83 protein-coding genes and 1 pseudogene are annotated in these 95,064 nt (G+C 66.4%); 30 read left to right on the top strand and 54 right to left on the bottom strand.

The window, feature by feature from the left end; all coding sequences use genetic code 11:
• Positions 1 to 584 precede the first annotated feature (584 nt).
• Entirely contained in the window at positions 585 to 1,424 is an 840-nt protein-coding gene (fdhD, locus tag AC5P5X_RS15335) for a formate dehydrogenase accessory sulfurtransferase FdhD (protein ID WP_111189728.1), read from the bottom strand.
• Positions 1,425 to 1,668: 244 nt separating this feature from the next.
• Between fdhD and AC5P5X_RS15330 the strand changes: the two genes are divergently transcribed.
• Positions 1,669 to 3,951 (top strand): FdhF/YdeP family oxidoreductase, encoded by a 2,283-nt coding sequence (locus AC5P5X_RS15330; RefSeq protein WP_111189729.1) that lies wholly within the window; start codon positions 1,669 to 1,671, stop codon positions 3,949 to 3,951.
• A gap of 18 nt (positions 3,952 to 3,969) precedes the next feature.
• On the opposite strand, the gene AC5P5X_RS15325 is transcribed toward AC5P5X_RS15330, so the two are convergent.
• Positions 3,970 to 4,986 carry a DUF4034 domain-containing protein gene (locus tag AC5P5X_RS15325; RefSeq protein ID WP_232418893.1) on the bottom strand — a complete coding sequence of 339 codons (1,017 nt, stop codon included), beginning with the start codon at positions 4,984 to 4,986 and terminating at the stop codon, positions 3,970 to 3,972.
• 182 nt (positions 4,987 to 5,168) lie between these two features.
• Here AC5P5X_RS15325 and AC5P5X_RS15320 point away from each other — a divergent pair, with 182 nt between their 5' ends.
• Together AC5P5X_RS15320 and AC5P5X_RS15315 are read left to right on the top strand one after the other, a co-directional pair.
• The gene (locus AC5P5X_RS15320) at positions 5,169 to 5,510 is read left to right on the top strand and encodes a hypothetical protein (RefSeq protein ID WP_080052374.1); all 342 of its coding nucleotides are present in this window, start codon (positions 5,169 to 5,171) and stop codon (positions 5,508 to 5,510) included.
• Positions 5,511 to 5,625: 115 nt separating this feature from the next.
• Positions 5,626 to 6,165: a DUF411 domain-containing protein gene (locus AC5P5X_RS15315; protein ID WP_111189731.1), complete on the top strand. Its 540-nt coding sequence runs from the start codon at positions 5,626 to 5,628 to the stop codon at positions 6,163 to 6,165.
• Between the two features lie 120 nt (positions 6,166 to 6,285).
• On the opposite strand, the gene blaL1 is transcribed toward AC5P5X_RS15315, so the two are convergent.
• From blaL1 to AC5P5X_RS15295, 4 genes are all read right to left on the bottom strand, one after another.
• A complete protein-coding gene (gene blaL1 / locus AC5P5X_RS15310) occupies positions 6,286 to 7,158 on the bottom strand; it encodes a L1 family subclass B3 metallo-beta-lactamase (protein ID WP_032966056.1) in 873 nt (290 codons plus the stop codon).
• Between the two features lie 95 nt (positions 7,159 to 7,253).
• On the bottom strand, positions 7,254 to 9,683 hold the full coding sequence (locus AC5P5X_RS15305) for a TonB-dependent receptor (RefSeq protein ID WP_049460158.1): 2,430 nt from the start codon (positions 9,681 to 9,683) through the stop codon (positions 7,254 to 7,256).
• A gap of 71 nt (positions 9,684 to 9,754) precedes the next feature.
• The gene (locus AC5P5X_RS15300) at positions 9,755 to 10,606 is read right to left on the bottom strand and encodes a FecR family protein (protein WP_049460157.1); all 852 of its coding nucleotides are present in this window, start codon (positions 10,604 to 10,606) and stop codon (positions 9,755 to 9,757) included.
• Entirely contained in the window at positions 10,603 to 11,127 is a 525-nt protein-coding gene (locus AC5P5X_RS15295) for an RNA polymerase sigma factor (protein WP_012480387.1), read from the bottom strand. The genes AC5P5X_RS15300 and AC5P5X_RS15295 overlap by 4 nt, the downstream gene beginning before the upstream one ends.
• Before the next feature lie 204 nt (positions 11,128 to 11,331).
• On the opposite strand from AC5P5X_RS15295, the gene AC5P5X_RS15290 reads away from it, so the two are divergent.
• From AC5P5X_RS15290 to AC5P5X_RS15275, 4 genes are all read left to right on the top strand, one after another.
• Positions 11,332 to 11,598, top strand: a complete 267-nt coding sequence (locus AC5P5X_RS15290; RefSeq protein ID WP_005409816.1) for a hypothetical protein — start codon at positions 11,332 to 11,334, stop codon at positions 11,596 to 11,598.
• Positions 11,599 to 11,607: 9 nt separating this feature from the next.
• Entirely contained in the window at positions 11,608 to 12,780 is a 1,173-nt protein-coding gene (locus tag AC5P5X_RS15285; protein ID WP_005409815.1) for a low temperature requirement protein A, read from the top strand.
• Positions 12,781 to 12,867: 87 nt separating this feature from the next.
• Positions 12,868 to 13,302 (top strand): EamA family transporter, encoded by a 435-nt coding sequence (locus AC5P5X_RS15280; RefSeq protein WP_043033365.1) that lies wholly within the window; start codon positions 12,868 to 12,870, stop codon positions 13,300 to 13,302.
• 33 nt (positions 13,303 to 13,335) lie between these two features.
• Positions 13,336 to 13,728 carry a DUF3224 domain-containing protein gene (locus AC5P5X_RS15275; protein WP_005409813.1) on the top strand — a complete coding sequence of 131 codons (393 nt, stop codon included), beginning with the start codon at positions 13,336 to 13,338 and terminating at the stop codon, positions 13,726 to 13,728.
• Here the strand turns inward: AC5P5X_RS15275 and AC5P5X_RS15270 are convergent.
• The 7 genes from AC5P5X_RS15270 to pip all read right to left on the bottom strand — a co-directional run bounded on the left by AC5P5X_RS15270 (position 13,725) and on the right by pip (position 21,503).
• The gene (locus AC5P5X_RS15270; RefSeq protein ID WP_012480383.1) at positions 13,725 to 14,240 is read right to left on the bottom strand and encodes a DUF1697 domain-containing protein; all 516 of its coding nucleotides are present in this window, start codon (positions 14,238 to 14,240) and stop codon (positions 13,725 to 13,727) included. The genes AC5P5X_RS15275 and AC5P5X_RS15270 overlap by 4 nt on opposite strands.
• Complete coding sequence (locus tag AC5P5X_RS15265) at positions 14,237 to 14,878, bottom strand: response regulator transcription factor (RefSeq protein ID WP_012480382.1); 642 nt, start codon at positions 14,876 to 14,878, stop codon at positions 14,237 to 14,239. The genes AC5P5X_RS15270 and AC5P5X_RS15265 overlap by 4 nt, the downstream gene beginning before the upstream one ends.
• Entirely contained in the window at positions 14,871 to 15,926 is a 1,056-nt protein-coding gene (locus AC5P5X_RS15260) for a sensor histidine kinase (protein WP_012480381.1), read from the bottom strand. Before AC5P5X_RS15260 ends, AC5P5X_RS15265 begins: the two co-directional genes overlap by 8 nt.
• 312 nt (positions 15,927 to 16,238) lie before the next feature.
• Positions 16,239 to 16,976, bottom strand: coding sequence for an MgtC/SapB family protein (locus AC5P5X_RS15255; RefSeq protein WP_005413576.1), 738 nt, complete (start codon positions 16,974 to 16,976; stop codon positions 16,239 to 16,241).
• A gap of 31 nt (positions 16,977 to 17,007) precedes the next feature.
• The gene (mgtA, locus tag AC5P5X_RS15250) at positions 17,008 to 19,767 is read right to left on the bottom strand and encodes a magnesium-translocating P-type ATPase (protein ID WP_062607168.1); all 2,760 of its coding nucleotides are present in this window, start codon (positions 19,765 to 19,767) and stop codon (positions 17,008 to 17,010) included.
• A 63-nt stretch (positions 19,768 to 19,830) separates the two neighbouring features.
• A complete protein-coding gene (locus AC5P5X_RS15245) occupies positions 19,831 to 20,130 on the bottom strand; it encodes a hypothetical protein (protein WP_005413574.1) in 300 nt (99 codons plus the stop codon).
• 425 nt (positions 20,131 to 20,555) lie between these two features.
• Positions 20,556 to 21,503, bottom strand: a complete 948-nt coding sequence (gene pip, locus AC5P5X_RS15240; protein WP_005409806.1) for a prolyl aminopeptidase — start codon at positions 21,501 to 21,503, stop codon at positions 20,556 to 20,558.
• 113 nt (positions 21,504 to 21,616) lie between these two features.
• Here pip and AC5P5X_RS15235 point away from each other — a divergent pair, with 113 nt between their 5' ends.
• On the top strand, positions 21,617 to 22,282 hold the full coding sequence (locus tag AC5P5X_RS15235) for a TraX family protein (protein WP_062607165.1): 666 nt from the start codon (positions 21,617 to 21,619) through the stop codon (positions 22,280 to 22,282).
• 157 nt (positions 22,283 to 22,439) lie between these two features.
• Here AC5P5X_RS15235 and AC5P5X_RS15230 read toward each other — a convergent pair whose 3' ends face one another.
• Positions 22,440 to 24,635 (bottom strand): TonB-dependent receptor, encoded by a 2,196-nt coding sequence (locus AC5P5X_RS15230; RefSeq protein WP_111189732.1) that lies wholly within the window; start codon positions 24,633 to 24,635, stop codon positions 22,440 to 22,442.
• 259 nt (positions 24,636 to 24,894) lie between these two features.
• On the opposite strand from AC5P5X_RS15230, the gene AC5P5X_RS15225 reads away from it, so the two are divergent.
• A complete protein-coding gene (locus tag AC5P5X_RS15225) occupies positions 24,895 to 25,479 on the top strand; it encodes a TetR/AcrR family transcriptional regulator (protein WP_043033369.1) in 585 nt (194 codons plus the stop codon).
• A 53-nt stretch (positions 25,480 to 25,532) separates the two neighbouring features.
• A complete protein-coding gene (locus AC5P5X_RS15220) occupies positions 25,533 to 26,645 on the top strand; it encodes a DNA glycosylase AlkZ-like family protein (RefSeq protein WP_495216009.1) in 1,113 nt (370 codons plus the stop codon).
• 96 nt (positions 26,646 to 26,741) lie between these two features.
• On the opposite strand, the pseudogene AC5P5X_RS15215 reads toward AC5P5X_RS15220, so the two are convergent.
• The 4 genes and pseudogenes from AC5P5X_RS15215 to AC5P5X_RS15200 form a co-directional block, all read right to left on the bottom strand.
• Positions 26,742 to 27,361: pseudogene (locus AC5P5X_RS15215) on the bottom strand (ABC transporter six-transmembrane domain-containing protein).
• A 155-nt stretch (positions 27,362 to 27,516) separates the two neighbouring features.
• A complete protein-coding gene (locus tag AC5P5X_RS15210) occupies positions 27,517 to 28,593 on the bottom strand; it encodes an ATP-binding protein (protein ID WP_062607160.1) in 1,077 nt (358 codons plus the stop codon).
• Positions 28,594 to 28,597: 4 nt separating this feature from the next.
• Positions 28,598 to 29,314, bottom strand: coding sequence for a response regulator (locus AC5P5X_RS15205; RefSeq protein WP_049460141.1), 717 nt, complete (start codon positions 29,312 to 29,314; stop codon positions 28,598 to 28,600).
• A 47-nt stretch (positions 29,315 to 29,361) separates the two neighbouring features.
• Complete coding sequence (locus tag AC5P5X_RS15200) at positions 29,362 to 29,826, bottom strand: hypothetical protein (protein WP_049460140.1); 465 nt, start codon at positions 29,824 to 29,826, stop codon at positions 29,362 to 29,364.
• 329 nt (positions 29,827 to 30,155) lie between these two features.
• Here AC5P5X_RS15200 and AC5P5X_RS15195 point away from each other — a divergent pair, with 329 nt between their 5' ends.
• Positions 30,156 to 31,337 (top strand): efflux RND transporter periplasmic adaptor subunit, encoded by a 1,182-nt coding sequence (locus AC5P5X_RS15195; RefSeq protein ID WP_049460139.1) that lies wholly within the window; start codon positions 30,156 to 30,158, stop codon positions 31,335 to 31,337.
• Positions 31,338 to 31,339: 2 nt separating this feature from the next.
• Complete coding sequence (locus tag AC5P5X_RS15190) at positions 31,340 to 33,283, top strand: MacB family efflux pump subunit (protein ID WP_111189733.1); 1,944 nt, start codon at positions 31,340 to 31,342, stop codon at positions 33,281 to 33,283.
• Between the two features lie 117 nt (positions 33,284 to 33,400).
• Here the strand turns inward: AC5P5X_RS15190 and AC5P5X_RS15185 are convergent, their stop codons facing one another.
• The 3 genes from AC5P5X_RS15185 to AC5P5X_RS15175 form a co-directional block, all read right to left on the bottom strand.
• Positions 33,401 to 33,994, bottom strand: coding sequence for a mechanosensitive ion channel domain-containing protein (locus tag AC5P5X_RS15185; RefSeq protein ID WP_043033375.1), 594 nt, complete (start codon positions 33,992 to 33,994; stop codon positions 33,401 to 33,403).
• 5 nt (positions 33,995 to 33,999) lie between these two features.
• Positions 34,000 to 34,866: a glucose 1-dehydrogenase gene (locus AC5P5X_RS15180; RefSeq protein WP_043033376.1), complete on the bottom strand. Its 867-nt coding sequence runs from the start codon at positions 34,864 to 34,866 to the stop codon at positions 34,000 to 34,002.
• A 100-nt stretch (positions 34,867 to 34,966) separates the two neighbouring features.
• Positions 34,967 to 35,350 carry a sensory rhodopsin transducer gene (locus AC5P5X_RS15175; RefSeq protein WP_005409793.1) on the bottom strand — a complete coding sequence of 128 codons (384 nt, stop codon included), beginning with the start codon at positions 35,348 to 35,350 and terminating at the stop codon, positions 34,967 to 34,969.
• A gap of 59 nt (positions 35,351 to 35,409) precedes the next feature.
• Between AC5P5X_RS15175 and AC5P5X_RS15170 the strand changes: the two genes are divergently transcribed.
• Complete coding sequence (locus AC5P5X_RS15170) at positions 35,410 to 36,396, top strand: TIGR03885 family FMN-dependent LLM class oxidoreductase (RefSeq protein WP_099484651.1); 987 nt, start codon at positions 35,410 to 35,412, stop codon at positions 36,394 to 36,396.
• On the opposite strand, the gene AC5P5X_RS15165 is transcribed toward AC5P5X_RS15170, so the two are convergent.
• Positions 36,366 to 37,952, bottom strand: coding sequence for an alpha-amylase family protein (locus AC5P5X_RS15165; protein ID WP_111189734.1), 1,587 nt, complete (start codon positions 37,950 to 37,952; stop codon positions 36,366 to 36,368). The two genes, AC5P5X_RS15170 and AC5P5X_RS15165, sit on opposite strands and share 31 nt — an antisense overlap.
• A 161-nt stretch (positions 37,953 to 38,113) precedes the next feature.
• On the opposite strand from AC5P5X_RS15165, the gene xth reads away from it, so the two are divergent.
• The 3 genes from xth to AC5P5X_RS15150 all read left to right on the top strand — a co-directional run bounded on the left by xth (position 38,114) and on the right by AC5P5X_RS15150 (position 42,115).
• On the top strand, positions 38,114 to 38,905 hold the full coding sequence (gene xth, locus AC5P5X_RS15160; protein WP_043033379.1) for an exodeoxyribonuclease III: 792 nt from the start codon (positions 38,114 to 38,116) through the stop codon (positions 38,903 to 38,905).
• Between the two features lie 218 nt (positions 38,906 to 39,123).
• Complete coding sequence (locus AC5P5X_RS15155; protein ID WP_254913561.1) at positions 39,124 to 39,249, top strand: hypothetical protein; 126 nt, start codon at positions 39,124 to 39,126, stop codon at positions 39,247 to 39,249.
• Positions 39,250 to 39,406: 157 nt separating this feature from the next.
• Positions 39,407 to 42,115 carry a class III lanthionine synthetase LanKC N-terminal domain-containing protein gene (locus tag AC5P5X_RS15150; RefSeq protein ID WP_164094156.1) on the top strand — a complete coding sequence of 903 codons (2,709 nt, stop codon included), beginning with the start codon at positions 39,407 to 39,409 and terminating at the stop codon, positions 42,113 to 42,115.
• 30 nt (positions 42,116 to 42,145) lie between these two features.
• Here AC5P5X_RS15150 and AC5P5X_RS15145 read toward each other — a convergent pair whose 3' ends face one another.
• The 8 genes from AC5P5X_RS15145 to AC5P5X_RS15110 form a co-directional block, all read right to left on the bottom strand.
• Positions 42,146 to 43,858 carry a sensor domain-containing diguanylate cyclase gene (locus AC5P5X_RS15145; RefSeq protein ID WP_043033382.1) on the bottom strand — a complete coding sequence of 571 codons (1,713 nt, stop codon included), beginning with the start codon at positions 43,856 to 43,858 and terminating at the stop codon, positions 42,146 to 42,148.
• Between the two features lie 120 nt (positions 43,859 to 43,978).
• Positions 43,979 to 44,173: a hypothetical protein gene (locus AC5P5X_RS15140; protein WP_005413550.1), complete on the bottom strand. Its 195-nt coding sequence runs from the start codon at positions 44,171 to 44,173 to the stop codon at positions 43,979 to 43,981.
• Positions 44,173 to 44,808, bottom strand: a complete 636-nt coding sequence (locus tag AC5P5X_RS15135) for a DNA-3-methyladenine glycosylase (RefSeq protein WP_043033383.1) — start codon at positions 44,806 to 44,808, stop codon at positions 44,173 to 44,175. Before AC5P5X_RS15135 ends, AC5P5X_RS15140 begins: the two co-directional genes overlap by 1 nt.
• A 72-nt stretch (positions 44,809 to 44,880) precedes the next feature.
• Complete coding sequence (locus tag AC5P5X_RS15130) at positions 44,881 to 45,840, bottom strand: cation diffusion facilitator family transporter (protein ID WP_043033384.1); 960 nt, start codon at positions 45,838 to 45,840, stop codon at positions 44,881 to 44,883.
• A gap of 69 nt (positions 45,841 to 45,909) precedes the next feature.
• Positions 45,910 to 46,494, bottom strand: a complete 585-nt coding sequence (locus tag AC5P5X_RS15125) for an AprI/Inh family metalloprotease inhibitor (protein WP_043033385.1) — start codon at positions 46,492 to 46,494, stop codon at positions 45,910 to 45,912.
• 190 nt (positions 46,495 to 46,684) lie between these two features.
• Positions 46,685 to 46,942 carry a hypothetical protein gene (locus tag AC5P5X_RS15120; protein WP_005409784.1) on the bottom strand — a complete coding sequence of 86 codons (258 nt, stop codon included), beginning with the start codon at positions 46,940 to 46,942 and terminating at the stop codon, positions 46,685 to 46,687.
• Complete coding sequence (locus tag AC5P5X_RS15115) at positions 46,939 to 48,291, bottom strand: membrane protein (protein WP_005409783.1); 1,353 nt, start codon at positions 48,289 to 48,291, stop codon at positions 46,939 to 46,941. The genes AC5P5X_RS15120 and AC5P5X_RS15115 overlap by 4 nt, the downstream gene beginning before the upstream one ends.
• Before the next feature lie 20 nt (positions 48,292 to 48,311).
• Positions 48,312 to 49,451, bottom strand: a complete 1,140-nt coding sequence (locus AC5P5X_RS15110) for an SPFH domain-containing protein (RefSeq protein ID WP_005409782.1) — start codon at positions 49,449 to 49,451, stop codon at positions 48,312 to 48,314.
• A 222-nt stretch (positions 49,452 to 49,673) separates the two neighbouring features.
• On the opposite strand from AC5P5X_RS15110, the gene AC5P5X_RS15105 reads away from it, so the two are divergent.
• Positions 49,674 to 51,086 carry a ComEC/Rec2 family competence protein gene (locus AC5P5X_RS15105; protein WP_143569554.1) on the top strand — a complete coding sequence of 471 codons (1,413 nt, stop codon included), beginning with the start codon at positions 49,674 to 49,676 and terminating at the stop codon, positions 51,084 to 51,086.
• Between the two features lie 16 nt (positions 51,087 to 51,102).
• On the opposite strand, the gene AC5P5X_RS15100 is transcribed toward AC5P5X_RS15105, so the two are convergent.
• From AC5P5X_RS15100 to AC5P5X_RS15075, 6 genes are all read right to left on the bottom strand, one after another.
• Positions 51,103 to 52,395, bottom strand: coding sequence for a transporter (locus AC5P5X_RS15100; RefSeq protein ID WP_065183549.1), 1,293 nt, complete (start codon positions 52,393 to 52,395; stop codon positions 51,103 to 51,105).
• 46 nt (positions 52,396 to 52,441) lie between these two features.
• On the bottom strand, positions 52,442 to 53,191 hold the full coding sequence (locus AC5P5X_RS15095) for a hypothetical protein (RefSeq protein ID WP_111118073.1): 750 nt from the start codon (positions 53,189 to 53,191) through the stop codon (positions 52,442 to 52,444).
• Between the two features lie 12 nt (positions 53,192 to 53,203).
• Positions 53,204 to 53,908, bottom strand: coding sequence for a C39 family peptidase (locus tag AC5P5X_RS15090; RefSeq protein ID WP_012480358.1), 705 nt, complete (start codon positions 53,906 to 53,908; stop codon positions 53,204 to 53,206).
• Positions 53,909 to 54,007: 99 nt separating this feature from the next.
• On the bottom strand, positions 54,008 to 55,324 hold the full coding sequence (locus AC5P5X_RS15085) for a FapB/FapC family functional amyloid domain-containing protein (protein WP_111189735.1): 1,317 nt from the start codon (positions 55,322 to 55,324) through the stop codon (positions 54,008 to 54,010).
• A gap of 43 nt (positions 55,325 to 55,367) precedes the next feature.
• Complete coding sequence (locus AC5P5X_RS15080; RefSeq protein ID WP_049460021.1) at positions 55,368 to 55,985, bottom strand: FapB/FapC family functional amyloid domain-containing protein; 618 nt, start codon at positions 55,983 to 55,985, stop codon at positions 55,368 to 55,370.
• Entirely contained in the window at positions 55,982 to 56,512 is a 531-nt protein-coding gene (locus AC5P5X_RS15075; protein WP_049460020.1) for a FapA family amyloid fibril periplasmic chaperone, read from the bottom strand. Before AC5P5X_RS15075 ends, AC5P5X_RS15080 begins: the two co-directional genes overlap by 4 nt.
• A gap of 396 nt (positions 56,513 to 56,908) precedes the next feature.
• On the opposite strand from AC5P5X_RS15075, the gene AC5P5X_RS15070 reads away from it, so the two are divergent.
• Entirely contained in the window at positions 56,909 to 58,264 is a 1,356-nt protein-coding gene (locus AC5P5X_RS15070; RefSeq protein ID WP_032966832.1) for a sigma-54 dependent transcriptional regulator, read from the top strand.
• Here the strand turns inward: AC5P5X_RS15070 and AC5P5X_RS15065 are convergent, their stop codons facing one another.
• The 4 genes from AC5P5X_RS15065 to AC5P5X_RS15050 all read right to left on the bottom strand — a co-directional run bounded on the left by AC5P5X_RS15065 (position 58,265) and on the right by AC5P5X_RS15050 (position 61,112).
• Complete coding sequence (locus AC5P5X_RS15065) at positions 58,265 to 58,573, bottom strand: DUF6958 family protein (protein WP_111189736.1); 309 nt, start codon at positions 58,571 to 58,573, stop codon at positions 58,265 to 58,267.
• Positions 58,566 to 59,108, bottom strand: a complete 543-nt coding sequence (locus AC5P5X_RS15060) for a GFA family protein (protein WP_308309885.1) — start codon at positions 59,106 to 59,108, stop codon at positions 58,566 to 58,568. The genes AC5P5X_RS15065 and AC5P5X_RS15060 overlap by 8 nt, the downstream gene beginning before the upstream one ends.
• A gap of 67 nt (positions 59,109 to 59,175) precedes the next feature.
• A complete protein-coding gene (locus AC5P5X_RS15055; protein WP_111189738.1) occupies positions 59,176 to 60,057 on the bottom strand; it encodes a TolB family protein in 882 nt (293 codons plus the stop codon).
• The gene (locus AC5P5X_RS15050; protein WP_111189739.1) at positions 60,054 to 61,112 is read right to left on the bottom strand and encodes a twin-arginine translocation signal domain-containing protein; all 1,059 of its coding nucleotides are present in this window, start codon (positions 61,110 to 61,112) and stop codon (positions 60,054 to 60,056) included. Before AC5P5X_RS15050 ends, AC5P5X_RS15055 begins: the two co-directional genes overlap by 4 nt.
• A gap of 91 nt (positions 61,113 to 61,203) precedes the next feature.
• Between AC5P5X_RS15050 and AC5P5X_RS15045 the strand changes: the two genes are divergently transcribed.
• The 4 genes from AC5P5X_RS15045 to AC5P5X_RS15030 are packed head-to-tail and all read left to right on the top strand — an operon-like array spanning position 61,204 to position 63,251.
• On the top strand, positions 61,204 to 62,130 hold the full coding sequence (locus AC5P5X_RS15045; protein WP_111189740.1) for a LysR substrate-binding domain-containing protein: 927 nt from the start codon (positions 61,204 to 61,206) through the stop codon (positions 62,128 to 62,130).
• Positions 62,127 to 62,588 (top strand): helix-turn-helix domain-containing protein, encoded by a 462-nt coding sequence (locus tag AC5P5X_RS15040; protein ID WP_012480349.1) that lies wholly within the window; start codon positions 62,127 to 62,129, stop codon positions 62,586 to 62,588. The genes AC5P5X_RS15045 and AC5P5X_RS15040 overlap by 4 nt, the downstream gene beginning before the upstream one ends.
• 10 nt (positions 62,589 to 62,598) lie before the next feature.
• Positions 62,599 to 63,024, top strand: a complete 426-nt coding sequence (locus AC5P5X_RS15035; protein WP_012480348.1) for a VOC family protein — start codon at positions 62,599 to 62,601, stop codon at positions 63,022 to 63,024.
• Positions 63,021 to 63,251 carry a hypothetical protein gene (locus AC5P5X_RS15030; RefSeq protein WP_099523572.1) on the top strand — a complete coding sequence of 77 codons (231 nt, stop codon included), beginning with the start codon at positions 63,021 to 63,023 and terminating at the stop codon, positions 63,249 to 63,251. Before AC5P5X_RS15035 ends, AC5P5X_RS15030 begins: the two co-directional genes overlap by 4 nt.
• A 6-nt stretch (positions 63,252 to 63,257) precedes the next feature.
• Here AC5P5X_RS15030 and AC5P5X_RS15025 read toward each other — a convergent pair whose 3' ends face one another.
• Both AC5P5X_RS15025 and AC5P5X_RS15020 read right to left on the bottom strand, forming a co-directional pair.
• Positions 63,258 to 63,953, bottom strand: coding sequence for an HAD family hydrolase (locus AC5P5X_RS15025; protein ID WP_099523574.1), 696 nt, complete (start codon positions 63,951 to 63,953; stop codon positions 63,258 to 63,260).
• A 104-nt stretch (positions 63,954 to 64,057) separates the two neighbouring features.
• Positions 64,058 to 64,798 carry a DNA/RNA non-specific endonuclease gene (locus AC5P5X_RS15020; RefSeq protein ID WP_111189741.1) on the bottom strand — a complete coding sequence of 247 codons (741 nt, stop codon included), beginning with the start codon at positions 64,796 to 64,798 and terminating at the stop codon, positions 64,058 to 64,060.
• A gap of 800 nt (positions 64,799 to 65,598) precedes the next feature.
• On the opposite strand from AC5P5X_RS15020, the gene AC5P5X_RS15015 reads away from it, so the two are divergent.
• Positions 65,599 to 67,173 carry a S15 peptidase family protein gene (locus AC5P5X_RS15015; RefSeq protein WP_111189742.1) on the top strand — a complete coding sequence of 525 codons (1,575 nt, stop codon included), beginning with the start codon at positions 65,599 to 65,601 and terminating at the stop codon, positions 67,171 to 67,173.
• Positions 67,174 to 67,260: 87 nt separating this feature from the next.
• On the top strand, positions 67,261 to 68,712 hold the full coding sequence (locus tag AC5P5X_RS15010; protein ID WP_099523577.1) for a S41 family peptidase: 1,452 nt from the start codon (positions 67,261 to 67,263) through the stop codon (positions 68,710 to 68,712).
• Positions 68,713 to 68,770: 58 nt separating this feature from the next.
• On the opposite strand, the gene AC5P5X_RS15005 is transcribed toward AC5P5X_RS15010, so the two are convergent.
• The 7 genes from AC5P5X_RS15005 to AC5P5X_RS14975 all read right to left on the bottom strand — a co-directional run bounded on the left by AC5P5X_RS15005 (position 68,771) and on the right by AC5P5X_RS14975 (position 77,761).
• Complete coding sequence (locus tag AC5P5X_RS15005) at positions 68,771 to 69,700, bottom strand: DUF6708 domain-containing protein (protein ID WP_111189743.1); 930 nt, start codon at positions 69,698 to 69,700, stop codon at positions 68,771 to 68,773.
• Positions 69,701 to 69,761: 61 nt separating this feature from the next.
• The gene (locus AC5P5X_RS15000) at positions 69,762 to 70,781 is read right to left on the bottom strand and encodes a sugar kinase (RefSeq protein WP_111189744.1); all 1,020 of its coding nucleotides are present in this window, start codon (positions 70,779 to 70,781) and stop codon (positions 69,762 to 69,764) included.
• Positions 70,782 to 70,791: 10 nt separating this feature from the next.
• On the bottom strand, positions 70,792 to 71,979 hold the full coding sequence (locus AC5P5X_RS14995; RefSeq protein ID WP_099562189.1) for a GDSL-type esterase/lipase family protein: 1,188 nt from the start codon (positions 71,977 to 71,979) through the stop codon (positions 70,792 to 70,794).
• A 21-nt stretch (positions 71,980 to 72,000) separates the two neighbouring features.
• Entirely contained in the window at positions 72,001 to 72,753 is a 753-nt protein-coding gene (locus AC5P5X_RS14990; RefSeq protein WP_049395984.1) for an SDR family NAD(P)-dependent oxidoreductase, read from the bottom strand.
• 42 nt (positions 72,754 to 72,795) lie between these two features.
• Positions 72,796 to 74,100, bottom strand: coding sequence for an MFS transporter (locus AC5P5X_RS14985; protein ID WP_099523582.1), 1,305 nt, complete (start codon positions 74,098 to 74,100; stop codon positions 72,796 to 72,798).
• The gene (locus AC5P5X_RS14980) at positions 74,097 to 76,325 is read right to left on the bottom strand and encodes an oligoalginate lyase (RefSeq protein WP_111189745.1); all 2,229 of its coding nucleotides are present in this window, start codon (positions 76,323 to 76,325) and stop codon (positions 74,097 to 74,099) included. Before AC5P5X_RS14980 ends, AC5P5X_RS14985 begins: the two co-directional genes overlap by 4 nt.
• Complete coding sequence (locus tag AC5P5X_RS14975; protein WP_329762579.1) at positions 76,322 to 77,761, bottom strand: polysaccharide lyase 6 family protein; 1,440 nt, start codon at positions 77,759 to 77,761, stop codon at positions 76,322 to 76,324. Before AC5P5X_RS14975 ends, AC5P5X_RS14980 begins: the two co-directional genes overlap by 4 nt.
• 241 nt (positions 77,762 to 78,002) lie before the next feature.
• Here AC5P5X_RS14975 and AC5P5X_RS14970 point away from each other — a divergent pair, with 241 nt between their 5' ends.
• The 4 genes from AC5P5X_RS14970 (at position 78,003) to AC5P5X_RS14955 (ending at position 84,388) form a co-directional block, all read left to right on the top strand.
• Positions 78,003 to 80,894, top strand: coding sequence for a TonB-dependent receptor (locus AC5P5X_RS14970; RefSeq protein ID WP_111189747.1), 2,892 nt, complete (start codon positions 78,003 to 78,005; stop codon positions 80,892 to 80,894).
• 102 nt (positions 80,895 to 80,996) lie between these two features.
• Positions 80,997 to 81,740, top strand: a complete 744-nt coding sequence (locus AC5P5X_RS14965; protein ID WP_005409753.1) for a FadR/GntR family transcriptional regulator — start codon at positions 80,997 to 80,999, stop codon at positions 81,738 to 81,740.
• 117 nt (positions 81,741 to 81,857) lie between these two features.
• The gene (locus AC5P5X_RS14960) at positions 81,858 to 83,624 is read left to right on the top strand and encodes a hypothetical protein (protein ID WP_049460001.1); all 1,767 of its coding nucleotides are present in this window, start codon (positions 81,858 to 81,860) and stop codon (positions 83,622 to 83,624) included.
• 164 nt (positions 83,625 to 83,788) lie between these two features.
• A complete protein-coding gene (locus AC5P5X_RS14955) occupies positions 83,789 to 84,388 on the top strand; it encodes an NADPH-dependent FMN reductase (protein WP_049460000.1) in 600 nt (199 codons plus the stop codon).
• Between the two features lie 19 nt (positions 84,389 to 84,407).
• Here AC5P5X_RS14955 and AC5P5X_RS14950 read toward each other — a convergent pair whose 3' ends face one another.
• Complete coding sequence (locus AC5P5X_RS14950) at positions 84,408 to 86,054, bottom strand: fatty acid--CoA ligase (RefSeq protein ID WP_111189748.1); 1,647 nt, start codon at positions 86,052 to 86,054, stop codon at positions 84,408 to 84,410.
• 129 nt (positions 86,055 to 86,183) lie between these two features.
• On the opposite strand from AC5P5X_RS14950, the gene AC5P5X_RS14945 reads away from it, so the two are divergent.
• On the top strand, positions 86,184 to 86,858 hold the full coding sequence (locus AC5P5X_RS14945; RefSeq protein ID WP_088429761.1) for a response regulator transcription factor: 675 nt from the start codon (positions 86,184 to 86,186) through the stop codon (positions 86,856 to 86,858).
• Between the two features lie 4 nt (positions 86,859 to 86,862).
• Here AC5P5X_RS14945 and AC5P5X_RS14940 read toward each other — a convergent pair whose 3' ends face one another.
• Genes AC5P5X_RS14940 through AC5P5X_RS14925 form a run of 4 tightly spaced genes read right to left on the bottom strand, consistent with a single transcriptional unit; the run spans position 86,863 to position 93,811 of the window.
• Complete coding sequence (locus AC5P5X_RS14940; RefSeq protein WP_111189749.1) at positions 86,863 to 90,192, bottom strand: hybrid sensor histidine kinase/response regulator; 3,330 nt, start codon at positions 90,190 to 90,192, stop codon at positions 86,863 to 86,865.
• A 36-nt stretch (positions 90,193 to 90,228) separates the two neighbouring features.
• A complete protein-coding gene (locus AC5P5X_RS14935; protein ID WP_049450730.1) occupies positions 90,229 to 90,705 on the bottom strand; it encodes a MaoC family dehydratase in 477 nt (158 codons plus the stop codon).
• Complete coding sequence (locus AC5P5X_RS14930) at positions 90,702 to 91,580, bottom strand: alpha/beta fold hydrolase (protein WP_111189750.1); 879 nt, start codon at positions 91,578 to 91,580, stop codon at positions 90,702 to 90,704. Before AC5P5X_RS14930 ends, AC5P5X_RS14935 begins: the two co-directional genes overlap by 4 nt.
• 32 nt (positions 91,581 to 91,612) lie before the next feature.
• Positions 91,613 to 93,811 (bottom strand): TonB-dependent receptor, encoded by a 2,199-nt coding sequence (locus AC5P5X_RS14925; RefSeq protein WP_258391117.1) that lies wholly within the window; start codon positions 93,809 to 93,811, stop codon positions 91,613 to 91,615.
• Between the two features lie 196 nt (positions 93,812 to 94,007).
• On the opposite strand from AC5P5X_RS14925, the gene AC5P5X_RS14920 reads away from it, so the two are divergent.
• Complete coding sequence (locus tag AC5P5X_RS14920; protein WP_111189752.1) at positions 94,008 to 95,012, top strand: extracellular catalytic domain type 1 short-chain-length polyhydroxyalkanoate depolymerase; 1,005 nt, start codon at positions 94,008 to 94,010, stop codon at positions 95,010 to 95,012.
• The last annotated feature ends 52 nt before the right edge of the window (positions 95,013 to 95,064 follow it).

Raw genomic sequence — 95,064 nt, 5'->3', positions numbered from 1 at the left:
GGTGGACTTCCCGAAGGTCGCGCTGCGCTGAGATCTGGCCTGGCCCGGGTGGCAGTGGTCGCCCGGGCCGGTCTGAATGGAGCCGACCGGGTAGAGTCGACTGTCAGTCGACTATCGCGCGCAGCGCGGGGTTTTCGGGGGGTCTGAACGAAGAGCAGTCGACTGACAGTCGACTCTACAACGTAGCGTTCGACGTCCCGGTGGACTTCCCGAAGGTCGCGTTGCGCTGAGACCTGGCCTGGCCCGGGTGGCAGTGGTCGCCCGGGCCGGTCTGAATTGAGCCGACGGGGTAGAGTCGACTGTCAGTCGACTATCGCGCGCAGCGCGGGGTTTTCGGAGGTCTGAACGAAGAGCAGTCGACTGACAGTCGACTCTACAACGCAGCGTTACGTGCCGGTGGACTTCCCGAAGGTCGCGCTGCGCTGAGATTCGGTTCGGCCCGGGTGGCAGCGGGCCGCCCGGGCCGGTCTGAATGGAGCCGACCGGGTAGAGTCGACTGTCAGTCGACTATCGCGCGCAGCGCGGGGTTTTCGGGGGGCTGAACGAAGAGCAGTCGACTGACAGTCGACTCTACCCAGTCGATGCTACTTCTCGTCTGCCTGCAGCCGCTCGGGATGGGTATACACATTGAACCCGCTCTCCCGTGCGAACCCGACCAGGCACAGGCCGGCGCTGCGGGCCAGGTCGATCGCCAGCGCGGTCGGCGCCGAAACCGCCGCCAGCACGCTGGCGCCGGCGCGCACCGCCTTGCTGACCATTTCGTAGCTGGCCCGGCTGGAAATCACCAGCAGACCACCCTCGATCGTGTGTTCATTGTGATGCAGGGCGCCGATCAGCTTGTCCAGTGCGTTGTGGCGACCCACGTCCTCGCGTACCCAACCGATGCGCCCACTGGCGTCGGCCCAGGCCGCGGCGTGGACCGAACCGCTTGCCGCATTCATCGGCTGGTGCTGCGCCAAGGTCGCCACCGCCCGCTGCAGGGCGGTGGCGGAATAGCTGCGGCGTTCGCGGATCTGCGGCAGCGGTCGCAGCACTTCTTCCAGCTGGCGCGTGCCGCACAGGCCGCAGCCACCACGGCCGGGCAGCAGGCGCCCATTGGCGGGGTCCAGATCGGCACCGGGTGCATCCTCGGTCACGGTCATCTGCAGCTCGATGCCTTCCAGCTGTGGGCGGATGTCGATCGACAGCAGCTGCGAGGGCGTAGCAATCAGTCCCTCGCTGAGCGAGAACCCAAGCGCAAAGTCCTCCAGGTCGCAGGGCGTGGCCATCATCACCGCGAAGGCGGCGTCGTTGTAACGCAGCGCCACCGGCACTTCCTCGGCCACCACGTCGACCAGGGGCTGTCGCCCCTCGCTGCGCCAGCGCTGCAACGGGCGCTGGGCCGTGCCGGCAGGCGGGGTGTGCGGTGGGGTCGAATCAGGCATGCAGCGCGTCCGGACAAGGGAGATACGCAGGTGGTGGACCACCCACGCCATCGAGAATAGCGCAGTGGCCATGCGCTGACGCAGGTGTAACCGTTGTCATGGCAGGCTGCGCTGAAAACAGCGCGCACCCACTGGCGAAGCCGTGCAGGCCGTGTTTGACTGTGGGGCTGGCTGTGCGTCCGAAAGCGCCGCCGGACCGCGTTGTGCCCATTGTTGCCGCGTTCCTCCCGTCAGGTTCCCGAACATGTCCGAGCAGAAGCCGCCGCGTTACAAGCCCTACAACCAGCCCGCCGGTGGTTGGGGTGCCGCCGGAGCCACCGCCAAGGTGTTGCTGCAGCAGAGTGTGATCGGCAAGGGGTCGAAGGCGTTGCTGGCGATGAACCAGCCCGGTGGCTTCAAGTGCCCCAGCTGCGCGTTCCCCGATGCCGACGAACGCAAGAAGCTGGAGTTCTGCGAGAACGGCGCGAAGGCACTGGCCTGGGAAGCCACCCAGTTCCGTGCCGGTCGTGAGCTGTTCGCCCGGCATACCGTTACCGAGCTGATGGCGCAGACCGACTACTGGCTGGAGATGCAGGGCCGGTTGACCGAGCCGATGCGCTACGACGCGGCCACCGATCACTACGTGCCGTGCAGCTGGGACGATGCCTTCGCACTGATCGGCCGCCATCTGCGGGCGCTGGACAGCCCGCACCAGGCCGAGTTCTATACCTCCGGACGCACGCCCAACGAAGCGGCGTTCCTGTATTCGATCTTCGTGCGCGAGTTCGGCACCAATAATTTTCCGGACTGCTCGAACATGTGCCACGAGCCGACCAGCCGCGGCCTGCCGCCGGCCATTGGGGTAGGCAAGGGCACCATCGTGCTGCAGGATTTCGAGCACGCCGAGGCGATCTTCGTGATCGGCCAGAACACCGGCACCAATTCACCGCGGATGATGAGCAACCTGGTCGAGGCGCGCAAACGCGGCATTCCGATCGTGGCGGTCAACCCGATGCCCGAGCGCGCGCTGATCCGCTTCGCCGAGCCGCAGGACATGGTGCAGATGGCCACGTTCGGTTCGACCGAGATCACCAGCGAGTTCGTGCACATCCGCATCGGCGGCGACCTGGCCCTGATCAAGGGCATGATGAAGGTGATGTTCGAGCGCGAGGCGCAGGGTGAGCGTGTGCTCGACCATGCATTCCTCGCCGAACACACGGTGGGCCTGGAGGCGCTGCGCGAAGACGTGATGGCGCAGGACTGGGACGAGATCGTGCAGGTGTCCGGCATTTCGCAGGCGCAGATCCGTCGCTGTGCGGAGATCTACATCCGCTCCAATGCCACCGTGATCTGCTACGGCATGGGACTGACCCAGCACCAGTACGGCTCGCGCCTGCTGCAGCAGGTCGCCAACCTGCTGTTGCTGCGTGGCAACTTCGGCAAGCCCGGTGCTGGCATCGGGCCGATCCGGGGTCATTCCAATGTGCAGGGCGACCGCACCGTCGGCATCGACGAGAAGCCCAAGCCGGCCTATCTCGACCGTGTGCAGCAGGTGTTCGGCTTCGACCCGCCGCGTGAGCATGGCCACCATGTGGTCGAATCCATCGAGGCGATGCTGGACGGCAGCGCCAAGGTGTTCATCGGCCTGGGTGGCAACTTCATCCATGCGGTGCCCGATACGCCGCGCGCGTACGAGGCAATGCGTGGCCTGGACCTGACCGTGGGCATCGCCACCAAGCTCAACCGTGGGCACCTGGTTCATGGCCGCGATGCGCTGATCCTGCCGGTGGTGGCGCGCTCGGAGCGCATCGTCACGCCGGCCGGCGAGCAGTTCGTCACCATCGAAGACGCGATGTCCAATGTGACCGCCTCGCGCGGCGTGCTCGAACCGGTCAGCGCCGATGTATTGCCCGAGGTCGAGATTGTCTGCCGCATGGCGCTGGCCACACTGCCCGACAGCAGGGTTGACTGGGCCGGCTGCATGCACGACTACGCACCCATCCGCGAGCTGATCGCTGCGGTGTATCCGGAGATCTACACCGGCTTCAACGAGCGCATCCAGCAGCCACACGGTTTCCATCTGGACATTCCGCCGCGCCGCCGGGTGTGGCCCACGCCGAATGGCAAGGCCAACATCCTGGTGATGCCTGGGCTGGACGTGGACGATCCCGTACATGACCCGGACATGCTGCGCTTGGCCACGGTGCGCTCGCATGACCAGTACAACACCACCATCTACAGCTACAACGACCGCTATCGCGGCGTGTACAACGATCGCATGGTGCTGTTCATGAACATCGAGGACCGACTGGCACGCGGGCTGGACAAGGAAGCGCTGGTCAGCCTGGAGACGATCAGCGGCGATGGCGTGCAGCGGCGCATCGAGGGCCTGACGGTGCTGGACTACCCGATGCCGCGCGGCGCGCTGGCCGGCTACTACCCCGAACTGAACCCGTTGTTGCCGCTGGACTACTACGACCGCATCAGCGGCACGCCGGCGGCCAAGTCGATCCCTGTGAGGATGCGGGCGATGGCGGCGGTCGCCTAGCAGTGGATGAATCCAGTCCTATGGGCCTTCGGCATGTGGGTTGGGTTCATCCAGGGCAAAGGAGCAACGGAAATAGTTGGCCGTATCCCGCCAAGCGCCAACGATCGGTTCCTGGATCTGCGCCAGCAGTTCACGGGCCTTGACGGGATCATTGGCCTGGCAGGCGAAGTACGCGAATGATTGCAGGTTCCATGGCGAGGGATAACGTGACAGCACGTCTTCGAAGCCGCGTTTCATGGTCGGCCAGTTCACTTTCGACTCGGTGAACAAACGGTCCTCGTACTCCCGCTGCGAGGCGACCCAGTAGATACGGGCGTACAGCATGTATTGGTCCTGCGGTGGGGCAGCAGCCATGACCCTGCGTGCATAGGCTTCCAGGCCAGCCGGATCGCCGCCCCACTTCGGAGCGAAATAGCGCACGGCAGCAAAGTAGAGCGGGAAGTAGCCCGGATAGCGCGCGATGCCTTCGTCATGCAATGCGAAGAAGCGGTCTGCATCCCAACTCTGTTCGATCGCCCGGTGTTCCATCGACTCGTACCAGTACGGGTCCGTGCTGGCGATGTCCTTGTATTTCAGCAGGTAGTCAACGGCCTGCTGCTGCAGCGCCTTGAACGGTGCCCAGTCCTCTTCCTTCACCGTATTTGCATAGCCGGGGCCGCGGATGCTCCAGCCTTGGCGGCTGAGCATCTCAGCCATGGCCAGGCGCGCCGACGGCGACCTGGGGTAGCGCGAGATCCACGCCTGCACGAGCTTCTCGCGACCCTGCCAATAGGCCGGGTCACGGTTCCTCATGCTGAAGGCATAGCCGATGCCTACGTAGTACGCCGAAAGCTTCCAGACACCACTGCTGAAGTAGCGATCCGTATCCCGGTAACGACTGGCGAGTTGCTCCAGTCTGGCGAAATCCTGCTTCTCCAGCAGTTGCTGTGCCTGCCGGGAGACTTCAGCGCGTTCGCTTGCTTCATCTTCGCTTGGTTCTTCGGCGTGGGTGATGGTCGCGCACGACAACAGCAGCACCACAAGCAGTGTTCGCATGAATCCTTTCATGAGGGGAACTCCGTGTCGGGGACAGGGGTAGGGGCGTGGCAAGGCAGGGTGGCACGATTGCCATCTCGCCATAGCAATGGGCATCGCGCAAGTCGGCCGCGTGGTTGTCAAGCTGTCAGGGTCGTTGCCCCCCCCACGTTCAGGGCGCCTGCATCGGCTATCATCGGCCGGTGAACCTGCCTGGCCTGCTGCTGCGATGGATGTTGCTTGTCGCCCTGGTGCTGAATGCACCGGCGCTGGCGCTCGCTGCGTCTTCGTACAGCGGCCCGTCCAGCCAGGGGCATTGCGCTGCACCGCACTCGGCCGCGATGGCTGCAGCCGGCTGCTGCGATGATGCAGCCCCGGCGGCCTGCCAGAGTGGTGAGTGCGAATGCCCACCGGCCTGTCTTGGCATGCTGGCGACATTGAACGGAACACCGGCCTCGCCGTGGCGCGAGGCGCCTGTTCCGGCCAATGCCCAGCAACGCGCACCGCCGCCGAGACTCGACCCGCTGCGGCCCCCCATCGCGTGATTCCCTGCAGGCCCTACGCGCCTGCCGTAGCTGCTCGACTTCTTCTCGACTCTGCCCGCGCCTTCGATGCGCGGGCGGCGGGCCGCCTTGCCCGCCTCTGCAAAGGAATCACTCAATGAACCGTACTCTCTCCCTCGGCCTGCTGCTGGGCACTGTGTTGGCCACGACCGCCTGTGCACGTGCCGCCGAAGAATCCGCCGCCGCACCGGTCGCCAGCGCGGCACCGGTGACACCGAACCAGGCCAGCCCGGCCAAGGTCGATCCGGCCTTGCCGGTGGCCATCGTGCACAAGACCGCCAGCTGCGGTTGCTGTGGCATCTGGGTCGACCACCTGAAGGCCGCCGGCTTCCAGGTCGATGTGCGCGACACCGATGACATGAATCCAATCAAGGTCCGCTTGGGCGTGCCGGTCGGCAAGGCCTCCTGCCATACCGCCGAGATCGGCGGTTACGTGGTCGAGGGTCACATCCCGGCCGAGGACATCAAGCGCCTGCTGGCCGAACGCCCGGCCGCGCGCGGGCTGGTGCTGCCCGGCATGCCGGCCGGTTCGCCGGGCATGGAAATGCCGGACGGCTACGTGCAGCCGTACACCGTCGAGCTGGTGCGCACCGACGGCAGCACCGAGCCGTTCGCCCAGCACGGCCAGGGCGGCTGACAGACGGCGGGTGCCGGTCGGTCTGACCGGCACCTTTCCTCGCGGCCGACTTGCTCTTTACAGAGTCGAGCCATGCTCGACTGCTCTGCGGATCCGTCGAGCAAGCTCGACGCTACAGAATCAGCGGGTCCCGGCCGTTTCCCTGGCCAACTGCGCGTCGAACTTCTTCTCGGCCGCATCCGCGTAGGCGTTGCAGGTCAGTGCCTCGGCGCTGGCCTTGCTGCCGGCGGCATAGTTCCAGTTGCTGGCGCCCGGATGCGGGGTGAGCAGCAGATCGCAGGGCAGCGCCCGTACCGTTGCGAAGCTGCGCTTGTAGTCCTCGATCAGGCGCGGATAACGGGGATTGCCCTTCAGCTGGTAACCCGGTGCACTCAGGCTGTCGGCGTAGGCGATGCGCACCGGCTTCCCATCGCGGGTGTCGGTCCAGGTCCAGGCGGTGCTGCCCGGGGTGTGCCCCGGCATGAAGTGCGCGGTGAATGCGATGCCGCCCACCGTGACCACTTCGCCATCCATGATGATGCGGTCGGCGCTGGCCGGCGGATAGGTGATGCCGTCGCCAAAGTGCAGGTCGTTGCTGCCGCCGCGCGCCAGCAGCACCGCCGTTTCTGCATTGGCCGCCACATGCGCGCCGGTGCGACGCTTGAGCTCGGCGACCGGGCCGGCGTGGTCGGCATGCGCATGGCTGAGCAGGATCAATCGCAGGTCCTGCGGGGCCACGCCGCGCAGTTTCATGTTGTCCAGCAGGTGACCGGCCATCTGTGGCATGCCGCCATCCAGCAGTACTGCGCCCTCGGCGGTCTGCACCAGCAGCGCGGTCAGGTCCTCGGTGCCGATCTGCCAGGTGTGGTCGGCAACCTGCAGCGGCGCCATCGGCTGCAGCCAGGACGCATCCACGGTATAGGCCCGCAGTTGTGGCAGCGGTGCCTCGGCGGCGCTGGCGTGGGCGGCCGGAAGCGCGACGGCCAGGGCGAAGGCGAGCAGGGTAAAACGCATGATTCACGTCCGCTTGAAGGAGGCCCAGAAACTAGCATGGGCCTCCTTCATCGCGTCTCGCATAGTTTTCATGGCTCCCATAAGGACGCCACGGATCAGTACCGGTACTGCCATCCCAGCGTCAGCACCCGGCCGCGGCCGGAGAAATAGCTCGGGTTCGACGGCGTGGTCTGCGAGTAGTAGCTGATGTACTGCCTGTCCGCCAGGTTCTGCACGCCCAGCGTGAAGGCGTGCTTGTCCAGCGTATAGCGCGCGACCAGATCCACGGTGGTGTAACCCTTGAACTCGGCCACCCGCGCGCCATGCAGGTCGAAGTCGCGGTCGAAGGCATGGCTGGCCTGCAGTCGGGTGCTCAGCTGCGGCGTCCAGCTCTGTTCCCAGAACGCGGTCAGCCGGTTCGGTGCGACGTTGACGCCGGCCAGGTCGCTGTCGAGGCGACCGTCAACGTCGGCGTCGTAGCGGCCGTTGGCGCGTGCGTAGCCAAGGCCGAGGCGGCTGTCGCCCAGCCGCAGGCGCAGATTGCTTTCAAAGCCTTCCACACGGGTGGCCTGGCGCTGTACCGCATAGGCATCGATGCCCGGATCGTAGATCAGTACCGAGCCGAGCCTGGATTCGGAGGTGTAGTAGGCAATGTCACCGCTGAAGCGGCCATCGTCGTACTCCAGTCCGATCTCGCGGTTGTCCGACACCACCGGTGACAGGTCGATGAGGCTGTCCACGCGCTGGCCGTCGCGGTTGATCGCGCGCAGCACGCGGCCGACGTCGGCCACGGTGTAGCCTTCCGAGTACGAGGCATAGGCGTTGAGGCGATCGTTGATGTACCAGACCGCGCCGAAGTTGGGCAGGGTCTCGCTCATGGTCGGCTTGCCACCGGCCACCTTGCGTGCGCCGTAACGGGGCAGGGTGGTGTAGTCGCCTACTTCCAGCTCGCCCTTTTCGTAGCGCAGGCCGCCGGACAGCATCAGGTGATCGGTCGGCCACCAGTGCAGCTGCAGCAGCGGTGACAGGCTCTGGTACGTGGTCTGCGGCACCCAGTTCATGCCACTGGCCAGCAGCACCTGGTGGGTGCGGTCGCGCAGGCCGTCCAGGCCCAGGGTCACGTCCAGCGTGGTGTCGGCGATGCGGCTCCAGCTCTGGGTCAGCTTGAAGCCGCGCTTGTCCGATTCGTTCTGGGTCTGGTCCCAGGCGGCATTGGCGCCGGTGTTGCCCCAAGGATCCCATTGGCTGGCACCGTAGCGGCCTTCGAAATCGACCGCGAAGGCCTGCGCCTGGAAACGGCCGCCGAGCAGGTCGGCGGCGCTGTAGTCCACCGTCAGCGAACGCGAGCGGTTCATCGGCGGATCGAGCGGCGTATCGCCGGGGACCGAAATGGTCGGGCGACCGGTCCGGTAGTCACCGTTGATGGCCAGGTAGTTGTCCAGCCCGCGCAGTTCGTAGCGGTTGGCCATGACCTGCAGGCGGTGGCCGTCGGCAATGTTCCAGCCCAGCTTGGCGAATACGTTCGATGAGGTCGAGTCCATCAGCTCGCCCTGCGCGTTGGTGCCGATCGATCGGCCCTCGCCGTCGTGGTACAGGCCCTGCTTCTCATAGGCCAGGCCGGCGACCAGGTCGAACTGCTCGCCGCGCACGCCCACCAGGGCCGAGCCGCGCTGGCCATTGTCGTCGTGTCGGCTGGGCAGGGCAGCGCTGTAGCTGACGTTGGTGTCGAGCAGGAACGCGCCCGGCTCACTGGGCGCACTGCGGGTGATGATGTTGACGATGCCGCCGGTACCGCCGATGCCCTGCAGCGCGTTGGCGCCGTGGATGACCTCGATGCGTTCGATCATCGCCGGGTCGATGGTGTGCGAATCACGCGAGCCATCGCGCAGCGGCGTGGACTGCGGCACGCCGTCGACCATGTACAGGATGCCGCGGCCGCGCATGGTTTCGCCGTAGTTGGACATCTTCTCGCGCGCCGGGGCAAACGCCGGGATCTGCGACGACAGCACCCGCGACACATCCGAGCCCAATGCCAGCTGCTGGGTGATGTCCTCGCGGGTCAGCACCGTGATGGTATTGGGCATGGCGGTCTCGCCCTGCGGCATGCGCGCGGTCGAGGCCGAGACCGTGACGCGGGCCAGCGACGTCGTCGAGGCGGATGACGGCGCCGATGATGCGGCCCGGGCCGGGATGCGCGGCTTCGCCGGCGCTGGCGCGGCACTCACCACGAACACCCCTGGCGAACGTTCCTGCATCGCCAGGCCTTGGCCTGCCAGCAGCCGCTGCAGGGCCTCACGCGGGGTGTAGCGGCCATCAACAGCCGGGGCGCTGCGGCCGCTCACGCTGTCGGCGGCGAACAGCAGCTGGATGCCACTCTGCCGCGCCAGCGCAGTGAGCGAGGCCTGCAACGGGCCGGCCGGCAGGTGCAGCTCGACGGGCGCGGATGCAGCGGTCTGCGCCGTGGCGGGCAGGGCCGCACAGAGGCAGGCAGCGAGCAGGGTGGGGGCCAGCCGGCGCAGGGCGGCTGGCGGAACAGGGCGGGTCATGCGGGGGTCCTTCGGAAGGGTTCAAGCACTTGCCGGATGGGACGGCGCGCAACCCACCCTCGGTGTGGCATTCAATCGCGGGCGCGCAGATGCAGGCTGCCATCGGAAGCGGTGTGCACCTGTACCGGCAGGATCTCGGGCAGCAGCGCGAGTACAGTCTCGGCGCGGTCGGCATCGAAGACGCCTGACACCTGCAGCGGCCCCAGTACCGGGTCGTCCAGCACGATGGGACGGTCGTGATAGCGCTGCAGGATGCGCAGCACCTCGGCCAACGGCATGCGGTCGAATTGCAGCCGTCCACGGGTCCAGTCGGCTCGATCCGGGTCCACCGCTTCCGGCGGAGACAACGATCCTGGCTGGGCCAGCACGCGCTGCCCCGGCTTCAGGCGCTGCTCTGCGCCCCCGCCATCCACACGCACGCCCACCTCGCCGCGCCACAGGGTTACCTCGCTGAGGCTACCCTGCCGGTCAACGTCGAACACCGTGCCATAGTTGCGCACATGCACCGCCCCGGCCTCGACCTCGAACGGGCGCCAGGTCGAGTGCTGCACCTGGAAACGGGCCTGGCCCTGCACCAGCACCACCTGCCGCGAGCGGATGTGCCTGCGAACCTGCAGATGGGTACCGGCGTCGAGCAGCAGATGGCTGCCATCGGGCAGGCGGATGCCGCGGCGTTCGCCCACCGCGCTCCGATAGTCGTGCACCTGCCATGCCGGGTCGGCAATGAACACGCCCGTGGCCGTGATCAGCAGCAGCGGCAGGACGATCTTCGCCGCACGCCCACCGCGACGACGCTGCAACGCATCCGCGCTGGGCATGGGGAAGCGTTCCTTCAGGGCATCGCGATGCTGGTCCAGCACCTGGTCGGTGGTTGCGGGTTGGACCGGCGGTTGCGGTGTGGACGGCGGCGGTTGTGGGCTCATCGCAGGCCAGCCGACCGTTGGCAATCGACCATGGCCAGGCGCAGGTGGCGCTCCACCGCCTTCTGGCCGATACCCATGCGGCGGGCAACCTCAGCCTGTGGCAGTTCGTGGATCTTGTGCAGGATGAAGACCTGCTGGCGGCGGCAGGGCATGCGTTCGATGGTGGCGCCCAATCGTTGCAGTGCCTGTTGTCCCTGCGCCTGCTGCTCAGGCCCGGGGCGCGGGCAGGCGTCATCGGGCAGCTCGGCACGCGCCTCCACCCAGTGCCGGCGCAGATCCTCGGCGCGGCAGCGATCCACCGCCGTATCGTGCGCGATCCGCCGCAGCAGCGCGATGGGTTGCCGTGCATCGTAGGCGGCCGGGCGTTCCAGCAGGCGCACGCAGACATCGTGCACCACCTCACGAGCCAACCCCGGCGAGCGGAAACGGCGGCGCAGGTACTCCACCAGTTCCTCGTAATGGCGCACCAGCGAGGACACCAGCGGCAGCGCGGGAGGGGGTAGGGAAGGCAGCTGGGACATCCGGACCGGAAGCAAGGGCAAGGGGCGCGCGCGGGGGAGGGCATCCCTGCGCGATGACGCAATACTAATGGGAACCGTTCGCGTTTGTCATGTGGGGCGCGGGTCGGGGATTGTTCGTCGGAACTGGAAAGTGAAACCACGATCATCGTCTGGAGCGCAGAATCGGCCGCGGCTAGCCTGCAAGCAGGCTCAAGGAGATGGACCATGCACGTGCTTCTGGTGATGGTGGGTGGGGTGTTGTTGTTGGGGGTATTCCTGCTCTTCGGGCGGCTGTGGAGCGTAGGCCAGTCACAGTTGCCCACGGCCCTGCTCGCGTTCATCGCCACCTGGCTGCTGGTGACGCTGGCCAACATGTGGGTGGGCGTGAGCAAGGCGGACTACGCCGTGCGGGAAGAACTGCCGATCCTGCTGCTGGTGTTCGCGGTGCCGGCCCTGCTGGCTGGACTGCTGTACTGGCGACTGGCGCGCTGAAGGACGGCCATGAGCACACGACTGAGACCGCCTGCCCTGCGCCAGCGCGATGGCCACCACGCCCGCGTGACCTACGAAGAGCTGTTCTTTGATCTGGTCTACGTCTTTGCGGTTACCCAGCTCAGCCACCATCTGCTGCATCACCTGGACCTGATCGGGGTGATGCAGACGCTGGTGCTGTGGTTCGCGGTCTGGCTGGGCTGGCAGTACGCCTGCTGGGTCAGCAACTGGTTCGATCCCGAGGCGCCACGCATCCGCAGCCTGCTGTTCGTCACCATGTTGCTGGCGCTGTTGATGTCCTCGTCCATTCCCGAGGCCTTCGCTGAACGCGCCTGGGTCTTCGCGGGGGCGTACGCCACCATGCAGGTCGGGCGCACGGCGTTCGTGCTGCTGGAGGTCGGTCGCAGCCATCCGTTGGCGCCCAATTTCCGACGCATGCTGGCGTGGGTGAGCGTGTCGGCCTGCTTCTGGCTGGCGGGCGCCGCCGCCGAGGGCAATCTGCGCCTGGCGTTGTGGGCGGTGGCGGTGGCCTGCGAATACATCTCGCCGATGTTCGGTTTCGCGTTTCCGGGCCTGGGCCGGTCGCACACCCGCGAGTGGACCATCGAAGGCGGGCACCTGGCCGAGCGTTGCCAGCTGTTCGTCATCGTCGCACTCGGCGAGACGCTGCTGGCTACCGGTGGCGTGCTCAGCGAGGTCGAGCAGTGGAGTGCTGCGGTGGTGTCCGCGGTGCTCGCCACCTTCGCCGGCACCATCGCCATGTGGTGGCTGTATTTCGGCATCTCCAGCCGCGACGCCACCGCGGCGATCACCCATTCCGAGGACCCCGGGCGGATGGGCGCCAATTTCCACTACGTGCATGCGCTGCTGATCGCCGGCATCATCGCCACCGCGGTGGGCAACGACCTGGTGATGGATCACCCGGAAGCGGCGGTGACCCCGGTCTACGCCACGGTGCTGGTAGCGGGGCCGTTGATCTATCTGCTGGGCAGCGCCTTGTACAAGCGCATTGTGTACGGGCGCGCCCCGTATTCGCATCTGATCGGTGCCGTGGCGCTGGTCGTGTTGGGCGTGGTCTTGCCGCACACCCATCTGCTGGCCGCTGGCTGGTTGACCAGTGCGGTGCTGCTGGCCGTGGGGTTGATGGATACGCGGTTGAAGCGTCGCCTGAAGCGGGCGTGATCCGCACGCGTCGCTGCCGTGCTTGCGCGGGCGGGCAATGGGAGTAGCGTGGGCAGTGGGTGCTCTGGGAACCGGGAGTGGCGCAGCATGCAGAACGTTCCGCAGTGGCTGGTCTGGGCCGGCCTGTCAGCCTGTTTCGCCGCGCTGACCGCGCTGTTCGCCAAGGTGGGCGTCAAGGGCGTCGACTCGGATCTGGCCATGGCCATCCGCACCCTGGTGGTGGCGGCGGTGATCCTGCCGCTGGTGGTGGTCACCGGCAAGTGGTCCAATCCGTTGCTGCTGCCCGGGCGCACGCAGCTGTTCCTGGTGCTGTCGGCGCTGGCCACGGGTGCGTCGTGGCTGTTCTACTTCCGCGCGCTGCAGAGTGGTGAGCTGGCCAAGGTGGCAGTGGTCGACAAATTCAGCGTGGTGCTGGTGATCGTGCTCGCCTATCTGTTGCTGGGTGAACGTCCGACCCTGCGGGAATGGAGCGGCATCGGCCTGGTGCTGGCCGGGGTGATCGTACTGGCGACGAAGAAGTAGCAGCGTTCAAACCCATCGACGAGGGAGAGCAGGATGCAGGGCGAAGCGCGCGGTACCTTTGAAGTGAACCTGCTGCCGATCAGTGGCAACGACGGCCCGATCGGGGTGATGTCGATCGACAAGGTCTTCCATGGTGACCTGCAGGGCAGCAGTGTCGGCCAGATGCTGGCCTTCCGCAGCCCGGTGCAGGGCTCGGCCGGCTACGTGGCGATGGAGCGGGTGACGGCCACGCTGGCCGGGCGCCACGGTGGGTTCACCCTGCAGCACAACGGCTTGATGACCCGTGGCACGCCGCAGCTGAGCGTGGTGGTGGTACCCGATTCCGGCAGCGACGGGCTGCTCGGCCTGGCCGGCACGCTGGAGATCACCATCAGCGAGGGCCGCCATGACTACCGGTTGCTCTACAGCCTTCCGGAAGAACCCTAGCGGAGTTCCGCTGCCATCGTCGCGAGCCGGGCGACGGTGTTGAGGTTGCGCGCCGTGCCCTGTGCCGCGCCGGGAATGCGCAGGCGCGAGTCGGCCATGCCGGCGCCGTAGTGGATGAAGATCTCGCGCGTGCCGAGTGCGAGCTGTTCGTCGCGCCGGCCGGTCACGCCGTCCAGCGGGTCGGCGGGCAGGCTGCCGTCGAGGAACAGGGCGACCACACGGTTGCCGGCCGCCTGCGCAAACGGATTGCGTGCCACCACGCCGGCAATCTCGTTGGCCGAGCGCACCAGCACGCCCACCGGCTTGCCGGCATAGGCCTGGAGCCGCTGGCCGAGGGCCTGGCGCACGCCTGTTTCGTCGAGCGAGCTGCGCAACACCACGTTGCCGCTGGCGATGTACGTGCGGACATCGGCGAAGCCTGCGTCCTCACACATCGCCACCAGTTCGCGCATCGGCAGCTTGCCGGTGCCGCCGACGTTGACCGCGCGCAGCAAGGCGACGTGGACGTTCATGGCGTCCCCGCCTGCAGGCGGTCATACATGCGTACCAGGTCAACCAGGGTGCGCGCGCCCATCTTGCGCATCACCTGCGCGCGGCGCACCTTCACCGTGATCTCGCTCACCCCGAGGTCGCCGGCGATCTGCTTGTTGAGCCGGCCGCGTACCACGCCATCGACCACCTCGCGCTCGCCGGCGTTGAGGGTGTCCCAGCGCAGTTGCAGCGCGCCGAGTGCCTCGCCGTCGCGGCGGCGCTGGCGGTCGATCTCGATGCCCTTGTGGATGGCATCGAGCAGCTCCTGGTCACGGAAGGGCTTGGTCAGGAACTCGATGGCACCGTCCTTGATCGCGTTGACGCCCATCGCGATGTCGCCGTGGCCGGTGATGAATACCACCGGCAGCTGCAGGCCGAGGCTGCCCATCGTGCGATGGAACTCCAGCCCACTCTGGCCGGGCATGCGCACGTCCAGCACCAGGCACGCTGGCGCGTCTTCCAGGTCGTGTTCGAGGAAGGCCTGGGTGGAGGTGAAGGCCCGCACCTGCAGGCCCATCGAGGCCAGCAGGTCTTCCAGTGCGGCGCGCACCGACGGGTCGTCGTCGACCACGTAGACGATGGGCGCTGGATCGATGGCTGGGGCAGCGGGCTTACGCATGTTGAACGTCCGAGGCAATGGGCAGGTCGAACACGAAGCAGGCACCGCCGCCTGCTGGTCGTTCGGCGCGGATCTGGCCGTCATTGGCTTCGATCATCGAACGGCTCAGGCTGAGGCCCAGGCCGAGCCCATGTGATTTGGTGGTCCAGAATGCATCGAATACTCGCTCGGGATGATCGGCGGGCAGGCCGACACCACGGTCGCGCACGCTGAGACTGACCCGCTGACCGTCACGCCGGGTCAGCAGCGACAGTCGCCGGTCCGCAGCAGGGACTGGCTCCATCGCGTCCACCGCATTGAGGATCAGGTTGCCGATCACCTGCTGCACCTGCACGCGGTCGGCGTGTACCGGCGGCAGGTCGGCGTCCAGCAGCAGCGCCACCGCCACGCCGTGCTGGTCCAGCTCGCTGCGCGACAGCGCCAGCATTTCCTCCACCGCCTGATTCAGGTCGAAGGCGCGTCGTTCCGGTGCCGCGCCCTGGGTCAGGCCGCGGATGCGGGCGATCACGTCACCGGCGCGGTGCGCGTCGGCCAGGATGCGGGCCACGGTCTGCCGGGCCTTGTCCACGTTCGGAGGGTCCTGTGCCAGCCAGCGCTGGCAGGCTTCGGCGCTGCTGGCGATGGCGGCCAGTGGCTGGTTGACTTCATGGGCGATGGAGGTGGTGAGCTCGCCTACGGTGGAGGCGCGTGCCACCCTGAGCAGGCGGCCCTGCGCTTCCTGCACGGCGGCCTTGGCCGCTTCCATGTTCAGGGCGAGATAGGTGGTGATGCCGATCACCAGCATGCCGATCACCGAGTTGACCAGGCCGATGCGGTAGGTGCCGAAGCGGGTCAGGAAGAAGCTCAACCCGGTCAGCGCGATGCAGGCGATGGCCAGGGTGATGAGCCCGCGCGCGCTCAGCACGCGCGACGCCGCGAGGATGACCGCTGCGTAGAAGCAGGCAGCGGCAACCGCGTAATCGGTGACGGTGTCGATCAGGAAGATCGCCGCCATCACGACGATCAGGGCCAGCAGCACCAGCGGGCGGCGGGGCGACAGCGATGGCATCGGGGAAGCTCCCGGGCGTGGGCGGAAAGGATAGCAAAGCCGGCATTGGTGGATGCCGACCTTGGTCGGCGTGCTCCCGTGCGGTGGGTGCCGACCGTTGGTCGGCACAAACCAGAACGATGCCTGGTAGTGCCGGCCGCTGGCCGGCAACTGCACGGTGCTTCGGAGATCACGAGGTTGCCGGCCAGCGCCCGGCACTACCGCAGGGATGGACACGGTCTCTGAAGGTTCTGTGCCGACCAACGGTCGGCACCCACCAAAGCGATGCACGGTGCGTCCGGGGATCATCAGGTTGCCGGCCAGCGGCCGGAACTACTCCTCCAGGCTGGCGTTCCAGAAGCCCTGCAGCACACCGGGCGTGGTCGCCAGGGTGGCCAGCACGGCATCGAGCTCACCGGCATCCACGGTGGTGGCATACAGCACCGCTTCGATCTCCACGTCGCGCTCGCCGAACGGGCGCTGGTCCACCGCGCGCACCGGGTAATGCGCCTGCTCAAGCAGCAGCAACAGCTGGTCCAGCACCTCGGCCTGCTGCTCGCGCTGGCAGACCACGTTGATCGCATAGGTCGCCTCGCTGAACGCTTCCGGCAGCGGCTGCCGCTGGATGCGGTTCACCACCGGCCGCAGCAGGGTATTGGCGGCCAGCACGAACACCGCTGCCAACACCGCCTCCGGCAGCAGCTTGATGCCGGCACAGGCGCCCACCGCCGCCGATCCCCACAGGGTGGCGGCGGTGTTCAGGCCGGACACCTGGGCGCCGTCCTTCATGATCGCGCCAGCACCGAGAAAGCCGACGCCGGAGATCACATACGCAACCACATGCAGCGGTGACGGCGGGCCGCCGTACAGGTCATGGAAGCGCACCGCCAGATCGACGAACACCGCCGCTCCCACCGCCACCAGCGTGTTGGTGCGCAGGCCGGCGGTGCGTTGGCGCAGCTGCCGTTCCAGGCCGATGGCCGTACCCAGCACGAACGCCACCGACAGGCTGATCAACGAACTCAGGGTTGCGCCGGCGTTGAACGCCGGCAGGTTCGGATTGATGTCCATTGTGTTTCTTCCTGGACAAAGCGGCGGGCGCTTACTGCCAGCCGTAACGACGGATGTAGAACCGCTTCAGCGCGGTGGTCAGCACCGCATAGCCGAACAGGATCGCCACCAGGAACGGCCAGTAGCCGGCCGGCAGCGCCTGCAGCTTGAAGTAGCCGGCCAGCGGGCTCATCGGCAGGGCCACGCCGATGGCCATGATCAGGCCGGTCATCAGCAGCAGTGGCGGCGCGGCGATGCTCTGCAGGAACGGCACCTTCGGCGTACGGATCATGTGCACAATCAGGGTCTGGGTCAGCAGTCCGACCACGAACCAGCCGGACTGGAACAGGCCTTGGTCGGCCGGCGTGCGTGCATCGAACACGTACCACATCAGCGCGAAACAGGTCAGGTCGAAGATCGAGCTGATCGGCCCGAAGAACACCATGAAGCGGCCGATGTCGGCCGGGTTCCATTTCAGTGGCTTGCGCACCAGCTCCTCGTCTACGTTGTCGAACGGGATGGCGATCTGCGAGATGTCGTACAGCAGATTCTGCACCAGCAGCTGCAGCGGCAGCATCGGCAGGAACGGCAGGAAGGCCGAGGCCACCAGCACCGAGAACACATTGCCGAAGTTGGAGCTGGCGGTCATGCGGATGTACTTCAGCATGTTGTTGAACGTGCGCCGGCCCTGGATGACACCTTCCTCCAGCACCATCAGGTTCTTTTCCAGCAGGATGATGTCGGCGGCCTCCTTGGCGATGTCCACCGCACTGTCCACGCTGATGCCGATATCGGCTGCGCGCAGCGCCGGCGCATCGTTGATGCCGTCACCGAGGAAGCCGACCACCTTGCCCTGCGCGCGCAGCTCGCGCACCAGTCGCTCCTTGTGCAGCGGCGTCAGCCGGGCAAACACGCGATGGTGCTGCAGCGCCCGCGACAGCGCGCCGTCGTCCATGCGCTCGATCTGCGGGCCGGTCAGGATGGTGTCCGCGTCCAGCCCCACCTGTGCGCAGACACGGGCGGTCACCAGTTCGTTGTCGCCAGTGAAGACCTTGACCTCGACACCGTGTGCGGTCAGCGCCTGCAGCGCCTGCGCAGCGGACTCCTTCGGCGGGTCCAGGAAGGCCACGTAGCCGACCAGGGTCAGCCCGCACTCGTCCGCTTGCGAGTAGGCGCTCTGACTGGCCGCGGTCTCCTTCATCGCCACCGCCACCACGCGCAGGCCCTGCTCGTTCAGTTCCTCGGTGGTCTGCCGCACGCGGGCCAGGCGGTGCTCGTCCAGTGGCATGTCCTGGCCGTTCTCGCGAACGGTGCTGCACACCGCCAGCATCTCTTCCACCGCGCCCTTGCAGATCAGCTCATGGTGGTCCTCGCGCTCGGACACCACCACCGACATGCGGCGGCGCTCGAAATCGAACGGGATCTCATCCACCTTGTGGTAGTCCTGCGACAGCCGCAGCGAACTCTGCAGCTCCACGTGCTCCAGCACCGCGCGATCCAGGAGGTTGATCAGCCCGGTCTGGAAGTGGCTGTTGAGGTAAGCGAACTTCAGCACGTCTTCCGAATCGTGGCCGAACACATCGGTGTGACGCTCCAGTGCGATCCTATCCTGGGTGAGGGTGCCGGTCTTGTCGGTGCACAGCACTTCCATGGCGCCGAAGTTCTGGATCGCATCGAGGCGCTTGACGATCACCTTGCGCCGCGACAGCAGCACCGCGCCCTTGGCCAGGGTGGAGGTGACGATCATCGGCAGCATCTCCGGGGTCAGGCCCACCGCCACCGACAATGCGAACAGGAACGCCTCGGTCCAGTCGCCCTTGGTCCAGCCGTTGATCAGCAGCACGAACGGGACCATCACCAGCGCGAAGCGGATCAGCAGCCAGCTGACACTGTTGACGCCGGCCTGGAACGCGGTCGGCGCACGGTCGGTGGCGGTGCTGCGCTGCGCCAGCGTGCCGAAGTAGCTGCGGTTGCCGGTGGCCAGCACAACAGCCGTGGCCGTGCCGGACACCACATTGGTGCCCATGAACAGCAGGTTGTGCTGCTCCAGCAGGCCGGCCAGGCCGTCGCCCGGGTGCGCGAACTTCTCTACCGGCAGCGATTCGCCGGTCATCGCGGCCTGGGCGACGAACAGGTCCTTGGCGGTCAGCACGCGGCAATCGGCCGGAATCATGTCACCGGCCGACAGCACGATGTGGTCACCGGGCACCAGCTCACGGATCGGAAGGTCCAGCAGGCGAGCCGGGCGACGGCTGTGCAGGTGAGCGCCGAAGTACTGGTCGGCCACATCGGCGGCCTCGGTGCCCGGATTGCGGCGCAGCACGCGCGCGGTGTTGCCGACCAGTGCCTTCAGCCGCTCAGCCGCACGGTTCGAACGCCCCTCCTGCACGAAGCGGATCAGCGTGGACAGCAATACCATCGCACCGATCACCACGGTGGCCTTGATGTCCTCGGTCAGCCAGGACACCGCCGCCAGCACGGTCAGCAGCAGGTTGAACGGATTGCGGTAGCACTGCCACAGGTGCCGCCACCACGGCAGCGGCTTTTCGTGATCCACCTCGTTGGGGCCGAGCGTGGCCAGTCGTTCCTCGGCCTCATGCGGGCTGAGGCCATCGGCATGCGACTCCAGTGTGGTCAGCAGTTCGGCTTCCTCCTGCTGGGCGAGGGTAACCAGGCCGGTGGTGAGCGCGAACGGCGCGGCCTCGGCGCTGCCCGGGCCGAAGCCGGATTCGGGCATCGCGCGGCGGCGGAACAGGTTGCCTGCGCGACGGCTGCGCAGGAAGGCATTGAACCAGGCGTTGAGCAGGCTCATGGGACTCTCCTCGAATGTCAGAGCCGGCCGCGGCCGGAACACGAACGGAACGGTTGGAACAGGTCAGGCGTGGCGCATCGCCAGCACCGCCGGCGACCACGGCTGCATGTGCAGGCGCTGGCTGCCGCCGATGCACAGCGGCTTCATGGCATCGCGCAGCGGGTAGGGCAGATGGCGCAGCACGGTGATCCGCTCGCTGATTGGCAGCAGCGACAGCGCATCGGCCACCACGCGCGGCGAACCGAGCGACAGCGAACGGGCGAACATGACCGGGCCGTGTTGCAGCAGCTGGCTGCGCAGGGCGGCAACATCGCGCTCGCCGATCAGGCGGCGCAGGGTGATGTAGAGGATCTTGTAGGACATGGGGGTGATCTCCAGGCAGGCGGCACCTGGCGGTCCCCCGTCACTCAGGCAGGCAGGGACCGGCGGGCAGGCGCCAGGAACAGGCGGATTGCGGGCATCCGGGGCGCGGTGCGCCCGGCAGGGTCGGGGTCCATCTGCGTCTCCATGAGGGGAGGGTGCCGGCCAGGATTGCCCTGGCCAGTGCCGCTATTGTCCGCCCCTGAATGGGGCTGGCCTAGAGGCTCGTGGGTTAGCTGGGCTATACCTTGGTATAGCCGGGTGGTGTGACTGGCACCTGATACCCGGCCCCGTAGAGTCGACTGTGAATCGACTATCGCGCGCAGCGCGGGCCTCGAAGCAGTGTCGCCAACTGCAGTCGACTCACAGTCGACGCTACTACCCTCGCACGGTGGGATGCCGGCCAGCGGCCGACACTACCCACCTGTTCAGAAGCGGTCGGCAAAGGCATCTGTCGCGCGCACGAGCGCATCGACCGTGGCCGGCTCGTTGGCGCTGTGGCCGGAGGTCACCATCTCCAGGCGCGCTTCCGGCCACGCCTTGGCCAGGTCCCACGCGCTGCGCGGCGGACAGATGATGTCGTAGCGTCCCTGCACGATCACGCCGGGCAGGTGGCGGATGCGATCAATGTTGCGCAGCAGCTGGTCCGGTTCCAGGAAGATGCCGTTGCGGAAGTAGTGCGCTTCGATGCGGGCCTTGGCCAGCGTGTCCAGCGGATCATCGGTGGATTGCGCATCCACGTCGTGCTGCAGGGTGGCGGCGTTGTCTTCCCAGCCCAGCCAGGCCTGCGCGGCTTCGATGCGGGTTGCCTCGTCGGGGCCATCCATGCGCGTCCAGTAGGCCGCAATCATGTCGCCACGTTCGGCGTGCGGAATATAGGCCTGATAGCGGTCCCAGCGCTCCGGGAAGATCCAGCGCGCACCCCCATCGGCCTCGGCGAACCAGCGGTTCTCCATTTCGCGGCCGAGGAACACGCCACGCACGATCAGGCCGGTGGCGCGCTCGGGATGCGCCTGCGCGTAGGCCAGTGACAGGGTCGAACCCCAGGAGCCGCCATAGACCAGCCAGCGTTCGATGCCCAGATGCTCACGCACCTTCTCGATATCGGCCACCAGGTCCTGCGTAGTGTTGTCGCGCAGCTCGCCGAACGGCGTGGAACGGCCGCTGCCGCGCTGGTCGATCAATACGATGCGGTAGCGCGTCGGGTCGAAAAAGCGGCGATGGGTCGGCGAGATACCGGCGCCCGGGCCGCCGTGCAGGTACACCACCGGAATGCCCTCGGGCGTGCCGCACTCTTCTACATGTAGCGTGTGCAGATCGCTCACCTTCAGGGTGAACTCGCGGTAGGGTTCGATGGCGGGGTACAGGGTGCGCATGGCGGGCATCTCACAAGCAGGGTGGCCAGCATAGCGCCGCCACCTGCGGCTTGCAGCGGTGGCCTCCTGCGCGGCGCTGGAAATGCGCTGGCCGATGCGCATAAGCTTCCGCGATGCAAGCGACCACGACCGGGACGTCCACGTTCAACCTCACCCTCGGCAGCGGCGCGCGCGAGCTGCTGAAGTGGATCGCGCTGCTGGCCATGACCGGCGACCACGTGGCCAAGGTGGTCTTCGGGGGCTACGTGCCGGTGGTCAGCGAACTGGGGCGTATCGCCTTCCCGCTGTTCGCGCTGGTGATGGCCTGCAACCTGGCCCAGCCGGGCGCCGACCTGCGCAAATCGATCCGCCGGCTGGCACTATGGGGGCTGATTGCGCAGCCATTGCACGCATTGGCGTTCGGTTCCTGGCTGCCGCTCAACATCCTGCTCACCTTCACCTTGGCAGTGGTGGCCGTGCATGCGTTTGCGAATAATCGGCCTGTGCTGCTGTTGCTGGCTGCCGGCGTGCTGCCGATGTTCGTGGACTACCAGTGGGCCGGTGTTGGCGCCGTGCTGCTGGCCTGGGTCGCGTTCCGGCATCGGGCGTGGTGGCTGTTGCTGGTTGGGCTTGCAGCGGTGTGCGGGGTCAACCACAACGGCTGGGCACTGCTGGCTGTTCCGGTGGTCGTGCTGGCGACGCGGGTGCCGTGGCGACTGCCGCGCTGGCGCTGGGTGTTCTATGGGTACTACGTGGGGCATCTGGCGGTGCTGGCGGTGGTGGCGCGCGTGCTTTCGTGATCAGTGCGTGCGTGGTCGTGCCTTGTGTCGGTAGATCCACGCCAGGCGTGGATGCGTTTGGCGGATCACCATGGAACCCAGCCAGGCATGGCCTGGCTCTACAGTTTCCGGCAGATCCACGCCATGCGTGGATCCCGTTGACAGTTTGTCGCCCGGCTCAGAAGTCCATCGTCGCAGAGAGCAACACCGTCCTCGGTGCACCCAGCGCCAGGCTTGAAAGCAACGGCATGCCCCAGTACGCCTTGTTGGTCACGTTGTTCACGCTGGCGCGCAGCGCAAGCGGTCGACCCGCCACGGTGGTGCTGTAGCGCGCCCCGACATCGAACAACGTACGCCCCGGCACCGACAGGCTATTGTCGGCACTGATGTACTGCTTCGACATCGCCGTGGCATTGCCGGTCAAGGTCAGGCCCTGCAAGGTCGGCACATCCCATTCCACGCCCAGCTTGGCCTGCCGTTGCGCTACGGCCGTGGCGATGCGGCCTTCATTCACGCCACCGGCCGTGCGGGTCAGCTTCGGCTGCACGTACGCCACGCCACCGAGCAGGCGCACGCCATCCAGCGGGGCGCCGAAGAAGCCCCATTCCACGCCGCGATTACGTTGCTCGCCGCCAAACGAGAAGATATTCGTGACCGGGTCGGTGTAGCTGCTCGGTCGCTTGATCTCGTACACGCTGAAGGTGTGCGCGAAGCTGCCCAGGTCCAGCTTCAGGCCCAGCTCTTTCTGCTTGGTGCGGAACGGTGCGAACACATCGCCGGCATTGGCAGCGGTCATCGGCGCGGTGGCGCCCTGGCTGAGGCCTTCAATGTAGTTGGTGTAGAGGGAGACCGTGTCGGTGGTCTTCACCAGCAGCGCCGCTGCCGGCGTGGTGGCGCTCTCGTCGTAGCGCGAGGTGCGCGCACCGGTAGCGACGCTGAAGGTCTCGCTGACCACCTGCTGGCGACGCACGCCCAGCGTCAACTGCACGCGGTCATCGCCGAAGGACAGGGTGTCGGCGAAGCCGAGGCTGTCCAGCGTCAGCTCGGTATGCGAGATGTGCGGTGCCATGAACGGTGCCGCAGGGCCCCACACCGGGTTGTACAGATTGGTGGTCCAGTCCCAGCCCGGCACGCTGCGGCGGCCGTAGTCGTTCTGGGTGTGCTGGTAGTGGGTCACGTTGGCGGCCCACTGGTGGCCGACGCTGCCGGTGCGGAACGAGCCGCGCAGGCCGGCATCTCCGGATTGCTTCCTGATGTCGAAGGCGAGCTGGCCGATCACCGTGGTGAAGTCGCCGGCCGGATTGAGGATCTGCGCGCTGATCGAACCGTTGTAGCGGTAGTCGGTCTTGCTGGTGCCGTAGGCGAGGTAGGCCATCAGGCTATCGTTGATATCCAGCTCGCCGCGCAGCATCGCGCCCTTGTCCTGGCTGTCCACGTAGGCCCAGTCCGGGTTGATCAGCGTATCGCCACGCGGTGGCCGCGGAATGGCCACGCCCGGTGCCAGGCCGACGCCACGGGCCGGGCCGTCAACACGGTCATCGGCACTGTACAGATCGGCCGACAGCCGCGCACGTTCGCCGCGCCAGTCCAGTGCCAGCGACCCGAGCTGTACCTTCTTGCGCTGCTTGCCCACCGCGCCTTCGCCATCACGGTACGCACCGTTGAAGCGGATGCCGAACTGCTTGTCGGCGCCGAGGCGACGGCCGACATCCACGTGGGTGCCGGACTGCGCATCGGAGGCGAAATTGGCACTGACCCGCAGCAATGGCTGCTCGCCCGCACGCTTGGGGACCAGGTTGACGCTGCCACCGACCGAACCGCCCGGCGGCATGCCGTTGAGCAGCGCAGACGGTCCCTTCAGCACTTCGATGCGCTCGAACATTTCCGGCGAGGTGCGGTAGTACGGCGCCATGCCGCTGAGGCCATTGAAGGTGGTGTCGCTGGTGTTGGAGGCAAAGCCTCGGATCGCGTAGTTCTCGCTCCACGCACCGGTGACGCCGTTGCTGAACACCGTGGGGTCGGTGGCGGCAATGACGTCGGTCAGGTCCTTGGCCTGGCGGTCGCGGATGAACGACTCTGTGTAGCTGACCGTATTGAACGGCGTGTCCATGAAATCCTTGTCGCCGAGCAGGCCGACGCGGCTGCCGGCGGCCACTTGCCCGCCCGCATAGTCCGCAGTGACCCGGCGCTGTTCCTGCACCTGCACCGAGGGCAGGGTGGACGGTGCGGTGTCGGCCAGCGCGGCAAACGAGGCCAGCAGCCCCAGCGCGAGGGCGGACATCGGGTAGCGCAGGGGCATGCCCGGCGGATGCGTAAGGCCGGAGGATGCGGCGGCAGCACCATGTTGTGCAGAAGTGAAGTTGTAAACGGTCATGCCAGAGTCCTGTGAATCGCAGGCGCGAGCGCGCCTGGCGCGCTGCCGACGGCAAGCACGGGGAGAGGGCGCAGCGCAGGGTTGTTGGCTGGGTGGGGACCTGGCGGGAGGTGAGCCATGGGCTCGATCACGGGCAGCGTGCTGGACGCCTTCCGAATTAGTTGAGTAAGTTAAACTAAATCAATCGAAGCGGACAAGAGGGTCCCTTTACTGGCACCCTCAGCAGGGTATGGACGCGCACCGTAAGAGCAGGCACCGTATGAGCACGCACCCCGATCCAACGGCGCCGAGCCGTGGCCGCCCGCCCACCATCACCCCGGAGCGCCTGGCCGACATCGGCATCCGTCTGGGCCTGCCCAACCTGACCATGGCCAACGTGGCCGCCGAACTGGCGGTGACCCAGGCGGCGCTGTACAAGCGCGTGGCCAACCTGGAGGCGTTGAAGCGCCTGGTGGCGGAGGCGGTGTTCCAGCGCTGGCAGATTCCGCGCGCGTCGGTCGACGCACCGGGTGGGCTGGAGGCCTATCTGATGGGGTTCGTGGAGTCGCTGTGCGAAGTGGTGAAGGCGCATCCCGGGCTACCGCCCTACCTGCTTCGGCGCACGGTGGCGACCGCGCCGATGCTGGAAAAGATCGCATCGCACCAGGCGCACGTGGCCGAGGTGTTCGGACTGCCGGTGGACAAGGCGCGCTGGCTGCTGGCCACGATCGCCTTCTACTGCATCGCTGGCGCCGACACGATCTATGCGATTGCGGACGACGAGGAGGGGCAGGTGATCACCGAGTTCAAGCAGGGCATGCGGGCGTTGGTGATCGGTTCGCTGGAGGTATCGCGGCTTCGGTAGATCCACGCCATGCGTGGGTGCCGTTGCACGGTTCGCCACGGCCCCATCTACGGATGGCGTGGATCTACAATGCGGCCATGCCTGCCACGCCTACTCTCGATGACCTTCGCCGCTACGCGGTGGCGCGCACCCTGTTCAAGCCGACCACGCTGCTGACCGCGATCCGGCGGCTGGGCTTCGTGCAGGCCGACCCGATCCGCGCACCCGCACGCGCGCAGGACCTGACTCTGCGCCACCGCGTGAAGGATTACCGCGCAGGCGATCTTGAGCGGCGCTACACGCGTCTGCCGGTGGAAGAGGATTGCCTGGTGAACTACGGGTTCCTGCCGCGCGAGCATCTGGCACTGATGCACCCGCGTGTCTCCAAACGCGAGTGGGACGCCGAGACCCATCGCCGTGCGGCCGACGTGCTGGCCTTCGTGCGCGAGCGTGGCAGCGTGCACCCACGCGAGGTCGACCAGGCGTTCGCGCATGGGCGGGTGACCAACTACTGGGGCGGCACCAGCAATGCCAGTACCCATCTGCTGGACGGCATGCACTACCGCGGCCTGCTGCGCGTGCAACGGCGCGATAGCGGTACGCGCATCTACGCGGTGGCCGATCATGCCGAGCCCGATTCCAGCGAACAGGCGCAGATCGAACGTGCTGCCGCCCTGATCGATCTGGTGGTGCGCAAGTACGCACCGCTGCCTTCGGCCAGCCTGACCTATGTGGTGCGCCTGCTGGGCTATGGCGCTCCGCACCTGGCCGAGCAGACCCGCAAGGCATTGGCACTGGCCAAGCAGCAGCTGGCCAGCTGCACGTTGGAGGGCACCACCTGGTACTGGCCGGCGGACGAAAATCCGCGCTCGCGCCGCCATGCGCCGGACGAACAGGTGCGCCTGCTGGCGCCGTTCGATCCGGTGGTGTGGGACCGCCGCCGTTTCGAGTTGCTGTGGGATTGGGTGTACAAGTTCGAGGCGTACACGCCTGCACCGAAGCGCCAGTATGGCTACTACGCACTGCCGGTGTTGTGGCACGACCAGGTGGTGGGCTGGGCCAACCTGAGCATGCGCGAAGGTGAGTTGGTGTCGAACGTGGGCTATGCCGGCAAGTCGCTGGCCCGCGACAAGGTATTTCGTGGTGCGCTGGACGACGAGCTGCAGCGCATGGCGGGGTTCCTGTAGCACCAAGCGGCGCATGGGTACCCATCGCGCCCGGTAGTCGCCAACCTTGGTTGGCGCGGGCTTTCATCGGTGCCCACCAAGGTGGGGATCTACCGGTCAAGCGGCGTCCTTGTGGTCCGCATCGTCCATGCCGGGGCTGACTCGCCGGCCGATGTCCTTCAGCCGCGCGAGCTGATCCACCATCGATGGTGCATCGTCCAGGCTGCCGGCGAAAGGAGGGCGGCACCACCGACCAGCGGTTCAATTGCGAGCAGCATGACCGCAGCGCCAAACATGGATACCAGTGCGGTGGCGATGATCGGCACGTGCTTTTCGAAGAAGTCGACGAACTCGCGGGCCAGAACGACGCGGGCCGCCGAAGTGGAGGTGGCCTGGCCCAGGCGGCGCTGCGCCTGCACCACGCTCACTGCCAGATCGGCATAGATGCGGGTGAACGTCCGGGTATCGACCGCGCGGCGGGCGGCACCGACCAACCAGAACAGCAGCACCACGCCGGCGTAGGAGATGGCATGGCCGATGTTGCCGCTGATGATCGCGTCTACCGCGAAGCCGGCGAACAGCGGATAGGCCAGCAGCAGTGCGTTCTCCAGTGCGACCAGCGAGAACGTGCCGGTGAGCTGCCAGGGGTAGGTGCGCAGGATGGCCTTCAGGGTGGCGGCCGCATTCTGCTGGCCGATGCTGCCGGCGGCGGCCGCTGGATCATGGGGGTGTTTCATGGGATCCCTGGGTGGGTCGGGGGTAGAGTCGACTGTTGGTCGACTGCTCTTTGCGAACTGTTGGAAGAACCCGCGCTTTCGCGCGCAAGTCGCCTGACAGTCGACTCTACCCAGGCAGTTCCGGCATTTCGGGCATTCCAGGGCAACAATGGCCCTCAACGACGCGCGTGCACCGGCCAGCGGATCTCGAACGCGCTACCACCGCGTTCGGTCGCCCTGCATCGCGCCGTTCCGTGATGGGCCACGGCAATCGCGCGCACCACCGCCAGGCCAAGCCCGGAACCACCACTTTGTCGCGAGCGCGACACATCGGTGCGCTGGAAGGCTTCGAAAATGCTGTCGCGAAGGTCGTCCGGCACACCGGGGCCACCATCCTCAACGGTCACGGTGCAATGGCCTTCGGCCAGCGTGACACGGACCCGCAGTGGGCAGGGGATGGCATGGCGCCGCGCATTCTCCAGCAGTGCCAGCACCGCCTGGCGGATGCGTGCCGGATCGCAGTCGGCAAGCGACGGCCGTGCGTCCAAGGTCATCGAGAAACCACTTTCGGTCAACGCCTCGGACATCGCTTCGACCACCGCCGCTACCTGCACGCTGACATCGCTGCGCTGCAGGCGCAGATCCAGGTGACCGCTTTCGGCAAGGCTGACCACGCGCAGGTCTTCGATGATGCGGGTCAGGCCCTCCAGCTGGGTGAGCATGCTGTTGAACTGCTCCGGCCCGGGCTCGAACACGCCTTCGGCGATGCCCTGCAGGCGGCCGCGCAGGATGGTCATCGGCGTGCGCAGTTCGTGTGCGATCGCTGCATTCCAGAACACGCGGTTCTCGGACATCCGGCTGAGCCGCTCGGCCATTGAGTTGAAGTCGCTGACCAGTGTGGCGGCCTCGGTCATCGAGGTGTCGCCGCCGCGCGCACGCGCCTCAAGATCACCGCTGGCGACGCGACGCAGGCTTTCGGCCACTGAGTTGAGCGGGGTGATGATGCGCCGGGTCAGGCGCGAGGCGATCAACGTGGCCAGTGCCACCACCACAGTGGCGGTAAGGCCGATCCACAGCCACTCCAGCCCTGACGGCATGATGGTTTCCGGCTCGTCATACCAGCGTGGATAGAACACCTCCATCAGGTAATAGAACAGGTAGAAACCACTGATCGACAGTACGGTTGAACACAGCGACGCGACCGTGATGGACAGCGTGATCTGGCGCCCGATGCTCTTGCCTTTGGGGTTCATCGGTTCAGTCCAGGAAGCGGTAGCCGACACCGCGGATGGTGGCGGGAATGCCGATGACGCCGACGTCCTCCAGCTTGCGGCGCAGCTTGCTGACGTGGCTGTCCACGGTGCGCTCCTGCGCATCGCCTTCCGGCAGGCAGGTCTGGAGAAGATCCAGCCGGCTGTGCACCATGCGCGGTGCGCGCGCCATGTGCACCAGCAGACGGAACTCGGTGAGTGTGAAATTCAAAGCGTGCACATGGTCATCGGTGCGCACGGTGACCTCATGGCTGCGCAGGTCGATCTCGAACGGGCCCTGCCGGATCAGCCCGTTGGGTTCTTCTGCCATGGGCTTCGCGCTACGGCGCAGCACCGCCTGGATGCGGGCGACGATCTCGGCCGGATTGAACGGCTTGGCCACATAGTCGTCGGCGCCGACGCGCAGGCCGGTGAGCTTGTCCACGTCCTGGTCCAGTGCGGTGAGCATGATCACCGGGGTGTTGCCGCGCCGGCGCAGCTCACTCAGGACCTGCCAGCCATCCAACTTCGGCATCTGCACGTCCAGCAGCACCAGGTCGGGGCGCAGCTGGCGGTGGCTGGCGAGGGCGGCTTCGCCATCGGCGGCGCGGGCGCTGCGCAACCCGGAGCGGGCCAGGTAGGCGCCGAGAATGTCAGCAATTTCGCCTTCATCCTCGGCAATCAGCACCAGGGGCGCCTGGCGCGTGCGGGCATCGGATTTCATTGCATGCTGCGGTTTCACGTGAGGAATGGGAAACGCCGCCGACGGTGTCATCGTGGCCGTTCCAGGGTCTGCGCCTCTTCGTGGGCGGCCCAGGCGAGGGTGGCCAGCACCAGCGTGTGCTGCAGGGCGGGCGCCAGCGTTGCGGTCCCGCGCAGGTGCTGTGCGAGCAGGGTCGATACGGCCGCAGGCAGCTTGCTCCACCGTGATTGCATGCCCGTTGCGTCCACCCGGTCCTGCAAGCGGCGGGCCATGCGGACCAGGGCCCACAGGCGCAGGGCAAGCAACGCAGCCACCAGGACCGCTGCTATCCCTGCAGGCATGAGACTCAGGCCAGCGCTGGAGGCGGACCAGGCCGCGAAGCCGATCAGCACCAGCGACGCCAGGGTGCCCGTGCGCGCCGAATGGGCGGGGCCTTCGCTGCGGAAGCACACAAGCGCGGCGGCACCGGCGCCCGCGAGCAGGGGCGGCGCCGGGTTCGCGCTGGCAAGCATCCAGGCGCTGGTCGACGCCATTACCAGTGCAAGCAGCCACGGCGAAGGCGCGCACCAGGCGAGGTAGGCGCGGCGGACATCGATGGGAGGCAGGTCAGGAAACGGGAGGTACACGGCGGGAACGCAGTCGGCGAGGCCGACAAGGCTAGGGGCCGTTGATGGAGACTTGGTCGAGATTGTGTCGAGATTTCATGGACGCGATCCGTGCCGTTCAGGAGCGGACGCCGTGCCTGAACGGATGTGCGGCCTCCATGCAATCTCCACAGTGGCTCCAAGAAACATCCACCACCACCTCCCAGACTGCGGGTTCTGCGGTCACATCCGGTGGCTGCGTGCATGCGAGCCTTCCGATGAACAACCGCAGGACCTGGATCATTGCCGCAATCGTTGCGCTTCTTGCGGGCGGCACCGGCTGGTGGCTGTTTGCCGAAAGTGATGATGCCGCGCTGATCACGGCCGCGGCAAGGGTGGCGGACCTGGAAAAGACCGTGCAGGCCGTTGGCCGGGTCAACCCCAAGGAACTGGTGGCGGTGGGTGCGCAGGTATCGGGCCAGGTCAAGCGCCTGCATGTGGTGCTGGGCCAGCGTGTGCACGCTGGTGATCTGATTGCCGAAGTGGATTCGCAGCCGCAGCGCATCGCCCTGCGCAGCGCCGAAGCGGCTGCCAATGCGCTGCGTGCCCAGCATGCCGCCAGCCAGGCGCGCTACGCCCAGGCCATCCGCGTGCATGAGCGCCAGTCGCAGCTGGTGGCGTCGCGGCTGGTTTCGCAGGAAGGTTTCGAGTCCGCGCGGGTGGCGCGCGAAGCGGCGCGCTCTGACGTCGCCGCGCTGCAGGCCCAGATCGAGCAGGCGCTGACCCAGGTGGAAACGGCGCGGATCAACCTGGGCTACACCCGCATCGTCTCACCTTCCGACGGCTACATCGTGGCCATCGTCACCAAGGCCGGGCAGACGCTGAACTCGATGCAGACCACGCCGACCATCGTAATGCTGGCACAGATGGACACGATGACGGTTCGCACCGAGATCGCGGAGGCCGACGTGGAGCTGATCGCGCCTGGCCAACCCCTGTGGTTCTCTACGCTGGGGCCGGGCGGACGCCGCTACGAATCGCATCTGCAGCAGCTTGAACCTGCGCCATCGTCGATTGCCGATGTGGCCACCGGCAACACCGGTGGATCGGCGCAGACGCCGAAGGCGGTGTACTACGCCGGGCTGTTTGACGTACCCAATCCGGGCCTGAAACTGAAGCCGTCGATGACGGTGAAGGTGACGATCCAGCTGGCGCGCGCCGCCAACGCGCTGCAGGTGCCGTTGACAGCAGTGTCCGAGAGCGATGACAAGGCGGGCAACCGCGCGACCGTACAGGTGATCGACGCCAAGGGCCGTGCCCGCGAGCGCGCGGTGACGACCGGCCTGCGCACCGCTACTGCGGTGCAGATCCTGTCCGGCCTCAAGGCAGGCGAGAACGTGGTGGTCGGGCAGGCGCCCAGTGGCGCGGAAGCCGAGCCCACCAGCCTGCTGGGGATGTGAGCATGGCCGACGCGCTGCTGGAACTGCATGGCGTATCGCGCGCCTACCGCTCGGCCGCGGGCGAGGTGGTGGTGTTGAAGGACGTGTCGCTGCGCATCGCGGCGGGCGAGTTCATCGCCATCATCGGCCCGTCCGGTTCGGGAAAATCCACGCTGATGAACATCCTGGGCTGCCTGGACCGGCCAACCGAAGGCAGCTACCGCGTGCACGGCGCCGCAACCGAGCAGATGTCGCCCGATGAACTGGCGCACCTGCGTCGCGAGCATTTCGGTTTCATCTTCCAGCGCTACAACCTGATGGAGAACCTGAGCGCCACCGAGAACGTGGCCTTGCCCGCCGTCTATGCCGGGGTGGAGGCCGATGCGCGCACCACGCGTGCCCGCCTGCTGCTGGAAACGCTTGGCCTGGGCGAGCGGACCGCGAACCGGCCCAGCCAGCTGTCCGGCGGCCAGCAGCAGCGCGTTTCCATTGCGCGTTCGCTGATGAACGGCGGCGCCATCGTGCTGGCCGACGAGCCGACCGGTGCGCTGGATCATGCCAGCGGCAGGCAGGTGATGGCCGAACTCAAGCGCCTGCATGCGCAGGGCCATACCGTGATCCTGGTGACCCATGATGCGGCGATTGCCGCGCACGCTTCACGCGTGATCGAGATCGCAGACGGCCGGGTCGTATCCGACCATGGTACGGGTGATCCCGCGGTTGCACGCAAAGCCGTCGGGCCCGAGCGCAGCACGGAACCGGGCGCCGAGCGCCGCGCGCGCCTGGATGCGACCAGGGAAGCTGCACGGATGGCGGTACGTTCGATGCTGGCCCATCGCCTGCGCACCTTGCTGACCATGCTGGGCATCATCATCGGCGTGGCTGCGGTGGTGACCGTGGTTGCGTTGGGCAAGGGCGCACAGGCGCAGGTCGAGTCACAGATCAACGAACTGGGTGCCAGTACGCTGGAGATCTTCCCGGGTACGGATTTCGGCGACCCGCGCTCGGCCGAGATTGAAACGCTGGTCGTGGGCGATGCCGATCACCTGGCCGCATTGAGTTACGTAGACAGCGTAAGCCCCAACCTGAGCAGCTCGGTGGCCGCTCTGCAGGGCAACCGGCGCGCCAACACACAGGTGCTTGGCGTGGGCGCTGATCTACCCCGCGTGCGCGGGCTGCGCCTGAAGGCGGGCCGGTTCTTCACCGATGCCGAGGTGGATGCCCATCGCGCGGTGGCCGTGCTCGACCAGAAGGCGGCCAAGGCATTGTTCAACGGCAATCCGATCGGCGGCACGGTGCTGCTGGGCGGCATGCCGGTGGACGTGATCGGGGTGGTGGGTGCCAGTGCATTCGCAGGCGGCGCGACGCCCACGGTCTACGTGCCTTACACCTCGGCGGCCTCGCGCCTGCTTGGCAGCCAGCGGCTGGAGAGCATCACCGTACGCGTGCGCGATGACGTATCAACCCGTGCAGCTGAGGCCTCGCTGGGTGCGGAACTGCAGCGGCTGCATGGGCGCCGCGATTTCTTCATCTACAACTCGGACCAGATCCGCAAGGCGGTGATGAAGTCCAGCCAGACCATGGCGGCGCTGGTCTCGGCGATTGCGGCGGTGGCGCTGGTGGTCGGTGGCGTGGGCGTGATGAACATCATGCTGGTGTCGGTGAAGGAGCGCGTGCGCGAGATCGGTGTGCGGCTGGCAGTGGGGGCCCGGCAGGGCGACATCCTGCGCCAGTTCCTGATCGAGGCCGTGCTGATCTGCCTGTTCGGTGGGGTGCTGGGCGTATTGTCCGCGTTGGGCGTCGGCGCCTTGTCCAGTCTGCTGTCACTGGGCGTGCCGTTCCTGTTCACGCCTGGGCCGGTGCTCGCCGCGCTGGCATGTTCGTCTGCAATCGGGCTGGGTTTCGGCTACTTCCCGGCCCGCAATGCCGCGCAGCTGGACCCGATCCAGGCATTGGCGGCGGAGTAGGCTCGCCTGCTATGGCACGTGTAAAGCCGAACCCACGCTCGGCTGCTCTCCGTTCAGACCGCGATGCGCCCTGCGCCGCGCGCAGCGAGCCGAGCATGGACTCGGCGCTACAGCGACTCAGCGCGCCTTGCCTTTGATCGCCACGCTTCCTGGCAGCTGCGCATAGCCGCTGTCGCCCCAGTGCCGGGTGATGCGCTGGAAGAACAACGAGTTGGGCACGCGCAGCAGGCAACCGCGCCCGCCTTCGCCACGATCACTCAGCGTGGTGTAGATCAGGTTGATGTCCACCACCTGGCCGCACAGGCCCGGTTTGTCCACGCTTTCCAGCACTTCGATGGTGTCATTGATGCGGAACGGGCGCGTGGCGACGATCAGGAACGAACAGAACAGGTTGGACAACACGCTCCACGCGGCAAAGAACGCCACCGCGCCGACGGCCATGAACCCGGTCAGCGCGGTCCACAGCACCGAGCGCGAAACGCCCAACCGCTCCAGTATCAGCAGCGCGGCCGCCAGATACAGCAGCAAGGCACCGCCGCGACGCAGGCCCACATGAAGCTCTGGAGCCAGCCTGCCGCGCTGCCGGGCCTGCACCAGCAGCCACGCCAGCGCACGCACCATCACCCACGCGACGCCGAGGATGGCCAGCACCTCGGCCACCGGCACAACCACGGTCAGCCAGTCCTCGATCCAGGCAGGCAATCCGGTCATGGAGGCTACAGCGTCGCCGCGCCGCCAGAAATGGTCAGCAGTGCACCAGAGGTATAACTGGCGCTGTCCGAAACCAGCATCACATAGGCCGATGCCAGTTCGGCTGGCTGGCCGGGGCGGCCGAACGGCGTCTGCGAGCCGAACTGCTCGACCTCCTCGGCGGCCATGCCTGCCGGAATGAACGGCGTCCAGATCGGGCCGGGCAGCACCGCATTGACGCGGATCTGGTGCTCGGCCAGCAGGCCCGCCAGCCCCAGCGTCAGGTTGGCCACCGCGCCCTTGGTCGCGGAGTACGGAAGGATGTTCGGGGTCGGTCGCTTGGAATTGACCGATGCGGTGTTGATGATCGCGCCGCCACCGCGCAGGTGCGGGACGCACAACCGGGTCAGATTGAACACGGCATGGACATTGGTATCGAACGTCCGCTTCCAGTCATCCAGGGTGATGTCGTCGAAGTGCTCGTAGTAGCGCTGGTAGGCCGCGTTGTTGACCAGGATGTCGAGGCCGTCCAGTTCGCTGGCCACGCGGTCCACGAGCGAGCGCGCCTGTGCCGGGTCGCTGATGTCACACGGCACCAGCACGGCTTTGCGCCCGGCCTGTTCGATCTGCTGCTGCACATGGCGGGCATCGTCCTGCTCACCGTCGAGGAACGCGATGGCAACGTCGGCGCCTTCGCGCGCAAAGGCGATGGCCACGGCTGCGCCGATGCCGCTGTCACCGCCGGTGATCAGTGCCTTCTTGCCCTGCAGCAAGCCATGGCCGCGGTAGCTGTTCTCGCCGTGGTCCGGCCGCGGCTGCATCTGCGCGGTCTTGCCGGGGAAGGATTGCTGTTGGGCGGGGAAGGGCGGGCGTGGGTAGTCGGGCAGGGCCATCGTCACTCTCCGGAAGGAAACCGGTGCCAGTCTCCCTCCATGCGGGTAAACGGCCGGAGGGCGCGGTGTCGTTGCAGCGTGGACGCCTGCGCGGAAGACTTCACAACGGATGGGCGATCGTGGTCATGATGCTGTTGGCCGGTTGCCGTGAATCCAGCCGCGTGTGCTGGACGATGATCGGCTGGTCGGATTCAACGAGGGTGGCAAAGCCGGTGCCGCGCGGCACCGGCGCCGGATCCTGCAGGTCGTTGAAGCGCAGGTGACAGGTGCGTCGCGCCGGCACGGTGACCCGGTAGGGGCCCACCGGATCACGGTCTTCGAAGTAGAGGGTCAGCGTGACATGCGCGGGCTCGTCGCCGGCATTGAGTACGCAGCAGGTTTCGTGACTCTGCATCTCCGGTGACGGGCCGTTGCTCCAGGCTGGAATGTAGCCCTCGGCGATAGCCCAGCGTCGATGCCCGATGCAGGAAGCGTTCGTTTCCATGACGCCGTTTTAGCTGGAGGGGTGTTGCCATCGTGTCCAGTCCCCGCACGGAATCCGTGATGACCATCGGCTACCACGCATCGCATGAGCAGTTCCCGCCCGCCACCTTGCTGGGTCTGGCGCTGCGCGCCGAACAGGCGGGATTCGAGGCCGTGATGTGCTCGGACCATTTCCACCCATGGACGACTGCGCAAGGGCAGTCCGGCCACAGCTGGGTGTGGGCCGGCGCGCTGGCGGTGCAGAGCGCGCTGACCCTGGGCATGGTGACCTGCCCGATGCTGCGCCAGCACCCGGCATTGGTGGCGCAGGCAGCGGCGACTCTGGAGCAGTTGGCGCCGGGCCGGATCTGGCTGGCGCTGGGTACCGGCGAGGCCCTGAACGAGCGCATCACCGGCCAGCCGTGGCCAGCCAAGCGGGAGCGGCAGAAGGCACTGCGCGATGCGGCCGAGGTGATGCGGCGGCTGTGGGGTGGCGAGCAGGTCGACCACGACGGTGGCTTCCAGGTGCGCAAGGCACGCCTGTACAGCCGACCGGCGCTTCCCCTGCCGCTGCTGGGGGCGGCCGTCACCGAGGAAACCGCACGCTGGATGGGGCGCTGGGCCGATGGCCTGATCACCATCAGCCAACCGCTGGCGCAGTTGCGGCGTGTGGTTGCGGCGTTCGAGGACGGCGGTGGCAGGGGTAAGCCGATGTACCTGCAGGCCAAGCTCTCCTACGCGCGTGCCGAACAGGCGGCGCTGGAAGGTGCGATGGAGCAGTGGAGCGCCAACGTGCTGCCGCCGGAACTGGCCGAAGGCCTGGACCAGCCCGAACAGTTCGAAGCACAGGCCCGATCGGTCAGTGCCGAGGTGGTGCGCCAGCACGTGCATGTCTCGGCAGACCTGGGCCAGCATCGGGCCTGGCTGCAGGAGCTGCAGGGACTGGGGTTCGATCGCATCTACCTGCACAACGTGAACCGCGAGCAGGAACGCTTCATCGATGACTTCGCCGAACACGTGCTGCCCGCGCTGCGCACTCAGGCACCTTCGGCAGCCAGCCACGTATAGCCGTGGCCCTGCAGGTAACAGCGGCGACCCTGCAGCTTGGCGCCGTGGCCCACCAGCGTGTTCAGCGGACCGCGCAGGGGTACGTCCACCTCGACCGGCTCGTCGCCGAAGTTGATCAGTGCCAGTGCCTGATGGGGTGCCTCACCGTAGCGGAGCATCAGCAGCGCAGGTGAGGGCGGGTCGAGCGTGTGAGGACCCTGCTGCAGCACGGGATGTGCATTGCGCTGCTGCAGCAGCTCGCGCACCCGCAGCAGCAGTGAACCTGGCGTCGCGCGTTGCGCCTCGACGTTCACCGTGCGGTAACCGTAGGGGCCGTCTGCCGGTGGCGCGCGCCAGGCATGCCGCGGTTCGTCGGTGAACCCAGCCCCTGGGCCGTTATGCCAGTGCATCGGCATGCGCACGGCATTGCGTTCGGGCAGCTCCAGACAATCACCGAGACCGATCTCTTCGCCATAGCGGATCACCGGCACCTGGCCCAGCGACAGCAGCGCCGCCCAGGCCATGGCCTGCCATGCGATGTCGCCCTCCAGCATCGGTGCCAGCCGGCGGCGGATGCCACGGCCATAGATGCGCATGCCACGCTCAGGGGCGAAGCGTTCCATCACCGCTTCGCGCTCATCCGGCTCCAACTGCTCAAGGTCCAGTTCATCATTGTTGCGCAGCCAGGCAATGCGTGTGTCCGGCGGCGCGTGCGGGCCGTACTCGGCCATGACCCGCGCCACTTCGCTGGCATCGCCACGTGCCAGTGCGAGGAAGAAATGATTGTTGAGGTGGAAATCCAGCAGGTGCGAAAGCCGCCGCCCGTGGCACAGGAAGTCACCGTAGTGGGACGCGCGGACATCCGCTTCGCCGATCAGTGGCAGCCCTGGTTGCTGCGCGTCTGCCGTGGCGCGCATCGCCTCCAGCAGCCACAGCCCACCGTCGCGCGGGTCGGCGTGGCGGGCGCGCTCGACCATGTACGGAACGGCGTCCACGCGGAAGCCGGCCACGCCGCGCTGCAGCCAGAACGTCATTGCCCGCAGCAGTTCCTCGCGTACCGGCGCATGGGCCAGGTCGAGGTCTGGCTCGTGCCGGTAGAACATGTGCCGGTTGAACGCGCCGGCCGTGGCATCCCATGTCCAGACAGAGGCCTCGATCGGCGGGAACATCGGCTGCAGGCCGTCGTCAGGCATGTGGTCGCTCCACAGGTACCAGCGGCGCCAGGCCGGGTCGCCCTGCTGTGCGGCGACGAACCACGGGTGCGCGCTGGCGGTGTGCTGCATCACCAGTTCGACGATGATGCCGATGCCGCGCGCGTCGGCCGCATCGACCAGGCGCTGGAAGGCGGTCTCGTCGCCCAGGCGTGGATCGATGCGGTAGTGATCGGTGACATCGTAGCCGCCATCACGGCCGGCGTTGCAGTAGAACGGCAGCAGCCACACATGGCTGATGCCGAGCCACTGCAGGTAGTCCAGCTTTTCGGTGATGCCATCCAGGGTGCCCCAGCCGCGGCCTTGGCTGTCGCGGAACAGATACGGGTCGACCTGGTAGATCGCGCGCAGCGGACGCACCGCCATGGGGCTTCTCCGGCACTGTTCACGGGTGACCAGCCTGCTGCGCGCCGGGGCAGCGGTTCGTGAACCGAATGGCACCGCATCATGACGTGGCATCCACGGCCCGTGCATGCCCGGGCGCGCAGAGTGAATGCTCGTCCCGCTGCGCCGAGGAACCTTTCTTCATGCCCCGCCGCAAAACGCTTCGTATTGCGACGTTCAACGTCAACGGCATCGGCACGCGCCTGCCGCAGCTGCTGGACTGGCTGCACAGGGAATCGCCGGACGTGGTTGCCCTGCAGGAGCTGAAGGTCACCGACGCCGCGTTTCCCGCTGCGGCATTGGAAGAGGCCGGCTACGGTGCGCTCTGGCAGGGTGAGGCGCGCTGGAACGGCGTGGCGCTGCTGGCCCGGGGGACCATGCCGGTCGAGAGCCGCCGCCGATTGCCGGGCGAACCCAAGGATACGCAGAGTCGCTACCTGGAGGCGGCGGTGCACGGCGTCATCGTGGGTGCCCTCTACCTGCCCAACGGCAACCCGCAGCCCGGGCCCAAGTTCGACTACAAGCTGCGCTGGATGGAACGCCTGATCCGGCATGCACGCAGCCTGGTCGAGCTGCCGCACCCGGCGCTGCTGCTGGGCGATTTCAACGTGATTCCCACAGACGCCGATGTCTATGATCCCAAGGCCTGGCGGCGCGATGCGCTGTTCCAGCCCGAGGTTCGCGATGCCTTCGAGCGGCTGCTCGCGCAGGGCTGGACCGATGCGCTGCGGAAGGTGCACGGCGACGCCACGATCTACACCTTCTGGGACTATTTCCGCCAGCACGCCGAGCGCGACCGTGGGCTGCGCATCGATCATCTGCTGTTGAATCCCGTATTGGCGGAGCGACTGAAGGATGCGGGCGTCGACCGTTGGGTGCGGCTGCAGGAAAAGGCCAGCGACCACGCGCCGGCTTGGGTGGCGGTGCGGGCTTGATCAACGCGCGGCAGGGCCCGGATCCGGCATCTGCAATGGAGTAATCAAAGCAGGGTGGTCCATACTGTGATGGATAAAACGGAATTTGATAATGCGATTTGACATCGAAAACCCGCTGAGATTATAAGTGGCGCGCGGTGCAGCTATATTGAGAAAAAATGCTGATCTGCTGCACCGTATTCAGCAGTGTTCATCTCCATTAAATAAGGAAGTGACGAATGAACAATGTACTTGCCCTGCAGGCCCTTGAAATCGAATGCCTCGATGTCTCTGAAACCTGCACTGCCTGCCTGTCTCTGATCAGTTCGGATGCAGGCATCGAAGATGGCATGGATCAAGCCTGATCGATCCCGCGTCCTGTTGCCGGCGAGCGCTTTTTGACGGCATCGGGCAGCTGATCTAACGTGCGCCGCCGGCATCGCGTTGGCGGCGCATTTGTACCTGGCCAGCCGCATGTTTCCGGATCAACCCAGCTTGGGCCGGGATGACAGGGAGTTGTTCATGGTCGACACGACGGCACGGATGTATACGTTGTTAGATGATGTTCATTTCGAGAACATCGAACGCTATAGGCCGACGGATGAGTATTCTTCCGTTGCTCGTAACCTGCTCCCTGCCGACTGGCAGTTGCAGCCACGTGGGTTCTGGACACACTGCCGGCCGCCGGGATGGAAGAGCCGCTCCCACGGCTGGAAGATCCACATATCGAGCATCCCGGAGAACGCCGAAGAGACCATCGCGGTAGCGTGCGAAGAGATCGCGGCCGCGGGTGCCATGTTCAAGTTCTGCTCCGATCCGCGCATGCTGGCAATGTCGCTGGGAAAGGGATGGTCACGGTTCCAGCTTGGAAAGTTCATCACGCTCTATCCGGCAGGCGAGGCCCAGTTTCTCAGCCTGCTGGAACGGCTGCACGTACGTACGCAGCACCTCGGTGGACCACACATTCTTACTGATCGCCCGTACAAGGGGAGCAGTGTTGTCTACTATCGCTACGGTGCCCACTCGGAGGGCTTCCGACCCGACATCTATGGCAACAGGGAGCAGGGATTCCGGCTGGAGGACGGCTCTTGGCACGACGACGTGCGAGGTGCCCACTTCCGGCTCCCTCCAGGCTGCACGGACCCGGTGGTTCCGTTGGAGCGTCCTGCGGTCGATCCGCAGCCGGCGGAGATACTGCTCAACCAGCGCTACAGGGTCCTGGGCGCGCTCAAATTCAATGGTACAGGCGGCGTCTACCACGGCGTGGATATGGATACAGGCCAGCGAATCGTGATCCGCGAGGTGCGCGGCTTCGCCGGCTCAATGCAGGCGCTTGCTCCGCATGTGCTCGTGGGCGGTATCCAGCGTGAGGCCAGGATTCTGCAGAAGCTGTCGGGCACTGGCTTGGTACCCGAGTTCGTGGCGCTGTTCAAGGAGTGGAACAATTGGTTTCTTGTCGAGGAACAGCTGGAGGCTTCGACACTCTGGGACAGCGCAATGGACTTCTACTTCTCGGAGGAGCTGCAGACGGCCGCCGATGGCTTCAGGCGCATCCGGGAGAAGATTGTCAGCATTGCAGAGGCGCTCTCCGTCGTGCATTCACGTGGTGTCGTACTTCGCGACCTGACACGTAGTAACGTAATGTTCACCGCCGCCGGGCAGGTGAAGTTCATCGATCTCGAATTTGCGCATGAAATCGGTGTTGACGACCGCTGGGTGAAGGGGTGGACACCCGGATATGCATCGGCGGAACAGCGTGCGTCGCGGCGACCGACCGTGCAAGAGGATCACTATGCGCTGGGTGTGCTGATCCTGGATATGCTCACCTTCTGTGCCTCCGGTCTCGACCTGGCCCGTGGGCAGATCGTCGACGGAAAGTTACCTCAGGTTCTGGCAGATCTGGGCCTGCCCGAGGCGCTGCGGGATATCGTGGTCGGGTTGACCGATCAGGATGCAGGCAGGCGCTGGGACATCGCCAAGGCGTTGAAAGCGCTGGGGAACATTGAAGTGCCATCGCCACGGCGGGTGATGTTTCCGTCCCGCCAGGAGCTGCTGACCGCGCCGATGCCGGCTCCCTCCGGGTGCCGGGCGCTCCAAGACATCCTTTCAGGGCTCGCGGCCTATCTGCACTCCGTTGTCGACACCGGGCGTGATGATCGTCTCTGGCCAGCCGGACCGCAGCTGTTCTTCACCAATCCGGTTTCGCTTCAGTTTGGCGCGACGGGAACTGCATGGTTCCTGCTACGGCATGAGGGGCACCTCGACCCGGCGATTCTTGACTGGATCCAGGACAGGGCGGTCAGTGAGCGGTGCCCGCCAGGGTTGTACTCCGGACTAGCCGGGGTCAGCCTGCTGCTGTTGCAGGCCGGGAGACGGGAAGCGGCGATGCGGGTGCGCGCGGGCGTCGCGCAGTCGGGCGACGCAATGGCAACTCCTAGCCTGTACTTTGGTGCGGCCGGACAGGGCCTGATGGACCTGCACTTCTGGCAGGCCACCGGTGATGGCGCTTACCTGTCATCGGCGATCAGCATCGGCGAAGGCCTGCTGGAAAGCTCCCGGCGTACCCCGCAAGGTCGATTCTGGTCATCGCAGGGCAAGGTCTTCCTTGGGTTGGGTGATGGTCAATCCGGGATTGCACTGTTCCTTAGCTACCTTGGCGTGGCCAGCGGCGATGCCCGATTCCTGGAGGCGGCGTCGCAGGCGCTGGATTACGATATTTCCCATGGCATTCGTGTGGCCGGACGGCTGTTCTGGAAGAATCTGGCGGATGCGCCCGCCAATGCGAGCAACTCACCGCACACACGCTTTGGCGCAGCGGGCATCGGTACCGCCTGCCTTCGGCACTTTGCTGCAACGGGTGAGGTGCGTTTCCGCGAGATTGCCCTGGAGTGTGCGTATTCGGTCCGATCAAGGGTGACCAACAAGTTGTGGCAGGAGAGCGGCAATGCCGGATTCGGTGAGTACATGCTGGACCTGGCTTGCGTCTTGGGGGATGAGCGTTACGCGAATGCGGCCTTCCATCACGCCGAGGCGATCGCACAGCACGCAGTTCCCATGCCCGTCGGGGTGGCGTTCGCGGGCCCGGCACATCACCGGGTCTGCAATGAGTACAGCGTTGGGGGCGCCGGCATCGGCATCTTCCTGGACCGGCTGCTGAAGCGCTCTCCACGATTGCTGATGCTTGATGGCCTGCTCGACCGACGGTCCGGTGCATCGAGGCGACTTGCGTGAGCAGCGCGCGGTGGCGATCCGCGGGCGGTCCTAATCCTTCTGCGCGCGTCGCTCCCGACGCACGCGCGCGCGGGTTCGGTACAGGCGGCTGTCCGCCTTCTGGATGGTGTCGGCCACGGGCTCACCGGCCGTGTTGATGGCCGCACCCATCGAGAACGCGCTGGGCGAAAGCGCGGCGTGGTCCTGGTACCAGTGCTCGAGTTCGCTCAGGCGGCCATTCGCTGGCGCGACCAGCACTACCATGAACTCGTCGCCACCCAGCCGTACCACGGTCTCGTCCTTGCCCAGCGGCGAGCGCAGGAAGGTGGCGAACTCGACCAGCACGGCATCGCCACGGCGGTGGCCCTGGGTGTCGTTGATGTGCTTGAAATGGTCCAGATCGAACATCACGCAGGCCCAGCGCTCGTCAATCAGTTCATCCAGCCGGTGCAGGTAACGCCGGTTGTAGCACTGCGTGAGCGGATCCTTGAAGGACATGTCGCGCAGCTGCTGCTCCTGCATCCTCAGCGCGGTGACGTCCTGTGCATGCCCCAGCACGTAGGGCGGGCTGGCTTCGTTGTCGAGCACGTTGTGGTACGCCCAGTAGTGGCGCGTACCATCGGCGGCAATCAGCTCGATCACGCCAGCGTCGGTGTGGTTTGCCTGGATCCGGGCGAGGTAGGCCCTGAAACCTTCGCGTTTTTCCGGCGGCATCAAGTCACACAGGCTGCGCCCGATCATCTGGCTTTCCTCGAAGCCCAGCGACTGCACCGCCGCCGGATTCACCGAGGTCAATGTGCCGTCCAGCGTGTGGGTGCAGATCAGGCCCAGGCTGTAGTGGAACAGCCGACGGTAGCGGGTTTCGCTCGCTTCCAGCGCGTCGAGCGCGGCTCGTTCGTCCGTGATGTCCTGGATCGCCCCGACCAGGCGCGGATGGCCGTCGACCTGTTGCCGGCTGCCGACCACCCGGGTCCAGATCGCGCGCCCGTCGGCCGTGGTCATCGGCAGCTGTACTTCCCAGGATGTCCCCTCGTCGATGCAGCGCTGTACCGCCGCCTGGATGATATTGCGGCTGTCCTCGCGATAGAACGAGAGTGCGGTCTCCAACGTGGGCGTGAAGTTGCTGCGTACGCCATGCAACTGCTTGGTTTCCCGTGTCCAGCGCACCTCGTTGGTCAGCAGGTCCATCTCCCAGCCGCCTACCCGTGCGGCACGGTTGGTACGCTCCAGGAAGTCCTCACTGCGTTTCAGCTCGCGATGCAGCGCCTTGGCCTGGCCAACCTGCGCCATGAGGGTGCTGCGCTGTTCCAGCACCTGGGTAGTGACCCGAGCCAGATGCACCATCAGTTCACGCTGGGAGGGTGACAGCACACCGGGCATCGGGTCGAGCAGGCACAGCGTGCCGATGCGTGCGCCGTGCGTCGACCCCAGGGGAATGCCGGCGTAGTGGCGGATGCGCGGCCCACCGGTGACCAGCGGATTGGTGGAAAAGCGTGGGTCCTGGCGCGCATCGGGAATCTCGAACAGCTCGTCCTGGCGTATGGCATGGGTGCAGAAGGAAATCTCGCGGGCGGTCTCGCTGACGCCCTCCAGGCCGATGTTGGCCTTGAACCATTGGCGGTCTTCGGCCACCACGGTGATCAGGCCCATGGTAAGGCCGGTCGCGGCGCGGGCCGCGGCGACGATGGCATCGAACACCGGCTCCGGTGGCGTATCCAACAGGTGCAGTCGTTCGATTTCGAGCAGTCGTTCGGCTTCGTCCATGGCGCTTTTCAGGGCTGGGTGGCGAGGGCGGTTGCGGCGGCTGGCTGGCGCTACGCTAGTGTGCGCGCCGTTATGTATCGCCACGGCGGGGTGATGCCGATGTGAGGTGGGCGCGCCGGCTCAGTGCTGTTGGAGCGATGCCTGCAAGGCGGTGGCCAGTGCAGCGTCTCCGGATACCAGGTCCTGCCAGCGCAGTGTGATGCCCTTGCGTCGCCCCTTCTCAACCAGCTTGAGGCCCTCAGGCGCCACGGTGAGAGTGTAGGGTTGGCCGTCGATGTGCAGTTCGCGGCGCAGTGGCTTGTCGAGCGGGGTCATCATCGTTTCCTCGCTGGGGCGGAAGCGCGACGTGGCTGGATCGATACGTGACGGTGATCACGGATGTGCCAACGCCAGGGGAAATCAACAGCGCGGGTGATGCCGATGCGGGGCCCGACCACTGGATCCTCCGGCGGCGGCAGGCCATCGCTGGCGATGACAATGCCGTGGTTGCCGGTCACCAGATCAGCGCCGTCGAAGCTGCGGTCCAGCCCGAAGGCCTGCGAGAGCTTGCCGGGCCCGCTGGCCAGATCGTGGTCGCGGCGCGCGGCGGGACGCAGTTCGCGCATGCGCTCCAGGCCCAGCAGCGGCTCGATGGCCCGCAGCAGCACCGCCACGCCTTCACCCACTTCGCCGCAGACAACGTTGCTGCCCCAGTGCATGCCGTAAGTGAAGTAGACATACAGGTGGCCGGCCTCGCCGAACATGCTGGCCGTGCGCGGGGTCTGCCCGCGATAGGAGTGTGCGGCCGGATCGACACTGCCCGCGTAGGCTTCGACTTCAACGATGCGACCCGTTCGGCCATCGTCACGGACCAGAAGTTTGTTGAGCAGCTCGGGCGCAACTTCAACGGGCGGGCGCCGGTAGAAGCTGCGCGGGAGGATCTGAAGAGAGGCGGGCAACCAATCCGGCACGGTAGAGGCAGGCTCGGGAAAACGGTGATGGCACTGTGGCACCAGACAGGTGAAACGGGCGCAGACGCAGTGTCATTCCTGCGCAGGCGGAACGGCCAGTGCCGCGCGGCGGGAGGCATAGACCTCGGGTGTCTGCGGCTTGATGAACAGTGCCACCAGTTCCGGATACTCGCGCTTCACGGCTGATTCGATGCGGGTGATGCACGCCTCGATCTGCGGTGTCTTCCGGTCATCCTCGAACTCGGCGCTGAGCATGGCCACGACCTGTTCGGGGCCCATCTGCATGGTGGTCACGCCATTTGCGCGGCGCAGGTCCGGATCGGTTTCCGCCACGGCCATGATCCGCTCGGCCACGGCCGGGTGGGCCGGCTCACCCACCAGCAGTCCCTTGGTTTCGCGTGCGAGAAGAAAGGCGGTGGCGGCAAGCACGCCGGCGATGCACAGCGACGCCACACCATCAAGCACCGGCATGTCCAGGACCTGGGCGGCCACGAGCCCGATCAGTGCGAAACCCAGGCCCAGCAGGGCCGCGCTATCCTCCAGCAGCACTGTGAAGGTGGACGGGTCCTTGCTGCGACGGAAGGCTTCGAAGTAGCCCAGTTTGCCCTTGGTACGCCGGAACTCCCGTAGCGCGACCCACCATGAAGCCCCCTCGAACAGGATGGAGATGCCCAGCACGCTGTAGCTCAACGCGTGGTTGGTGGCCGGCTCCGGCCGGCGGATGTGCTGGATGCCCTCGTAGGCCGAAACACCGGCGCCGGCGGCGAACACCAGCAGGGCGACGATGAAGCTCCAGAAGTACAGCTCGCGGCCGTAGCCGAACGGATGCACGGGGTCTGGCGCCTTGCCGGCGCGGCGCAGGCCGTACAGCAGCAGGAGTTCATTCAATGTGTCGACCAGCGAATGCACGCCCTCACTGAGCATGGCCGAGCTGCCGGAGCTGCCGGCAGCAATGAACTTGGCGATGGCGATGGCCAGGTTGCCCGCGAGGGCGGCGTAGATGACCAGACGGGAACCGGTGGGAGCGGACATTTCGGCGGCGGGGTGAGGCGGATTCCTGATCTTCCTGATCAGCGCGTGCCTACTGTGTGCACGGTGCGATCAGCGCCCCTTGGGATTGAGGTACAAACGCGCCCCATCCGATTCACGGTAGCCCGTCCAGCGCCCACCGCCTGACGCGCGGAAGCGCCCGAACACGGTGTTGCTGGTGTCGGTGAGCAGCAGCTGATTGCCCGACAGTACCCAACGGTTGGCCGAGAAGAAGCCATCCGGGCAGCCGGCGGGCACGTAGGCACTGTAGCCGCCGAACCACTCGATGTTCTTCAGCTCGATGGAGCAGGTGTTGCCGTTCTCCTGGCCCAGCGTCCAGCTGCCGAACAGATCGCTGTCGCGCACATCGCGGCCGCCACGGTGGCGGTCGTGGCCCCAGTCGTCGTTGTCGTCGTGGAAACCGAAACCCACGTCGATCTCCTTGCTTTCGCTGCGTGACTCGGACTGCGAGCTGCCGCTGGTGGTGGTCTGGGTGGTCACCGCGCCACTGCTCTGGGTCTGGGTGCTGCTGGATTGCGTGGTCTGGTCGGTGTGGGTGGTCTGTTCGCCGAAGCCGAACGAGGCGTCCTGGGCCAGGGCGGGCAGGGCCAGGCAGCACAACGCGGACAGGAAGGTACGGGCGAGCACGGCAGCCATCGCAGGATCCTCGGAAGGGGGGATCGCGCGAGTATCGAACCGGTGGGGTGGGAGACGGTGTGAGGGTGTGCGCTGGGGCAGCCCAGCGAAGGGTAGTGCCGGCCGCTGGCCGGCTCCCACTTGGCGCCCAGAAACCGAAGGAATGCCGGCCAGCGGCCGGGCACTTCCAGCAGCCAGGCATGGCCTGGCGCTACGGGTCGGGTTTCACCCTCACCACCCGTTTCCGGTACTCATACACGTTGTCACCGCGGATGCGCTTTTCCTCGGTGCCGGTGACCCGGCCCACCTGCTGGTCCGAACCGGTCACGGGCTGCGCCTCGATTTCGGTCTCGTGCTCGAAGGAATGTGATTTGTCGGTGTTGCGGTAATAGCGGTACAGCGCCCAGTACAGCGCGGTTGCGCCGGCTGGACCTGCCGCCAACAGCCAGAGGCCACTGTCGTCGCTCATGTCGATGCCACCAGGAAGGCAATTGCGAGGGCTTCAATGACGGTGCCGGTGGCCAGTGCCGCGAGCAGCATCTTCCATTGCTGCACGGGCACGCTGCCCATGGTTTCGCCGGTACGGCCGTTCACCGCGATGTAGTGCAGCATGCCGCCGTTCTTTCCGGGCTGGTGGTACGAGTACAACCACACCGGCAGGTACATCGACACCCAGCGGGTGCCATGCACCTCCAGCTGTTCCTGCTCCCAGCGCACGCCACGGTTGTAGCGCTTCACCGAACCTTCCACCTGTGCGCGGGCAATCGACAGCAGCTGGTCTTCCAGCCGCGGCCGCAGCTTTTCCACATCCAGGTTACGCTTCTCAGAAGTAAAGCCGGCCAGGTACGAGGCGTTCCACTTCACCGCGTTCTTGGTATCGAACGGCAGGATGGTGTTGATGATGTTGTTGGTGTTGGCGCGGGTGTCCAGATTGCCGCGCTCGGCCGAGGATTCCAGCGGCAGGTCATCAACGGTGAAATCGACCTGGCGCTCCACCTGGTAGACATCGGCGTCGTAGAGGGTGCGCTTGTTCTTCTCGCTGCCCACCGTGTACTCGCGCGTCTTGATCTCGCCCTTGCCGGCCACGGCCGCGCTTACATTGCTGTCGACGATCATGTAGGGCAGGAACACGCCCACCACGTTTTCCGGGGTGAACTGGTCCTTGAAGGCCTTCAGCGCGAACATGCGGCGCTTGTCGACGAACTGGCGGATGCGCGCGACCGCGTCGTCCTTCTTGATATGGAAGGGCAGCACCGCATCAGGCACCGCGCCATTGCTGATCTGTTCGTTGACGCCGAACACGTGGCGGCACCAGTGGCAGCGCGCCGTCATCGTGCTTTCGGTATTGACCGTGACTTCGGCGCCGCAGCCGGTGCACTTGAACGTCATCAACGCCGAGGTGTCGGCATCGATGTCGCGTGCGCCGGACGCGATGACGGTGCCGCGCAGCTGGTCGATGGCCTCGCCCAGTCCGAATTCCTCCTCGACCCGCGCGCCATGCCATTCGTGACGGCAGTACAGGCAGACGAGGATGTCGGTGCCGGCCTTGGGCCGGATGTCGGTGGCGCCGCACTTCGGGCAGCGGTTGAGGCCGTCCTTCAGCTCGCTGGCCGAGGTATCGATGGCCACGGGATCGGGCGCTTCCACTTCATCGCGGATCGCCTGCGGCAGCTTCGAGGTGTCCAGCGGGAAGCTGCCGGGCAGGGGAGGGACGTCCTGCGGCGAACCGGGCCCATCCAACGACGCCGCCGGCAGGGGCGGCGGCGTCGCGGGCGCGGATCCGGGCAGCGGCGGTGGGCCGTTTCGGGGATCGGACATGTCGGTTGTGCGTCCTGCTGTTACAGGCCCAGTGCCTTGGCCTTGAGCGCGTCGTAATCGCTCTGGGTGATCAAGCCCAGGTCCAGCATTTCCTTGGCCTTCTTCAGCTTGGCGACCGGATCGTCGGCAGCCGGGGTGGCCGGCTGCTGCATGCCGCCGACACCGAACATGCCCGAGGCCATGCCGACACCGACCAGGCCCGCCGCACCGCCGTTCTCGCCGGCCGACTGGATGCCCTGGGCGACGCTGGCCTGCAGGTTGGAATTGCCGCGCGAACCGGACAGCGCATCGGCGCGCTGCACGGTCTTCAGCAGTTCGCGGGTGTTGGCGTCGTACTCGATCGAGACGATGGCGGTCTTGACGATGGCCAGGCCGCGGTCGGACTTCCACTGGTAACCCTGCTCGACGGCGGCCGACAGGCTCTGCGCGAAGCCCAGCGAGTCCTGCTGCAGCTTGGTGATGCGGTTGCCCTTGCCCGGATCGTTGGTATACAGGCTGAAGGCCGGAGCCAGCGAACCGACCACTTCATTGAACAGCTGGCTGGCAGCGGCGTTGTCCAGATCGGTGAAGTCGAACACCTGGCCCGGCCGCAGGTAGCTGGCCGGTACGAAGTTCTTCACGAACAGGATCGGGTCGACGATCTTCAGCGTGTACGAGCCGCGGGTGATCGCACCGACCTGGGTATTGAGGAAACCGTCGTCCCAGTAGATTTCCGACTGGGTGCCGAAGCGGTTGTCCGGCAGTTCCTTCAGCGAGACGAAGTAGGCCGCCTGCTGCGCGCCCGGCTGGCCGCCGAACTTGAAGCGTTCCCAGCTCTGCTTGATGAAGGTGCTGACCAGGCCGTCGCCGGCGAAGATCGACTGCGAGTTCAGGTCGTCCGAACGCCATTCGTAGCCACCCGGTTCGGCGACGAATGCGGTGATCGCGCCGTCCTGGAACAGCAGCAGGCCGTAACCTTCGGGCACGATGATTTTCGAGCCGTTGGTGATGATGTTGGACGAGCCGCTGGTGTTGGAGCCGCGGCCGGCATTGGTGCCCTGCGGCACCGCCGCGAACAGGGCGGCCGTGGACGGCAGGCCCGCCGGCACGGTGTAGAAGTCCTTCCACTGGTCGGCCAGCACACCGCCAACCGCACCCTTCACCGCCTGTACCAGACCCATGTCCAACTCCCTGTGATTCGAGGGCAGGCACCATGCCTGCCGAGCTTGGCTGAATATAGCAGTGGCCGGGGGCGGCTGTGGTGCCGGCAGGTGAATGGGCGCCACGGGGCCCCGGTAATAGTCCGGACGTTGATTCCGCCGCCGACTCCGGGCCTAATCGGAGGAGGGGCAATGACGTCCCAGCCGACGCTGTGTCGGGCCTGGCCAAGGAGGGTGCAGAGCATGCCGCGCTACAAATCCGAGGAACGCAGTGCACAGTACTACGCACTCTTCGAGCCGACTGACATTCTGGAAAATGGGCGCTGGAACCTTGACGCTCCGGTTCTGATTGATGCGATGCCCGTCGCATCGGCCGAGTCATTTGCCACGATGGACGAGGCGCCGGATAACGTCGACTTTCTTCTGCTGAGCGTCGACGCGCGTGAGGTTGAAGACTACGAGCTGAGCGATGAAGAGTATGCGCGTGGCGAAGACGCTTGGTGCCTAATCACTCTTTCCAACCGCAACTTCGCCGGCGCCATCTCTGTGCGGACACTTCCAATTGGTGATGGCTCTGGTGAGGGAAGTAGGCCTGAAAGACTCTACATGTCCGTGCAGAAGGACGAGACAGGACGCGCGGCGACCTCGAGCAATAACCTGCGCTCCTTTCTGAGTGAGGCTGCCGAGACGTCGCAGGTCGAGGCAGCGCTTCGTAGCGTCGATGTGTCGCTGCATGGCGTTGCGGTCTACGACGTCGGGCAGGCCAACTTCAATGCCCTTGTGGATCAATACGAACATCCTCGTCTTTTCTTTGATTTTGGCCGGCCCATATACATAAAAGGCTTCAGCTCTCCAGCATTGGATAACTTCAATCCTCTGGTCTTCAGCAAGTCGTGGAAATCCAACGAGCCAGTGGTCCTGTCTCATTTGGATCAGGATCATTGGCACTTCGCATTCAAGTCTGGTGTGGCTCGCTGGGACAAGAGCAAGGGTGCCTGGATAGTGAATCCTGTATACCGTCGTACGGCTCGGGAAAGGCCATGGGTTGTCCGCTTGCCGCCATCGACGGTGGCCCTGGGTGCAAGTCACCTCCACCTTCTTTTGTCTCTCAAAAGCAGGAAACTGGCTGGAGGGGCGAGCGCGCTTCACATCTGGAACAGTAATTGGCCGGATATCAGTGTTGGCTCTGTGGTGATCCATCGATGCGATCCGGGCCCGAATACGCCCAACACGCCTGCATATCTGAAGAACAACACTTCCCTGGCGCTAAGAGTGGAATCCGATCATGCGCGCGTTCTGCTGACCGGTGACGCTGACTATCCATCCATTCCGTCATCTGCCAAGCAGGATCTCACCGGAATGGTAGCTCCTCACCACGGCGGTGAGGTTACTGCGAACAGCACGCCAGCAGGGGTCGGCCCAGGTCGAATGGTATTTTCAACATTCAATGGTGCGTATCCCGGCAATCCATCCTCCCAATCATCGTCAGAAGCTCAATTGGCTGGCTGGATCGTGACACAGACCAATTGGCGCTCCTATTGCAGCAGATGCCAGAAGCAGCACGGGCATAAGTACATACCTTTGCTCGCAGCTCCACCTCGATGCGGCTGTACCCACGTGGAACATGCGCAGATATGCCTGCCCACAGGTCCGTGACACTTCAAGTGCGCCCTTACAACATGTACGGAATCTTGAACGCCAACGTGAAGTCCGGCGCATCCGGGGTCAGCCCGATGCCCAGCAGCGTCACCAGCGTGGTGTGCTGGTTCAACGCATAAGTCACGCCCAGGTTCAGGGACGCCGCATTGGCATCACTGCCGATCACCTTCATCCACTTGCCGCCCTCGAAGCGGGTGGAGGCGCGGGCGCTGATGCGGTCACTGAAGGACAGGCTCAGGCTGGTCCGCTCGTTGAACGCAAAGGCCACGCCTGCGCCGAAGTACACCGAGCCACCCAGCTTCACGTCGCCCGGATTGACCGTGTCCGGATTGCTGTCGATGTCGTTGAATCCGCGCGGGATGGAGTGCACATAGCCGATATTGGCGAACAGGATGGCCGGGTCGGCGGTCTTCACCATCGACAGACCGAGGTTGGCCTGCCATACGCCGTTGCCGGTGGGCTGCTCGCGCGGCACGGCGAAGCGGATGTAGTCATCGTCATCGCGCTCGATCACCTTCCAGTCCAGGCCGTAGGGTGCGCGCCCGGTGGGGGCGGTGACGCCGGCCGTGAGCACGGTCTCCGGGCGCCAGCCGCGTTCGCCGAACAGCCGGTAGTTCGCGCTCAGGCCAATGTCGCCCAGGCCGTTGCCGTTGGTCTGCTCCTGCGCGATGGCGGCTGCTGCACCGCCGGCGCCGCCTTTCTGGTACACGGTGCGCCGCGCCAGGTAGGGCACATCCAGGTTGAGCGTCAGGTTCGGGCTGACGCCCCAGCGGGCCGCCACGTTGTAGGTCAGTGAGTCGGACTCCACGTTCTCGATGGCGATATTGCCGAGGAAGATCGCGTCCAACGCGAGGAAGCCGTTGAGGGTGAGCTGCTTGCGGTCGTAGCGTGCGTAGGTGAGGCTGTTCTCGATGGTGAAGCGGCGCGAGAACAGGGCAGATTGCTGCTGCTTCACATCGTCCACGCTGCGCCGCGACTCCTGCCTGGCCTGTTGTGCTTCTGCGGCGGTACTGGCGTAACCCTCGCTGCTCGGTGGAACCGCGGCGGCCGCTGCCTGCGCCAATGGCGCGGCCGGTGGGGTCGAGGCTGGGCCAACCCGCCCGCCCAGGCGCGCCTGCATGGCCTGCACCTGCATGTCCAGCTCGCGCAACCGCCGCACTTCCTGTGCGTAGTTGGCCTTCAGCTGTTCCAGCTGGTTGGCCAGGGCCTGCACGTCGGCGCCATCATCCGGCGTCGTCGGTGCGGCAAGGGCGGTGCCCGCCAGCGCCGCCAGCGCCAACGGGGTGATCCTCATCAGGGTGTGCATGATCGTGTCCTGCGTTGTGGAGCGTTTCCCCCAATGCCAGGCCTTGCTACTGGCCCGGCCCCATGCCGCGGTTCAACGCAATCGCCTGGGCCACGTTCTGGCTCAATGGCAGGTTGCCGCCCACGGCGTTGCGCACCAGCTCCAGCTGCAACTGGTTGCTGGCGATCTGGCCGTCACCGGCGAGGGCGATGCCCTGGCCGACGCTGCCATTGCGGATCCACTGCTGCACCAGCCCCTGGCCATCCACCTGCAGCAGCAGGCGTGCCTGGTTGCCTTCCAGCACCGCCGTCGCGCTGGCGCCGCCCTGCTGCGCACTGACATTGCCTGCGCCATCAGAAAGAGCCGCCGGCACGTCACCCTCGCGAACCGTCAGCGTGGTGACGTTGCGCGCGAGATTGCCATCGCCGGCCACCTGCACGCTTTGCACCAGGCCGCTGGCGTTGGCCAGGCCGCTGCTGTCGATGCTGCGTCCGTGGGTATCGGGCAGCGGCGCATCGGCTGCCGTGACATGCACGCTGGGCTGGAAGCTGAGTTTCGGCGCGCCACCGCCACGGAAGTCCATGCCCAGGGTCAGGCCGCCCTGCAGGGTCGTGCCGTTGCTGGCCTGCCACTGCGACACCATGGTGACCCCGAACCAGGCGACGTTGTTGCCGCCCACGGTGTAGCGCCCCCGCATCAGGCTCAGCTCCGGATCGGGGATTTCCGTGAGGCCACGCCCGGTCCTGCCGTCGGCGGCCTGCAGGGGCAGGGCAGGGGCCATCAGCAGCAGAACCATCCATACGTGTTGGCGGAACATGGTCATACCTCCTCAGAACAGGTCGGCGTGGCTGAAGCCGAAGTCGACCAGTTCGGCATCGGTGATCGGCCCTTGCCGCGCGAAGAGCGCGCGGGCACTGGGCCGTTCGCTGGGTTGCAGAAGAGCGGTGTTGCGATCGAAGTCGCTGCCGATCACCACGAAGACCGCGCGCGATGGCCAGGCGGCCAGGAACTCCGGCAGCGCCAGGCTGCGGTTGCCGAGGATCGGGTCAGCCACTTCCACGATGCCGTTGCGCACCTGCTTGAGCACCACGAAATGGCGGAAACCGCGCACGTCCATCAGCACCAGTCCCGGCACGCGAAGGGTGCGCAGTCGTGTTTCATCGATGCGGTAGCCCCGGCCACGCATGCCCAGCGATTCCACGTAGCGCTTGATGTCGAGCAGGGAGAAGCCGCGTTCGGCCACCAGCGCTGGATCGGAAACCCCCATCATCCCTTCAATCACCGTCGCCTCGTCGGTCTGCAGGTGGTAGGCGTGGCGAAGGATGGTCGCCAGCGCCGCAGCCCCGCAGCTGTAGTCGGTGTGCTGGCGTACCACGTTGCGGTAGCGCCGCTCCTGCATGCTCTCCACCTTCTGCTGCAGCAGCGCTCCATTGGGCAGTACGCCACTGAAGCGCACGTCGCCCGCCCACGCAGGAACAGTGGCCAGCAGCAACAGGCAGGCCAGCAGGCACATCGAAAGACGGCAACGGATCATCACAGTCTCCAGCAGCAGGGGGGAGCCCCCGTCCCAAGGGGGAGGAGGGACAGGGGCTCCCGGGAACCCGGCCATTGGCGGACGGCCGGGGTGTTGCGCTTACTCGCCGCTGCCACCACCGCCGCCGGTGCTGGGCTGGGCGACTGCCAGGGCCAGGCTGTTGGCCTGCAGGTTGCCGGTGCCTGCAGCCACGTTCACGCCGATGTTGCCGGAGGCGCCGGAGAAGGCGCTGCCGGACAATGCCGAGGTGTTGGTGGCGTTGACGTTCACCCAGCGCGTGGTGCTGACCGTGCCGCTGAGGCTGGCATACAGGTCGGCCACGCCCAGTTCGACGAACTGGCTGGTGCCACTCTCACGCGTATCGAAGCCCAGGCCGCCCACCCCCGGCCGGTTGGGGTTCATCGTGGCGTTCTGGATCTGGTTGTCCAGGTCGATGTGGCCGGTGCTGTTGCCACCAGGGTGTGGCAGCTCGCCACTCCACGTATCCAGGTAGTAGTTGGCCATCTGGTAGGCGTTGCCGGTACCGCGGTAGGTGCCCGCGCCATAGGCCAGGGTCAGACCGCTGACGCCGCCATGCATGCCGACCTGCACGGCATCGGTGTAGGACTGCACGAAGCCGGCGTTGCTGACCGTGTTGCCGGTGGAGACCTGGTTGGAGCTGATGCTCGACTGGGCCACCGCCGTGGTCGCGACCGAGGCCGCGAGCGCGTTCTTCTGCTCGTTGTTGTTGCCCGAGGCGATGTTCACGCCGATGTTGCCGGACGCGCCGCCGAAAGCGTTGCCGCCAAGACCTGCGGCGTTGGTGACGCCGGAGTTCATGGTCGCGTTGCCGAAGCCGGCCTGCTTGACGAACACCTCGGCGTCAGCCATGCCGAAGCTGAAGGACGCATCGGCAGCGGACAGCGACGCGGCATTGTCCTGGGCATTGTTGTCGCCGGAGACCACGTTGAAGCCGAGATTGCCCGATGCGCCGGCACCCACGCTGTCACCGATGGAGGCACTGTTGGTGACCAGGCTGTTGCTGGTGGCGTTGTTGCTGATCGACTGGCGGTTGTCGATCACGGCAATGGCCGCCGAGTCGAGGTCGATGTCGCCGGTGATGTTCGGGTCGCCGGAGAAATTGATGTCGGTGCTCAGCCGCAGGTCCTTCTCCAGGTTCACGTCGACGCCGTGGTTGTTCTTCTCCTTGCGTTCGTCGGCCTGGATGTTGCTGTGCTTCTGCACATTGACGTTGACGGTGCGGTTGCGCACGTCGTTGTCAGTGTGGTTGTGGGTGTCGTTGCGGGTTTCGCTGACGGTGTGGTTGTGGTTGATGTTCGCGTTGGCGTTCTGGTTGTCCCAGCCATTGGCCGCAGCGGCGGTCGAGGCAGTGGCAATCGCCATGGCGAGCATGGTCTGTTTGACGGTCGCTTTCATGGTGCCCTCTCTCTCATCAGGTGGTGCATCGGTTGGGTGGTTGTCACGGGCGGTCCTGCACGACCAGGCCCAGTACGTTGGCCGTATCGTTGCCGTTGCCCGCGATCTGATTGAGTTGCAGGACCCCGTCGAATCCCCGCAGTGCGGTGCTGGCTACACCGGCGCTGCGGGTGCCCGTCGCGACGCCGCGACCGGTGTCGTCCCGCCCCCCTGCCAACGCGGAACCCTCGGCGGCCAAGGCCGTATCGTCGGTTTCGCGTATGCCCTGTCGGGCCAGCGTTGCGCTGACGACGTTGAGCGTCGTGTTGGCGATGCCGCTGGCCTGGTTGATGGATGCGATGCCACTGGCACCGGCCAGTGCGTCACCGCCAATGAATGCAGTGGCCTGCAGCGGCGCGGACAGCACGCGGTTGCCCTGCTGCAGTTGCCGCGCATTGATCGCCACGTCGGCGCGATCGCCCTTGGCGATACCCCGCAGGTTGGCCTGCACATTGAGGTCGCCGGCGGCCTGGTTCACGGCGATGGCGCCATTGGCCCCGGCCAGTGCGTGGCCGTCGATCCGGGCCACGTCGAGATAGGCGAGCATGCCGCTGTAGTCATCGGCCCGGGTTGCCCAGGGCGCGGCAGCGAGCAGCAGAAGCAAGCCGTGCAGGGTCTTCATTTTCCACCTGCCGGGGCCGTGCCCTGCAGGGGGAACTGGGCCAGTGCGCCGCGCACGGTGTCGGCGATACCGCGGGTGCTGCTGCCGACCGCACCGAGCGGACCACTCATGGCGCCCCCCAGGTTGCTGCCGACCATGCCGTCGCCACTGCGGCCAAGCGTGCCGCCCAGGGCCTGCTGGGTGACCCGTTCAACGGTGGTTCCACCCGGCGCCGCGATGGACGCTGCCTGCCCGGCCCCCATGCCGGCATAGTCCTCATCGCTCAACTCATCCATGCCGGTCGTCGTGCCGCCGGCACCCAATGCGGTGGCGATCTCGCGCTGCGGCTTCGGGTCGGCAATCAGCGCCATGCCCGGTGGTGCCATGCGATAGGCCGGCCGCGCGGAGACGTCCCGCAACAGGACGATTTCGCCCGGTTGTGCCTTCACGCCCTGGCGGGCGCCCGACGCGGACGCGTCGGCGCCAACCGACAGCAGGGCTGTTGCCAGCGCTGCGGCCAGGCCGCGAATCAGGGTGGTGCCGTCCATGCCGATCTCCCGCGATGGGTGCGGCGGAACCACGCATCAACCGTGCCAACTTCGAAGTGCCCACGCGCCAACAGGGTGACCGCGCAGCACCTGACCGGGCTGCTGCCATGCTGTTACAGGCACGTCGCGGAATTGTTGGGATTTCGAAGCCCCAGGCGCCGCAGGGCAAGGGCTGCGGGCGACTGTCGCATCGGTGTTACAGGTGGCGTCGCCGTCTGCTACGGTGCCGCTTCAGCCAGGAATTTCTTGACGCACTGCTCATTGCGCCGCCGTTTAGGGAAGCGCTAGGATCCGCCCAACAAAGGCCATCCCGGTGGCCGTAGAGGTCCCGGCGGGGGGCGGCACGCCGGTGATTGCCTGACAGTCCGCCGACGGTGTCCGGATGCTGGGGGAAGCATGGCAGCGGTCCCGGAGGCTTCTACGTCACGTTGCGTGCTCTGGTTTGGCGAGCCGTTGGCGAACGAGCGCAGTGCGCTGGCGGCAGCGGGCTGGTATGTGCGCAGCATCCATCCCGATCCCGCCATGGCGATTGGCCTGCGTGGGCGCGATCGATTGCTCGCCGTGCTCGATCTGCGCCATCTCGATGCGGTCGCGCTGCAGCTGCTGGCGCCGTGGATCGAGCAGCACCAGCATCTACCCTGGCTGGCGGTACTGCCACCGGGTGCCGGACCCACATCACCGGCTTGGCTGCCGTTGCTGCAGCGATGCTGCGCGCGCTTCACGCTGCCGTTCGGCCTGCAGGACCTGGTGTGCGCAATGCGCCAGCAGTTCGACGCGGATGATCCGCCTGTCGACGCAACCTGCGGTGGGCACGGACCGCACGCGCTGATTGGCGAAAGCGCCGCGTTGCATGCGGTGCGCACGGTGCTGCACAAGTTTGCGCCGGTGGAGCTGCCGGTGCTGGTCACCGGTGAAACCGGTACAGGCAAGGAACTGGCCGCACACGCGCTGCATGCGCTGTCGGGGCGTGCCGGCAAGCCTTTCATTGCAGTGAACTGCGGTGCGATTCCGGCCAACCTGGTGCAGTCGGAGCTGTTCGGCCACGAACGTGGCTCGTTCACCGGTGCCGACAAGCGGCAGATCGGCGTGTTCGAATCGGCCCATGGCGGAACGGTGTTTCTTGATGAGGTGGGCGATCTGCCGGCAGAAGCACAGACCAGTCTGCTGCGCGTGCTGCAGGAGGGAACCTTCGAGCGCGTGGGCAGCAGCCAGCCGCTGCGCGCAGACGTGCGTGTGCTTGCCGCGACCCACGTCGAACTGGAACACGCGGTGGCGCAGGGGCGGTTCCGCAGCGATCTCTACTACCGCCTTAATGTGCTGCGCCTGCTGATGCCGCCGCTGCGCGAGCGCGGTGCCGACGTGCAGCTGCTGGCCGAGCACTTCCTGCGCTGCTTCCGGTTGCGCCACGGCGTGCGTGCACGCGGCTTTGCACCGGCCGCAGTACAGGCCATGCGGCGCTTCGACTGGCCCGGCAACGTACGCGAACTGCTGAACCGTGTGCAGCGTGCAGCGATCATGGCCGAAGGCGAGCTGATCAGTGAGCGTGACCTGGAGCTGGGCGCATCGACGGCGGTCCTGCCGGCGGCGATGCTGCACGATGCACGGGGGCAGGCCGAGCGCGATGTGCTGCTGCAGACCCTGCGCCAGACCGGCTACAACGTCTCCGAGTGTGCGCGGCAGATGCAGATATCGCGCGTGACGGTGTATCGCCTGTGCCGCAAGCACCGGCTGGAGCTGCCTGCGCAGCGCTGATCAGCCGGCCGCGAGGTGCTTGAACAGGCGCAACGGCTTGCCCGCGACGCGCTCGATCACGCCCTTGGCTTCCAGGTCCAGCTGCACGGCCTTCAACCACCAGCCGGCGGTGGCACCTGCCGGGAACAGGGTGGCGGGCAGATGTGGCAGCAGTGCCTGTTTTGCCTGCGCAACGGTCAGGCCGGGCGGTTGCGCAGGCAGGACCCGCAGCAAGGCGTGGCGCATGGCGAGATACTTGGCCCGATCCACGCGCTGGATGTGCCCGGGCGTGGTGATGCTCTCGATCTCGATCCGCTCGGGCTCAGACATGGGTATCTCCCGCGACTTCGATGCGCGGGCTGCGGAAGCCCATGGCGATCCACGCCTTCATCAGGCGGGCGTAGAACCGCAGCGAGTGGGTCTTCAGGTTCGGCACATCGTCTGGAAGGACAGACGGGTCAGGAAGATCACGGACCATCGTCCGCATCTCCACGGCGGGTCTTGCCGACGCCGGCCACAACAGGCCATACAGGCTCAGCCAATGGCCACCGCTGAACTCCAGGAACAGCGGTGTATTGCAGCAGCCCGCCACGACGCGGCGGCTGCCGCCCCTGCTGGACAACCGCAACGCGCGCAGCATGGCATGTCCGGCATCGATGCTGACGCGATCCTTGCGGTGCATTACGAAGAGCGTCTGGCCGTGCGGGCCCAGCACGTCCGGTGCTCGGGGCATCGACTGCAGCATGGCGCCGGCCTTGCGGCAGCTGTCGCAGCAGCATTCGACGGTGGCAATGGGTTGGCCCGTGGCGGTCAGGCGCACCTGGCCGCAGGCGCAGGCGCAGGCAAGGGACTGGTGTGAGGCCATCTGCGTTTTCTCCTGGGGTTTCATCTTCTCGACGAACCGGGGCGCCGAAAATCGACAGCATCTGCCTTCAAGGGCGCATCATCCGAAAGCGGATGCGGTACAGGTCCAACCCTGCACCGTCCGCGCGCCGCGCCGAATAGGTCAAGGTGTCGGGTTGCGAGCCATCCAGCATCGCGCCGTAGCTGTCGCCGGAGGCCTCGTTCAAGGGCGAGGGCAATGCAAGGCCCGCGTCATAGCGGCCTCCACGCGCGTAGGCGATGAACTGGCGTACCGGTGCACTGCCGAAGTCCAGGGCGCGGGCAAACACCAGCGTCCGGCCGTCGCCCAGGAAGGTGGCATCGAACTCCTGCGCTGCGGTATTGAGGTCTCCCGGCAGCGGCCGTGCCGGCTGCGCCATGCCACGGACCATCGCTGCGACATAGAGGTCATGGCCACCCGCACCGCCTGCGCGATCGCTGGAGAACAGCAGCGTGGCTGCGTCGGGCGAGAGCATCGGCGCGAATTCATCGGCCGCGCTGTTCACTGCCGGGCCAAGATTGACCGGCTCCCCGAATCGACCGTCGCTCCCCATGCTGACCCGGTACAGATCGTCGCCGCCCTGGCCGCCTGCGCGATCCGAACAGAAATACACCACGCGGCCATCGGCGGAAAAGGCGGGATCGAAGTCGCGCCCCGGCGTGTTGAACGGCACCGGCGTCGCCGGCCGCCAGCGCTGCCCATCGTTGCGGGAGACCCATATGTCATACCCGCCCGGACCGCCGGGCCGGTTGCGGCTGAACCACAGTGCGGTTTTTCCGTCCGGGCTCAAGGTCAGTCGAATCTCGTCGTATTGCGTGGATGCAACGCCCGGGGCGAAGCGCTCGGCGGGGCCGACGATCCGCAGCACCCTTGATGGAGGCGCGGGAGGCGACGCAGCAACCAGCAGCATCACGGCCAGCAGCGCCTTCATGCCTGTCGCTCGAAGTCGCTGACCCAGTTGGTTTCCCAACTGCGTCCACCATCGGTCGAGGCCGCCTGTTCCCAGCGCGCCGAACGCGGCGTGATGCGTGACCAGATCACCCGTGTCTGGATTGTTCGACCGTCGTGCTGGTCTTCGCCGAAGAAGCGGCCGACACCGGCCTGGAAACCACCGCGCAGTGGCGCGCCGATCCGGGTTGGCTCCCGGCCATCCAGCCACCAGCTCAGCCAGTGCTGCTCCGCCGCATTCCAGGCGCGGATGCCCATGCCGCGCAGCGGCGCTCCAGGCATGTCCATCAGGTTGTCACCCACGTTGCCGAATCCTCCCAGGACCGGCCAGTTGTGCAGGGTGCCGTTGAACGCGTCCCATGCATCGCTGCCTGCCAGCCGAGCGCGCAGGCGACGATGGCGCACGTTCCAATGGCCCACCAGGAAATCAAAATCGCCCGGTGCATCCGGCAGCTTCGGAAGCGGAGAGGGGACCGCAGCAGTGCGGCGGAACCAGTTGCGCCAGTTCACTTCCCAGTGCGCACCGGCATCGTCGGAGAACGCCTGTTCCCACCACGGCTCCTCGCCGTGGATGTCATGCCAACGGAACCAGACCTCGATGGGGCGCCCGTCGATCCGGTCGGTGCCGCGGAAGCTGCCGGCATCGCCCTTGAAAGCGCCGCGCACAGGGGCTTCGATATGGGCAGGGTTGCGGCCATCGATCCACCAGATCGACCAGGTGGAAGACACCGGATCGAATGCACGCACGCCCAGGCCCCTGTAGGGGCCCGAACGCAGCGCCATGACGTTGTCATCGATGGTGCCGAGTCCGCCCAGGGTGAGCCAGACCGCGCTGGAACCGGTGAAGGACTCCCAGCGGGTATCGCCGACCAGGCGCTCCTTCAGGCGTCGGTGCCGGACCTGCCAGTTGCCCTGCAACCATTTCCAGTCTTCGCTGTGGCTGGGCAGGGCCCACCCGGGGGGCAGCGCCGTAGATGCCGCCGCGGCGGCCAGGGCGGCCAGGGCGGCCAGGGTGGCCAGGAACTGCCGTCGATCCATGTGCGTGATCCCCTGTCGAAGGTGCCTCCATCGTTGCGCGTACCAGGGGGATTGACCACGCAGATATCGGGGCTCAGGCTAAGTCACACTTATGGTCACCCAACGCCAGCTGCCATCGCTTGCCGCCATCCGTGCCTTCGAGGCGGCGGCGCGGCTGGGCAGCTTCGCGCGCGCCGCCGAAGAGCTTGACACCAGTGCGGCGTCGGTGAGCTACCACGTGCGGCGGCTGGAGGCCCAGACCGGCATCTGCCTGTTCCTGCGCCACGCACAGCACGTGGAACTGACGGCGGCGGGTGCCAGCGTCGCCCAGGAGGCGACCCGGGCATTCGATGCACTGCGCGCCAGCTTCATGCGCGCCGCTGACAGGGATGCGGCGCGACTGCGCCTGTCCGTGCTGCCGACGCTGGGCACCAGTTGGCTGACGCCGCGGCTGGGCACGTTCCGCGCCCGCCACCGGCAGTTCGTGCTGGAACTGGACCTGTCGGCAGCGCCGCAGGATCTGGCCGCCGGTCACTTCGATGCCGCCATCCGCAATGGCCAGGGCGAATGGCCGGGTCTTCAGGCAACTCCCTTGTTTCCAAGCGTGTTCACACCGTTGTGTGCGCCGGCGCTGCTGCACGAGGCGCGTGGGCTGGGCAGCAGCGCGCTGGAGATTCCCCTGCTCGGGCGGCCGGACTGGTGGGCCCTGTGGTTTGCCGCGCACGGACACATTCCACCGCCGCCACCGGAGAGTTTCGTCGCGCCCTTTGCCGTCGAACATCTGGATGTCGGCGCCGCGATCGCCGGGCAAGGCATTGCCATTGGTTCGCCGATCCTTTTCCAGGCCGAGCTGGACAGCGGGCGGCTGGTGCAGGCGCATCCGGGTGTCGCCAGCGACGGTCGCAGCTTCTGGTTCGTGGCACCCACGGCGCGAAATGGCAGTGCCAAGGTCATTGCATTGCGTGACTGGCTGGTCGAGCAGGCCGCTGAGGCGCGGCACGCGGCACGCCACTACCTGGCCCAGGCGGTGGTGCCATGAACCAGAGCCCCGAACTGCTGCGGCGCCTGCTGCGTGCCAAGGACCGGATGGACCGCGCCAGCCATGAGGAATGGCCGGTCGCGCGCCTGGCCGAGGTCAGTGCGGTGTCGCCGGCGCACTTCGCCCGCTCGTTCAAGCAGGCCTTCGGGCTGCCACCGCACCGCTATCTCCTCAGCCGGCGCATCGAACGGGCCGTGGCGATGTTGCGTGACACCGAGTTGCCGGTCACCGAAATCGCCGCGCAGACCGGGTGGAACAGTCTGGGTACCTTCGGCCGCATCTTCCGTGACATCACCGGTGACAGCCCGGGCAATGTGCGTGAGCGTGAGCGTGCGGGCCAGGCGGCGTCGGCCAGCGTGCCGGAATGCCATGCACGCGCCGCGCAGCGCCCGGACCTGAAGATCGCAGTTTTGGAGAAGCGCCGCCGCGAGGCGGTTGCTAACGTGGACCCTACCTGAGGGAGGTCCCATGACGAACACTGTGAACACGGTCGGCCTGTATGTGCGCGACCAGGATGAGGCGCTGGCGTTCTACGTCGGCAAGCTCGGCTTCGAAGTGCATACCGACGTACGCAATGGCAGCTACCGATGGCTGACGGTACGCAGCCCGGGCCAGGACGGTTTCCAGCTGGGCCTGTTCGTGCCAGGCCCGCCCACCCACGACGCCGCTACCACGCTTGCGCTGCAGCAGCTGGTGGCCAAGGGCGCAATGCCGCCGCTGGTGCTGGCCGTGGATGACTGCCAGGCGCGCTACACGCAATGGCTGGCACAGGGTGTGGAATTCACCCAGGAGCCGATCGAGCGCTATGGCGCCGTCGACGCCGGATTCCGTGACCCATCAGGCAATGGTTGGAAGATGATCGAAGCCCGTTCCGAAGCGAGGCGCCGGCAATGAGCCGCGGTGGCTGGGCACGGAGCGTGCATCGTTGGACCTCAATCGTATTCACCCTGGCGGTGATCGCCAACTTCGCCGTTCGCGGGCTGGGGCAGGGCGAACCTGCAGCGTGGATCACCTATTCGCCGCTGCCGCCGCTGTTCCTGCAACTGTTCACTGGCCTGTACCTGTTCGCGCTGCACTACGCCGCAAAGCGCCGCAGCGCCGCACTGGGCACTGCGGGCTGAGCAGGGTCAGGCGACGGCGTCCACCGCGTAGGCGGCAAGCAGGCCCGGCAGCTGGTCCATGCGCTGGAAAACCACCTTTGCACCGACTGCGCGCAGGGCTTCGGGTGTACTGTGGTGCGGGCCACCCTCACTGAAGCCGAACACGGTGGCGCCTGCGGCAACGCCCGCAGCGGCGCCGGTGACGGTGTCCTCGATCACTGCACAGCGCGTCGGGTCGACGCCCAGCGCTGCAGCTGCAGCCAGGTACACGTCCGGGTGCGGCTTGGTGCGCGGCATGTCCTGGCCACTGAACACATGGGCACCGAAGGCATCGAGGATGCCGACCTTGCCCAGCTGCAGCTTCACCTTGTGCAGGTCGGCACCGGAAGCGCAGGCGATCCGCCCGCCGGTGGCCGCAGCGATCGCACGCACGGCCTCGGGTGCCCCCTGGATCGCTTCAAGGTCACGTTCCAGTGCCTGGTTGCGCTGCTGGCGGAACTCTTCAAGCCATTCCTCGGTGAACGGCTTGCCGGTGCGCTCTGCGATCAGGCCAGCCAGATGGGCCACGGACTGGCCGAGGAAGACTTCACCCGCCTGCGCCGGGGTCAGCGGCCAGCCACGTGCGGTCAGCATTTCCGAGAGAACGCGGGCGACCAGCGGCTCGGAATCGACGAGTACGCCGTCGCAGTCGAACAGCACGGCATCAAACGGGAAACGGGACATCTACAGCTCCAGGGGGCAATGCAGTGGTGCAATTGCCCGCCATTTTCCCACAGCCATCCCTGTGTGGCACCCGGACCGGGTGCCACCCATTCCCGGCCGGCCGGTCAGCCCAGGTCACAACCCGCCGGCTGCGGCCAGGTGCTGGCCGGCAGCATGTTCTTCAACGAGGCGGGTGCGTTGATCGCCACGTAGCTCGCACCCAGCAGCTCCTGCAGATCGGCGATGGTCACCAGATAGTTGTCGAGGCTGCCCAGATTGGCTTCGTTGGGAATGATCCAGCTGATCGCCTTGGCGGTGCCGGTGTTCGGGTCACGGGTGATGATGGTCTTCCAGAAGAACTCCGGCGTCGGGATGCCGTGGCTGGAAAGGAAGTAGTCGTTGGAGGCGTCGCCGTAGACCACGCCACCATAGACATCCACCGGCGCGATGTCGCGGTAGCACTCGGCCACGTTCTCGGCCTTCACCCAGATGCCCTGGTTGAAGCTGGACACCTGCGGAACGATGTTGGTCATGTAGTTGGCGCGGCGGATGTAGGTCGCGTTGTAGTCCATGTGGTTGGAGGTCACCAGATGACCGCGGTCATAGCCGGATCTGATGCTGGCGTAGGAAGCGGTGCTGGTCTGGCCGAGGCAGCCTGCCGGCAGGTCCGGATCCTTGTAGAAGCTGGACGGGCGCGCGGCCGAACCGGTGTCTGCGGTCAGGGTGTATTCGTAGCGGGTGGCGCTGTGGATGCTGCAGTCGTAGGTGAGCACGAAGCCGCCCTTGTTGAGGGTGACGACCTGGGCCTGGGCAGCGCCGGCGAAGGCACTGAGGACGAACGCGAAGAAGAAGGTTGCAAGGCGCATTGCGGTTCTCCAGCAGAAGTTCAGGGCGCAGCCGTCCGCCACGACCAGGCCGGGGCGAAGTCATGGGAGGGCGTTGCGGGGACGGGTGCTACGGATTGCGGTGGGACCTGACCGCACGGTGGGGCCATGCAGGCCCTGCGGTGTCGCAAGCGTCACAAGCTGCCGCCTTTCGGTCAACGACGAAAAGGCGAAGCTGTGACAGCGCGCAAGCACTGGAGAGGTGTCAGATCATGCGCCGCGTGGGTGACATGCGCGCGTGCTAGGGCGTCGTAGCGCAGGGGGTGTACGACTCGATATCCTGCGCAGCAGGACCGGAAACCGCAGGATCGAGCAAGGCGAATGATCCACAGTGAACTGCTTGCAGGGGGCGCTGCAGCTGCCCTGATCGGGGTTGCAATCGTGGCTGCGCTGCGTCGACAGAGACGCCCGCCACATCGCAGCTTCAAGTGTGGGCGCTGCGGCAACGCCGCCCTCCATGACGAACGTACCAGTGGCGCCTGGCGCGCCGGGAAGCAGCGCTTCTACTGCAGGGCCTGTCATGCCGCCTGGCTGCGATCGCATCCACAGGCGTCCGCGCCGCACCGCGGGGTGTCCGGATGCCTGGGCGTCGTTGGCACACTTGCATTGATGCCACTTGCGGGCCTGGTGGCGTGGGTGATTCACCGCGCCTGAATGTGATCCTGCATCGATCCAGCCGGCCGCCGGCTTCGAAAGCGCCATGCTGCGTCGCAAGGTGCCACCCACCATTCGCACTGGTACGGTCCGATCCGTTGCACCACCACCGACGGGGAGAGACCACGATGCGCAAGGTAGTGCTGCTGTTGATCCTGCTGACCGGGCTGGCGCCCACCGCTTGGGCGGCCACGGTCAAGACCACCCATCGCACCATTCCCAGCTGGGATGGAACGCCTCTCGGGGCCTTCGTCATCGAACCGCAGGACGCGGGCAGCGGACGGTATCCGCTGCTGGTGATGCCCAGCAGCTGGGCCGTGCCCAGCGTGGAGTACGTGGGCGTGGCGCAGTCGTTGGCCCAGCGCGGCTATGTGGTCATCAGCTACAGCTCGCGTGGCTTCTGGGAGTCCGGCGGCAGCATCGACATCGCCGGGCCGGCCACGGTCGAGGACGTCAGTGCACTGATTGACTGGGCGCTGGACAACACCCGCGCCGACCCGTCGCGAATCGGCGTATCGGGCATCTCCTATGGGGCCGGCACCAGCCTGCTGGCGGCCGCACGCGATCCGCGCATCAAGGCAGTGGCTGCACTGAGTGGATGGGCCGACCTGCAGGCCTCGCTGTACAGCAACGACACCCCCAGCGCACAGGGCATCGCGCTGTTGGTTGCCGCAGGCCTGGCCACCGGTCGCCCGGGACCGGAGCTGTCCACCATCAATCGCAATGTGCTGGTCGGCAACTACCAGGGCGCGGTGGACTCGTTGTTGCCGGTGGCGGCGCAGCGCAGCCCCGGGGCCAGCATCGACGAGATCAACGCCAACCAGCCAGCGGTGTTCCTGGCCAACGCCTTCAACGACAGCCTGTTCCCGCCGGGCCAGCTGGTCGATTTCTTCAACCGCCTGAAGGGCCCCAAGCAGCTGCAGTTGCGCCATGGCGATCACGCGCTCAACGAAGCCTTTGGCGCACTGGGTGTTCCCAACGAGGTCTACGATTCGGTGGGCGACTGGTTCGACCATTACCTGAAGGGGGTGGCCAATGGCATCGACCGGCAGCCTGCGGTGCAGCTGAAGTCGCAGAAGGGCAGCTGGAGCCACTATCCGAATTGGCAGGCTACCCGGACCGGCGCGGTGAGCTACGGGCTGACCGCGCCGAGCGGGCTGTTGCAGCCCACCGGTGGACTGGTGGCGAACGGTGGCGGCACCGGCTGGAGCTACCGCATCGGCAGCGGCCTGCTGACGGCCGCCAACTCGGGCGTGGTGATGGCGTCCGGCGCGCTGCAGATGATCAACCTGCCACCGGGCGCCTATGTGCCGTTCGTCGGGCGCAACGCCGCGGGCGTCTGGCAAGGGCCGATCTACTGGAGTGCACGCCGTCTGGATGGCGCGCCGGAAGTGCGGATGACGGTTACGCCAAGCCGCGCCGACACCACGTTGTATGCGTATCTCTATGCCGAGGACGTGCTGGGCAATGGCCAGCTGATCAGCCACAAGCCCTATACGCTGCGGGGTGCCACGCCGGGGCAGGCGAAGACCATCGACCTGCGGCTGGAGGCCAGCAGCTGGGACGTGCCGGCCGGCAGTCGCCTGACCCTGGTGATGGACACCGTGGACCTGCGCTACGCAGGCATCAGCCAGTTGGGTGGCACGGTGACCTTCAGTTCACCGGCGAACGCGCCGTCGATGCTGAAGCTGCCGCTGCATTGATGGAAGGCCGCGCCCGTTGCGGCGGGCGCGGTACGCCAGGCTGGAAAACTGCGAGACTGGCGTTTGTTCCGGCAAAGGGATGAATCCATGATCATTGCAGGGCTGCTGCTCGGTGCGGTGCTTGCGGCGCCCACCGCGCAAGGCGCGCCGAGCGACTGGTCGGACACGCTGTTGAAGGATCTGGACGCTGCCGACGCCGCCATGCGCGGCAGCCATCCGGGCGCCGTGGATCTGCGGAATCCCGGCTTCGTTCCGCAGCTGGAGGCCGCCTCGGCGCTTGCCCGCTCGCGCGCGGCCAATGTCGACAGCTTCGCAGGCTACTGGTGGGCGATGAAGGGTTACGCAGCCTCCTTCAATGACGGCCACGTCAGCCTCAACGCGCTTGCCGACGCTCCCGATCTTCCAACGCAGTGGCCGGGGTTCCTGACGGGTTTCGACGGTGATGCGCAGGTGGTCATGACCGTGGACGGTGGTCCGGGCCATCCGCCGCTGGGGGCTCGATTGCTGTCCTGTGACGGCATCGATGCGCAGACACTGGCTGCGCGCCGGGTGGGTGACTTCAGCGGGCGCTGGAACCTGCAGGCCAGCCGCATCCAGGGTGGTGGTGAAGTGCTGCTGGAGCAGGGCAATCCGTTCGTGCCCACGCTGCGCAGCTGCGTTTTTCAGGTGGATGGACGCGAGAAGCCCTACGCGCTGCAGTGGCAGCCACTGCAGGCGGCACAGCGCAAGGCGCGCCTGGCCGATACCCGTCGCAGCTTCCGCCCGGCCAATGGCTGGCACATCATGCCCGATGGCGGCTACTGGATCACCACCAGCAGCTTCAATGCCGATCCTACGGAGCAGAACTTCAAGGAACTGACCGCGCTGCTCGAGCAGCTTGCTCCAAAAGCCGAAGCACTGCAGCAGGCACGGTTGGTCGTGCTGGATGTGCGTGGCAACAGTGGCGGTGCTTCGCAGTGGAGCATCGAACTGGCGCGATTGATCTGGGGCCGTGCCGCCGTGGACGCGCTGTCCGATCCCAGCTGGGTGGAGTGGCGGACCTCCGAGGCCAACATCGCCCAGTTGCGCGGCTTCCTGCAGAAGCTGGTGCAGGCGCCCGACGCGTCGCCAGAGCTGCGTCGCATGCTGGAATCGGTGACGACGGGCATGGCACAGGCACGCGGCCGGGGTGAGGCAGTGTGGCGCGAGCCATCCGAGGCCAGGGCAGATACAGCTGCAACCGCAGGCCCGGCCGCTCCGCTGCGCAGGGGCAGGGTGGTGATCGTGGCCGATGCCTCCTGCGGCTCGGCCTGCCTCGATGCACTGGATCTGTGGAAACGGCTGGGCGCGATGCAGGTCGGCGTCGAGACTTCGGCCGACAGCCTCTACATGGATGTCAGGCCGGAGCGGCTGCCGAGCGGCCTGGCCAGGATTTCCGTACCGATGAAGGTTTTCCGAGGCCGGGTGCGCGGTTCCAATGAACCGCATGTTCCGGATCGTCGCTATGACGGCGACATGCGGGACACACGCGCACTGGAAGCGTGGCTGCTGGCGCTGTGAGGACGCGCCTGCCCATGACGCGGGATTCCCACGTGCTGTTGCCGGACGCAACGCTGGGTCAGCGCAGATCCGGTGGATTCATCGAAGCGTCGCGGACACAGGGATCACCGGCGTCCGGTGTCAGGCGCGCCTCGATGTCCGGTGGAAACTGCGGAATCCTGCTGGTCTGCATCACCACCCAGCGCATGATCGTGTGCAGGTAGTTGAGTGGCAGCATCGTGAGCCACATGAAACCCGGGAGCTGCGCGTCTTCGGCGAAGATGCGCTCCTTGCCGGACGCGAAGCTCTCGCGCTTGCCGTCCAGCGGCATGCAGCAGTGCACCGCGTCCACGACGGCTGCCGGTCCTTCTTCCATGTAGCGCCGCAGGAACTCCCAGTGGGCATGTGCGTTCTCGATGCGAGAGGTCGCGATGCAGAACGCGAACGTCTCCCGTACTGTGACGCCATCTGCGTCCAGGATCAGTCCGCGGACATCCCAGTTGTACCATCCGAAGGTTCCGGTTCCGCGGCCAAGCGTGAAATAGACCTGGTCCCAGGGCACGCTGAGGGTGGTGCCATCCAGCCGGAACACGTGTATCTGCCGGTGCTTGCGATCGAGCGCGATCGGATAGTAGGTCCAGCGGAACAGCTCGAGGCAAGCCACCCAGATGCTCGCTGCAATGAAGGCGGCCAGCATCGCCATGCCGATGAATATCGCCTCCCACAGGCCGTTTTCGTTGGGTAGCCTGTTCACGATCAGCAACCAGAGCAGCATCAGCATGCCGCCCAGCCCGAAGGCAATACCGATCGCGCCCAGCAGGGCTGCAAAGCCACGCGCGGCGAACCAGCGATCCACCGAAACCAGGCCGTTCGAATTCATCTTCACCACGCACAGCTGCGCCAACGGCACGACATCCACCCGCTTCTTCTGCAGCAGGCGGTGCTCGCGTTCAAACGCATTCAGCGGGCGGTTGTTTGGAAACTTGCGCGTGTATCCGGTGTAATCCATGGGCGATCCCTGCGCGATTCCAGCGCCCGTTGGATTCTAGCGGGATTCTCCCGGGGGAAGATCAGCGACGAACGTCGCACGGGTGGCTCTCCATCAGTGCCCGGACTTCAGCTTCGCGGGCAGGGCTGAAGTCGCCGGGAATGGCGTGCTTCAACGCGCCCGCGGCCAGTCCGAAGCGGACGGTGCTTTCTGCGTCTAGACCGGACAGCAATCCGTGCAGGATGCCGGCGGCAAAGGCATCGCCACCGCCGATGCGATCAACGATGCCGGGCAGCGGCCTCGGAGCAGCCTGCGCGCGGGTTCCATCGCGTCCCAGCAGCAGCGCACCGAGCACGTGATGGTCGGCGCTGATCACCTCGCGCTGGGTGCAGGACAGCCACCGCAGGTGCGGGAACGCGGCAAAGGCAGCGGCCGCAGCGGCCTCGGTTCGGGCGACCGCATCGTCCTGCGCGAAGTGCAGCCCCAGCACCAGTTCGATGTCCCGACGATCGGCAAAGACAATGTCGGCCTGGGCGAAGACCTCGCGCAGGATCGCCGCTGCGTCGCCATCCCAGCGTCGCCACAGTGAGGGACGATAATTGCCGTCGAAGGACACCTGCACTCCGGCCGCGCGAGCCGCACGCACGGCACCCAGCACCGACTCGGCCACTTTGGCGCCCAGCGCCGGACTCACGCCCGAGACATGCAGCAGGTGCGCGCCGGACAGCAGGGCGGGCCACGCATGGTCACTGGCATTGCTGTTTGCGAATGCAGAACCGGCCCGGTCATACACCACTTCACTGGCGCGCTGCACCGCACCGGTCGCCAGGAAGTACAGGCCCATGCGGTCACCCTCCACTTCACGCACGGCGGCCACGCCCACGCCATGCCGCCGCAGCTCGGCCACGGCATGCCGGCCCAGCGCGTTACCGGGTACCGTGCTGACCATCTGCACATCGTGGCCCAGGCTGGCCAGCGAGACCGCCACATTGGCCTCGGCACCTCCCACATGGACCTGCAGCTGCGGCGTCTGCAGCAGCAGTTCACGACCGGGCGCGCCCAGGCGCAGCAGCAACTCACCGAAACAAACGACGCGGCTCATCGGTTCTCTCTCACTCGGGGGTGGTGCAGCCCAGCATGCGCAGATCGATGGCATCGGCCATGCGCCGGTAGCCTTCGTCGTTGGGATGCAGATGGTCGCGGGTGATCTCGTTGGGCAACGATTCGGCTGCCTTCGGGTCACGCAGCGCGGCATCGAAATCGATGATGCCATCGAAGCCGCTGTTGCCGCCGCGTGCCCACTGGTTGATCGTGGTGCGGGTGGCGGCGGACACGGGCTCGTAGCGCTCGGAACCGCCGAACGGGGTCAACGTACCCAGCCAGGCGCGGATGCCGTGCGCATGCAGCCGCGCCGCAACCTGTTGATAGCCCAGCAGCATGTCCGCCGCATTGCGTCCAGGCAGCGGCTGCGCGCCACCGCCGTGGCGGATGTCGTTGATGCCTTCGAACAGGATCACCTGATCGGCGTCGGCCACCGCGATCACATCGCGATCCAATCGTGACAGCGCACTGTGGCTGCGGCCATGGTCAAGCAGCTTGTTGCCGCTGATGCCCTGGTTGAGTACCACGAACCGGTTCGGGCAGGCCTGCTGCAGGCGCTGCGCCAACCGCTCCGGCCACTGGTTGAAGGTGCCGCGTCGTGCGGTGGCGCCTTCCGTGATGGAATCGCCCAGCGCCACGATTACCTGGGGACGATCATCACGCTGCACCATCACTGCCGAGAAAACGTTCTGCTGGTAACTCAGCCGCACGCTGTCGGCGACGGCTGTCTGCCTGCCATCTGCGACCCGCAGCTCGGTGCGGCGCACGGCGGGGCGGGTGGGCTGCGGGAAATAGGCACTCACGCTGATCTCCTGCAGCGCCGCCACCGGCATCCGCACCGGGTCGCTCAGCAGCGCGGCTCCGACCGGCACCTCGATGACCGCGCGGCCATCCACCGTTACCGGCAGCGGTGCGGCCTTGCCGTTCTTCACTCCCACGCGCAGGTCCTCGACCCGCAAGGGCGCCGTGCCGAGCTCGTTGCTGATGCGCAGCCGCAGCGCATCGCCACGGCTGCCGATACGCATGTCCTGGCGCACGGTCTGTGCGGCGAACTGTACCGGCGCATCGGACGTTCCGTCCTTGCGGTCGGGCGCGGGCGCGGCCGTCCAGGCAGTGACCCACACGGGTGCGGCCCACACGGCGGGCGCCGTCATGGCGGAGCAGAGCGTCAATGAAAACAGAAGTGTCCAGCGCTGCATGGGCAGGAGTCCGGTAAGGTGTCAGGAGAAGTAGGTGCCGCCGTTGACGTCCAGATTCGCGCCGGTGATGAACGCCGCCGCATCCGAGGCCAGGAACACCGCAGCGTCGGCGGCTTCGTCCGGCGCGCCCTGGCGGCGCAACGGGGTGGCGCCGGCAACGGCCGTGCGTACTTCCGGCTTGGTGAATTCATCGTGGAAGCGGGTGGCGATCATGCCGCAGCACAGCGCGTTCACCCGGATACCCTTCGGCCCCAGCTCCTTGGCCATGGCGCGGGTGAAGGTCATCACCGCCGCCTTGGCGGTGGCGTAGATCGATGCGCCCGGGCCGCCGCCATCACGACCTGCCTGCGAGGCGAAGTTGACGATGGCCGCGCCTTCGCGCATGTGCGGCACCACCGCGTGGGTGGTGAGGTAGGTCGAGGTCAGGTTCAGGTCCATCACGGTGTGGAAGAACACCGGGTCGATGTCGGCCAGCGGCCGGCGCTGCACCATGCCACCGGCCACGTTCACCAGCAGGTCGATGCGCTCGCCGAACGCGGCCTGTGCCGCAGCGACCAGGCCGGCGACGGCCGTGGCATCGGTGACGTCGGCGCGATGCACGATGGCCTGGCCACCGGCCGCATGGATCCGTGCCAGCGTTTCCTGGGCACTGGCCTCGTCATTGGCGTAGTTGATGCAGACGCGTGCACCGGCGGCAGCCAGCTTGATCGAAACGGCGCGACCGATATCGCGGCCACCGCCGGTGACAATGGCCACCTTGTCCTGGAACGACATGCGGAAAACTCCTTGGTTTGCGGGGGAATGAAAAACGTGGGCTCAACCGCCGCGGCGGTCGAGCTTGTGGATCGGGCCGGTCCACCACCACAGCACGGCCAGCGACAGCGGCACCAGGGCGGCAACGAGGATGAAGATCGGGGCATAGGAGTGGCGGGTCAGCACCGGCACCAGCCAGGTGGTGATCAAGGTGCCGGCCACGGCAGCCAGGCCACCCAGGCCGGCCAGCGTGCCCACCGAGCGGCCGTCGAACAGGTCGCCTGGCAGGGTCTGGATGTTGCCGATGGCCACCTGGAAGCCGAACAGCACCGCAGCGATTGCCAGCACCGCCAGCAGCGGCTGGTTGGCCAGCACAGCGCCCAGCAAGGCAGGGGCCATGATCACGCAGCCCAGCGTGATGGCCAGCTTGCGGGCGCGGTCCACGCTGTGCCCGGCGCGGATCATCCGCCCGGAGAGCCAGCCGCCGCTGAGGCTGCCCAGCATCGCGCCGACAAACGGCACCCAGGCGAACAGCCCGATCTGCTTGATGTCGAAGCCGAAGGTTTCAGCCAGGTAGATCGGCAGCCAGGACACGAACAGCCACCAGATCGGGTCCAGCAGGAAGCGGCAGGCGAGCATGCCCCAGCTCTGCCGGTGGGCCAGCAGCTCACGAACGCTGGCCTTCGGCGCCACCACCGCCTGTTGCCCGGCCTGGTCTTCCTGGATCAGCCGGCGCTCGGCATCGCTCACCCACGGGTGCTTGTCCGGGCCGGCGCGGTAGACAAACAGCCATGGCAGCAGCCACAGGAAACCGATTGCACCGACCAGCACGAAGGTGCCGCGCCAGCCCAGCCACAGGTACAAGCCGGCGATGGCCGGTGCGGACACGATCGCGCCGATCGACGCACCCGCGTTGAACACGCCTTGCGCCAATGCGCGCTCGCGCGCCGGGAACCACTCGGCATTGGCCTTCACCGCGCCCGGCCACGCACCGGCCTCGCTGATGCCCAGCATCGCCCGCACCAGGCTGAAGGACAGCATCGAATGGGTGATCGAGTGCAGGGCGATGGAGATCGACCACACGCTGATCGACAGGGCGAAACCCAGGCGCGTGCCGATCATGTCGAACAGGCGGCCGAACAGGAACTGGCCGGCGGCGTAGAACAGCATGAACACCGTCACCAGCAGGGCGTAGTCATCCTTGGTCGCGCCCACTTCCCTGGCGATTTCCGGCCACATCACCGCCAGTGCGTTGCGGTCGATGTAGTTGATGACCGTGGCCACGGCAATCAGGCCCACGATCAGCCAGCGGACGGCTGAACGCACCGGCACCTTGCGCAGCTTGGCCACCACCGCAGGGCCGTTCATTTGCCGTCACCCTTGCTGCGGTCCAGGCGCGCATGGCTGCCGTTCCAGCGGTAGACGTGGCCGTCGACGGTCACGCTGTGCTCGCTCGTGGTGGCGCTGTTATCGGCGACACCCAAGGCGATGCGTGCACCGCTGGCCAGGCGCAGCTCGATCACCTCGGCATCGCTGCCGCGGGTACGCACGATCTCCCTGATGCGGCTGTCGGCGCCATGCACGTACTCGGCGGTGCCGTTGTACTCGCCATGCGGCTCCAGCACGCTGAAGAAGGTGACGTCCTTCTGGCCGTCCACGCGCTGCAGCAGGGCAGGCTCGCGGCGCAGGTTGAATTCCGGATCGTTCGCGCCGCTTTCCACCAGCAGCGCCTGCGCCGGCGCACTGCTGCCGAAGCGGTAGGTGTAGAAGCGCCCGTCCAGCAGCCACGCCAGCGACCGCGGCTCGCTGCCGGGTTTGCTGCGTGCATCCAGCCACAGGTGCTGGTAGCCGTTGTCCTTGCCCAGAACCGGGCGCTGGCTGGGGAAGTGCTCGGCCTCGAAGCCGGTGGTGACGATGTGGCCGTTGAAGTGCAGCGGCAGGTCGTAGCGCGCGGCCTTGTCGCCGTGCACCTGCAGCAGGTCCAGCACCACCGGCAAGCCCAGGTCGGGGTGGCGCAGCAGCGCCTGGGTGCGGGTGAACGCCACGCCGGGATAGGCATCGCGCATCGTTGCCGAGGCAATCTGGGTATCGGCATCGGCCTGGAAGAAGCGCACTTGCGGGGCATGCGCCTCGCCACGCTTCCAGTCGCCGTTGAAGTGGCTCTGCTCGTCCACCACCAGGGTGTTGTGGGCCACGGTCTGCTTGGCCCAACTGCGGTTCTCGGCCAGGTAGATGCCACCGCGCTTGGCTTCCACGTTGAGGAAGCGGGTGGCGCCGTAATCGGTCACCACCGGGTTGCCGTTGTCGTAGAACAGCCAGTTGAGCTTGTCGAAGTGGCCGTGTCCCATGCCCTGCATCGTGTCCTTCTGCACCAGTGCCTGGCCGCGTTCGCCGTTCATGCGCAGGATCGCCAGGCCGCCGCGGTCGCCGTCGGGGCCATCGCGCAGCAGCATCGGGCGGTAGTCGAAGGGCTTGGCCTTGTTGGCGGCCAGTGCCTGCGCCACCTGCAGGCCTTCGGGTGACAACAGCAGGCGTTTCTGCTGCTGGGCCACCGACAGCAGGCGGTCATCACCGGTGCGCGCATAGGCGATGCCGATGCCGGCCACCAGCTCTTCGGTGTCGATGCCCTTGTCCAGGATCGCATCGTTGATCGGGAAGAACAGGCCGCCATAGCTGGACTGCACCAGTACATCCACCGCCTTCAGCAGCACGCCATCGCGACGCGCGAAGATCTTCCGCTGCGGCTCATTGCGTTCGATGGCGTTGCCGAACAGCAGGAACGGCGCCAGTGCATAGCGCTGGTAGTAGGGGCCTTCCTCGTAGTAGCCATCGGGCGAGAACAGCAGGTCGATCTGCCGCAGGAAGCCGAACTTGTCGTCCTTCTGGCTGCCGCGCAGGGACTTCTCCACCAGTTCCTGGTCGCGCAGCACGTAGCCGGTCATGCCGGTGGCGGCCACCGCCCACGTGGCGTGGTTATGGATCTGGTCGTAGTTCTTCGGTTCGCTGACGAGGAACTCGGCCATCGGCCGCAACACCTTCGATTCGATGGTGTTGCGGTCCTCGGCGGACAGCGCGTCATGGATCGCGTCATAGCCCTGGATGGCGTTGACCAGCCATACCGAATCGTTGAGCACCTGCCAGAACACGCGGCCGGGAATCTGGCCCCTGCCTTCCGGGTGCGGGCCGAGCGTCGGGTACAGCTTGGCATACTGCAGCAGCATGTCGCGCGCGTAATCCACGTAGGTCCTGTCGCCGGTCAAGCGGTACAGCGTGCCCGCCGCCAACAGTGCCTGGTAGTTGCGCTTGTGCTGTTCATGGGTGCGCCCGCCGCCCTTGTCCCTGGGCACCGGCACGTCGATGCCGGCCTTCATCATCTTCTTCAGTGTTGCCTCGGTGCGCGCCTGCTCCTTGGCGAACCACGGGTAGCGGCGGCCTTCGCTGGCCATCTGCTGCCACTGCGCAGCGGTGACCAGCACCGGCGCGGTGTCGGCCTGCCGCGCAGCGGCAGCGGGCGCTGCGAGCAGCGACGCGGTCGGCAGCAGGGCGAACGGGGCGGCCAGGGCCAAGGAAACGAACAGCGGCTGCAACCTCATCGATCAACTCCATTGCGGGTGCGTGACAGGGCAACTTCGCCCACCTTGGGATACCAGGCGACGCCGGTCGCCTCGCGCGCGGTCATCGCCAGGGCAGGATCGGCGCCCACGGCGGGCAGGGCAGGCGTGGCCACCCACAATCCGCTGGCAGCCTGCTGCAGGCTGACGCCACGGCCCTCTACGCCACCCGGGAACACGGTGCTGGCTGCCGGCGACTGCACGTTGCCGCTGAAGTCGATGCCGGCCAGCGAACTGGCGGCATTCGGCGGGTTCCTGCTGCTGCGGTTGACGATCAGGTTGCCGGTGAAGCGGCTGCTGCTGGCGGCGACCAGGATGCCTTTGGCTTCATCGTGGCCGACGCCGAAACTGATCTTCGCCACGTCCACGAAGGTGTTGCGATTGATCGTGGCATTCACCACCGGCGCATAGCCGGACAGCGGAGGACTGGCCTGCGCATCCATCACCGCCAGTGCCGAGCGGTTGCTGGACCCGGCCAGCCGCTCGAAGTAGTTGTTGCTGACGGTCTGGTCGGCGTTGATGATGCGTACGCCGCCGGTGCCGGCCTTGTCATCGCCGAGGAAGACGTTGTCGATCACCCGGTTGCCGTTGCCATGGCGCAGGGTCAACGCGCCGGCCGAACGGTAGAACACGTTGCCGCGGTAGGTGTTGCCGCCGGACTTGTTGCTGATGATCTCAGTCTCGCCGTCGCAGCCTTCGAACCAGTTGTTCTCCACCGTGCTGTTGGAATCGCTCAGTGAGCTGTCGCTGGTGCCGACGCGGATCGTTTCGCCCCCGTTGACGCCCAGCGCCGGGCGCGGCCCGAACCAGTTGTGGTCGATACGGTGCTGGTTGTCCAGGCCCTGGGTGGCATCGCGCACCACCACCACGGTCGGCCCGGCGTTGGTCTTGCCGCGCAACTGGCTGTGATCCAACCGGTTGTTGCTGCCATACAGCGATACCCAGTAGTCCTGGTCGCTGGCATCCGGGTTGGTGTAGTCATCGATCACCAGGCCGGTGACGCGGCTGTTGCTGGCGACTGCCTTGCTCGACTCGCGGAACGCCACCACCGCATCACCCGGCGCATAGCCGTTGCGGAACACCAGGTTGGACGCCTGCAGGTAGTTCCCGGCCAGGCGCAGGTCCGAGCGTCCGCTGAGGACGACCTTGCCGGCGGTCTGCGCGCGCAGCACGATCGGTGCGGCTGCCGTGCCCTGACCCTTAAGCAGCAGCCGGGCATCGGTCCAGGTGCCGTCAGCCAGCACGATCTCATCGCCAGGCTGCAGCGCCGAGGCGGCGGTAGTGAACTCCGCGACATCGTGGACGAGCCAGCTGGCTGCACTTGCTGCTGAAGTGGTCAGGCACATTGCCAGACCAGTGGTCAGGCAAAACAGCCATGAATCATTGGATCGGTGACGCGCGAGCGAGTGAATGCGCATGAAATCCTTCCAGGGACGGCCGGGCCGTCGTTTCAGGGTGGGCCTGCATACCACTTTCGGGTCTGTTGTAAGCCAGCTTTCGCGCAAAGTCATGCTGCATGAGCACATTAAATTGCGATCAAGTGGTATGGATCAAAGGCATTTGAACAATCGCATACCAATTGGTTGACATTTTCATGTCGCCGTGCCGAAGCTGCGTCCCACGCCTGGCATGCAGGCGATCCTTTGGGAGGAGGAAACCATGCGGCGACCCGCCGGAGCAGTGCACAGCATCTCGTTGTCCCCCACACCCCTGATCGTGGCGCTGCTCGCCGTGCTGGCGGGGCTGCCCACGGCCCAGGCGCAATCCGGCAAGGACGCGGCAGGGCAGGATCCCACCACGCTGGACCAGGTGCAGGTCACCGGCATCCGCGAATCGATGCAGAGTTCGATCAACAAGAAGCGCGATGACACGGTCATTGCCGACGTGCTCTCGGCCGATGACATCGGCGACCTGCCGGCGCCTTCGCTGGCCGATGCGATCGAGACCCTGACCGGCGCCGCTTCGACCCGCGACAAGACCGGCGCCTCGGAAATCTCCATCCGTGGCCTGGGCGCCTTCCTCAGCAGCACCAACTTCAATGGCCGCGAGATCACCAACGGCAGCGGCGACCGCTCGGTGAACTTCAACATGTTCCCCGCCGAGCTGATCAATACGGTGGCCATCTACAAGACCCAGCGCGCCGACATCATCGAAGGCGGCGTGGCTGGCACCATCGGCCTGGAAACAGTGCGCCCACTGGAGTACGGCAAGCGTGCGGCGCAGCTGGACCTGCGCGGCAGCTGGGCCGAGTATGACAAGAAGTACCGCGACGACGACGGCATCGGCTATCGCGGCACCGCCAGCTACATCGACCAGTTCGAGTTCGGCAACGGGCAGAAGCTGGGCATCTCGCTGGGCTTCCAGCGCCTGGACGGCACCGACCCGGAAGAGAGCATCACCAGCGGTTCCACCTGGTATGCCTGCGATGGCACGCAGAACGTGGGCAATGCCAACTGCAATGAAGTGTCCGCGCAGGCCATCGCCAACGGCGCGCCGTACTACCTGGTGCCAAGCAGCCGCATCTACCGGCTCAAGCAGGAGCGTAACGACCGGCAGAGCGAGTTCGCCGCATTGCAGTGGCGGCCCAATGACGTGGTTGAAGTGAACCTCGACTTCGAACACACCGAGCGCAACTGGTACGAGAACCGCAGCGACCTGAGCCTGTCCAACGCCCGCCGTGGCATCACCCGGCGCGAGGTGGACGAGGACGGCATCGTGCGCCACCTGCATGGCAGCACCTCGATTGATTCCACCTCAAACCGCTACTGGCGTGGTGAGGAGTACACCGGGGGTGGCCTGAACCTGATCCTGCGACCGACCCCGGCCTGGGAACTGTCCACGGATCTTTCGTACTCGCACACCAATCGCCTCGACAGCGAGCGCATGACCCGCCTTCGTGCCAACCAGCGCGACGTCAACAATGCCATCGTGCCGGGCATCAGCAGTGGTGCCACCGGCTACGTGGACTATGACTGGGACTGGCACGGCGAAGTGCCCAGTGTCGCGCTGGCGCCGAACTTCGACCCCAACAACTGGGACGCCTACACCGGCGCGGCGCGCGTCACCTCCAGCGCAACGGAGAACGACCACAGGATCAAGGCCGGCCGCTTCGATGCCAGCTTCATGCCGGAGTCCGGCTTCTTCACCCGTATCAAGGGTGGCGTGCGTGCCAGCCAGGCGGACTACCGCCTGCGCGACAACACCCTGGTAAGCGATTACGACCAGCGCGTGGCGGCCGACAAGGCGAAGATCATCGCCGCCAACCAGGTCTGCCGCGCGCCGTTCCCACAGGATGACTTCATGGATGCCGCCAGCGGCAACACGATCTCCTCGTGGGCGTACTTCGATCCGAACTGCCTGTACCAGTCGTTCCGTGGCAGCCTCGACAGTGGGTTGGATCCGGGTTTCCAGGATCCGAACAATGTCGATATCACCGAGAAGACACGCGCGCTCTATCTGATGGGGGAGTTCAGCAGCAGCCTGTTCGGCTTGCCGGTGACCGGCAACCTCGGCCTGCGCTGGGTCAAGACCGACGTTCGCTCCGAAGGCGTGCGTACCGGGCTGCGTATCGAGGACAATGGTGACGGCACGATCCGCCTGCAACCCACCGGTGCGTACAGCACGCAGGTGTTCAAGGCGGGCAACGACAAGCTGCTGCCCAGCCTCAACGCGGCCTTCGAACTGCGCCCGGACGTGTTGCTGCGGGTCGGTGCATACCGCGCGATGTCACGGCCGGACATCGCCGCGCTGGGTGCCGGGCGCACCATCAACGTGAGCAGTGATGCCACCTACGGCAATCTGGCCGACGCGCTGGATGACATCAGCGCCAGCGGCAACCCCGCCGCGCAGCCGCTGATGTCCTGGAACGGCGACCTGTCACTGGAGTGGTACCCGAACCCGGACACGATGCTGGCCGGCGCGGTGTACTGGAAGCAGTTCAACGGCGGCACCGCCACTGCGCTGGTGCCGGAGACCTACACCATCGACGGCCAGAGCGTGACCGTGCCGGTACGCCAGCAGGTAACCACCGACGAGGACAGCACGCTGACCGGCTTCGAGCTGACCGCCACCCATCGACTGTCGTACCTGCCCAAGCCGTTCGACGGGCTGGGCTTCAAGGTCAGTTACAACTACGCCGATGCCGACTACCGGACCCAGGACTCGCGACTGGGCGAGCAGCTGGCCAGTGACGGCACGATCCTTCCGGCGATCGTGCCGCCGGCGGGCCTCAGCGGCTTCTCGCGGCACGTCCTGTCCGGCTCGATCTACTGGGACGTCGGGCGCTTCAACATCCAGGCCATCGGCAAGTTCCGCTCGCACTACTACCAGGACTTCACCGGCATCACCGCACAGCAGAACCGCTACTACGATGACAACACCAGCGTGGACCTGCGCCTGCGCTACCGGGTGAACAAGCGGTTGTCGCTGTCGCTGGAGTTGATGAACCTGACCAACGAGCCGCGCGTGGCCTACCAGCCGCTTTATGGGAACTTCCGCGAAGTGGTGACCTACGGGCGACGTGCGTATTTCGGTGTACGATACAAGTTCTGAACAGGGCGGCGCGGCCAGTGGTCGCGCCGTCGCTCCAACCGGACCCTTGCCGGCCGCGGTGGCAGGGCAGGGACCGGGAAGGAATCGCCAAGGGTCAGCCGCATGTCCGCCAACCGCCTTTACCAGACCATCGCTGCCAAGCTCCGCAAGCTGATCGAGGACGGCGAATTTCCACCGGGCTCGCGGCTGCCGGGCGAGCGTGAACTGGCCGAACGGTTCGGTGTCAGCCGGGTCACCATCCGCGAAGCCGAGATCGCACTGGAAGCACAGGGCTGGATCGCGATCCGCATCGGTTCGGGCGTGCATGTGAAGCCGCGCCCGACGCAGGCGCCCGGCGGGCTGCCGGATGTCAGCGCCTTCGACCTCACCGCTGCCCGCGCGGTATTCGAGGCCGAGGCCGCCGCTCTGGCGGCAAGCAATCTGGATGATGCCGGCATTGCCGAGCTGCAGGCGCTGGCCGAAGCGCTGTGCCGTCGCGACCTGAGCGACGCGGAAGCCGGCGAGTACGACCGCCGTTTCCACCTGGCCATCGCACGGCTTTCCGGTAACCCGGTGGTGGAGTTCTTCGTGCAGCAGATCTGGCGCATGCGCAGCGAACTGCCGCGGGTAACCGAGGTCTATGCACGGGTCTGCCATGATGATGGCGCCAGCCGTGCCGACGAGCACATGGCGATCTTCGAAGCCCTGCGCGCGCGCGATCCGGTGGCCGCGCGCAATGCGATGCGCCATCACTTCCAGCGTCTGTTCGAGGCCATGCTGCAGGCGACCGAAAGCCAGGCGCTGGAGGAGATCCGCCGCCGCACGCAGCAGGACCGCGAACGGTTCATGGCCACGACGCGTATCTGAGTAACGGCGTTTCCAGGGCCGCCGGGGCGGGTCAGGACGCTGTGACGTGCGGGGAATCATCCTTGCGGGTGCCGACGAGCGCGAAGTAAGCTCTGCTTCGTCGACGAGGGGGACACCATGTACGCAAGGATCGCGGCAGCTGCGCTGCTGTGTATGACGGCCCTGCCTGCGTCGAGCGCCAACCGCGGCTCGACGGTGATGGAGGACTACGCGGCGGCGCTGAATGCCCGCGGGCAGATTCTGCAGTTGGATACCGGTGACATGTTCGGGGAAAGGATCGGGCTGTTTACCGGCTCGGTGGAATTTCTGCAGACGGACGTCGACCTGCCGGGCAACAGTGCGCTGGAGGTGGGCATCAAGCGGCGCTTGGTGGCAGGTGCGCAGGGCCGGCAGGGATTGGGCATGTTCGGGGTGTGGGACCTGGCCCTGCCCAGGGTGCATGGAACGTTCAGCACCCAGGGGGGATGGAAGAATTACGTGGTGGCCGAGCCGCTCAACCGCTGTTCGAAGTTCACCCCGCCTCCAACCGAGATCGTCACGGTGAAGGCGCAGACGCCGACCGGGCCAGGGACATTCACCGAGTACTTCAACTCCGACGAGTTCTGGCATGGAACGCAGCTCTACCTGCCAGAGACCGGTGACGAGGATCTACTCGCGCAAAGCAACGAATGGCCGGTGCCGAGTACAGGCCATGCGTACCCGATGCGAACCAAGAGCGGCAATGTCATCCGCTGCGTCGCCATGGACGACGGGGCGGGTGAGGGCTTCGAAGTCACAACGCCTGCCGGCATCACCTACACGCTCAATCATATGGCCAGCCTTGGTAGCGGACCGCCATTGATCAAGAAGGGATACTCGCGGGGAAACTTCGGCTCGGTTACGGAGTTCGAGTTCGTTCTTTTCCGGCAGGAGTTCCATATTCTTCCGACCAATGCCCGAGACCGGTTTGGAAATTCGGTGACCTACACGTGGGATCCGGCAAATCCACGGCAGTTGCTGCGCATCGCAGCCAACGATGGCCGCACCGTCGATCTCGAATGGACGGCTGGATCGCCCAGCACGCTGCCAAGCGAAGTGAGCGCGGTCCGTGCGGGCGGGAGGACGTGGACCTACGGTACCGTGGTGGGTGGCTACAAGGTCACCTTCCCGGACCAGTCCTACTGGCAGACTACGGGGTTCAACGTAGGCACCATGGGTGCCGGTGCCGTTCCCGCAGAGCGGGGTTTCTGCCGGAATCCGGGTGTGGTGACCTACGGCCATTCCGGTTCGATCCGCCATCCCAGTGGTGCAGTGGCGAGGTATCGCTTCGAGCCGACGCTGCATGGCCGCTCGTGGGCGCGTTATGGCTGCAATATGCCCGACAGCACGGGTAGCGGGTTCCTCGACTCGATCGAATACACGCCCGCCAGGTACTACACGTGGTCGCTGGTTTCCAGGACAGTCACCGGGCCGGGCATCGACCAGCCTTATACGTGGGCCTACAGTTACGGCCCGGCCAACGGGTGCTATGCCGACGGCAGCAAGGAACTGTGCCAGGCGAATTCGCCGGCCACGAAGTGGGTGGACGTCAAGGATGCAGAGGGTGTCACCACCCGGCACACCTTTGGCAATCGATTCAATGTGGACGAAGGCTATCTGCTTTCCTCGGTCCAGCCGGGCCGCGCCACCACCCTCAGCTATCAGCTTGACGCTTCCGGCAGCTATCCGGCATTGGCCGGGCGACCGGCATATCAGCGTGCCAGCGGAATCATCGCAGCCAAGCAGATACCGTTGTTGCAGAAGGTCATCGAGCAGGATGGCGTGCGCTACATCTGGAAGGTCAATACGTTCGACAGCATGGCACGACCTGTGTCCATCACTGAAGCCAGCCAGCCCGTGCAGTAGCATCGCCCCGCCGCGCCCTGTTCGCCCTGGAAGAGGGAGCAGCAAGGACGAAGGCACTACACCGCCGGAACCGTGATCCTCTGCAGATCCAGTCTGGCCCTCGCCCACCCGCGCTGTCGATGCCTGGCCCGTGACCCCGCGCCGACGTATCCGAGGAATCCCGCATGTCCGACACCCCTCCACCGCTGAACATCCTGGCGTTTGCCGGCAGCCTGCGCAGCAACAGTTACAACCGGCGCCTGGTCAGGGCTGCAGCAGGCGCCGCGCCTGCGGGCCTGCTGCTGACCGTGCATGACACCATCGCCGATATTCCGCTGTTCGACGAAGACCTGGAAGCCGCCGACCCGGCCGGCCCTGCCGGGGTCAAGCGCCTGCGCGCGGCCATTGCATCCGCTGACGGCGTGCTGATCGCCACGCCGGAGTACAGCCAGTCACTGCCCGGCGTACTCAAGAACACGCTCGATTGGCTGTCCCGCGACGATGCCGAGTACCGCATGGTCCTTTCGGCCAAGCCGGTGGCGATCATCGGCGCTACGCCGGGTCACTGGGGCACCAAACTGGCACAGTCGCAGCTGCGCCATACACTGACCGCCATGGGCGCATTGACCATGGCCTCGCCACAGCTCTATGTGGCCGAAGCAGCGGCCGCCTACGACGATGACGCGGGAGATTTCGACGCGGCGACGCGCAAGCGCCTGCAGCGCTTCCTGGAGGGATTCCAGAGCTGGGTCCAGCTGCTGCAGGGTGGGGCGTCGCGCGGTTGAGCGGTGCCGGCAGAGGCCGTCATCGCCCGCCGGTGCCAAGGACCGGATCATGCAGCCCGCGCAGCTTCTTCTTGTTGATCTTGCCCACGCTGGTCCGCTCGATTGCATCCACGAAGCTCACGCGCTCCGGGATCGCATAGCGTGAGATGTCTCCGGAACGGCTGCGCGCCGCGACCAGTTCGATGATCTCCGCTTCGGCCACATGGCTTCCCGGCTTCCTGACCACCAGTGGCAATGGCCGCTCGCCCCATTTCGTGTCGGCGATACCGATCACCGCGACCTCGCTGACCGCCGGGTGCAGTGCGATGATGTCTTCCAGCGCGAGCGAGGAGATCCATTCGCCCCCGGTCTTGATCACGTCCTTGATGCGGTCGGTGACACGCAGGTAGCCAGCTTCGTCGATGTTGCCGATGTCGCCGGTGTGCAGGTAGCCGCCCGCCCACAGCGTTGCCGAAGCCTCGGGATCGTGCAGGTAGCCCTGGGTCAGCCAGGGGGCGCGCGCCACCACTTCACCGGTGGCGACGCCATCGTGGACGACATCGCCCATGTCCGGGTCGACGATGCGCAGGTCCACCAGCGGCACCGGAATGCCGGCCTTGGTGCGCAGTGACAGCACCTCGTCGGCATCGGTCACGCTGTCCACGTCGATCTGGGCGATGGTGAGCAGAGGGCAGGTCTCGGACATGCCATAGCCGCCGAAGATGTCGATGCCCCGCGCCAGTGCGCGCTGCGCCAGGGCACGGGGCAGCGCGGCACCGCCGATGATCACCTTCCAGCCCTCCAGGTCGGTCTGCGCGGCGTCCGGGTGCTCCAGCAGCATGTGCAGGATGGTTGGCACGCAGTGCGAGAAGGTCACCTTTTCGCGGGCGATCAACGCCAGCAGTTTCGCAGGCAGGTAGCGCCCCGGATAGACCTGCCTGATGCCCATCGCGGTAGCCACGTAGGGCAGGCCCCACGCGTGCACATGGAACATCGGGGTGATGGGCATGTAGACATCGTCACGATGCAGGCGGCCCTGGCGGGGCGCGCCGCCGAGCGCGGCCATCGCCGCCAGCGAATGCAGCACCAGCTGCCGGTGGCTGAAATAGACCCCCTTGGGCAATCCGGTGGTTCCGGTGGTGTAGAACACCGTGGCACGGGCATTCTCGTCGAAGTCCGGAAAGCGGACGACCGGCGTGGCACCGCGCAACCCCGCTTCGTACTCGGTGGCGAAGCCTGGCGGCGGCGGGCCACCGGCGTCGTCCAGCAGGATGCGCGTGCGCAGGTCCGGCAGCTGCTCGTCGATGGCGTCCAGCAGTGGCAGGAACTCGCGATTGGCCAGGATCACCCGCGCGCCGCTGTGGTTCAGCGTGTACGCGATCTGCTCGGGGGCCAGGCGCACGTTCACCATCATCAGCACCGCACCGATCATCGGAACCGCGAAGTAGGCCTCCAGGTAGCGGTTGCTGTCCCAGTCCATCACCGCCACCGTGTCGCCGTGGCCGACGCCCAACGAGGTCAACAGGCCGGCCAGCTGGCCGATGCGCGCCTGCAGGGTGCGGTAATCGAATCGGACCCTGTCGCCATAGACGATTTCCTGTCCAGGACTCACCGCCAGCGGCATCAGCAGCAGCTGCTTGATCAGCAGTGGATAGGCATGGGCATCGGGAGTGGGGGCGGATGACATGGCTTTTCCTCGTGGGCGGCGTTGCGGTCGCCGGCCTTCTCCGCACCACACTAGCAAGCCCTTCCTGCTGTACCAGCGTACCTAGGTACCTGTTCCCGCGCGCAGCCGATTTGATAATCTCGCCAGGACATGCCAACCCTGCTCATCGCCGATGATCACCCCTTGTTCCGCGCGGCACTGCATCGCGCGGCGGAAGAGGCGGTCGCCGATCTGCAGATCAGCGAGGCGGATTCACTGGACAGCGTGCTGGAGGCGATCGAGAACCAGTCGATCGACCTGATGCTGCTGGACCTGCATATGCCGGGCAATCATGGGCTGGCCGGGCTGGCGACCATCCGTGCGCTGCAGCCGGGCCTGGCGATCATCATCGTCTCCGCCAACGAGGAGCCGCAGGTGATCCGGCGCGCCATCGACCTCGGCGCCGCGGGCTACCTGCCCAAGAGCTCGGGTTTGAACGAGCTGCAGTCCGCGCTGCAGTCCGTGCTGGAGGGCGAACGCTGGATCCCGGCGCTGCTGCGCGAGCCGGTGGCGCGGGTAGCGCCGTTCAGCAGGGATGCCGACCTGGCCGCACGCCTGGCCAGCCTGTCCGCACATCAATACAAGGTGCTGGGGCTGGTGGCCGAAGGCCTGCTCAACAAGCAGATCGCCGACCGGCTGGGCGTACAGCTGCGCACGGTCAAGGCGCACATGACACGCATCATGGAGCGGCTGGGCGTACGCAACCGCGCGCAGGCCATCCGCGTGCTGCACGAAATGGGGTTGGCCGATCCGTCCCGGCTGGTCGAAGAGCTGCCCGAGCCCTGAACGGTCAGCGCGTGGCAGTGGCCGCCAGCAGGTGGTTGATCGCCCAGCGCAGCGCCAACGGCTTGAACGGCTTGTTGAGCAGGGATAGCCCAGCGCCGCGCACCGCCTCGCGTGTATCGCTGCCGGTATCCGCACTGAGGATTACCGTCGGCCGCGGTCCATGCATGTCCGCCAGCCGCTGCCACAGCGCAACACCGGTATCGCCGTCATCCAGGTGATAGTCGAACAGCCACAGCGCCGCCTCGTGCGCTGAGGGCCCGATGGCATCGGCGCTGCCTGCCGCGATGACGTCGCAGCCCCAGGAAAGCAGCAGTTGCCGCATCGCCTCCAGAGCGTCCGGGTCGTTGTCCACTGCCAGTACGCGGATACCCTTGAGGGCGTTGCTGCCACCCGTCGGTGCCGAACTGCGCGGGGTCACTGGCGGTGCTGCGCGTTGCACGCTGATCGAGAAGGTCGAGCCGTGCCCGGGCACGCTGCGCAGGTGCAAGGGTGCATGCAGCAGATCGGCGATGCGGTGGGCGATGGTCAAGCCCAGTCCCAGTCCCTGGCCGTTGCTGCGATCGACCCGGTGGAACTCCTCAAACACCACCGCCTGCTGCTCCGGAGCAATGCCGGGGCCGGTGTCATGCACGCCGATCATCAGTGCCTGCCCCTGGCGGCGCACACCCAGCAACACACCGCCATGGCGGGTGTAACGAATGGCATTGGCCAGGAAGTTCTGCAGCACCCGGCGCAGCAGCAGGGGATCGCTATGGACCCAGGCCTGGCTCCGCACATGGCGGAACTGCAGGCCGCGCGCCGCCGCCAGCACCGCGAACTCCTGCGCGAGCGGATCCAGCACCGTCGACAGCGCGAACGGGCGTGGATCGGCCACCAGCCCACCGGCTTCCAGTCGCGAGATATCGAGCAGGCCGGACAGCAGGTCATCGGTGGAATCCAGTGCACCGCGGATCTGCCGCAGGAAACTGTCGAGGAACTCGGATTCGATGTGCTGCGACATCGCCTCGGTCAGCAGCTGGGCCGCATGCAGGGGCTGGATGAGGTCATGGCCGACCGCCGTCAGGAAGCGGGTTTTCGCCGCGTTCGCGCGCTCGGCCTCCTGGACCGCCTGCTGCAGCCTCGCGGTGCGGTCCTGTACGCGGCGTTCCAGCGTTTCATTGCTGCGCTTGAGCGCATCCTCCGCGCGGCGGAACGCCGTGACATCGGTGAAGGTGGCCACGTAGCCACCGCCCGGCATCGGGTTGCCGCGGATCTCGACGATGGTGTCATCGGGAAATATCCGTTCCGACAGGTGCGGCGTGCCACGGCGCATGTGCGCGACGCGGCGCTGCAACGCCCTGGTGGGCGTGTCGCCGGGGCCATCGCCGATCTTCAGCTGCCCCAGTGCCCACGCCGTGAGGTTGACCACCGGCTGCCCGACCTGCAGCAGCTCCGGCGGGAACTTGAACAGCGCGGCGTAGCGGCTGTTCCAGGCCACCAGCTGCAGCTGCGCATCGACCACGCTGATGCCCTGGCTCATGTTCTCCAGCGCGGCTTCGAGCAGTCGCTGGTTGAAGCGCAGCACCTGGGTGGCTTCGCCGACGGCGCGGGTCACCGCATCCAGCGGCGCGGCGCCGCCCTCGCGTGCGGCTTCGACCAGCAGCCGTGCCATGCCTGCGCCCACCACGGCCGTCAGCTCACGCTCGACGGCGGTGACCCGGTCGTCATCCAGCATCTGCCCGGCGTGGCCCTCCAGCAGCTGGCGCGCACGCTCCTGGCCAAGGAAGCGTCCCGCGGTCCTGCGCAGGGACGCCGCAGCCACCGCATCCCGCCTCCGCGGCAATGACGGACGCACGGCCCGCGACACCAGGGCCACGGTCAGCAGGTTGACCGCCAGGCTGGCCCCCATGCTGATGGCGATATGCCCCGGCTGCACGCGCAGCGAGACCACCGCCAACCAGTGCAGCCCGTCGGCGCTGACCGACGGCGTCGCGGCCGGGATCACCATCGGCAGCAGTACCAGCCACAGCCAGGCCAATGAGCCCAGCACGATGCCGGCGATGATGGCCGCGGAGGGCGTACGTGGGCGATACACCGCCAGCAGCACAGCCGGTGCCAGCTGCGAGAGGGCGGTGAAGGACATCAGGCCGAAATCGCTGAGTGCCTCGGTGTCGCTCATCGCGCGGCTGTACAGCCACGACATCAGGAACACGGCGAGGATGCCGGCACGGCGGAACGCCAGCACGCGCGGGCGCAGATCGGCGTTGGCCACGCCACCCCCGATGCCGCCGAGCAGGCGCGAACCGAATCCATGGTTGCCAAGCATGATCGACAACGTCAGCCCGGACAGGATCATCATGCCGGTGGCCGCGCTCAGGCTGCCCAGATAGGCCAGCAGCGCCAGCAGATGATGGCCGCCGGCCTGCGGCAGCGCCAGCACGTACAGGTCAGGCGATACCGAGGCCGGCAGCTGCGCGGCGCCGGCCAATGCCATCGGCACCGACGGCAGGCCGATCAGCAGCAGGTAGACCGGGAACATCCAGCGTGCCGTCTTCAGGTCCGATGTCTGGCGAAGCTCGACCACGCCAACATGGAACTGGTGCGGCAGGGTGAACGCGGAGATCGCCCCCAGCGCGACCATGGTGAGATAGTCCGGCACGATGGCCGGTGGTGGCAGCTGCGCCATCTTCTCCAGCAGCGGTGTGCCGGCCTTGTGTACGGACAACGCCGCATACAGGCCAATGGCCAGCAGCGCCACCAGCTTCAATACGGACTCCAGGCCCAGCGCGACCACGATGCCGCGGTTGGGCTCGGTGGCCGAGGCCTTGCGTGCACCGAACAGCAGGGTGAACGCGGCCATCGTCAGCGCGAACCAGAACGACATGTCCAGCTGCGCACCGGCAGGCGCGAACCCATCACCCAGCAGGGTGCCCAGCCCCTGGCTGACGGCTTTCAGCTGCAGTGCGATGTACGGAATGATGCCGAACAGCGCCACCAGGGTGATGGTGAAGCCGAGGCCGCGATCGGCACGCAGTCGTGCAACGACCAGATCGGCGATGGTGGCACTGTTGTGCTGCTTGGCCAGCCGCCCGACGCGGAGCAGGAACGGCAGGCCGAACGCGAAGATCAGCGCCATGCCGGCCAGGGTTGGTGGAATGGGGAAACTCCATTGCCGCCCCTGCGAGGCCGCACCGTAGTAGGTCCACGCGGTGCAGTGCACGGCCAGCGACAGTGCATAGATGAGCGGCCATGCCTTCGAAAGCCGGTGCCCCCGGCGCTCGCCCCACAGCGCCACGCCAAACAGCAGTGCGGTCCATGCAATGCAGGCGAAGAGGACGATGGAGGGCGTCAACATCGCTCCAGTGTAGGGAGAGAACCGGGCAGGGTGGTGCTAGGGGGTGATCACGATCAGTGACAGCTGCTCAGCGACCAGTGCCAGCTCGCCATCGGCGACCCGCTCGACGGCCTTGCGCTGGATCAGCAGCCACTGGCCGGGCTGGCGCGCATCCAGTGACACCAGCTGCGAGCGTACCCGCACCTCGGACCCGCTCGGCACCGGCGCCAGGAAGCGGACCTTGTTCAAGCCGTAGTTGAGCACATGGGCGATGCCGGGGAAGCCGGCCAGGGCGGCCACATCGTCCTCCACCGTCAGCGAGAGCAGCAGGAAGCCGTGTGCGATGGTACGCCCGCCCGGCATCTGCGCCTGCGCCCGCGCTGGATCGACATGGATCCAGTTGTGGTCGCCGGTGGCGTCGGCAAAGGCATCGATGCGCGCCTGGTCCAGGCAGGTCACGCCACTCAGCCGCTCACTGGCGGCCCACTGCTGCACGGCCTGCAGGGCGGGAGGCAGCTCGCTGTCCGCACTCACGCCACGCGCTCCAGCAAGGTCAGGATCGCGTCACGTGCCTCTGGCTCGGACAGCATCGGCGCGTGCCCCACATCGGGCACCTCCACCAGCCGGGCACTTTCCGAGGTGGCCGCCATCTGCCGCGCCACATCGGCCGGCAGGATGTCGGACAACGCACCGCGTACCACCAGCACCGGCACCCGTGTGGTCAGCCCGCGAACCGCACGCCACAGCAGCGGACGCAACAGCCACAGCAGCCATGGCCGGGTGGTGCGGATCACTGCCGGGTCGTAGTCCAGTTCCAGCAGGCCATCGCTGCGCGGGCGGAAGGTGCGCACCGCCATCTGCCGCCAGTCGTCGGTGCTGAAGCGCGGGAACGCGGCCTTGCCGATGGATTCCACGTAGGCCGTGGCCTGCACCAGGTCCATCGGCGGTACCGGCTTGCCGGCGTACTTGCCGATCCGTGCCAGCGCCTCACGCGGCACCCTGGGGCCGGCATCGTTGAGCACCGCGCCCGCGATCCGCTCCGGCGCGCGCGAGGCGAGGGTGATGGTCACCAGCACGCCCAGTGAGGTGCCGACGAACACCGCCTTGTCGACGTTCTGCGCGCGCAGCAGCGCGACCATGTCATCTGCGTAGGTGCGCGGGTTGTAGCTGGACGGATCGTGCGCACGTTCTGAACCGGCGCGGCCACGCAGGTCGACGGCGATCACGCGCCATCCCTCGGCGGTGAGTGTTTCGGCCAGTGCGTCGAAATCGGCACCATTGCGGGTCAGGCCGGGAATGCAGACCACGGTGCCGCGGGGCACCTGCCGGGCGTCCGCTGCATGGTCGCGCGCGTGCAGGCGCAGGCCATCGTCGCTGTTCCAGTACAAGTCGTCGTAAGACTGCGTCATGCAGAAGCTTCCTGAAGATCGTAACGGATGCGCTAGAAATCGTAACGGACGCTGAGGCCATATTGGCGCGGCGGGCCATAGAAGCCAATCAGCGTGCCGACTGCAGGAATGTTGTAGCCAGTAGTGCGGTATTCCTTGTCGGCCAGGTTGGCGCCCTGCAACGAGAAGGTCCACGCATCATCCAGGCGCCAGATGACGCCGGCATTGACCAGCCCGTAACCCTGCTGGCGGATCACCGGGCTGAGGTCGGTGGTCGGCCACACTTCGCTCTGGTAGCTGTAGCTCACCCGTGCCGACAAATTGCTGCCGTTGGCCAGGTCGGTGCGGTATTCCACGTTGAACGCGCCGGAGAACTCCGGGGCATTGGTGAACTTCATCTGCCTGGCCACGTTGATGCCGCGGTCCATGTACTCGTCGTATCTGGTATCCAGCCACGCCAGGTTGCCGGAAATCAGCCAGTGCTGGCTGGGCAGGTACTGATACTCGACTTCCAGGCCTTTGACGGTACCGGCGCCGGCATTGGTGAAATCACCGAAGAAGGAATCATCGATGCCATCGCCATTGGTATCCAGGCCGGTGAACACCGACAGCTGGATGTCCTTGTACTTGTTGTAGAACGCTGACAGGTTCAGGAACAGGCGCTGGTCGAGAAAGGCCATCTTGCTGCCGACCTCATAGCTGTCCACGGTCTCATCATCGAACGGCTCCGCCGAGCGCGGTACCGCCACCGCGTTGGCGCGGATGTTGTAGCCGCCGGACTTGAAGCCACGCGTCGCCAGGCCATAGACCATGATGTCCGGAGTGATCTGGTAGTCCAGCGAGACCTTGGGCGAGACGTTCCTGAAATTGGTCTTCTTGTCGAAATCGGCGGTCACCGCCACCGGCCGGCTGAAGCCCGGGTCGGCGTAGAGGCGGTTGAGCACGATCGCGCGCTTGTCCTCGTCGGTGTAGCGGGCGCCGACATCGAGCTTCAGTCTGCTGGTCAGGTCGAAGGTCCAGTCCGCGTACAGCGCGATGCTGTCGGTCAGCACCTTGCCCTGGTTGTCGGCGAACTGGGCACTGAAGTAGTTGTTCTGGATCTGCCCGCCAGCCTCGCCACTGAACTGGTACAGGCCGACCACACCGCGCACCCGGCCGCCGGCATCGTAGTTCAACTGCACTTCGTTGCTGACCTGGTCGTCGTGGTAGGTGCCACCCACGTCGGCCAGCTTGATCGGCGTGGTGTCGAAGTCGATGTTGGCCTCGCTGTCCGACTCACGCTTGGCCACCACATACTTCACAGCGATGTCTTCGTTCGGTCGCCAGTTCACCGTGGCCGAGGCGCCCTTGCTCTCCACGTTGTTGAGGTTGCGCATGCCCGAGCGGATGTCATAGCGGCTGTCCATCGGCGGGTAGGCGCGCAGGAACGGATTGGGTGCCAGCATCTTCGAGCCGCGCATGCCGGACTGATCGTCGATCCAGTCCAGTGCGAACTGCACGTCGAAGTCGTCGCCCGCATACGCGCCCAGGTTCAGGCGTGCCGCGTTGATCTGCTTGTCGCTGACCGGCTGGCCGTTGAAAGTGTTCTCGCCAAACCCGTCGTGGTTCATGCTGGCCACTGCCACGCGGGCGCGCAGGCCGCTGTCAGCACCGCCGATCGGACCGCCGATGGCCGCCTTCGCATCCAGCTGGCTGTAGTTGCCCACGGTGATCTGGGCAAAGCCCTCGGTCTGGGTCGGCAGGCCGCGCGAGATGTACTTGATCGCGCCGCCGATGGTGTTCTTGCCGTAGAGCGTGCCCTGCGGGCCGCGCAGCACCTCGATGCGCGAGACGTCGAAAACGTCCAGCAGCGCGCCCTGCGGACGTGCGATGTAGACGTCATCCAGATAGATGCCGACGCCCGGGTCCGCGCCCCAGGTGGGATCGGACTGGCCGATGCCACGGATGTAGGCGGTGACCGTGCTGCTGGCGCCGCGGGCGGCGTAGATGGTCAGGTTGGGGACCTGCGCATCCAGGTCGCTGATGTCCTGGACATTCATCTTGTCCAGCGCTTCGGAGGTAAATGCGGTAACCGCTACCGGGACCTCCTGCAGGGTTTCCTCGCGCTTGCGCGCGGTGACCTTGATGCTGTCCAGGTTGGTGGGTGAAGCGGTCCTGGCCGCCGTCGGCGTGGCCTGGGGCGTTTCCTGTGCCAGTACCGGCCCGGAGGCCAGCAATGCGCCGATCATGAGACTCAGGCAATTCCGTTTCATTCGATCATCCCCCAGGCAGCTGCTTGCAGATGGCCCATTGCCATCCTGCAGCCAAGGCTAGCGGTGTCATCACGCAGCGGCGAGTGGACCTAGGTCCAGTCGGCAGCGGCCGCTGGATGCGGATACTGGGCGCGCCCCCAGCCGGAAGCGCGTCCCGGTACCACTTCATCCACGACTCACGCATGAGGATCTGGCCATGAAATCCGGAATCGATTCGATCAAGGTTGTACTGCTGGTGCTGTGCAGTTGGCTGGCAATGGCGGGCAGTGCCCTTGCCGCAGGCCCGGCCGGGCATTGGGACATTGGCCTGTACGGCAATCTGTTCGGCGCCCGCGAGTACCAGGTGTGGGTGCCGGCGGGCTACGACGACCAGCAGCCGCTACCGTTGCTGCTGGTGCTGCACGGCTGCGTCAACGGGCCCAACCTGATGGGGGAGGCGTCAGGCTTCAATGATGTGGCCGACACCGAAGGGTTCATCGTGGTCTACCCCCGGCAGAACGTCACCTCCAATCCGGCCCGCTGCTGGAACTGGCAGCTGCCGATCAACCAGGCCCACGACAGCGGCGAAGCGTCGATCCTGGCCGGCATCGTGGACAAGGTGAAAGCGGACTACAGCGTGGATCCGCGCCGGGTCTATGTCACCGGCATTTCGGCAGGTGGTGCGATGACCTCGATCATGCTGGCCTGCTATTCGGACGTGTTCGCTGCCGGCGCCATCCACTCCGGTGGCATGTTCAAGGGCGCGACCACGATTTCCGGCAGCGCCTATGCATTGCTGGCCGGCAGCATCTATTCGCCGGACAGCAATGGCCGGCTGGCGTGGCAGTGCTCGGGTTCGCCGTCGCCGCGACCGCTGCCGGTGCTGGTGTTCCATGGCAGCGCCGATCTCACCGTCAATCCGGTGAATGGCCAGCAGGCCGTGCGCCAGTTCCTGCAGACCAATGACCTGGCCGACGACGGCCTGGACAACGACTCGGTGAAATACGTGCCGACCAGCACCTATCACGGGCAGGTGCCGGGCGGCCGCGCGTATACCGTCGACACCTACGCCTACGGTGGCAGGGCGCTGGTCCAGCACTACGTGGTGCAGGGCATGGGGCATGCCTGGAGCGGCAGCCAGTCGGGCCTGCCATTCACCGACCCGAAGGGGCCTGACGCCACGCTGATCACCTGGATGTTCCTGAAGGACTACCAGCGCTGACGGGGGGGCAGGGGGCCTCCAGGGAGGGGCGCGACCGGAGGTGCCGGATGGC

It is taken from the genome of Stenotrophomonas sp. YJH_SMC_91 (assembly GCF_059368495.1).
The sequence above is the reverse complement of the archived record's forward strand: the minus strand, read 5'-3'. Positions and strand labels throughout refer to the sequence as shown.

Excerpts from the sequence above, each read along its gene's own strand:
- fdhD (WP_111189728.1), bottom strand. The coding sequence starts at position 1,424 with ATGCCTGATTCGACCCCACCGCACACCCCGCCTGCCGGCACGGCCCAG.
- AC5P5X_RS15330 (WP_111189729.1), top strand. The coding sequence starts at position 1,669 with ATGTCCGAGCAGAAGCCGCCGCGTTACAAGCCCTACAACCAGCCCGCC.
- AC5P5X_RS15325 (WP_232418893.1), bottom strand. The coding sequence starts at position 4,986 with ATGCGAACACTGCTTGTGGTGCTGCTGTTGTCGTGCGCGACCATCACC.
- AC5P5X_RS15315 (WP_111189731.1), top strand. The coding sequence starts at position 5,626 with ATGAACCGTACTCTCTCCCTCGGCCTGCTGCTGGGCACTGTGTTGGCC.
- blaL1 (WP_032966056.1), bottom strand. The coding sequence starts at position 7,158 with ATGCGTTTTACCCTGCTCGCCTTCGCCCTGGCCGTCGCGCTTCCGGCC.
- AC5P5X_RS15305 (WP_049460158.1), bottom strand. The coding sequence starts at position 9,683 with ATGACCCGCCCTGTTCCGCCAGCCGCCCTGCGCCGGCTGGCCCCCACC.
- AC5P5X_RS15300 (WP_049460157.1), bottom strand. The coding sequence starts at position 10,606 with ATGAGCCCACAACCGCCGCCGTCCACACCGCAACCGCCGGTCCAACCC.
- AC5P5X_RS15295 (WP_012480387.1), bottom strand. The coding sequence starts at position 11,127 with ATGTCCCAGCTGCCTTCCCTACCCCCTCCCGCGCTGCCGCTGGTGTCC.
- AC5P5X_RS15290 (WP_005409816.1), top strand. The coding sequence starts at position 11,332 with ATGCACGTGCTTCTGGTGATGGTGGGTGGGGTGTTGTTGTTGGGGGTA.
- AC5P5X_RS15285 (WP_005409815.1), top strand. The coding sequence starts at position 11,608 with ATGAGCACACGACTGAGACCGCCTGCCCTGCGCCAGCGCGATGGCCAC.
- AC5P5X_RS15280 (WP_043033365.1), top strand. The coding sequence starts at position 12,868 with ATGCAGAACGTTCCGCAGTGGCTGGTCTGGGCCGGCCTGTCAGCCTGT.
- AC5P5X_RS15275 (WP_005409813.1), top strand. The coding sequence starts at position 13,336 with ATGCAGGGCGAAGCGCGCGGTACCTTTGAAGTGAACCTGCTGCCGATC.
- AC5P5X_RS15270 (WP_012480383.1), bottom strand. The coding sequence starts at position 14,240 with ATGAACGTCCACGTCGCCTTGCTGCGCGCGGTCAACGTCGGCGGCACC.
- AC5P5X_RS15265 (WP_012480382.1), bottom strand. The coding sequence starts at position 14,878 with ATGCGTAAGCCCGCTGCCCCAGCCATCGATCCAGCGCCCATCGTCTAC.
- AC5P5X_RS15260 (WP_012480381.1), bottom strand. The coding sequence starts at position 15,926 with ATGCCATCGCTGTCGCCCCGCCGCCCGCTGGTGCTGCTGGCCCTGATC.
- AC5P5X_RS15255 (WP_005413576.1), bottom strand. The coding sequence starts at position 16,976 with ATGGACATCAATCCGAACCTGCCGGCGTTCAACGCCGGCGCAACCCTG.
- mgtA (WP_062607168.1), bottom strand. The coding sequence starts at position 19,767 with ATGAGCCTGCTCAACGCCTGGTTCAATGCCTTCCTGCGCAGCCGTCGC.
- AC5P5X_RS15245 (WP_005413574.1), bottom strand. The coding sequence starts at position 20,130 with ATGTCCTACAAGATCCTCTACATCACCCTGCGCCGCCTGATCGGCGAG.
- pip (WP_005409806.1), bottom strand. The coding sequence starts at position 21,503 with ATGCGCACCCTGTACCCCGCCATCGAACCCTACCGCGAGTTCACCCTG.
- AC5P5X_RS15235 (WP_062607165.1), top strand. The coding sequence starts at position 21,617 with ATGCAAGCGACCACGACCGGGACGTCCACGTTCAACCTCACCCTCGGC.
- AC5P5X_RS15230 (WP_111189732.1), bottom strand. The coding sequence starts at position 24,635 with ATGACCGTTTACAACTTCACTTCTGCACAACATGGTGCTGCCGCCGCA.
- AC5P5X_RS15225 (WP_043033369.1), top strand. The coding sequence starts at position 24,895 with ATGAGCACGCACCCCGATCCAACGGCGCCGAGCCGTGGCCGCCCGCCC.
- AC5P5X_RS15220 (WP_495216009.1), top strand. The coding sequence starts at position 25,533 with ATGGCGTGGATCTACAATGCGGCCATGCCTGCCACGCCTACTCTCGAT.
- AC5P5X_RS15210 (WP_062607160.1), bottom strand. The coding sequence starts at position 28,593 with ATGAACCCCAAAGGCAAGAGCATCGGGCGCCAGATCACGCTGTCCATC.
- AC5P5X_RS15205 (WP_049460141.1), bottom strand. The coding sequence starts at position 29,314 with ATGAAATCCGATGCCCGCACGCGCCAGGCGCCCCTGGTGCTGATTGCC.
- AC5P5X_RS15200 (WP_049460140.1), bottom strand. The coding sequence starts at position 29,826 with ATGGCGTCGACCAGCGCCTGGATGCTTGCCAGCGCGAACCCGGCGCCG.
- AC5P5X_RS15195 (WP_049460139.1), top strand. The coding sequence starts at position 30,156 with ATGAACAACCGCAGGACCTGGATCATTGCCGCAATCGTTGCGCTTCTT.
- AC5P5X_RS15190 (WP_111189733.1), top strand. The coding sequence starts at position 31,340 with ATGGCCGACGCGCTGCTGGAACTGCATGGCGTATCGCGCGCCTACCGC.
- AC5P5X_RS15185 (WP_043033375.1), bottom strand. The coding sequence starts at position 33,994 with ATGACCGGATTGCCTGCCTGGATCGAGGACTGGCTGACCGTGGTTGTG.
- AC5P5X_RS15180 (WP_043033376.1), bottom strand. The coding sequence starts at position 34,866 with ATGGCCCTGCCCGACTACCCACGCCCGCCCTTCCCCGCCCAACAGCAA.
- AC5P5X_RS15175 (WP_005409793.1), bottom strand. The coding sequence starts at position 35,350 with ATGGAAACGAACGCTTCCTGCATCGGGCATCGACGCTGGGCTATCGCC.
- AC5P5X_RS15170 (WP_099484651.1), top strand. The coding sequence starts at position 35,410 with ATGACCATCGGCTACCACGCATCGCATGAGCAGTTCCCGCCCGCCACC.
- AC5P5X_RS15165 (WP_111189734.1), bottom strand. The coding sequence starts at position 37,952 with ATGGCGGTGCGTCCGCTGCGCGCGATCTACCAGGTCGACCCGTATCTG.
- xth (WP_043033379.1), top strand. The coding sequence starts at position 38,114 with ATGCCCCGCCGCAAAACGCTTCGTATTGCGACGTTCAACGTCAACGGC.
- AC5P5X_RS15155 (WP_254913561.1), top strand. The coding sequence starts at position 39,124 with ATGAACAATGTACTTGCCCTGCAGGCCCTTGAAATCGAATGCCTCGAT.
- AC5P5X_RS15150 (WP_164094156.1), top strand. The coding sequence starts at position 39,407 with ATGGTCGACACGACGGCACGGATGTATACGTTGTTAGATGATGTTCAT.
- AC5P5X_RS15145 (WP_043033382.1), bottom strand. The coding sequence starts at position 43,858 with ATGGACGAAGCCGAACGACTGCTCGAAATCGAACGACTGCACCTGTTG.
- AC5P5X_RS15140 (WP_005413550.1), bottom strand. The coding sequence starts at position 44,173 with ATGACCCCGCTCGACAAGCCACTGCGCCGCGAACTGCACATCGACGGC.
- AC5P5X_RS15130 (WP_043033384.1), bottom strand. The coding sequence starts at position 45,840 with ATGTCCGCTCCCACCGGTTCCCGTCTGGTCATCTACGCCGCCCTCGCG.
- AC5P5X_RS15125 (WP_043033385.1), bottom strand. The coding sequence starts at position 46,494 with ATGGCTGCCGTGCTCGCCCGTACCTTCCTGTCCGCGTTGTGCTGCCTG.
- AC5P5X_RS15120 (WP_005409784.1), bottom strand. The coding sequence starts at position 46,942 with ATGAGCGACGACAGTGGCCTCTGGCTGTTGGCGGCAGGTCCAGCCGGC.
- AC5P5X_RS15115 (WP_005409783.1), bottom strand. The coding sequence starts at position 48,291 with ATGTCCGATCCCCGAAACGGCCCACCGCCGCTGCCCGGATCCGCGCCC.
- AC5P5X_RS15110 (WP_005409782.1), bottom strand. The coding sequence starts at position 49,451 with ATGGGTCTGGTACAGGCGGTGAAGGGTGCGGTTGGCGGTGTGCTGGCC.
- AC5P5X_RS15105 (WP_143569554.1), top strand. The coding sequence starts at position 49,674 with ATGCCGCGCTACAAATCCGAGGAACGCAGTGCACAGTACTACGCACTC.
- AC5P5X_RS15100 (WP_065183549.1), bottom strand. The coding sequence starts at position 52,395 with ATGCACACCCTGATGAGGATCACCCCGTTGGCGCTGGCGGCGCTGGCG.
- AC5P5X_RS15095 (WP_111118073.1), bottom strand. The coding sequence starts at position 53,191 with ATGTTCCGCCAACACGTATGGATGGTTCTGCTGCTGATGGCCCCTGCC.
- AC5P5X_RS15090 (WP_012480358.1), bottom strand. The coding sequence starts at position 53,908 with ATGATCCGTTGCCGTCTTTCGATGTGCCTGCTGGCCTGCCTGTTGCTG.
- AC5P5X_RS15085 (WP_111189735.1), bottom strand. The coding sequence starts at position 55,324 with ATGAAAGCGACCGTCAAACAGACCATGCTCGCCATGGCGATTGCCACT.
- AC5P5X_RS15080 (WP_049460021.1), bottom strand. The coding sequence starts at position 55,985 with ATGAAGACCCTGCACGGCTTGCTTCTGCTGCTCGCTGCCGCGCCCTGG.
- AC5P5X_RS15075 (WP_049460020.1), bottom strand. The coding sequence starts at position 56,512 with ATGGACGGCACCACCCTGATTCGCGGCCTGGCCGCAGCGCTGGCAACA.
- AC5P5X_RS15070 (WP_032966832.1), top strand. The coding sequence starts at position 56,909 with ATGGCAGCGGTCCCGGAGGCTTCTACGTCACGTTGCGTGCTCTGGTTT.
- AC5P5X_RS15065 (WP_111189736.1), bottom strand. The coding sequence starts at position 58,573 with ATGTCTGAGCCCGAGCGGATCGAGATCGAGAGCATCACCACGCCCGGG.
- AC5P5X_RS15060 (WP_308309885.1), bottom strand. The coding sequence starts at position 59,108 with ATGGCCTCACACCAGTCCCTTGCCTGCGCCTGCGCCTGCGGCCAGGTG.
- AC5P5X_RS15055 (WP_111189738.1), bottom strand. The coding sequence starts at position 60,057 with ATGAAGGCGCTGCTGGCCGTGATGCTGCTGGTTGCTGCGTCGCCTCCC.
- AC5P5X_RS15050 (WP_111189739.1), bottom strand. The coding sequence starts at position 61,112 with ATGGATCGACGGCAGTTCCTGGCCACCCTGGCCGCCCTGGCCGCCCTG.
- AC5P5X_RS15045 (WP_111189740.1), top strand. The coding sequence starts at position 61,204 with ATGGTCACCCAACGCCAGCTGCCATCGCTTGCCGCCATCCGTGCCTTC.
- AC5P5X_RS15040 (WP_012480349.1), top strand. The coding sequence starts at position 62,127 with ATGAACCAGAGCCCCGAACTGCTGCGGCGCCTGCTGCGTGCCAAGGAC.
- AC5P5X_RS15035 (WP_012480348.1), top strand. The coding sequence starts at position 62,599 with ATGACGAACACTGTGAACACGGTCGGCCTGTATGTGCGCGACCAGGAT.
- AC5P5X_RS15030 (WP_099523572.1), top strand. The coding sequence starts at position 63,021 with ATGAGCCGCGGTGGCTGGGCACGGAGCGTGCATCGTTGGACCTCAATC.
- AC5P5X_RS15025 (WP_099523574.1), bottom strand. The coding sequence starts at position 63,953 with ATGTCCCGTTTCCCGTTTGATGCCGTGCTGTTCGACTGCGACGGCGTA.
- AC5P5X_RS15020 (WP_111189741.1), bottom strand. The coding sequence starts at position 64,798 with ATGCGCCTTGCAACCTTCTTCTTCGCGTTCGTCCTCAGTGCCTTCGCC.
- AC5P5X_RS15015 (WP_111189742.1), top strand. The coding sequence starts at position 65,599 with ATGCGCAAGGTAGTGCTGCTGTTGATCCTGCTGACCGGGCTGGCGCCC.
- AC5P5X_RS15010 (WP_099523577.1), top strand. The coding sequence starts at position 67,261 with ATGATCATTGCAGGGCTGCTGCTCGGTGCGGTGCTTGCGGCGCCCACC.
- AC5P5X_RS15005 (WP_111189743.1), bottom strand. The coding sequence starts at position 69,700 with ATGGATTACACCGGATACACGCGCAAGTTTCCAAACAACCGCCCGCTG.
- AC5P5X_RS15000 (WP_111189744.1), bottom strand. The coding sequence starts at position 70,781 with ATGAGCCGCGTCGTTTGTTTCGGTGAGTTGCTGCTGCGCCTGGGCGCG.
- AC5P5X_RS14995 (WP_099562189.1), bottom strand. The coding sequence starts at position 71,979 with ATGCAGCGCTGGACACTTCTGTTTTCATTGACGCTCTGCTCCGCCATG.
- AC5P5X_RS14990 (WP_049395984.1), bottom strand. The coding sequence starts at position 72,753 with ATGTCGTTCCAGGACAAGGTGGCCATTGTCACCGGCGGTGGCCGCGAT.
- AC5P5X_RS14985 (WP_099523582.1), bottom strand. The coding sequence starts at position 74,100 with ATGAACGGCCCTGCGGTGGTGGCCAAGCTGCGCAAGGTGCCGGTGCGT.
- AC5P5X_RS14980 (WP_111189745.1), bottom strand. The coding sequence starts at position 76,325 with ATGAGGTTGCAGCCGCTGTTCGTTTCCTTGGCCCTGGCCGCCCCGTTC.
- AC5P5X_RS14975 (WP_329762579.1), bottom strand. The coding sequence starts at position 77,761 with ATGCGCATTCACTCGCTCGCGCGTCACCGATCCAATGATTCATGGCTG.
- AC5P5X_RS14970 (WP_111189747.1), top strand. The coding sequence starts at position 78,003 with ATGCGGCGACCCGCCGGAGCAGTGCACAGCATCTCGTTGTCCCCCACA.
- AC5P5X_RS14965 (WP_005409753.1), top strand. The coding sequence starts at position 80,997 with ATGTCCGCCAACCGCCTTTACCAGACCATCGCTGCCAAGCTCCGCAAG.
- AC5P5X_RS14960 (WP_049460001.1), top strand. The coding sequence starts at position 81,858 with ATGTACGCAAGGATCGCGGCAGCTGCGCTGCTGTGTATGACGGCCCTG.
- AC5P5X_RS14955 (WP_049460000.1), top strand. The coding sequence starts at position 83,789 with ATGTCCGACACCCCTCCACCGCTGAACATCCTGGCGTTTGCCGGCAGC.
- AC5P5X_RS14950 (WP_111189748.1), bottom strand. The coding sequence starts at position 86,054 with ATGTCATCCGCCCCCACTCCCGATGCCCATGCCTATCCACTGCTGATC.
- AC5P5X_RS14945 (WP_088429761.1), top strand. The coding sequence starts at position 86,184 with ATGCCAACCCTGCTCATCGCCGATGATCACCCCTTGTTCCGCGCGGCA.
- AC5P5X_RS14940 (WP_111189749.1), bottom strand. The coding sequence starts at position 90,192 with ATGTTGACGCCCTCCATCGTCCTCTTCGCCTGCATTGCATGGACCGCA.
- AC5P5X_RS14930 (WP_111189750.1), bottom strand. The coding sequence starts at position 91,580 with ATGACGCAGTCTTACGACGACTTGTACTGGAACAGCGACGATGGCCTG.
- AC5P5X_RS14925 (WP_258391117.1), bottom strand. The coding sequence starts at position 93,811 with ATGAAACGGAATTGCCTGAGTCTCATGATCGGCGCATTGCTGGCCTCC.
- AC5P5X_RS14920 (WP_111189752.1), top strand. The coding sequence starts at position 94,008 with ATGAAATCCGGAATCGATTCGATCAAGGTTGTACTGCTGGTGCTGTGC.